At 55.9% G+C, this 111657-nt stretch carries 112 protein-coding genes and 1 other annotated feature (2 of these 113 only partly in view); of the genes, 60 read left to right on the forward strand and 52 right to left on the reverse strand.

Annotated features, from left to right (window positions below; all coding sequences use genetic code 11):
• From gyrB to GYRE_RS04995, 11 genes are all read left to right on the forward strand, one after another.
• Positions 1 to 2018: the 3' portion of a DNA topoisomerase (ATP-hydrolyzing) subunit B gene (gene gyrB, locus GYRE_RS04945; protein WP_006817852.1), read on the forward strand. Its footprint begins 397 nt before the window's first position; 2018 of the gene's 2415 nt are visible here — the last part of the coding sequence; its start codon lies off the left edge, out of view; the stop codon is at positions 2016 to 2018.
• 183 nt (positions 2019 to 2201) lie between these two features.
• Entirely contained in the window at positions 2202 to 3014 is an 813-nt protein-coding gene (gene yidA, locus GYRE_RS04950) for a sugar-phosphatase (RefSeq protein WP_006817851.1), read from the forward strand.
• Between the two features lie 207 nt (positions 3015 to 3221).
• Entirely contained in the window at positions 3222 to 4229 is a 1008-nt protein-coding gene (locus tag GYRE_RS04955) for a hypothetical protein (protein ID WP_038253518.1), read from the forward strand.
• The gene (locus tag GYRE_RS04960) at positions 4229 to 5371 is read left to right on the forward strand and encodes a BamA/TamA family outer membrane protein (protein WP_112471515.1); all 1143 of its coding nucleotides are present in this window, start codon (positions 4229 to 4231) and stop codon (positions 5369 to 5371) included. Before GYRE_RS04955 ends, GYRE_RS04960 begins: the two co-directional genes overlap by 1 nt.
• Positions 5372 to 5400: 29 nt before the next feature.
• On the forward strand, positions 5401 to 6432 hold the full coding sequence (locus tag GYRE_RS04965) for a DUF4056 domain-containing protein (protein WP_072009050.1): 1032 nt from the start codon (positions 5401 to 5403) through the stop codon (positions 6430 to 6432).
• A gap of 223 nt (positions 6433 to 6655) precedes the next feature.
• Entirely contained in the window at positions 6656 to 7345 is a 690-nt protein-coding gene (dgoR, locus tag GYRE_RS04970) for a D-galactonate utilization transcriptional regulator DgoR (protein WP_038253523.1), read from the forward strand.
• Positions 7342 to 8217, forward strand: a complete 876-nt coding sequence (locus GYRE_RS04975; RefSeq protein ID WP_038253525.1) for a 2-dehydro-3-deoxygalactonokinase — start codon at positions 7342 to 7344, stop codon at positions 8215 to 8217. Before dgoR ends, GYRE_RS04975 begins: the two co-directional genes overlap by 4 nt.
• Positions 8201 to 8818, forward strand: a complete 618-nt coding sequence (locus tag GYRE_RS04980; RefSeq protein WP_038253527.1) for a 2-dehydro-3-deoxy-6-phosphogalactonate aldolase — start codon at positions 8201 to 8203, stop codon at positions 8816 to 8818. The genes GYRE_RS04975 and GYRE_RS04980 overlap by 17 nt, the downstream gene beginning before the upstream one ends.
• Positions 8815 to 9963, forward strand: coding sequence for a galactonate dehydratase (gene dgoD, locus GYRE_RS04985; RefSeq protein WP_038253528.1), 1149 nt, complete (start codon positions 8815 to 8817; stop codon positions 9961 to 9963). Before GYRE_RS04980 ends, dgoD begins: the two co-directional genes overlap by 4 nt.
• Before the next feature lie 60 nt (positions 9964 to 10023).
• Entirely contained in the window at positions 10024 to 11361 is a 1338-nt protein-coding gene (locus GYRE_RS04990) for an MFS transporter (protein ID WP_006817842.1), read from the forward strand.
• Between the two features lie 52 nt (positions 11362 to 11413).
• On the forward strand, positions 11414 to 12640 hold the full coding sequence (locus tag GYRE_RS04995) for a YidR family protein (protein WP_038253531.1): 1227 nt from the start codon (positions 11414 to 11416) through the stop codon (positions 12638 to 12640).
• 1 nt (position 12641) lies between these two features.
• On the opposite strand, the gene GYRE_RS05000 is transcribed toward GYRE_RS04995, so the two are convergent.
• Entirely contained in the window at positions 12642 to 12977 is a 336-nt protein-coding gene (locus tag GYRE_RS05000) for a YceK/YidQ family lipoprotein (RefSeq protein WP_006817840.1), read from the reverse strand.
• A gap of 230 nt (positions 12978 to 13207) precedes the next feature.
• Positions 13208 to 13281 (forward strand) — a sequence feature (ROSE (Repression Of Heat Shock gene Expression) occurs in the 5'-region of heat shock genes and acts as an RNA thermometer to modulate expression.).
• Between GYRE_RS05000 and ibpA the strand changes: the two genes are divergently transcribed.
• The 6 genes from ibpA to GYRE_RS05030 all read left to right on the forward strand — a co-directional run bounded on the left by ibpA (position 13275) and on the right by GYRE_RS05030 (position 18004).
• On the forward strand, positions 13275 to 13688 hold the full coding sequence (ibpA, locus tag GYRE_RS05005; RefSeq protein WP_006817839.1) for a small heat shock chaperone IbpA: 414 nt from the start codon (positions 13275 to 13277) through the stop codon (positions 13686 to 13688). It overlaps the preceding feature by 7 nt.
• 110 nt (positions 13689 to 13798) lie before the next feature.
• Positions 13799 to 14227 (forward strand): small heat shock chaperone IbpB, encoded by a 429-nt coding sequence (ibpB, locus tag GYRE_RS05010; protein ID WP_006817838.1) that lies wholly within the window; start codon positions 13799 to 13801, stop codon positions 14225 to 14227.
• 176 nt (positions 14228 to 14403) lie between these two features.
• Positions 14404 to 16065, forward strand: coding sequence for a putative transporter (locus GYRE_RS05015; protein ID WP_038253532.1), 1662 nt, complete (start codon positions 14404 to 14406; stop codon positions 16063 to 16065).
• Between the two features lie 121 nt (positions 16066 to 16186).
• The gene (locus tag GYRE_RS05020) at positions 16187 to 16531 is read left to right on the forward strand and encodes a YidH family protein (RefSeq protein ID WP_006817836.1); all 345 of its coding nucleotides are present in this window, start codon (positions 16187 to 16189) and stop codon (positions 16529 to 16531) included.
• A complete protein-coding gene (locus tag GYRE_RS05025) occupies positions 16524 to 16886 on the forward strand; it encodes a DUF202 domain-containing protein (protein WP_006817835.1) in 363 nt (120 codons plus the stop codon). The genes GYRE_RS05020 and GYRE_RS05025 overlap by 8 nt, the downstream gene beginning before the upstream one ends.
• A gap of 14 nt (positions 16887 to 16900) precedes the next feature.
• A complete protein-coding gene (locus GYRE_RS05030) occupies positions 16901 to 18004 on the forward strand; it encodes an anaerobic sulfatase maturase (RefSeq protein ID WP_038253534.1) in 1104 nt (367 codons plus the stop codon).
• 4 nt (positions 18005 to 18008) lie between these two features.
• Here the strand turns inward: GYRE_RS05030 and emrD are convergent, their stop codons facing one another.
• Both emrD and GYRE_RS05040 read right to left on the reverse strand, forming a co-directional pair.
• Positions 18009 to 19193 carry a multidrug efflux MFS transporter EmrD gene (gene emrD / locus GYRE_RS05035; RefSeq protein ID WP_006817833.1) on the reverse strand — a complete coding sequence of 395 codons (1185 nt, stop codon included), beginning with the start codon at positions 19191 to 19193 and terminating at the stop codon, positions 18009 to 18011.
• Positions 19194 to 19369: 176 nt separating this feature from the next.
• Entirely contained in the window at positions 19370 to 20203 is an 834-nt protein-coding gene (locus GYRE_RS05040) for a DMT family transporter (RefSeq protein ID WP_038253535.1), read from the reverse strand.
• Between the two features lie 187 nt (positions 20204 to 20390).
• Here GYRE_RS05040 and ivbL point away from each other — a divergent pair, with 187 nt between their 5' ends.
• From ivbL to nepI, 9 genes are all read left to right on the forward strand, one after another.
• The gene (gene ivbL / locus GYRE_RS24445; RefSeq protein WP_071777499.1) at positions 20391 to 20489 is read left to right on the forward strand and encodes an ilvB operon leader peptide IvbL; all 99 of its coding nucleotides are present in this window, start codon (positions 20391 to 20393) and stop codon (positions 20487 to 20489) included.
• Positions 20490 to 20593: 104 nt separating this feature from the next.
• Complete coding sequence (gene ilvB, locus GYRE_RS05050; protein WP_038253537.1) at positions 20594 to 22282, forward strand: acetolactate synthase large subunit; 1689 nt, start codon at positions 20594 to 20596, stop codon at positions 22280 to 22282.
• Positions 22283 to 22285: 3 nt separating this feature from the next.
• Complete coding sequence (ilvN, locus tag GYRE_RS05055) at positions 22286 to 22576, forward strand: acetolactate synthase small subunit (RefSeq protein WP_006817830.1); 291 nt, start codon at positions 22286 to 22288, stop codon at positions 22574 to 22576.
• 71 nt (positions 22577 to 22647) lie between these two features.
• Positions 22648 to 23238, forward strand: coding sequence for a response regulator transcription factor UhpA (gene uhpA / locus GYRE_RS05060; RefSeq protein ID WP_006817829.1), 591 nt, complete (start codon positions 22648 to 22650; stop codon positions 23236 to 23238).
• A complete protein-coding gene (gene uhpB / locus GYRE_RS05065) occupies positions 23238 to 24740 on the forward strand; it encodes a signal transduction histidine-protein kinase/phosphatase UhpB (protein ID WP_006817828.1) in 1503 nt (500 codons plus the stop codon). The genes uhpA and uhpB overlap by 1 nt, the downstream gene beginning before the upstream one ends.
• A gap of 9 nt (positions 24741 to 24749) precedes the next feature.
• Positions 24750 to 26075, forward strand: a complete 1326-nt coding sequence (uhpC, locus tag GYRE_RS05070) for an MFS transporter (RefSeq protein ID WP_038253539.1) — start codon at positions 24750 to 24752, stop codon at positions 26073 to 26075.
• A gap of 139 nt (positions 26076 to 26214) precedes the next feature.
• Complete coding sequence (gene uhpT, locus GYRE_RS05075; RefSeq protein ID WP_006817826.1) at positions 26215 to 27606, forward strand: hexose-6-phosphate:phosphate antiporter UhpT; 1392 nt, start codon at positions 26215 to 26217, stop codon at positions 27604 to 27606.
• A gap of 141 nt (positions 27607 to 27747) precedes the next feature.
• Positions 27748 to 28200: a DUF1198 family protein gene (locus GYRE_RS05080; protein WP_038253541.1), complete on the forward strand. Its 453-nt coding sequence runs from the start codon at positions 27748 to 27750 to the stop codon at positions 28198 to 28200.
• Between the two features lie 89 nt (positions 28201 to 28289).
• Entirely contained in the window at positions 28290 to 29492 is a 1203-nt protein-coding gene (nepI, locus tag GYRE_RS05085; protein WP_038253543.1) for a purine ribonucleoside efflux pump NepI, read from the forward strand.
• 18 nt (positions 29493 to 29510) lie between these two features.
• Here the strand turns inward: nepI and phnX are convergent, their stop codons facing one another.
• Together phnX and phnW are read right to left on the reverse strand one after the other, a co-directional pair.
• Positions 29511 to 30320, reverse strand: coding sequence for a phosphonoacetaldehyde hydrolase (gene phnX, locus GYRE_RS05090; RefSeq protein ID WP_038253546.1), 810 nt, complete (start codon positions 30318 to 30320; stop codon positions 29511 to 29513).
• 9 nt (positions 30321 to 30329) lie between these two features.
• Positions 30330 to 31433, reverse strand: a complete 1104-nt coding sequence (gene phnW, locus GYRE_RS05095; protein ID WP_038253818.1) for a 2-aminoethylphosphonate--pyruvate transaminase — start codon at positions 31431 to 31433, stop codon at positions 30330 to 30332.
• 141 nt (positions 31434 to 31574) lie between these two features.
• Here phnW and phnR point away from each other — a divergent pair, with 141 nt between their 5' ends.
• The 5 genes from phnR to phnV all read left to right on the forward strand — a co-directional run bounded on the left by phnR (position 31575) and on the right by phnV (position 36246).
• Entirely contained in the window at positions 31575 to 32294 is a 720-nt protein-coding gene (phnR, locus tag GYRE_RS05100) for a phosphonate utilization transcriptional regulator PhnR (protein WP_038253548.1), read from the forward strand.
• Positions 32295 to 32455: 161 nt separating this feature from the next.
• On the forward strand, positions 32456 to 33469 hold the full coding sequence (gene phnS / locus GYRE_RS05105; protein WP_006817819.1) for a 2-aminoethylphosphonate ABC transporter substrate-binding protein: 1014 nt from the start codon (positions 32456 to 32458) through the stop codon (positions 33467 to 33469).
• A gap of 5 nt (positions 33470 to 33474) precedes the next feature.
• Positions 33475 to 34584 (forward strand): 2-aminoethylphosphonate ABC transport system ATP-binding subunit PhnT, encoded by a 1110-nt coding sequence (gene phnT, locus GYRE_RS05110; RefSeq protein ID WP_006817818.1) that lies wholly within the window; start codon positions 33475 to 33477, stop codon positions 34582 to 34584.
• 1 nt (position 34585) lies between these two features.
• On the forward strand, positions 34586 to 35449 hold the full coding sequence (gene phnU / locus GYRE_RS05115) for a 2-aminoethylphosphonate ABC transporter permease subunit (RefSeq protein WP_006817817.1): 864 nt from the start codon (positions 34586 to 34588) through the stop codon (positions 35447 to 35449).
• Positions 35449 to 36246, forward strand: a complete 798-nt coding sequence (phnV, locus tag GYRE_RS05120; RefSeq protein ID WP_006817816.1) for a 2-aminoethylphosphonate ABC transport system, membrane component PhnV — start codon at positions 35449 to 35451, stop codon at positions 36244 to 36246. Before phnU ends, phnV begins: the two co-directional genes overlap by 1 nt.
• Here the strand turns inward: phnV and GYRE_RS05125 are convergent, their stop codons facing one another.
• From GYRE_RS05125 to GYRE_RS05145, 5 genes are all read right to left on the reverse strand, one after another.
• Positions 36247 to 36537, reverse strand: a complete 291-nt coding sequence (locus GYRE_RS05125) for a YicS family protein (RefSeq protein ID WP_006817815.1) — start codon at positions 36535 to 36537, stop codon at positions 36247 to 36249.
• Between the two features lie 34 nt (positions 36538 to 36571).
• Positions 36572 to 37477 carry a carboxylate/amino acid/amine transporter gene (locus tag GYRE_RS05130; protein WP_038253552.1) on the reverse strand — a complete coding sequence of 302 codons (906 nt, stop codon included), beginning with the start codon at positions 37475 to 37477 and terminating at the stop codon, positions 36572 to 36574.
• Positions 37478 to 37564: 87 nt separating this feature from the next.
• Entirely contained in the window at positions 37565 to 39010 is a 1446-nt protein-coding gene (murP, locus tag GYRE_RS05135; protein WP_038253555.1) for a PTS N-acetylmuramic acid transporter subunit IIBC, read from the reverse strand.
• A gap of 6 nt (positions 39011 to 39016) precedes the next feature.
• Complete coding sequence (murQ, locus tag GYRE_RS05140; protein ID WP_006817812.1) at positions 39017 to 39919, reverse strand: N-acetylmuramic acid 6-phosphate etherase; 903 nt, start codon at positions 39917 to 39919, stop codon at positions 39017 to 39019.
• A 114-nt stretch (positions 39920 to 40033) separates the two neighbouring features.
• Entirely contained in the window at positions 40034 to 40681 is a 648-nt protein-coding gene (locus GYRE_RS05145; protein ID WP_006817811.1) for a TetR/AcrR family transcriptional regulator, read from the reverse strand.
• A 95-nt stretch (positions 40682 to 40776) separates the two neighbouring features.
• Here GYRE_RS05145 and GYRE_RS05150 point away from each other — a divergent pair, with 95 nt between their 5' ends.
• A complete protein-coding gene (locus GYRE_RS05150) occupies positions 40777 to 42276 on the forward strand; it encodes an MDR family MFS transporter (protein WP_038253558.1) in 1500 nt (499 codons plus the stop codon).
• Between the two features lie 51 nt (positions 42277 to 42327).
• Here the strand turns inward: GYRE_RS05150 and GYRE_RS05155 are convergent, their stop codons facing one another.
• Both GYRE_RS05155 and argE read right to left on the reverse strand, forming a co-directional pair.
• The gene (locus GYRE_RS05155; RefSeq protein ID WP_038253561.1) at positions 42328 to 43095 is read right to left on the reverse strand and encodes a GNAT family N-acetyltransferase; all 768 of its coding nucleotides are present in this window, start codon (positions 43093 to 43095) and stop codon (positions 42328 to 42330) included.
• Between the two features lie 53 nt (positions 43096 to 43148).
• Complete coding sequence (argE, locus tag GYRE_RS05160) at positions 43149 to 44300, reverse strand: acetylornithine deacetylase (protein WP_038253565.1); 1152 nt, start codon at positions 44298 to 44300, stop codon at positions 43149 to 43151.
• A gap of 88 nt (positions 44301 to 44388) precedes the next feature.
• On the opposite strand from argE, the gene argC reads away from it, so the two are divergent.
• The 4 genes from argC to oxyR all read left to right on the forward strand — a co-directional run bounded on the left by argC (position 44389) and on the right by oxyR (position 48799).
• Positions 44389 to 45393: an N-acetyl-gamma-glutamyl-phosphate reductase gene (gene argC, locus GYRE_RS05165; protein WP_038253568.1), complete on the forward strand. Its 1005-nt coding sequence runs from the start codon at positions 44389 to 44391 to the stop codon at positions 45391 to 45393.
• Positions 45394 to 45405: 12 nt separating this feature from the next.
• Positions 45406 to 46179, forward strand: coding sequence for an acetylglutamate kinase (gene argB / locus GYRE_RS05170; RefSeq protein ID WP_038253571.1), 774 nt, complete (start codon positions 45406 to 45408; stop codon positions 46177 to 46179).
• A 113-nt stretch (positions 46180 to 46292) separates the two neighbouring features.
• Positions 46293 to 47666 carry an argininosuccinate lyase gene (gene argH / locus GYRE_RS05175; RefSeq protein WP_038253574.1) on the forward strand — a complete coding sequence of 458 codons (1374 nt, stop codon included), beginning with the start codon at positions 46293 to 46295 and terminating at the stop codon, positions 47664 to 47666.
• 215 nt (positions 47667 to 47881) lie between these two features.
• Positions 47882 to 48799 (forward strand): DNA-binding transcriptional regulator OxyR, encoded by a 918-nt coding sequence (gene oxyR / locus GYRE_RS05180; RefSeq protein ID WP_006817804.1) that lies wholly within the window; start codon positions 47882 to 47884, stop codon positions 48797 to 48799.
• Here oxyR and sthA read toward each other — a convergent pair.
• Positions 48782 to 50182 carry a Si-specific NAD(P)(+) transhydrogenase gene (gene sthA, locus GYRE_RS05185; protein ID WP_006817803.1) on the reverse strand — a complete coding sequence of 467 codons (1401 nt, stop codon included), beginning with the start codon at positions 50180 to 50182 and terminating at the stop codon, positions 48782 to 48784. The genes oxyR and sthA overlap by 18 nt on opposite strands.
• A 196-nt stretch (positions 50183 to 50378) precedes the next feature.
• Between sthA and fabR the strand changes: the two genes are divergently transcribed.
• The 6 genes from fabR to GYRE_RS05215 all read left to right on the forward strand — a co-directional run bounded on the left by fabR (position 50379) and on the right by GYRE_RS05215 (position 56338).
• Positions 50379 to 51032 carry an HTH-type transcriptional repressor FabR gene (fabR, locus tag GYRE_RS05190; protein WP_038253577.1) on the forward strand — a complete coding sequence of 218 codons (654 nt, stop codon included), beginning with the start codon at positions 50379 to 50381 and terminating at the stop codon, positions 51030 to 51032.
• Positions 51029 to 51388, forward strand: coding sequence for a YijD family membrane protein (locus GYRE_RS05195; protein ID WP_006817801.1), 360 nt, complete (start codon positions 51029 to 51031; stop codon positions 51386 to 51388). Before fabR ends, GYRE_RS05195 begins: the two co-directional genes overlap by 4 nt.
• A gap of 138 nt (positions 51389 to 51526) precedes the next feature.
• On the forward strand, positions 51527 to 52516 hold the full coding sequence (locus GYRE_RS05200; RefSeq protein WP_038253579.1) for a sulfate ABC transporter substrate-binding protein: 990 nt from the start codon (positions 51527 to 51529) through the stop codon (positions 52514 to 52516).
• Between the two features lie 149 nt (positions 52517 to 52665).
• Positions 52666 to 54138, forward strand: a complete 1473-nt coding sequence (locus GYRE_RS05205) for a DASS family sodium-coupled anion symporter (protein WP_038253582.1) — start codon at positions 52666 to 52668, stop codon at positions 54136 to 54138.
• A 68-nt stretch (positions 54139 to 54206) separates the two neighbouring features.
• A complete protein-coding gene (locus GYRE_RS05210) occupies positions 54207 to 54962 on the forward strand; it encodes a CDP-diacylglycerol diphosphatase (protein ID WP_038253584.1) in 756 nt (251 codons plus the stop codon).
• 74 nt (positions 54963 to 55036) lie between these two features.
• Entirely contained in the window at positions 55037 to 56338 is a 1302-nt protein-coding gene (locus GYRE_RS05215; protein WP_038253587.1) for an SLC13 family permease, read from the forward strand.
• Between the two features lie 87 nt (positions 56339 to 56425).
• Here the strand turns inward: GYRE_RS05215 and tpiA are convergent, their stop codons facing one another.
• Positions 56426 to 57193, reverse strand: a complete 768-nt coding sequence (tpiA, locus tag GYRE_RS05220; protein WP_038253590.1) for a triose-phosphate isomerase — start codon at positions 57191 to 57193, stop codon at positions 56426 to 56428.
• A gap of 108 nt (positions 57194 to 57301) precedes the next feature.
• On the reverse strand, positions 57302 to 57901 hold the full coding sequence (locus GYRE_RS05225; RefSeq protein ID WP_006817794.1) for a DUF1454 family protein: 600 nt from the start codon (positions 57899 to 57901) through the stop codon (positions 57302 to 57304).
• A gap of 114 nt (positions 57902 to 58015) precedes the next feature.
• Between GYRE_RS05225 and GYRE_RS05230 the strand changes: the two genes are divergently transcribed.
• Positions 58016 to 58435, forward strand: a complete 420-nt coding sequence (locus GYRE_RS05230) for a DUF805 domain-containing protein (protein ID WP_006817793.1) — start codon at positions 58016 to 58018, stop codon at positions 58433 to 58435.
• Here GYRE_RS05230 and fpr read toward each other — a convergent pair whose 3' ends face one another.
• The 7 genes from fpr to gmk all read right to left on the reverse strand — a co-directional run bounded on the left by fpr (position 58436) and on the right by gmk (position 66218).
• Positions 58436 to 59182 carry a ferredoxin--NADP(+) reductase gene (gene fpr / locus GYRE_RS05235; RefSeq protein WP_006817792.1) on the reverse strand — a complete coding sequence of 249 codons (747 nt, stop codon included), beginning with the start codon at positions 59180 to 59182 and terminating at the stop codon, positions 58436 to 58438.
• Positions 59183 to 59275: 93 nt separating this feature from the next.
• Positions 59276 to 60286, reverse strand: coding sequence for a class II fructose-bisphosphatase (gene glpX / locus GYRE_RS05240; protein ID WP_038253594.1), 1011 nt, complete (start codon positions 60284 to 60286; stop codon positions 59276 to 59278).
• 65 nt (positions 60287 to 60351) lie between these two features.
• The gene (gene recG / locus GYRE_RS05245; RefSeq protein WP_038253598.1) at positions 60352 to 62433 is read right to left on the reverse strand and encodes an ATP-dependent DNA helicase RecG; all 2082 of its coding nucleotides are present in this window, start codon (positions 62431 to 62433) and stop codon (positions 60352 to 60354) included.
• A 3-nt stretch (positions 62434 to 62436) separates the two neighbouring features.
• Entirely contained in the window at positions 62437 to 63126 is a 690-nt protein-coding gene (gene trmH, locus GYRE_RS05250) for a tRNA (guanosine(18)-2'-O)-methyltransferase TrmH (RefSeq protein ID WP_038253603.1), read from the reverse strand.
• Positions 63127 to 63130: 4 nt separating this feature from the next.
• Entirely contained in the window at positions 63131 to 65245 is a 2115-nt protein-coding gene (gene spoT / locus GYRE_RS05255; RefSeq protein WP_006817788.1) for a bifunctional GTP diphosphokinase/guanosine-3',5'-bis pyrophosphate 3'-pyrophosphohydrolase, read from the reverse strand.
• A gap of 19 nt (positions 65246 to 65264) precedes the next feature.
• The gene (gene rpoZ / locus GYRE_RS05260) at positions 65265 to 65540 is read right to left on the reverse strand and encodes a DNA-directed RNA polymerase subunit omega (RefSeq protein ID WP_006817787.1); all 276 of its coding nucleotides are present in this window, start codon (positions 65538 to 65540) and stop codon (positions 65265 to 65267) included.
• 54 nt (positions 65541 to 65594) lie between these two features.
• A complete protein-coding gene (gene gmk / locus GYRE_RS05265) occupies positions 65595 to 66218 on the reverse strand; it encodes a guanylate kinase (protein ID WP_006817786.1) in 624 nt (207 codons plus the stop codon).
• A 257-nt stretch (positions 66219 to 66475) separates the two neighbouring features.
• On the opposite strand from gmk, the gene ligB reads away from it, so the two are divergent.
• Entirely contained in the window at positions 66476 to 68158 is a 1683-nt protein-coding gene (gene ligB, locus GYRE_RS05270) for an NAD-dependent DNA ligase LigB (protein ID WP_038253819.1), read from the forward strand.
• On the opposite strand, the gene GYRE_RS05275 is transcribed toward ligB, so the two are convergent.
• Positions 68152 to 68769 carry a trimeric intracellular cation channel family protein gene (locus GYRE_RS05275; protein ID WP_038253607.1) on the reverse strand — a complete coding sequence of 206 codons (618 nt, stop codon included), beginning with the start codon at positions 68767 to 68769 and terminating at the stop codon, positions 68152 to 68154. The two genes, ligB and GYRE_RS05275, sit on opposite strands and share 7 nt — an antisense overlap.
• Before the next feature lie 208 nt (positions 68770 to 68977).
• A complete protein-coding gene (locus GYRE_RS05280) occupies positions 68978 to 69841 on the reverse strand; it encodes a YicC/YloC family endoribonuclease (RefSeq protein WP_006817783.1) in 864 nt (287 codons plus the stop codon).
• Between the two features lie 126 nt (positions 69842 to 69967).
• Between GYRE_RS05280 and rph the strand changes: the two genes are divergently transcribed.
• Positions 69968 to 70684 (forward strand): ribonuclease PH, encoded by a 717-nt coding sequence (rph, locus tag GYRE_RS05285; protein WP_006817782.1) that lies wholly within the window; start codon positions 69968 to 69970, stop codon positions 70682 to 70684.
• 59 nt (positions 70685 to 70743) lie between these two features.
• A complete protein-coding gene (gene pyrE, locus GYRE_RS05290; RefSeq protein ID WP_038253609.1) occupies positions 70744 to 71385 on the forward strand; it encodes an orotate phosphoribosyltransferase in 642 nt (213 codons plus the stop codon).
• Positions 71386 to 71424: 39 nt separating this feature from the next.
• On the opposite strand, the gene slmA is transcribed toward pyrE, so the two are convergent.
• The 3 genes from slmA to coaBC all read right to left on the reverse strand — a co-directional run bounded on the left by slmA (position 71425) and on the right by coaBC (position 73787).
• On the reverse strand, positions 71425 to 72021 hold the full coding sequence (gene slmA / locus GYRE_RS05295; RefSeq protein WP_006817780.1) for a nucleoid occlusion factor SlmA: 597 nt from the start codon (positions 72019 to 72021) through the stop codon (positions 71425 to 71427).
• A 118-nt stretch (positions 72022 to 72139) separates the two neighbouring features.
• Positions 72140 to 72598 (reverse strand): dUTP diphosphatase, encoded by a 459-nt coding sequence (gene dut, locus GYRE_RS05300; protein ID WP_006817779.1) that lies wholly within the window; start codon positions 72596 to 72598, stop codon positions 72140 to 72142.
• Entirely contained in the window at positions 72576 to 73787 is a 1212-nt protein-coding gene (gene coaBC, locus GYRE_RS05305) for a bifunctional phosphopantothenoylcysteine decarboxylase/phosphopantothenate--cysteine ligase CoaBC (RefSeq protein WP_112471519.1), read from the reverse strand. Before coaBC ends, dut begins: the two co-directional genes overlap by 23 nt.
• 175 nt (positions 73788 to 73962) lie before the next feature.
• On the opposite strand from coaBC, the gene radC reads away from it, so the two are divergent.
• The 4 genes from radC to mutM all read left to right on the forward strand — a co-directional run bounded on the left by radC (position 73963) and on the right by mutM (position 76181).
• A complete protein-coding gene (gene radC, locus GYRE_RS05310; protein ID WP_038253613.1) occupies positions 73963 to 74634 on the forward strand; it encodes a RadC family protein in 672 nt (223 codons plus the stop codon).
• A gap of 216 nt (positions 74635 to 74850) precedes the next feature.
• Complete coding sequence (rpmB, locus tag GYRE_RS05315; protein WP_000091955.1) at positions 74851 to 75087, forward strand: 50S ribosomal protein L28; 237 nt, start codon at positions 74851 to 74853, stop codon at positions 75085 to 75087.
• Positions 75088 to 75107: 20 nt separating this feature from the next.
• Positions 75108 to 75275: a 50S ribosomal protein L33 gene (gene rpmG / locus GYRE_RS05320; protein ID WP_003024094.1), complete on the forward strand. Its 168-nt coding sequence runs from the start codon at positions 75108 to 75110 to the stop codon at positions 75273 to 75275.
• A gap of 96 nt (positions 75276 to 75371) precedes the next feature.
• On the forward strand, positions 75372 to 76181 hold the full coding sequence (mutM, locus tag GYRE_RS05325; protein WP_038253619.1) for a bifunctional DNA-formamidopyrimidine glycosylase/DNA-(apurinic or apyrimidinic site) lyase: 810 nt from the start codon (positions 75372 to 75374) through the stop codon (positions 76179 to 76181).
• On the opposite strand, the gene coaD is transcribed toward mutM, so the two are convergent.
• From coaD to rfaQ, 8 genes are all read right to left on the reverse strand, one after another.
• Positions 76182 to 76661 (reverse strand): pantetheine-phosphate adenylyltransferase, encoded by a 480-nt coding sequence (coaD, locus tag GYRE_RS05330; RefSeq protein WP_006817774.1) that lies wholly within the window; start codon positions 76659 to 76661, stop codon positions 76182 to 76184.
• 2 nt (positions 76662 to 76663) lie between these two features.
• Positions 76664 to 77434 (reverse strand): glycosyltransferase family 2 protein, encoded by a 771-nt coding sequence (locus tag GYRE_RS05335; RefSeq protein WP_006817773.1) that lies wholly within the window; start codon positions 77432 to 77434, stop codon positions 76664 to 76666.
• The gene (gene waaA / locus GYRE_RS05340) at positions 77434 to 78708 is read right to left on the reverse strand and encodes a lipid IV(A) 3-deoxy-D-manno-octulosonic acid transferase (RefSeq protein WP_038253622.1); all 1275 of its coding nucleotides are present in this window, start codon (positions 78706 to 78708) and stop codon (positions 77434 to 77436) included. The genes GYRE_RS05335 and waaA overlap by 1 nt, the downstream gene beginning before the upstream one ends.
• Positions 78709 to 78784: 76 nt before the next feature.
• Positions 78785 to 79864 carry a glycosyltransferase family 9 protein gene (locus GYRE_RS05345; RefSeq protein ID WP_006817771.1) on the reverse strand — a complete coding sequence of 360 codons (1080 nt, stop codon included), beginning with the start codon at positions 79862 to 79864 and terminating at the stop codon, positions 78785 to 78787.
• Between the two features lie 30 nt (positions 79865 to 79894).
• Positions 79895 to 80881: a glycosyltransferase gene (locus tag GYRE_RS05350; RefSeq protein WP_006817770.1), complete on the reverse strand. Its 987-nt coding sequence runs from the start codon at positions 80879 to 80881 to the stop codon at positions 79895 to 79897.
• Between the two features lie 16 nt (positions 80882 to 80897).
• The gene (locus tag GYRE_RS05355) at positions 80898 to 82010 is read right to left on the reverse strand and encodes a glycosyltransferase (protein WP_038253625.1); all 1113 of its coding nucleotides are present in this window, start codon (positions 82008 to 82010) and stop codon (positions 80898 to 80900) included.
• Positions 82007 to 83140 carry a glycosyltransferase family 4 protein gene (locus GYRE_RS05360; RefSeq protein ID WP_038253627.1) on the reverse strand — a complete coding sequence of 378 codons (1134 nt, stop codon included), beginning with the start codon at positions 83138 to 83140 and terminating at the stop codon, positions 82007 to 82009. Before GYRE_RS05360 ends, GYRE_RS05355 begins: the two co-directional genes overlap by 4 nt.
• Positions 83137 to 84216 (reverse strand): putative lipopolysaccharide heptosyltransferase III, encoded by a 1080-nt coding sequence (gene rfaQ / locus GYRE_RS05365; protein ID WP_038253630.1) that lies wholly within the window; start codon positions 84214 to 84216, stop codon positions 83137 to 83139. The genes GYRE_RS05360 and rfaQ overlap by 4 nt, the downstream gene beginning before the upstream one ends.
• A 110-nt stretch (positions 84217 to 84326) precedes the next feature.
• Between rfaQ and GYRE_RS05370 the strand changes: the two genes are divergently transcribed.
• Positions 84327 to 85289: a polysaccharide deacetylase family protein gene (locus GYRE_RS05370; RefSeq protein WP_006817766.1), complete on the forward strand. Its 963-nt coding sequence runs from the start codon at positions 84327 to 84329 to the stop codon at positions 85287 to 85289.
• Here the strand turns inward: GYRE_RS05370 and GYRE_RS05375 are convergent.
• Genes GYRE_RS05375 through rfaD form a run of 6 tightly spaced genes read right to left on the reverse strand, consistent with a single transcriptional unit; the run spans position 85277 to position 91797 of the window.
• Positions 85277 to 86383 (reverse strand): glycosyltransferase, encoded by a 1107-nt coding sequence (locus GYRE_RS05375; RefSeq protein ID WP_038253633.1) that lies wholly within the window; start codon positions 86381 to 86383, stop codon positions 85277 to 85279. The genes GYRE_RS05370 and GYRE_RS05375 overlap by 13 nt on opposite strands.
• Positions 86384 to 86434: 51 nt before the next feature.
• Positions 86435 to 87688 (reverse strand): O-antigen ligase family protein, encoded by a 1254-nt coding sequence (locus tag GYRE_RS05380; RefSeq protein ID WP_038253636.1) that lies wholly within the window; start codon positions 87686 to 87688, stop codon positions 86435 to 86437.
• Complete coding sequence (locus GYRE_RS05385; RefSeq protein WP_038253638.1) at positions 87669 to 88844, reverse strand: glycosyltransferase; 1176 nt, start codon at positions 88842 to 88844, stop codon at positions 87669 to 87671. The genes GYRE_RS05380 and GYRE_RS05385 overlap by 20 nt, the downstream gene beginning before the upstream one ends.
• Positions 88844 to 89806 carry a lipopolysaccharide heptosyltransferase RfaC gene (gene rfaC / locus GYRE_RS05390; protein WP_038253640.1) on the reverse strand — a complete coding sequence of 321 codons (963 nt, stop codon included), beginning with the start codon at positions 89804 to 89806 and terminating at the stop codon, positions 88844 to 88846. Before rfaC ends, GYRE_RS05385 begins: the two co-directional genes overlap by 1 nt.
• A gap of 3 nt (positions 89807 to 89809) precedes the next feature.
• The gene (gene rfaF / locus GYRE_RS05395) at positions 89810 to 90856 is read right to left on the reverse strand and encodes an ADP-heptose--LPS heptosyltransferase RfaF (protein ID WP_038253643.1); all 1047 of its coding nucleotides are present in this window, start codon (positions 90854 to 90856) and stop codon (positions 89810 to 89812) included.
• 8 nt (positions 90857 to 90864) lie between these two features.
• Positions 90865 to 91797, reverse strand: coding sequence for an ADP-glyceromanno-heptose 6-epimerase (rfaD, locus tag GYRE_RS05400; RefSeq protein WP_006817760.1), 933 nt, complete (start codon positions 91795 to 91797; stop codon positions 90865 to 90867).
• A gap of 216 nt (positions 91798 to 92013) precedes the next feature.
• Here rfaD and kbl point away from each other — a divergent pair, with 216 nt between their 5' ends.
• The 3 genes from kbl to GYRE_RS05415 all read left to right on the forward strand — a co-directional run bounded on the left by kbl (position 92014) and on the right by GYRE_RS05415 (position 95207).
• Positions 92014 to 93207 carry a glycine C-acetyltransferase gene (gene kbl, locus GYRE_RS05405; protein WP_038253647.1) on the forward strand — a complete coding sequence of 398 codons (1194 nt, stop codon included), beginning with the start codon at positions 92014 to 92016 and terminating at the stop codon, positions 93205 to 93207.
• Between the two features lie 9 nt (positions 93208 to 93216).
• Positions 93217 to 94242: an L-threonine 3-dehydrogenase gene (gene tdh / locus GYRE_RS05410; protein ID WP_038253650.1), complete on the forward strand. Its 1026-nt coding sequence runs from the start codon at positions 93217 to 93219 to the stop codon at positions 94240 to 94242.
• A 167-nt stretch (positions 94243 to 94409) separates the two neighbouring features.
• Positions 94410 to 95207, forward strand: a complete 798-nt coding sequence (locus GYRE_RS05415) for a glycosyltransferase family 2 protein (RefSeq protein ID WP_038253821.1) — start codon at positions 94410 to 94412, stop codon at positions 95205 to 95207.
• A gap of 71 nt (positions 95208 to 95278) precedes the next feature.
• Here GYRE_RS05415 and GYRE_RS05420 read toward each other — a convergent pair whose 3' ends face one another.
• Genes GYRE_RS05420 through gpmM form a run of 3 tightly spaced genes read right to left on the reverse strand, consistent with a single transcriptional unit; the run spans position 95279 to position 99049 of the window.
• Positions 95279 to 96220, reverse strand: coding sequence for a divergent polysaccharide deacetylase family protein (locus GYRE_RS05420; RefSeq protein WP_038253653.1), 942 nt, complete (start codon positions 96218 to 96220; stop codon positions 95279 to 95281).
• Between the two features lie 3 nt (positions 96221 to 96223).
• Entirely contained in the window at positions 96224 to 97495 is a 1272-nt protein-coding gene (gene envC / locus GYRE_RS05425; RefSeq protein WP_038253655.1) for a murein hydrolase activator EnvC, read from the reverse strand.
• A gap of 9 nt (positions 97496 to 97504) precedes the next feature.
• Positions 97505 to 99049 (reverse strand): 2,3-bisphosphoglycerate-independent phosphoglycerate mutase, encoded by a 1545-nt coding sequence (gpmM, locus tag GYRE_RS05430; RefSeq protein WP_038253657.1) that lies wholly within the window; start codon positions 99047 to 99049, stop codon positions 97505 to 97507.
• A 246-nt stretch (positions 99050 to 99295) separates the two neighbouring features.
• Between gpmM and GYRE_RS05435 the strand changes: the two genes are divergently transcribed.
• From GYRE_RS05435 to cysE, 5 genes are all read left to right on the forward strand, one after another.
• A complete protein-coding gene (locus GYRE_RS05435) occupies positions 99296 to 99727 on the forward strand; it encodes a rhodanese-like domain-containing protein (RefSeq protein WP_006817752.1) in 432 nt (143 codons plus the stop codon).
• 11 nt (positions 99728 to 99738) lie between these two features.
• On the forward strand, positions 99739 to 99990 hold the full coding sequence (grxC, locus tag GYRE_RS05440) for a glutaredoxin 3 (protein ID WP_006817751.1): 252 nt from the start codon (positions 99739 to 99741) through the stop codon (positions 99988 to 99990).
• 35 nt (positions 99991 to 100025) lie between these two features.
• Positions 100026 to 100493, forward strand: coding sequence for a protein-export chaperone SecB (gene secB / locus GYRE_RS05445; protein WP_006817750.1), 468 nt, complete (start codon positions 100026 to 100028; stop codon positions 100491 to 100493).
• Positions 100493 to 101512, forward strand: a complete 1020-nt coding sequence (gene gpsA, locus GYRE_RS05450; protein WP_006817749.1) for an NAD(P)H-dependent glycerol-3-phosphate dehydrogenase — start codon at positions 100493 to 100495, stop codon at positions 101510 to 101512. The genes secB and gpsA overlap by 1 nt, the downstream gene beginning before the upstream one ends.
• Positions 101513 to 101590: 78 nt before the next feature.
• A complete protein-coding gene (gene cysE / locus GYRE_RS05455; RefSeq protein WP_006817748.1) occupies positions 101591 to 102412 on the forward strand; it encodes a serine O-acetyltransferase in 822 nt (273 codons plus the stop codon).
• Here cysE and trmL read toward each other — a convergent pair.
• The 8 genes from trmL to GYRE_RS05495 all read right to left on the reverse strand — a co-directional run bounded on the left by trmL (position 102409) and on the right by GYRE_RS05495 (position 110953).
• Positions 102409 to 102882 (reverse strand): tRNA (uridine(34)/cytosine(34)/5-carboxymethylaminomethyluridine(34)-2'-O)-methyltransferase TrmL, encoded by a 474-nt coding sequence (trmL, locus tag GYRE_RS05460; protein WP_006817747.1) that lies wholly within the window; start codon positions 102880 to 102882, stop codon positions 102409 to 102411. The two genes, cysE and trmL, sit on opposite strands and share 4 nt — an antisense overlap.
• Before the next feature lie 43 nt (positions 102883 to 102925).
• A complete protein-coding gene (gene lldD, locus GYRE_RS05465) occupies positions 102926 to 104083 on the reverse strand; it encodes an FMN-dependent L-lactate dehydrogenase LldD (RefSeq protein ID WP_038253658.1) in 1158 nt (385 codons plus the stop codon).
• 18 nt (positions 104084 to 104101) lie between these two features.
• The gene (lldR, locus tag GYRE_RS05470) at positions 104102 to 104854 is read right to left on the reverse strand and encodes a transcriptional regulator LldR (RefSeq protein ID WP_006817745.1); all 753 of its coding nucleotides are present in this window, start codon (positions 104852 to 104854) and stop codon (positions 104102 to 104104) included.
• Positions 104851 to 106506 (reverse strand): L-lactate permease, encoded by a 1656-nt coding sequence (gene lldP / locus GYRE_RS05475; RefSeq protein WP_006817744.1) that lies wholly within the window; start codon positions 106504 to 106506, stop codon positions 104851 to 104853. Before lldP ends, lldR begins: the two co-directional genes overlap by 4 nt.
• 264 nt (positions 106507 to 106770) lie before the next feature.
• On the reverse strand, positions 106771 to 107133 hold the full coding sequence (locus GYRE_RS05480; RefSeq protein ID WP_006817743.1) for a YibL family ribosome-associated protein: 363 nt from the start codon (positions 107131 to 107133) through the stop codon (positions 106771 to 106773).
• Between the two features lie 58 nt (positions 107134 to 107191).
• Complete coding sequence (gene mtlR, locus GYRE_RS05485) at positions 107192 to 107779, reverse strand: mannitol operon repressor MtlR (RefSeq protein ID WP_087943241.1); 588 nt, start codon at positions 107777 to 107779, stop codon at positions 107192 to 107194.
• Positions 107779 to 108927, reverse strand: coding sequence for a mannitol-1-phosphate 5-dehydrogenase (gene mtlD, locus GYRE_RS05490; RefSeq protein ID WP_006817741.1), 1149 nt, complete (start codon positions 108925 to 108927; stop codon positions 107779 to 107781). Before mtlD ends, mtlR begins: the two co-directional genes overlap by 1 nt.
• A gap of 109 nt (positions 108928 to 109036) precedes the next feature.
• On the reverse strand, positions 109037 to 110953 hold the full coding sequence (locus tag GYRE_RS05495) for a PTS mannitol transporter subunit IICBA (protein ID WP_038253662.1): 1917 nt from the start codon (positions 110951 to 110953) through the stop codon (positions 109037 to 109039).
• A 534-nt stretch (positions 110954 to 111487) separates the two neighbouring features.
• Here GYRE_RS05495 and GYRE_RS05500 point away from each other — a divergent pair.
• On the forward strand, positions 111488 to 111657 hold the 5' end (the start) of the coding sequence (locus GYRE_RS05500; protein ID WP_006817738.1) for a DUF3302 domain-containing protein. The gene runs 193 nt beyond the window's last position; 170 of the gene's 363 nt are visible here — the first part of the coding sequence; its start codon is at positions 111488 to 111490; its stop codon lies beyond the right edge, outside the window.

Raw genomic sequence — 111657 nt, forward strand, 5'->3', positions numbered from 1 at the left:
TCATCCAGCGCGAAGGTAAAATCCATCGCCAGATTTATACCCACGGCGTGCCGCAGGCACCGCTGGCCGTAACGGGCGATACCGAAAAGACCGGTACCATGGTGCGTTTCTGGCCGAGTCTCGAAACCTTCACCAACGTCACTGAGTTTGAATACGAAATTCTGGCTAAGCGCCTGCGTGAGCTGTCGTTCCTGAACTCCGGCGTCTCTATTCGCCTGCGCGACAAGCGTGACAACAAAGAAGACCACTTCCACTACGAAGGCGGCATTAAGGCGTTTGTTGAGTATCTCAACAAAAACAAGACGCCGATCCATCCGAATATCTTCTACTTCTCCACCGAAAAAGACGGTATTGGCGTAGAAGTGGCGCTGCAGTGGAACGACGGTTTCCAGGAAAACATCTACTGCTTCACCAACAACATTCCGCAGCGCGATGGCGGTACTCACCTTGCAGGCTTCCGTGCGGCGATGACCCGTACCCTGAATGCCTACATGGATAAAGAAGGCTACAGCAAAAAAGCGAAAGTCAGCGCCACCGGTGACGATGCCCGTGAAGGCCTGATTGCCGTCGTTTCCGTGAAGGTGCCGGATCCGAAGTTCTCTTCCCAGACCAAAGACAAACTGGTTTCATCGGAAGTGAAATCGGCGGTAGAGCAGCAGATGAACGAACTGCTGAGCGAGTACCTGCTGGAAAATCCGTCTGACGCGAAAATCGTCGTTGGCAAAATTATCGATGCGGCGCGTGCCCGTGAAGCGGCGCGTAAAGCCCGTGAAATGACCCGTCGTAAAGGCGCACTGGATCTCGCTGGTCTGCCGGGCAAACTGGCAGATTGCCAGGAGCGCGACCCGGCGCTGTCCGAACTGTACCTGGTGGAAGGGGACTCCGCGGGCGGTTCTGCGAAGCAGGGCCGTAACCGTAAGAACCAGGCTATCCTGCCGCTGAAGGGTAAAATCCTCAACGTTGAGAAGGCGCGCTTCGACAAGATGCTCTCTTCTCAGGAAGTGGCAACCCTGATCACTGCGCTCGGCTGTGGCATTGGTCGCGACGAGTACAACCCGGACAAACTGCGCTATCACAGCATCATCATCATGACCGATGCGGACGTCGACGGCTCGCACATCCGTACGCTGCTGTTGACCTTCTTCTACCGTCAGATGCCGGAAATCGTTGAGCGTGGTCATGTCTACATTGCTCAGCCGCCGCTGTATAAAGTGAAAAAAGGTAAGCAGGAGCAGTACATCAAGGACGACGAGGCGATGGATCAGTACCTCATCTCTATCGCGCTTGATGGTGCCACCCTGCACACCAACGCCAGCGCCCCGGCGCTGTCTGGCGAAGCGCTGGAGAAACTGGTATCCGAGTTCAACGCGACGCAGAAAATGATTGGCCGCATGGAGCGTCGCTATCCGAAAACGCTGCTGAAAGAGCTGGTGTATCAACCAACGCTTACTGAAGCTGACCTCGGTAATGAAGCGACGGTTACCGGCTGGGTGACTCAGCTGACCACGGTGCTTAACGAAAACGAAGCGCACGGCAGCCTGTGGAACTTCACCGTTCGTGAAAACGCTGAACTGCAGCTGTTCGAGCCGGTTATCCGCGTGCGTACCCACGGTGTGGATACCGACTACCCGCTGGATCACGAATTCGTGACCGGTGCGGAATATCGTCGTATCTGTACGCTCGGTGAAAAACTGCGCGGGCTTATCGAAGATGACGCGTTCATCGAACGTGGCGAGCGTCGTCAGCCGGTTACCAGCTTCGAGTCTGCTCTCGACTGGCTGGTGAAAGAGTCCCGTCGTGGTCTCGGTGTCCAGCGTTACAAAGGTCTGGGCGAGATGAACCCGGAGCAGCTGTGGGAAACCACGATGGATCCGGAAAGCCGCCGCATGCTGCGTGTGACCGTGAAGGATGCGATTGCTGCCGACCAGCTGTTCACCACGCTGATGGGCGATGCGGTTGAGCCGCGTCGTGCCTTCATCGAAGAGAACGCCCTGAAAGCGGCGAATATCGATATCTAAGCCGTTTTTCCCCTCACCCTAACCTTCTCCCCATACGGGAGAGGGCCGGGGTGAGGGGAATAGCTTCACACAAAAGAGGAATCCCTCTTCACCATTCCGGCCCCTTTTTCCCCGCTTTCCGTTGCTGTTTTTTGAGCTAAATCGCGTTAGCATGAGCAAAGACTCATTTAAATCGGGGATCTCATGGCTATCAAACTCATTGCAATCGATATGGACGGTACTTTATTGCTTCCGGACCATACCATCTCTCCTGCGGTAAAAAACGCTATTGCCGCCGCGCGCATGCGTGGAGTCAACGTAGTGCTGACTACGGGTCGCCCTTACGCTGGCGTGCACAGCTACCTGAAAGAGCTGCACATGGAGCAGCCGGGAGACTATTGCATTACCTATAACGGTGCCCTGGTACAGAAAGCCAGCGACGGCAGCACCGTCGCCCAGACGGCCCTCAGCTATGACGATTATCTCTATCTGGAAAAACTGTCCCGCGAAGTGGGCTCTCACTTCCACGCGCTGGACCGTAACACGCTCTACACCGCCAACCGTGACATCAGCTACTACACCGTTCATGAGTCCTACGTTGCGACCATTCCGCTGGTGTTCTGCGAAGCTGAGAAAATGGATCCGCAGACCCAGTTCCTCAAAGTGATGATGATTGATGAGCCAGCCATCCTGGATAAAGCCATTGCGCGCATCCCGGCGGAAGTGAAAGAAAAATACACCGTGCTGAAAAGTGCGCCGTATTTCCTCGAGATCCTCGACAAACGCGTCAATAAAGGTACCGGCGTGAAATCGCTGGCGGATGCGCTGGGGATCAAACCGGAAGAGGTTATGGCGATTGGCGATCAGGAAAACGATATCGCGATGATTGAGTACGCCGGAGTGGGCGTAGCGATGGATAACGCGATTTCATCGGTGAAAGAGGTGGCTAATTTTGTCACCAAATCAAACCACGAAGATGGCGTAGCCTACGCCATTGAGAAGTTTGTGCTGGCCTGACAGAGCGCGGCACTCCGTCCGGCAGGTTTTTGCTTGCCGGACCACCATTCATAATTCATGTGAATGATCACGCCCACAATATCCACAATTTTTTTGTTATTTTATGTGAATTCGCACTGAATTCATAAATGAAAACAACGATTTCCTGTATCCTTCCCCCTCCCTTTTCATCGGCGTTTATCGCCACACAAGACCACTTCATCAGATATGAATAACTATATCCGTACGGTACTGGTGAGCTTACCCTGTATGGCTTTTCAGTCCTGGGCTGCAATGGCCCCAGCGACACCTCCTGCCTCTCTTTATAATTATCAGGACGATAACCCAACAGCGGTAACCACTCCCTCTGAGGAAACCAAACAGCCGCAATCTTCTTCGATACTGCCGTTCTACGGCGACGAAGCGCGAGCGCGGGGCTACGATTTGCCCGAACCATTCGGCGTAAACATCAACTACATGAATATGCGGCAGAACATTTCTGTCGACAGTATTGCCTTTAGCGGCCTGGCGTTGGGGTCCATACCTCTGGATAACCTCTTTAAAATCAACGTCGGCGATACCCGTGAAAGCAGTAAAACGGAAACCGTCAGGCTCGATGCCTGGGTATTACCGTTTATGAACGTGTATGGCCTGGTCGGTCACACCGAAGGGCATTCGGTCTCTGACATCGGCGTTGGGATCAAAATGGGCAAGAATGAAATCAGGCCCGACAATCTGCAAAACCTGAAATTCCAGCTCGATTTTAAAGGCACCACCTACGGCGCCGGGACTACGTTTGTGGGCGGGATCGGTAACTGGTTTGCCCTGCTTGATGCCAACTATACTCAGACACGTTTTGATATTCTTGACGGCAGTATCGATGCCTTTACGCTCACGCCGCGCGTTGGCTACCGATTTACTACGCCAGGTGTGGATGCATTGCATTTGCCGGCCGGGAAGCTGAACGTCTGGGTCGGGAGCATGTACCAGGACGTGCAGCAGGAATTTAAGGGCAGCCTTAACGATCTGACCATGCCGTCAGAGGAACTGCAGAAGATGGTGGACATGGCGAACCGCAGCGGCAATGGCCGTTTCGACGTCAAACAGCATCTGAAATCCCCATGGAACGTACTGGTGGGGGCGCAGTATGAAATCACCCGTAACTTCAACGTGACAACGGAGTTTGGCTTTGCAGAACGTAATAGCTTCTTCGTTGCGGGCGAGTACCGCTTCTGATGCGTAACATGACTCCCGCACTCCTGGTTTTCGCAGGATTGCTGGCGTTGCCCTGCGGCGCGCAGTCACTTCTGCCAAGCCGGGAGCAAATCGACGGCTGGCTGGCACCTTTGGGTGCCAGCAACCAGTTTGATGCCAGCAAAGGGATCGACTGGGGCGTGATGCCCGGACCTTTTTACACGCCGGAACTGGGGATTGGGCTCGGCACCGCCATCGTGGGTATGTATCGTCCGGATCCAGACGATACCGTGAGCCAGAACTCAACGCTGTCGCTCAGTGGTTACGCCAGTGCTACCGGTGCCTTCGGGCTTAATATTAATAATTACGCCTTTTTCGCCGACGATCGCTGGCGTTTCTTTGTTGATGGCTCCCTGAATAACACGCCGACATATTACTGGGGGCAGGGGTTTGCCGCCGGCGATAACGACAATCAAAAGCAGAAGTACACCTCGCAGGGATTTACCCTGCGCCCGATGGTCTATCGACAACTGGTTGATCATGCCTATCTGGGGGTGGGATGGTCTGTGGCGATGGAGCATGCCGCTGACATTGATGCTGACGATCCGCGACGCATAGAAAGCACGCCGCAGGGAACGTCGGTGTTTAGCTCCGGCGCAAGCGTTGCGCTCACCTGGGATGACCGCGATTTTGTGCCGAACCCGCGTAGCGGGCAGGCCGCGGATATTCGCTATACCCGCTATACCCCCGGCACAGGAAGCGACACCCAGTTTGATGAGTACGCGCTACACTACAGCCGCTACCATCCGATCACCGAAAATGGCGTGCTGGCCTGGGAGGTGAACGGTGATTTCACCCAGGGCGATGTGCCGTGGAATATGCTGCCACTGCTTGGTAGCAATGAGCGGATGCGCGGTTACTATGAAGGCCGCTATCGCGACAAAAATGTGATCAGTGGCCAGCTGGAATATCGTCAGAAACTGAGCTGGCGACACGGTATTGTCGGCTGGGTCGGTGCGGGCACGATGGCGCCTTCGTTTCACGAGCTCGATAACGGACGCTGGTTACCTTCGGCGGGCGTGGGGTATCGTTTTGAATTCAAACCGCGCATGAACGTGCGTCTCGACTATGGTATCGGTAAAGGTAGCAGCGGGTTTTACTTTCAGGTTGGAGAGGCATTTTGAATGTAGTGAAAGGCCTGCTGGCAGGCTTAATGCTCTTTGCCGCGTCTGCACAAAGCGCGCCGCTCGCGCCGTTGTCCCCGCCCCAGGGGCTGCGGCCATGCTGCGCCTTTGGGTACAATCTGCAGGCGGAAGTGCTGAACATCCCGATACCGTTATATGAATTAGATAACGTCGTGACCGCCGATGACCTCGGAAAGCATCTTTATAATGACAGCCTGTTGGCGGGGATCGCAAACCTGGCGGGGATGGGCCGGGAGCGCAACGGAATTATGTACACGTCGCGTGGCGGATTTATCGACACCGCACATATCCGTGATACCGCCGACATGACGGTATACCTTTTCAGCCAGCTATTGCCGAAGCTGGGCCAGTCTTTCGTCCTCAGGCTTGACGATGAGCTAACTGAACGCCGCGTGGTGTTCAACGGTTTTACGCCACCGGTGGATGAAGATGAACGCATTGCCCTGGCGGCGTGGCTTTCTGCCCACCTGGCGTTTCAGCTGGCGGCATGGCATGAAATTGCGCAGTGGTACGGTTTTGCTTCTATTCCCGGGTTTTCTGAAGAAGTTTCCGCCTTTTCGCCGGAAGATCTCTACTCGAATTTACTTGGTGCACGTATTGCTGTTTCGCTTATCCGTCATGGAGATACGACAACCGAAGCGGCATACAACCGGGCGATGGACGGTGCACTGCCCAAGGCGTTGAGGGAGCTTGGCGCGCAGCCGGCCAACATCACCCGCTTCCACTTCGATATGCTGGATGGCCGCTGGTGGGACAGTAAAAAACGAGTGCCCGAAAAATATCTGGTGCTGCTGCGTAATTATGATGTCTCTGACGATCGTCTGCCTACCGCGGTACCCGGCGAGCAGGCTAAGCCGTGGCGGCAGAGCTTACCCCATAGCTTGCTGACGTATGACCTGGACTCGCTGGCGGAATTACAGTTCTGGCCCGGCAGCAGCATGGAGCGTCTGCCCGCCCCCAAAACCTACTACACCGTCGCCGATTTCCCACGTCTGTCGGCCTTCGCCCGCGACAGTGACAAGGCCGAAGCAGCGAAATAAGTCCCCTTTCTCGATCCTAAGCGCAGCGCTCACCGCAGACTGCGCTTTTTTTTGATCTTCGATTGTTCTTTTTGTGATCTAAATTGTAGTACAACATGATTGTGTTGTACTACATTAAGCACCAGAGAAGATTAGAACACCTCACATTTGTACTGCAAAAATGAGGTGAATTTCGCCGGTCACGGTAAAGTAGTTATGGGCACTCTGAGCACAAGGACTCTCCATGACTCTCAATAAAACCGACCGCATCGTGATAACGCTGGGCCGCCAGATTGTTGGCGGAAAGTATGTACCCGGCTCGGCGTTACCCGCAGAAGCCGATCTCTGCGAAGAGTTTGAAACCTCACGCAATATCATCCGTGAGGTTTTTCGCTCCCTGATGGCGAAAAGGCTCATCGAAATGAAGCGCTATCGCGGTGCATTTGTCGCCCCGCGTAACCAGTGGAACTACCTCGATACCGAGGTACTGCAGTGGGTGCTGGAGAACGACTACGACCCGCGGCTGATTAGCGCAATGAGCGAAGTACGTAACCTGGTGGAACCGGCAATCGCCCGTTGGGCCGCAGAGCGCGCGAACTCCGGCGATCTGGCTCTGATTGAATCAGCGCTCAACGACATGATTGCCAATAACCAAAATCGTGATGCCTTTAACGAAGCGGATATCCGCTATCACGAGGCGGTGCTGGGTTCAGTGCATAACCCGGTCTTGCAGCAGTTAAGCGTGGCTATCAGCTCGCTGCAACGAGCGGTATTTGAACGGACCTGGATGGGCGACGAGGCCAACATGCCAAAAACGCTCCAGGAACATAAGGCGCTGTTCGATGCTATCCGGCATCAGGACGGCGACGCGGCAGAGCAGGCAGCACTTACCATGATTGCCAGCTCCACACGAAGGTTAAAGGAAATTACATGACGTCTCGCTACATCGCTGTTGACTGGGGATCAACCAACCTTCGTGCCTGGCTTTATCAGGGTGAAGCATGTCTGGAAAGCCGACAATCAGAGGCAGGGGTGACCCGCCTGAGCGGCAGAACCCCGCAGGCGGTGTTAGCAGAAGTCACCGAGGGATGGCGCAACGGCAGCACGCCGGTGGTAATGGCGGGAATGGTGGGTAGCAACGTGGGCTGGAAAATTGCCCCATATTTGCCTGTTCCCGTGCATTTTTCTGCCATTGGCGAACAGTTAACGACCGTTGGCGACAATATCTGGATAGTTCCCGGCCTCAGCGTGCAGCGGGACGATAACTACAACGTCATGCGCGGTGAAGAAACACAGCTTCTCGGCGCACGCACGCTGGCCGCCTCCTCCTTATACGTCATGCCCGGCACCCACAGTAAATGGGTGCAGGCGGACAGCCAGCAAGTCCATGATTTTCATACCGTGATGACCGGTGAGCTGCACCATCTGCTGCTCACGTATTCCCTGGTGGGTGCCGGTTTACCTCCGCAGCAAACTTCTCCGGGCGCCTTTGCCGCCGGGCTTGAGCGCGGTCTTGCCTCTCCCGCAATTCTGCCACAGCTGTTTGAAGTTCGGGCTCGTCACGTGCTGGGAGCCCTGCCGCGTGAGCAAGTGAGCGAATTTCTTTCCGGTCTGCTGATCGGTGCCGAAGTGGCAAGCCAGAGCACAAAATTTGCCGGTCAGTCGGTAACGCTCGTTGCCGGAAGCACGCTCACGGCGCGCTATCTGCAGGCATTCAAAGCCTGTGGGACCCAGGTGGTGGCAGTGGACGGCGATAACGCATTTCAGGCAGGTATAAGGAGCATTACCCATGCAGTGGCACACTAAACTCCCGCTCATCGCGATTATGCGCGGTATCACCCCGGATGAAGCCCTTGCCCACGTGGCTGCGGTGATCGACGCCGGATTTGATGCGGTGGAAATTCCGCTTAACTCACCGCAGTGGCAGAAAAGCATTCCAGCCATTGTGGATGCCTTTGGCGATAAGGCGTTGATTGGCGCCGGAACGGTTCTGCGTCCTGAACAGGTCGACGAGCTTGCCCGCATGGGGTGCCAGCTTATCGTGACCCCTAATATTCAGCCGGAAGTGATCCGCCGTGCGGTGGGCTACGGTATGACCGTCTGTCCGGGGTGTGCCACCGCGACCGAAGCCTTCGATGCGCTGGATGCGGGCGCACAGGCGCTGAAGATTTTCCCGTCGTCGGCCTTCGGCCCGGAATATATCAAAGCGCTGAAAGCGGTATTACCGCCTGAGGTACCGGTGTTTGCCGTTGGCGGCGTGACGCCAGAAAACCTTGAGCAATGGATTCAGGCAGGCTGCGTGGGCGCCGGGCTGGGTAGCGATCTCTATCGCGCCGGGCAGTCCGTTGAGCGCACCGCGCAGCAGGCAGCGGCATTTGTTAATGCGTATCGAGAGGCAGTGCAATGAAAATTACCAAACTCACCACCTACCGGCTCCCCCCACGCTGGATGTTCCTGAAAATCGAAACCGACGAAGGGGTGGTTGGCTGGGGCGAACCGGTTATTGAAGGGCGCGCGCGTACCGTTGAAGCGGCGGTGCATGAGCTTAGCGACTATCTGATTGGTCAGGATCCGGCGCGTATCAACGACCTCTGGCAGGTGATGTACCGCGCGGGATTCTACCGCGGCGGCCCCGTGCTGATGAGCGCCATTGCCGGTATCGACCAGGCGCTGTGGGATATCAAAGGCAAAGTGCTGAATGCGCCGGTGTGGCAGTTAATGGGCGGGCTGGTACGCGACAAAATCAAAGCCTACAGCTGGGTGGGTGGCGATCGCCCGGCAGAGGTTATCGACGGGATTAAGACTCTGCGTGGAATTGGTTTTGATACCTTCAAACTCAACGGTTGTGAAGAGATGGGCGTTATCGATAGCTCGAAAGCGGTGGATACCGCCGTCAGTACGGTGGCACAAATTCGTGAAGCTTTTGGCAACGAGATCGAGTTTGGTCTCGACTTCCACGGTCGCGTCAGCGCACCGATGGCGAAAGTGCTGATTAAAGAGCTGGAGCCGTATCGTCCGCTGTTTATTGAAGAGCCGGTGCTGGCGGAGCAGGCGGAGTACTACCCGAAACTCGCTGCCCAGACGCACATTCCGATTGCTGCCGGTGAGCGTATGTTCTCGCGCTTTGAATTTAAACGCGTGCTGGAGGCGGGTGGGATAGCCATTCTGCAGCCGGACCTCTCTCACGCTGGTGGTATCACCGAATGCTACAAAATTGCTGGCATGGCGGAAGCCTATGACGTGGCGCTGGCACCGCACTGCCCGCTGGGTCCGATCGCGCTGGCGGCCTGTCTGCATATCGATTTTGTTTCGCGCAACGCCGTGCTGCAGGAACAAAGCATGGGTATTCATTACAACAAAGGCGCCGAGCTGCTCGACTTTGTGAATAACAAAGAGGATTTCAGTATGGAAGGCGGTTTCTTTAAACCGTTAATGAAACCGGGTCTTGGCGTGGACATCAACGAAGAGAAGGTCATTGCGATGAGCCAACACGCGCCAGACTGGCGTAACCCGCTGTGGCGTCACGAAGACGGCTCCGTCGCCGAGTGGTAATCGTCACAACATCATAATTTAAAAAATAGATTTTCCTACACCCTCTGTAAATTACAGGGCATGGTGAGCGGCTTCGCTATGCCCAAAATCTGGAGACAGATTGCGATGGATATTCCAGTTACTGCTGCAAAAACAGGGCGTCGCCGTTACCTGACGCTGGTTATGATCTTTATTACCGTAGTTATCTGTTATGTCGACCGCGCAAACCTGGCGGTGGCGTCGGCGCATATTCAGGAGGAGTTCGGGATCAGCAAAGCGGAAATGGGTTATGTATTTTCCGCCTTTGCCTGGCTGTATACGCTGTGCCAGATCCCGGGCGGCTGGTTCCTTGACCGGGTTGGCTCCCGTCTCACCTATTTTATTGCCATTTTCGGCTGGTCTGTCGCGACTCTGTTTCAGGGCTTCGCCACCGGGCTGATGTCGCTGATTGGCCTGCGGGCTATCACCGGTATTTTTGAGGCCCCGGCGTTCCCAACCAATAACCGCATGGTCACCAGCTGGTTCCCGGAGCACGAGCGCGCCTCTGCCGTTGGGTTTTATACCTCCGGGCAGTTTGTTGGCCTTGCGTTTCTTACCCCGCTGCTTATCTGGATCCAGGAGCTGTTGAGCTGGCACTGGGTGTTTATCGTGACCGGCGGGATTGGCATTATCTGGTCGCTCATCTGGTTTAAGGTTTATCAGCCACCGCGCCTGACAAAAAGCATCACAACGGCGGAGCTTGAGTATATTCGTGAAGGGGGCGGGCTGGTTGATGGCGATGCGCCAGTGAAAAAAGAGGCGCGCCAGCCGCTGACCAAAGCCGACTGGAAGCTGGTGTTCCATCGTAAGCTGGTCGGCGTTTATCTGGGGCAGTTTGCGGTCACCTCTACGCTGTGGTTTTTCCTTACCTGGTTCCCGAACTACCTGACTCAGGAGAAAGGCATCACTGCGCTGAAGGCCGGATTTATGACCACGGTGCCGTTCCTGGCAGCTTTCTTCGGCGTGCTGCTTTCGGGCTGGCTGGCGGACAGGCTGGTGCGAAAAGGCTATTCGCTGGGTGTCGCGCGCAAAACGCCCATCATCTGCGGACTGCTGATTTCCACCTGCATCATGGCGGCAAACTACACCAACGACCCGATGTGGATTATGACGTTGATGGCGATCGCCTTCTTTGGTAACGGGTTTGCCTCTATCACCTGGTCACTGGTTTCTTCGCTGGCGCCGATGCGTCTGATTGGTCTCACCGGTGGAGTGTTCAACTTCGTCGGCGGGCTGGGCGGGATCACGGTGCCGCTGGTGATTGGCTACCTGGCGCAGGACTACGGCTTTGCGCCAGCGCTCACCTACATCGCGGTAGTGGCGCTGGCCGGAGCGCTCTCCTACATCCTGCTGGTGGGCGAGGTGAAACGAGTAGGCTAAACCCCCTCCCTTGCGATACCCTGATGGCAGATTCGTGCATCAGGGTATCCACATGAAACAAGTCACTTTCGCTTCCCGTCACCATCAGCTCACCAACACCCGAACCTGGACCCCGGACAGCCGCTGGCTGGTGTTCGACGTGCGCCCTTCTGGTGCCTCGTTTACCGGAGAAACCATCGAGCGCGTCAACGTCGACAGCGGTGAAACTGAGGTCATTTACCGCGCCACCGACGGAGCATACGTCGGTGTGGTCACGGTGCATCCGCAGGAAGAAAAGTACGTGTTTATCCATGGCCCCGAGCACCCGGATGCCCACTGGCAGTACGATTTTCATCATCGCCGTGGCGTGGTAGCTCATGCCGGAGTAACGACTAATCTGGATGCCATGGATATCACCCCGCCTTTCACACCGGGCGCGCTGCGCGGCGGTAGCCACGTTCATGTTTACAGCCCGAACGGCGAGTACGTTAGCTTCACCTATAACGACCACGTGATGCACGAGCGTGATACGGCGCTCGATCTGCGTAACGTTGGCGTAGCAACGCCCTTCGGCCCGGTCATCCCGGCAGGTGGACACCCACGGGAATACGCGGGCAGCCACTGGTGCGTACTGGTGAGCCAGACGACGCCAGCGCCTGTGGCGGGAAGTGATGACATTAACCGCGCCTATGAAGAGGGCTGGGTGGGCAACCACGCACTGGCGTTTATTGGCGATACGCTCTCCACGCAGGGCGAGAAAGTGCCTGAGCTTTTCATCGTTCATCTGCCGCAGGATGAAAAGGGCTGGAAGCTGGCGGGCAGCACGCCGTTGCAGGGCACGAGTGAAACGCTGCCAGCGCCGCCGTCAGGAGTAGTGCAAACCCGGCTGACCTTTACCCATCAGCGCGTATTCCCGGGGCTGGTAAACGTGCCGCGCCACTGGGTGCGGGCGAGTCCGCAGGCCAGTGAAATAGCCTTTTTGATGCGTGATGATGCCGGTATCGTCCAGCTGTGGCTGATTTCTCCGCAGGGCGGCGAGCCGCGTCAATTGACGCGCGTTGCGGGCGGCATCCAGTCGGCGTTTAACTGGCATCCGTCAGGAAGGGCGCTGGGCTTTGTGCTGAATAACCGGATTGCCTGCTGCGATGCGCAGACGGGAGAAGTGAGTTTTTTGACGGAAAAACATGGCAATCCGCCTTCAGCTGACGCGATCGTCTTTTCGCCTGACGGCCGACAGATCGCCTGGATGGAGGAGGTCAGCGGTTTTCGTCAGCTTTGGGTGACGGAAACCGGCCTGTAATTCAGGGAGATGGCATCTCCGCTGGAGGGATCACCGCATTGGTGGCAAGCGTCTTCTGCTCACTCTTTTCCACGCGTGACCGCACGGAGTTGTCCGTGCGGAACATATCCCACGGTAACAACAGCGTATCCATCACTGCGGTAAATGGCATATCAAGCACCACCAGCGATTTGGTTCCCCAGTTGGTGTCATCATCGCCGAGCATGCCTGCGCTTGCTCGCGTACCGGGATAGGTACCTTCTTTCCCGCCGGTATGCGACATCACGCTTGAACAGCCACCCAGTGCCATCATTCCACTGAACAGGGTCAGCTTAATCAATAGAGTTGTTTTCATCATCTCAGTATCGTTGTGATGTCTTTAATGGGTTATATCGACCCATAACCTAAATAGATAGTTCCGTTGCGTCGCTCTGTGGCGGTTGTCGCAATTTGACCTTTAGTGCTGTCTTCCAGTCTAAACACTCTATCCGAAAGTGCAAAAAAACTCAGACAACCGCTCTTGAAATATCACTCGGGCTACCCAATTTTAAGAATAAGTCCCGATGAGGAGTACGCCTGCGGGGTACTCCGGGTGCTAACGACCTGTCCATGATGGAAGGTCAGTAAATTCTCGCTGATTCCAGGAGCTATTTTTATGCGTAACTTTGATCTTTCTCCACTGTATCGTTCTGCTATTGGTTTTGACCGTCTGTTCAACCACTTAGAAAACAGCCAGAGCCAGAGTAACGGCGGCTACCCTCCGTACAACGTCGAGCTTGTCGACGAAGACCACTATCGCATTGCCATCGCCGTGGCCGGTTTCGCTGAAAGCGAACTGGAGATCACCGCGCAGGATAACTTACTGATTGTAAAAGGCTCACATACGGGCGAACAACAAGAACGTACTTACCTGTATCAGGGCATTGCGGAACGCAACTTCGAGCGTAAATTCCAGTTAGCCGAAAATATCCACATCCGTGGCGCTAACCTGGTGAATGGTCTGCTGTATATCGACCTTGAACGTGTGATCCCGGAAGCGAAAAAACCGCGCCGTATCGAAATTAACTAATTCCGTTGGGCCGCTACGCGGCCCGACATTCCACCGGCTCGCCGTCAGGGAGCCTATGCGGATCTGCGGATCCGCAGGTAAACACTCGCTTCTCAGAAGGAGATTTTATTATGCGTAACTACGATTTATCCCCACTGCTGCGTCAATGGATCGGTTTTGACAAACTGGCTAACGCCTTACAAACCGCCGGTGAAAGCCAGAGCTTCCCGCCTTATAACATCGAAAAAAGCGACGATAACCACTATCGCATTACCCTCGCGTTAGCCGGTTTCCGTCAGGAAGATCTGGATATCCAGCTGGAAGGCACGCGTCTGACCATTAAAGGCCAGCCGCAGCAGGCGGAAAAAGAGACCAAATGGCTGCATCAGGGTCTGGTGACCCAGGCGTTCAGCCTGAGCTTTACCCTGGCCGATAATATGGAAGTCAGCGGCGCGACCTTCACCAACGGTCTGCTGCATATCGACCTGACCCGTAACGTGCCGGAAGCGCTTGCTCCGCAGCGTATCGCCATCAGCGACCGCCCGGCACTGAACAGCTAAAGACAGTCTTGCCGAATCCCTTTCCCTTCGGGATAAGGTAAATACCTTAAAAACGGTAACCTTCGGGTTACCGTTTTGCGTTTGATCGGGGCTTTTTGTGCGCCACGATCCATACATCCCGCCGTGGTTCTGCCAGAATCCCTGATATACCTAATGTTATTCACAGGGAAACGACGATGAGTGATATAGCATTGACCGTGAGCGTGCTGGCTCTGGTGGCAGTGGTCGGGTTATGGATTGGCAATGTGAAGATCCGTGGCGTTGGCTTTGGCATTGGCGGAGTGCTGTTTGGCGGGATCATCGTCGGACATTTTGTCGATCAGGCAGGGATCACGCTGAGTGGCCCGATGCTGCACTTCGTTCAGGAGTTTGGCCTGATCCTCTTCGTGTATACCATCGGTATTCAGGTAGGGCCTGGGTTCTTCGCCTCCCTGCGGGTCTCCGGGTTGCGCCTTAATCTTTTCGCTATCCTGATAGTGGTTCTCGGCGGGCTGGTCACCGCACTGCTGCATAAACTCTTCAATATCCCTCTACCGGTCGTGCTCGGGATTTTCTCCGGAGCGGTAACCAACACGCCAGCGCTCGGTGCCGGGCAGCAGATCCTGCGCGACCTCGGCGTGCCTTTCGACGTGGTTGACCAGATGGGGATGAGCTATGCGATGGCGTATCCGTTCGGCATCTGCGGCATTCTGCTTTCCATGTGGCTGGTGCGCCTGTTCTTTCGTATCAACGTTGAAAAAGAAGCCCAGCAGTTTGATGCCAGCGTCGGCAACGGTAATGTACTGCTGCAGACCATCAATATTCGGGTAGAAAACCCGAACCTCAACAACCTGACTATTCAGGACGTTCCGATCCTGAACAGTGATAAAATTATCTGCTCGCGGCTTAAGCGCGGCGATATGCTGATGGTACCGTCGCCCACCACGCTTATTCAGACCGGCGACCTTCTGCACCTGGTTGGCCAGGTGGCCGATTTACACAGCGCGCAGCTGGTGATCGGCAAAGAGGTCGAGACGTCGCTTTCCACCCGAGGAACTGACCTGCGCGTCGAGCGTGTGGTGGTGACCAACGAGAAGGTATTAGGGAAGAAAATCCGCGATCTGCACTTCAAACAGCGTTATGACGTCGTTATCTCCCGACTTAATCGCGCCGGGGTAGAGCTGGTAGCGAGCAGCAATGCCAGCCTGCAGTTCGGCGATATCCTCAACCTGGTAGGACGTCCTGCGGCCATCGATGCGGTAGCCGCAGAGCTGGGTAACGCGCAGCAGAAACTGCAGCAGGTGCAGATGCTGCCGGTGTTTATCGGCATCGGGCTTGGGGTGTTATTGGGATCTATTCCGCTGTTTATTCCTGGTTTCCCGGTGGCGTTGAAGCTTGGTCTGGCGGGCGGGCCGCTGATTATGGCACTGATCCTCGGGCGTATTGGCAGCATCGGTAAGCTGTACTGGTTTATGCCACCGAGTGCGAACCTGGCGCTGCGCGAACTGGGGATTGTTCTGTTTCTCGCGGTCGTAGGCCTTAAATCGGGCGGTGATTTTGTTGATACGCTGCTCCACGGCGAAGGGGTAAGCTGGATAGGCTACGGTATTTTCATTACCGCTATTCCGCTGCTTCTGGCCGGTATCCTGGCGCGAATTGTCGTGAAAATGAACTATCTCACCATCTGTGGAATGCTTGCTGGCTCCATGACTGACCCACCGGCGCTGGCGTTTGCGAATAACCTGCATGCGACCAGCGGGGCGGCGGCGCTCTCCTACGCTACCGTCTATCCGGTGGTGATGTTCCTGCGCATTATCACACCGCAGCTTTTGGCCGTACTGTTCTGGGGTATCGGCTAGCGCGTCTTACGCGCCTTCAGCACCTGTGAAGGCGCTCTCCTTCCGCATCTCTCCACTTCCGGCTTACCAATGCAGGGTGTTAAGGTGAACGAGAAAAAGCAGCAGTTCTGAAGGAGAGTGAATGAAAATTTCCCGCCTGGGCGTTGCCCCGGACTATCGCTTCTCGTTGGCGAACGAGCGGACGTTTCTCGCCTGGATCCGTACGGCGCTTGGGTTTCTGGCAGCAGGCGTTGGGCTTGACCAGCTGGCCCCTGATTTTGCGACACCGCTTATCCGCGAAGTGCTGGCTCTGCTGCTGTGCCTGTTTGCGGGCGGGCTGGCGGTTTACGGCTACCTGCGCTGGCTCAGTAATGAAAAGGCGATGCGGTTAAAAGAAGATTTACCCTATACCCACAGCCTGTTGATTATCAGCGTTATTTTGATGATCGTCGCCGTGGTAGTGATGGGGCTGGTGCTGTATGCCTGATAGCCGCAAAGCGCGGCGCAACAGCGACCCGGGTCTGCAGCCAGAGCGCACCTCCCTTGCCTGGTTTCGTACACTTTTAGGCTACGGGGCGTTGATGGCGCTGGCGATAAAACACAACTGGCACCGTTCCGGCAGTCCTTTCTGGATATCGATAATCATCCTGGCGCTGGTGGCTATCATCCTCTGGCGCTATACCCGTCAGCGCAATCTGATGGACGTTAGCCGTAGCGATTTTTCACAACCGCGCGCAGTGCGTGACAAATTTTTGATCTCCCTCGCTGTCCTTTCCCTCGCATTATTGTTTGCTGTAACACACTTACGTCAGGTGGTTTTATTCATTAAGGATTATGTATGACAGGATGTCAGGTGATGGCCAAGCCGGCCAGCTCTCGCTGTAATCTACGTTGTCGATACTGCTATTATCTTGATAAACCTAAGTATGCTCAAATGGATGAGGCTACCCTCGACGCCTTCATTCGTCAGCACATTGCCGCGCAGCCGGGAAAAGACGTGCAGTTCTCCTGGCAGGGCGGAGAACCCACGCTCTGCGGTATCGCTTTTTTTGAACGCGTCATCGAGTTGCAGAAGCAGCATGCGGGTGACAAACGCATTCACAACGCCTTTCAGACCAACGGGGTCGCGCTGAACGACGCCTGGTGCCGATTCTTTGGTGAAAATCACTGGCTGGTGGGCATTTCGCTCGATGGCCCGGCGGAGCTGCATGATGTTTTCCGGCGCAGCCGCAACGGTAAACCCACTCAGCAGCGGGTGATGAGTGCGATTGAAAAACTGGTGGCTCATCGGGTTGAGTTCAATCTGCTGACGGTGGTGAACCGCCACAACAGCCAGGAAGCGGAGCGTGTTTACCGCTACCTCAGACGCCAGGGAACGCCGTTTATCCAGTTTATACCGCTGCTTGAGCTGGACGAACACGGCGTGCCGAGCGAAGACTCCGTATCATCACGCGCCTGGGGAGAGTTTCTGACGAAGGTGTTTGATATCTGGGTGCGTGAGGATATTGGCCGTACGTTTGTGCAGCTTTTTGATTCGACGCTGGGCGTGTGGAGCGGTTTTCGCTCAACTCAGTGCGCGTTGAGCGAAACCTGCGGACACGCGTTTGCACTGGAAGCCAACGGCGATGTGTTTCAGTGCGATCACTACGTTTACCCCGAGCACCGGCTGGGTAATCTGCATCAGACCACGCTTGCCGAACTGAACGCCAGCGCCCGGGCGGTAGCCTTTGGCAAGCATAAACGAGACACGCTGTCGCGCGCCTGCCACGATTGTCAGGCGCGGCGTTTTTGCTACGGCGACTGCCCGAAACATCGTACTGCCGATGGCAAAAGTGCGCTGTGCGCGGGCTATCATCGCTTTTTTACCTACACCGCCCCGTACATGAGGGTGATGCGGGATCTCATCCGCCAGCAACGTTCACCGGCGGAATTGATGACAATGCTGCAAAAACAGAGCTGAGGGATCAGATAGTTTGCTGATGGCGGCTAAAGCGTGATGCCAGCGGCAGCCAGCACAGCAGAATAAGCAGCCCCATCAGGGTCATCAGCAGGCCAAGGCTGCCTTGTCCGGTCTGCGGCAGCATCGCCGAAAACCAGGCCAGCACGCCGGAGCCAATATTCTGCAACCCACCGACCAGCGCGCCTGCGGTACCGGCGAGGAACGGGAATGGCTCCATCGCACCGCTGGTGGCAAGCGGAAACAGCATCCCCGCACCAAAGAAGAACAGCGCGGCAGGGATAAGCAGCGTCCAGACGTTCATTATCCCGAAGATGCCAGGGATCCACATCATCAGCCCACCCGCGAGGCAGCAAATAACCGACTGCCACATCAGTGTCGGGAAGCGTTTATTCGGGCGACCGGCGAACCAGGAGCCGAAAAACGCCGCCGGGATAGGCAGAATAAACAGGATGCTGACTGCCATACTGCTGAGACCGAGCACCGCGCCCAGCAGCACACCGGAGCAGGCTTCAAATACCGCAACGCCCGCCAGACCACCAATCAGCATCAGCAGATAGCAGTTGAATGAACCATTACCTAACAGCGTTTTGTAGCTGGTGATAAGCCGGGTCCGCGGAGCCTCTTTCGGACGCGTCTCCGGCATCCAGCGCGCCATGCTGAAGGTAACCACCGCGCACAGCACCAGCAGGAAGGCGTAGCACACCCGCCAGCCCCAAAGGGTATCCAGCATCCCGCCAATCAGCGGTGCCAGCAGGGGGCTGACCAGAATACTCATATTTAATAAGCTGTTGGCATGACGTAATTGCGTACCTTCATACAGATCCCGCGGCAGCGTTCTCGCCATCACACCGCCAACGCCGGTGCCCATACCCTGCAGGGCGCTGGCAATAATTAGCAGCGTCAGGCTGGATGTGGTCATTGCGATGGTGGTCGCAACCAAAAAAATCGACATCCCGGCCAGGATCACCGGACGGCGTCCAATACGGTCCGACAGCGGGCCGTAAAACAGCTGTGACACACCGTAGGTCAGCAGATAGGTCGCCATGACGCTCTGAACCGCGCCTTCACGAACCTGTAATTCACGCGCCATATCGGCAATAGCGGGGATATAAATGGTTTGAGCCATCTGCCCAACAGCGACGAGCAGAACCAGCATCAACAATAAATTGAAGTTTCCGTGCCTTTTCATGTCGAAGATTACGTCTTAAAAATTGGGTAACAAAGGAGATATTGCTATGGATAGCGCCAAAATCGAGAGGAATCTACCACAGACAGATGACAACTTAACCATTATTTGTGCCAATGGTTAAGGGTGAAGAGGCAGGATTTATAAACGATTATTGGCAACAAATGTTGCCGCTTTGCTCAGGCGAGGCGCAAAAGGATTGCCCCGGCGGCAATTCCACAGGCGGCAACGGCGCGAATGCCGGAAACGCGTTCTTTTAAAAGGATAAAAGCGATCAGCGCGCCGAACAAAATTGAGGTTTCGCGCAGTGCTGCGACCACGGCCAGCGGCGCCTGGGTCATTGCCCACAGCGCCAGGCCATAGGCGCCCATCGTGGCAATACCGCCGAAGATCCCCTTGCGCCAGTGCTGTGAAAGATAGCTGATGGCAGGCTTACGACGAGCAAGCAACGCCCAGCATAGCAGGCAGAAACCGTTCATGAAGAAGGTCCACAGCGTATAGCCGATGGCCGTGCCGGACACCCGCACGCCGGTGCCGTCGACCAGGGTATAGGCGGCAATGAAGCAGGCGTTAAGCAGTGCCAGATAGATGCCTTTTCGCGAGCTGGAGCGACCGTTCAGCGCCATGCCCAGAATCGCGAGGCAAATGACGCAGATCCCAAGCCATGCCATCTCTGAGAGCGTCTCACCCATAAACGCTACGCTAATCACGGCGACCAGCAACGGCGCAGTGCCGCGCATCAGGGGATAGGTCTGGCTCATGTCAGACACTTGATAGGTTTTGGCGACCAGCACGGTGTAAATCACCTGCAGGATGCAGGAGGCTATCAGGAACGGAATACTTTCCACGCTCGGCTGTGGCGAGAAAGGGAGCGCCAGCAGCGCCATTACTGCCGCCGATCCGCTGACGCTGACTGCGGCGTAGAGCTTATCGTTGCCCGCTTTCACAATGGCATTCCAGCTGGCATGCAGCAGGGCGGCGAAAAGCAAAATAGCGAACAGCGTTAGCGTCATAGCGTCAGTGGCGGCAGGAATTGTCATGCAACCGTAACATAACGTGGGCGGGATGTTTGTTTTTATTCTCTCCTGGTTGAATTGTGATCTCTGACGCATTTTTGCGCAGATGAAAATAATTCCATTGTCTGCGCCGTAAAGCTGTGTTTGTATAAATTCCACTGATGATTTCAACAACAGGTCCCTAATGAACACTTCCATGCCGATGTCGACCCTACTAAAAACCGCGCGCAACGCCGCGGTGGTCGTCGTGCGTGTGGTGGTGGTCGTCGGCAACGCGCCGTAGGGTCCGGAAAACACACGATTCCAAACCCCGCCGGCGCAAACCGGGCGGGGTTTTTTGTATCAGAACCCGCCCGGCAGGTCGGCCCAGAAGAAAAGGACTGGAGCATGGCAAGTTCGGGCACAACATCTCAAAGCACGCGTTTTACGGGTGCGCAGTTAATTGTTCACTTACTGGAACGACAGGGCATTACGACCGTCACCGGCATTCCCGGCGGTACGGTGCTGCCGTTGTACGACGCCTTAAGCCAAAGCAAACAGATCCGCCACGTGCTGGCGCGTCATGAGCAGGGTGCAGGCTTCATTGCGCAGGGCATGGCTCGCACCCAGGGAAAACCGGCGGTGTGTATGGCCTGTAGCGGCCCGGGTGCCACAAACCTGGTCACCGCGATTGCCGATGCGCGGCTGGATTCCATCCCGCTGGTGTGCATTACTGGCCAGGTACCGGCATCGCTCATCGGCACCGATGCGTTTCAGGAAGTCGATACCTACGGTATCTCTATCCCCATCACCAAACACAACTATTTAGTCCGTGATATCAGTGAACTACCGCAGGTGGTTAGCGATGCGTTTCGCATCGCGCAGTCCGGCCGTCCCGGCCCGGTGTGGATAGACATACCTAAGGATGTGCAGACGGCGACGATTGATATCGATGACCTGCCGGTCCCTGGCGGCCGCGCTCCGGCACCGATTTTTAACCTGCAGGATGTGCGCGAAGCGGCGGCGATGATTAACGCCGCGCAGCGTCCGGTGCTGTATCTCGGCGGCGGGGTCGTTGCTTCACCGGAACAGGTACGCAAACTGGCGGAAAAAACCAATCTGCCGACTACCATGACCCTGATGGCCTTAGGCATGCTGCCAAAAGCGCATCCGCTGTCGCTTGGTATGCTGGGGATGCACGGCGCGCGCAGCACCAACTTTATTCTGCAGGAGTCTGATTTACTGGTCGTTTTAGGTGCACGTTTTGATGACCGGGCGATTGGTAAAACGGAACAGTTCTGTCCGAACGCTAAAATCATTCATGTGGATATCGACCGCGCCGAGCTCGGAAAAATCAAGCAGGCGCACGTGGCGATTCAGGGCGACGTGGGCGAAGTGCTGGAGCAGTTAATCCCGCTGGTTGACGCGAAGCCGCGCGACGCATGGCATCAACTGGTTGGCGAGCTGCAACAAGAGTTCCCGTCGGCTATTCCGCAGGCGGGCGATCCGCTGACCCATTACGGCCTGATCAACGCCGTAGCGGCCTGCGTTGACGATGACGCTATCGTGACCACCGACGTTGGCCAGCACCAGATGTGGACGGCACAGGCATATCCATTAAACCGCCCTCGCCAGTGGCTGACCTCCGGTGGGCTGGGTACCATGGGATTTGGTCTGCCTGCGGCAATTGGCGCAGCGCTTGCGAATCCGCATCGTAAAGTGCTCTGTTTTTCCGGTGACGGCAGCCTGATGATGAACATTCAGGAGATGGCCACCGCCGTAGAAAACCAGCTGGATGTGAAAATCATCCTGATGAATAACGAAGCGCTGGGTCTGGTTCACCAGCAGCAGAGCCTGTTCTATCCGCAGGGGGTATTTGCCGCGACGTATCCTGGCATGATTAACTTCGTGCAGATTGCCGCTGGTTTTGGCATGCAAACCTGCGACCTGAACGCAGAAGCAGATCCGCAAGCGGCGCTGCAGGCCATTATCGCCCGCCCTGGTCCGGCGCTGATCCATGTGCGGATCGATGCCGAACAGAAAGTGTATCCAATGGTTCCGCCGGGAGCGGCAAATACAGAAATGGTGGGGGAATAAGCCATGCATCAGCCAACACATGACAACGTGATTCTGGAACTAACCGTGCGTAACCATCCGGGAGTCATGACCCACGTCTGCGGTCTGTTCGCCCGCCGTGCCTTCAACGTGGAAGGGATCCTCTGTCTGCCTATCCAGAACAGCGACAAGAGCCGGATCTGGCTTCTGGTCAACAACGATCAGCGTCTGGAGCAGATGATTAGCCAGATTGATAAACTTGAGGACGTGGTACACGTAGTGCGTCACCAGAGCGATCCTGGCGTGTTCAACAAGCTAGGTCTCTTCTTCGAGTAATCGTTCAAGGCTTGAACAGCGGCGCGCTTATCGCTAAGGTAAGCGCGTTTTTACACCCGCCAGGATTTACCATGACCACCATCGCCCTTATTGACGATCATCTGATCGTACGCTCCGGTTTTGCTCAACTGCTGGGGCTGGAGCCTGATTTTCAGGTTGTTGCCGAGTTCGGCTCCGGGCGGGAAGCGCTGGCCGGTCTTCCGGGGCGTGGTGTTCAGGTGTGCATCTGCGATATTTCAATGCCGGACATCTCCGGGCTTGAGTTGTTAAGTGAACTGCCAAAAGGGATGGCGACCATCATGCTGTCGGTACACGACAGCCCGGCGCTGGTTGAGCAGGCGCTGAACACCGGGGCCCGCGGGTTTCTTTCCAAACGTTGCAGTCCGGATGAACTGATTTCCGCCGTGCGCACCGTCGCCACCGGCGGCTGTTATCTGACCCCGGATATCGCTATCAAGCTGGCGGCCGGACGCCAGGATCCGCTGACCCGCCGCGAGCGGCAGGTAGCGGAAAAGCTGACCCAGGGAATGGCGGTTAAAGAGATTGCCGTTGAACTGGGGCTATCGCCGAAGACGGTGCATGTGCATCGCGCGAACCTGATGGAAAAGCTCGGCGTCAGCAACGACGTTGAGCTGGCCCGGCGAATGTTCGACGGCTGGTAATGCGTACCTTTCTTTCACAGCTGATTGCCGTTGTTGCCAGCGTTTCGATATTTTCTGCCGCCTGGTTTTGTCTGTGGAGCATCAGCCTGCATCTTGTTGAGCGACCTGATCTGGCGGTGCTGCTGTTCCCGTTTGGGCTGCGCGTTGGCTTGATGCTGCAATGCCCGCGTGGCTACTGGCCGGTATTGCTGGGGGCGGAATGGCTGCTGCTCGGTTGGCTGGCGCAGGAAGTCGCGCTCGACCATCTTCCATTATTGATGACCGGAAGCCTGCTGTCGCTGCTGCCGGTGGTGCTGATTTCCCGCTATCGCCAGCAGCGCGACTGGCGCACGCTGCTTTTACAGGGGGCAGCCCTGATTGCGGCGGCGCTACTGCAAACGCTGCCGTGGATCGGTGACGGCAAAGAAGTGCTCAATGCGCTGCTGCTCACTCTTACCGGCGGCCTGACGCTTGCGCCAACTTGCCTGGTTATCTGGCACTATCTCACCAGCAACACCTGGCTACCGTTAGGTCCTTCGCTGGTGTCGCAGCCGGTGAACTGGCGAGGGCGGCACCTGGTGGGCTACCTGCTGCTGTTTACCGTCAGCCTGTGGCTCCAGTTGGGTCTACCGGCTGAACTCTCGCGCTTCACCCCGTTTTGTCTGGCGCTGCCGATTATCGCTCTGGCATGGCACTACGGCTGGCAGGGGGCGCTTATCGCCACCCTGATGAACGCTATTGCGCTGATTGCCAGCCAGACCTGGCACGATCACCCGGTGGATTTGCTGCTGTCGCTGCTGGCGCAGAGCCTGACCGGGCTGCTGCTCGGTGCGGGTATCCAGCGTCTGCGCGAGCTGAACCAGTCACTCCAGACCGAGCTTGCACGTAACCGCCGCCTCACCGAGCGGCTGCTGGAGACCGAAGAGAGCGTCCGCCGCGACGTTGCCCGCGAACTACATGATGATATCGGCCAGACCATCACCGCCATTCGCACTCAGGCTGGAATTTTGCAGCGCCTGGCACCGGACAACGGCGGTGTAAAGCAAAGCAGTGTGCTGATAGAGCACCTCTCTCTTGGGGTTTACGACGCGGTGCGGCGCCTGCTCGGACGGCTGCGACCGCGGCAGCTTGATGACCTGACTCTAGGCCAGGCCGTTCGCTCCATGATGCGTGAAATGGAGCTTGAAGGGAGGGGGATCATCAGCCATCTCGACTGGCGCATAGATGAAACCGGGCTCAGTGAGAACCAGCGGGTGACGCTGTTCCGCGTTTGCCAGGAGGGGCTTAACAACATCGTTAAGCACGCCAGCGCCAGCGCGGTGACCCTGCAGGGCTGGCAGCAGAATGAACGCCTGATGCTGGTGATTGAAGACGACGGCTGCGGGCTGCCGCCGGGTTCCGGTCAGCAGGGCTTTGGCCTGACCGGCATGCGCGAGCGGGTAACGGCACTTGGCGGTACCCTGACAATTTCCTGCACTCACGGCACCCGCGTCAGCGTGAGTTTGCCGCAGCGCTATGCCTGAGGAGCGACAATGTTTAATTTCATGAAAGCGCCGCCAGCGGCACAACCGATAAGCGAACGCAGCGAAATTGACGCCCACTATCGCTACTGGCGACGGCATATCCTGCTGACCATCTGGCTCGGCTACGCCCTGTTCTACTTTACCCGCAAAAGTTTCAATGCCGCGGTACCGGACATTCTCGGCAACGGTGTCCTGACCCGTACCGATATCGGCCTGCTGGCTACGCTTTTTTATATCACCTACGGGCTGTCGAAGTTTTTCTCCGGCATCGTCAGCGATCGCTCCAACGCGCGCTACTTTATGGGCCTGGGGCTGATTGCCACCGGCGTGGTGAATATCCTCTTCGGCTTTTCAACCTCGCTGTGGGCATTTGCCCTGCTGTGGGCGCTGAACGCATTTTTCCAGGGCTGGGGCGCGCCGGTATGCGCCCGTTTACTCACCGCCTGGTACTCGCGAAACGAGCGCGGCGGCTGGTGGGCTATCTGGAATACCGCGCATAACGTCGGCGGGGCGTTGATCCCGATGGTGGTAGGTGCCGCGGCGCTGCACTACGGCTGGCGTGTGGGAATGATGATTGCGGGGGGACTGGCGATCTTCGCCGGGCTTTTTCTCTGCTGGCGACTGCGTGACCGTCCGCAAACCGTGGGCTTACCGGCGGTGGGCGACTGGCGGCATGATGAGCTGGAGATCGCCCAGCAGCAGGAAGGCGCGGGGCTTACCCGCAAGCAGATCCTCTACAAATACGTGCTGACGAATCCGTACATCTGGCTGCTTTCGCTCTGCTATGTGCTGGTGTACGTGGTGCGGGCGGCTATCAACGACTGGGGCAATCTGTATATGTCCGAGACGCTGGGCGTTGACCTGGTGACGGCAAACTCGGCGGTGACCATGTTCGAGCTCGGCGGGTTTATCGGCGCGCTGGTGGCGGGCTGGGGATCGGATAAGTTGTTTAACGGTAATCGTGGCCCGATGAACCTGATTTTTGCCGCCGGGATCCTGCTTTCTGTCGGTTCGCTGTGGCTGATGCCGTTTGCCAGCTACGTGATGCAGGCGGCGTGTTTCTTTACCGTCGGCTTTTTCGTTTTTGGTCCGCAGATGCTTATCGGCATGGCGGCGGCGGAGTGCTCACACAAAGAGGCGGCGGGTGCAGCGACGGGGTTTGTTGGCCTGTTCGCCTACCTTGGCGCATCGCTTTCCGGCTGGCCGCTGGCGCGGGTGATGGACGTCTGGCACTGGAGTGGGTTCTTCGCGGTCATCGCCATTGCCGCCGGGATCTCGGCGCTGTTGCTGCTGCCATTTCTCAACGCCCAGGCTCCTCGTTCACGCGAAGCGTGACCTGACTCACTGTTTTCGCTCGAAAGCGGTAAAACTAAGAAATTTTCCCGGTTCCGCCTGGACACTGTCTCAGGCCATGCCTGCTGCGGGTTTTTACAATGCCCGCCATACACGGGCATAGAAATAACGGGAGCAACCCATGCTGGGCTTCTTAAACCAGGTGCGTAAACCAACCCTGGACCTGCCGCTGGAAGTGCGGCGCAAAATGTGGTTCAAACCCTTCATGCAGTCTTATCTGGTGGTCTTCATCGGCTACCTGACGATGTATCTGATTCGTAAGAACTTTAACATTGCGCAGAACGATATGATCTCCACCTACGGCCTGAGCATGACTCAGCTGGGGATGATTGGTCTTGGTTTCTCGATAACCTACGGTGTCGGCAAAACGCTGGTTTCCTACTATGCGGACGGCAAAAACACCAAGCAGTTCCTGCCGTTTATGCTGATCCTGTCGGCGATTTGTATGCTCGGCTTCAGCGCCAGCATGGGTTCTGGCTCTGTTAGCCTGTTCCTGATGATTGCCTTCTATGCGCTGAGCGGCTTTTTCCAGAGTACCGGTGGCTCCTGTAGCTACTCGACGATCACCAAGTGGACGCCGCGTCGCAAGCGCGGAACGTACCTTGGCATGTGGAACATCTCCCATAACCTTGGTGGCGCGGGTGCTGCAGGGGTAGCGCTGATTGGTGCGAACTATCTGTTCGACGGCCACGTTATCGGCATGTTTATCTTCCCGTCGATTATCGCGCTGATTGTCGGTTTCATCGGCCTGCGCTACGGCAGCGATTCCCCGGAATCCTACGGCCTCGGTAAAGCGGAAGAGCTGTTCGGCGAGGAGCTGAGCGACGAGGATAAAGAGACCGAAGAAAACGAGATGACCAAGTGGCAGATCTTCGTTGAGTACGTGCTGAAAAACAAAGTTATCTGGCTGCTGTGCTTCTCTAACATCTTCCTGTACGTGGTGCGCATCGGTATTGATCAGTGGTCCACCGTGTATGCCTTCCAGGAGCTGAAGCTCTCTAAAGAAGTGGCGATTCAGGGTTTTACCCTGTTTGAAGTCGGCGCGCTGGTGGGGACACTGCTGTGGGGCTGGCTGTCCGATCTGGCAAACGGTCGTCGTGCGCTGGTAGCCTGCATTGCTCTGGCGCTTATTATCGCCACGCTGGGTGTTTACCAGCACGCCAGCAACCAGTACGTGTACCTGGCATCGCTCTTCGCGCTCGGTTTCCTGGTGTTTGGCCCGCAGCTGTTGATTGGTGTCGCTGCCGTTGGCTTCGTGCCGAAAAAAGCGATCGGCGCAGCCGATGGTATCAAAGGCACCTTCGCTTACCTGATTGGTGACAGCTTCGCCAAACTCGGCCTCGGTATGATTGCCGATGGCACCCCCGTATTCGGCCTGACCGGTTGGGCAGGGACCTTCGCCGCGCTGGATGCCGCCGCCATTGGCTGTATCGTGCTGATGGCTATCGTCGCGGTCCTGGAAGAACGTAAAATTCGCCGTGAAAAGCGGGTGCAACAATTAAGAACAGCCTGAGTTCTCAGGTAGCTGTTTGCCCGGGTGATGCCGGGCTTTTTTTTGTCCGCGATAAACCCCCTTCGCTTTATACACACCCCTCTGTCGACTTCCCCCGTTTTCTCATTATGATGTTGAAGCGCAAGTGAGCTGAGAGGAAGCATGATCTGGATGGCATTGGCCACGTTGGTGGTCGTATTTGTGGTTGGATTTCGGGTGCTTACCTCCGATTCCCGGCGGGCAATCCGTCGGTTGAGCGAGCGGCTGGCGATAACGCCTGTACCGATAGAATCGATGATCGATCAGATGGGGAAAACGGCGGGTAACGAGTTTCTTCGCTATCTGGAACGTCCCAACGAAGCGCATCTGCAAAATGCGGCGCAGGTGCTGGTTATCTGGCAGGTGTTTATCGTTGACGGCAGTGAGCAGAATTTGCACTACTGGTACCGGCAGATGCAGAAAGCGCGTCTGGCAGCACCTATCAGCGACGCGCAGACGCGCCTGGCGCTCGGGTTCCTGCGTGAGCTGGAGCCAGATGCCTGGGAGCTGAACAGATTCCAGGAACGTTACAACGCGCTGTTTATGCCGGAAGAAGGCGTCCACTGGCTGCACTGACGGGGATAACGTTGTGTCTAAATGTTAACCCCATCACACTATAATGGTACACTGCGCTCCCGCCACCACCGTCAGGATGCCAGAACCCCATGAGTGCACCACATGCCGAACACCGAAACCACGCCGACATTACGTCTCACCCCAACTGGTCGGCGGTTTTCGCAGTCGCATTCTGCGTAGCGTGTCTGATTACCGTAGAATTTCTACCGGTGAGCCTGCTAACGCCAATGGCGGAAGAGCTGGGAATCACCGAAGGGGTAGCCGGGCAGTCGGTGACCACCACCGCGTTTGTGGCGATGTTCTCCAGCCTGTTCATTACCCACATCATCGGTAAAACGGACCGCCGTCTGGTGGTTGTTCTGTTTTCAATCCTGCTGACGCTGTCCTGCCTGCTGGTCTCGTTTTCCAACAGTTTTGCCTTGCTGCTGCTTGGCCGCGCATGTCTCGGGCTGGCGCTGGGCGGATTCTGGGCGATGTCGGCATCGTTGACGATGCGGCTGGTGCCCCCTCGGTCGGTTCCGAAAGCGCTGTCGGTGATTTTCGGCGCGGTGTCGATAGCGCTGGTGATCGCGGCTCCGCTCGGCAGCTTTTTAGGCGGCATCATCGGCTGGCGGCACGTATTTAACGGCGCGGCACTGATGGGCCTTATCTGCATTGTCTGGCTGGTGAAGGTGCTGCCGTCGCTGCCGGGTGAAACGGCGCAGCAGCAGAATATGTTCGGCCTGCTAAAACGCCCGGGCGTGGCGGCCGGGATGCTGGCGATTTTCATGTCTTTCGCCGGTCAGTTCGCCTTCTTTACCTACATCCGCCCGGTGTTTATGACCCTTGCCGGGTTTGATGTTGATGGCCTGACGCTGGTGCTGCTGAGCTTTGGTATTGCGAGCTTTGTCGGAACCTCGGTGTCGTCGATAGTGCTGAAGCGTTCGGTAAAAATGGCGGTCGCCGGATCACCGCTGGTGCTGGCGCTAAGCGCGCTGGTGCTTATCCTGTGGGGCAGCGATAAAGCCGTGGCGGCGACGGTGGCGGTTATCTGGGGCTTTGCCTTTGCACTGGTGCCGGTAGGCTGGTCAACGTGGATCACCCGCTCGCTTGCCGATCAGGCGGAAAAAGCCGGCTCCATTCAGGTTGCCGTTATTCAGCTCGCCAATACCTGTGGCGCGGCGGTCGGTGGGATTGCGCTGGATCGGTATGGTCTGCTGTCACCGCTGGCGCTGTCGGGAATTCTGATGCTGATGACGGCGCTGCTGGTCACCACAACGGTGAAGTTTGCCAAAGCAGGCCCGACAGCCTGACGCTGCCGGGCGTGTAGATTACGGTCTTTCGCCCTGCGCCAGCCGGGCGTTGATCTGCGCAATCACCGCTGGCAGTTCTGCCAGCGTGTCGATGACGTAATGCGCGCCTGCGGCGTAGAGCTTACCGGCGGCGTGCTCGCGGCGGGTGGCAATCTCTTCAGCCGACATAGTCTGGTACTCCTCCCACGTGGCACCGAATTCGTTGCCGGACAACGCCAGTCCAATGCTCCACATCCCGGCGTTAATTCCTTCTTCAATTCCCGGAATGGCATCGTCTACCTTCACGCACTGTGACACGGCGCCAATACCCAAAGTGATGACGTTTTGCAGCGCCATCCACGGGCCAGGACGCCCGCCGACGCTGAGATCGTCCGTTGCCACCCAGCAGTCTGGCGCATAGCCCTGCGCGGCGGCGGCAGGGACCAGTTTTTCCATCACCGCTCGCGGGTAACCGGAGCAGGAACCAATCTTCAGCCCGTCGGCGCGAAGTGCTGCAATCGTGTCGACAACACCTGCAATAGGTGCTGCAAAATCGACGACTTTAGCAATCTGCAGCGGCATGAAGGTGGCGTAAATCTTATTGATATCGGCAGCGGTCATCGGCTGGCCAAATTTCGCCTGCCAGCGGGCGCTTACCGAAGGGAGTTTCCCTAACGCTTCAATGTGTTGCCACTTCCCCAGCCCCATAGGGACGCGGGCTTCGGCAAGGGTTATTTCCACATCAAATGCCTGACGGAAGGCTTCGACGAAAATCTGCGTTGGCGCGAAGGAGCCAAAATCGACGGTGGTACCGGCCCAGTCGAGGATCACGGCGGAAATACGGTTCATGGTGGCTCCTTAGCGTTTCCAGTACATAGCGTGTTGAATGGCGTTCAGCAGCGCGGCGATATCCGACGCATACACTTCACCAATATTTCCGATGCGGAAACAGTCGCTCTGCGACACTTTGCCCGGATAAATAACAAATCCCTGATTTTTCAGGTGCTGGTAAAAATCTTTGAAGCGGTACTGCGGGTCCGCCGGCGAGTAGAAGGCGGTGATCACCGGAGAATGCAGCGCGTCTGCCAGCAGCGGTTCAAAGCCCAGCTTGCGCATTCCGGCTACCAGGCTGCGCTGGTTTTGCTGGTAACGTTGATGGCGAGCGCTGATGCCGCCCTCTTCAGCCAGCTCCTTCAGCGCCTGAGCGAAGGCCAGTACGGTGTGTGTCGGTGAGGTGAAACGCCACTTGCCGTGATTATCTTCCATGCAGCGCCATTGGGCGTACAAATCCAGCGACAGGGAGCGTGAGCGACCCTGGCACTTCTCCAGCTCGCGCTGGCGGGCAATCACAAAGCCGAAGCCCGGTACACCCTGAATGCATTTGTTGGCGGAGCTGATGAGGAAATCGATGTTCAGTGCCGCCATGTCGAGCGGGATCCCACCAAAGCTGCTCATGGCATCCACGATGTAGCGTTTGTCATAGCGCGTTGCGAGTGTTGCCACTTCGGCAATTGGGTTAAGCATCCCGGTGGTGGTTTCGCAGTGCACCATCGCAATATGGGTGATCGCCGGGTCGTTTCTGAGGATTTCGTCGAGTGCCTGCACGTCCGGGCGGGAGATTTCCCCGCAGTCGTAGTGGTGGTGCGCAATGCCCATCAGGGTGGCCATTTCCGCCATACGGGCGCCGTAAGCGCCGTTGTTGACGATAAGCACTTTACCCTGCTGGCCAACCACTGAACCGAGCACCGCTTCAACCGCGTAGCTGCCGCTGCCCTGCAGCAGTACGGAGGTGTAACCCTCCGCTGTGGTGGCCAGCGCAACCAGCTGTTGGCGAATGGTCTGGACCACGCCCAGATTATAGTCATCGTCCCAGGTACAGCTGTCGAACAGCATCGCCTCTTTCACCGTACGAGAGGTCGTCAGTGGTCCGGGGGTCAGCAGCAGGTAATTACGAGATGTCATGAGTTTCACCATTTGGTCTATACCAGATTTGCATTTATGATGGTGATAAAGTCAGCTGCAGGTCAAAGGGAAATTGCCGTTGCAACAAAAAATTCATCTGGCTCTGTATAATAGCCGCATCAAATTTCACAGTGAGCGAACATGAAATCACCCGCGGGCGAGACCCCACAGTACCTGCTTATCAAGGCGCAGCTGCAGGGGCGCATTCAGAATGGGGCGCTGAAAAGCGGTGATAAACTGCCTTCCGAGCGCGAGCTGTGTGCCATCTTCAATACCACGCGCATCACCATCCGCGAGAGCCTGACGCAGCTGGAAGCCAGTGGGCTTATCTGGCGTGCCGACCGTCGCGGCTGGTTTGTCACTCCGGAACGGTTGTGGCTGGATCCGACCCAGAATACTAATTTCCACAAGCTGTGCATTGAGCAGGGCCGTGAGCCGAAAACCGTGCTGCTGGAGGGCCGCGTTACGCCGGTGCCGGTCGACGTCATGACGCCACTGGCGTTGCAGCCGTTTGATCAAATTTACCTGCTCACCCGACTACGTTTAGCCGACGGGCGGGCCATCTGCTATAGCGAGAACCACTGCCTGCCCGCACGGGTACCGGATCTGCTGAGCCACGATCTCAACGGTAGCCTGACCGAGATCTATCAGGCGAACTATGACCTGATCTACACAAGCATGCATTTGTCGTTCTATCCGACGGCGATGCCGCCGCAGGCCGCTGAAGCGCTGGGAGTGATGGAAGGTCGTCCGGCGCTGCTGTTGCGCCGCCTCAACTACGATCAGCACGGCCGCATTCTTGATTACGACATCGAGTACTGGCGGCACGACAGCCTGCGGATTGAAGTCGATACGCATTAAGTTGCGCCTGCCTTTTTGCCCGGTGCGGCTGCGCCTTACCGGGCAGCCCCCTCGTTAATCCCACCGACGCATTTCTTTCATCTTTCTGTCATAAACAACGGTTAGCGTGATGGCAAATCTGGTGTAGACCAGAATGCAAATCAACCCAAGAGGCTAATCCGATGAAACTCTCCCGACTTGCTCTGTTATCCGCGCTCGCCCTTGCCAGCAGCCCCGTCTGGGCCGACGGCGTGGTCACGGTCTATTCTGCTGATGGTCTGCATGACGGCGACAACAGCTGGTATCAGAGCCAGTTTGATGCCTTCACCAAAGCTACCGGCATTAAGGTGCAGTACGTCGAGGGTGGCTCTGGCGCCATCGTTGAGCGTCTGGCAAAAGAGCGCAGCAACCCGCAGGCAGACGTACTGGTGACGGTACCGCCGTTTATCCAGCGTGCCGCCGGGGAAAAACTGCTGGCAGATTTCACCCCGGAAGGTGCTGCTTCTGTCCCAGGCGCAACCCATCAGTACGCCCCGCTGGTCAATAACTACCTGAGCTTCATCTACAACGGCAGCCTGCTGAAAACGGCCCCAAACAGCTGGCAGGATTTGCTCGATAGCCGTTTCAAAAACAAACTTCAGTACTCCACGCCGGGCCAGGCGGGCGACGGCACGGCGGTTATGCTGCAGGCGTTCCACAGCTTTGGTGGTAAAGATGCGGGATTTGATTACCTTGGCAAACTGCAGGCTAACAACGTGGGGCCTTCCGCTTCTACCGGCAAACTCACCGCGCTGGTCAACAAAGGCGAGCTGTACGTTGCCAACGGCGACCTGCAGATGAACCTGTCGCAGATGGCGCGCAATCCGAACGTGAAGATCTTCTGGCCTGCCGATGCCAAAGGCGAACGCAGCGCGCTGGCGCTGCCGTATGTGGTTGGTCTGGTCCAGAATGGCCCGCAGAGTGAAAACGGCAAGAAACTGATTAACTTCCTGCTGGCGAAAGAAGCCCAGCAGAGCGTCAGCGCATTGTCGTGGGGCCTGCCTGTACGCAATGACGTTAACCCGACGGACAGCAACTACAAGGCCGCGAAAGCCGCGATGGCTGGCGTTACGCCATGGCAGCCAAACTGGGATGAAGTGGCGACCTCCCTGCAGGCCGATATTGCCCGCTGGCACAAAGTGACCGACAGCGAGTAACGGATATGCTGATGAAAAATACGACCTGGCGCGCCGAGGCGGCAGCCGACACTTCGGGGATCACCCTGGATTCATTGCGCGTTTCTTACCACGGCAACGTGGTACTGAAGCCGCTGTCTTTGACCATTGAACCTGGTGAAGTGCTGGCGTTGATTGGCCCCTCTGGCTCCGGGAAAACCACGGTGCTGCGGGCGATTGCAGGCTTTGTTCAGCCGGCGGGCGGGCGTATTTTGATCGGCGACACGGATGTCACCCACCTGCCGCCTTACCAGCGTGGGCTGGGAATGGTGGTACAGAACTACGCGCTGTTCCCGCACATGAAGGTGGAAGACAACGTCGCCTTTGGCCTGCGGGCGCAGAAACAGCCGAAAGCGCTGATTGCCGATCGGGTAAAAGAGGCGCTAAAAACCGTGGGGATGGCCGATTACGCCAGCCGCTACCCACATCAACTTTCCGGCGGTCAGCAGCAGCGCGTGGCGATTGCCCGCGCTATTGCCGTGCGTCCGCGCGTGCTGCTGCTTGATGAACCGCTGTCGGCGCTGGATGCACAAATCCGCCACAGCATGGTGGAAGAGATTGCCCGTCTGCACCGGGAACTGCCGGAGTTGACCATCCTCTACGTCACCCACGATCAGACCGAAGCCCTGACCCTCGCCGACAAAATCGGCATCATGAAGGACGGGGAGATGATTGCCCATGGGGAAACCCATCAGCTCTATCACCAGCCGCCAAACCGTTTTGCGGCAGAATTCCTTGGCCGCGCCAATATTCTCTCCGCTACTGCACTCAACGTGACCGCCGCACCCGGGCGCGTCGCCGTCAGTTGCGGCGGCGGCATCGTCTCTGCCTGGAGCCAGGGTATTCACCATGGTCATAACAAGCTGCTGTGTATTCGCCCCCAGCACCTGAGCCTTGCGCCGCGCTCGGCGCAGAGCAACCGACTGAACGGTACGCTCACGTCGGTGCACTGGCAGGGCGACCTGACCCATTTGCTGTGCGATGTCGCCGGAGAGGCGGTGCGCATTGTCCTCACCCATATCGACAGGTTGCCGACTCCCGGTGAGACGCTGTCGTTGTGGTTCGAAGCCGACGACGCCGTACTGATTGAGGTGTGAGATGTCGATGACCCTGACGTTACCCCGCACCCGAAGGCCTTCGCGCCCGTGGCTGTGGATCCTGCTGCCGTTGCTGATACTGGCAATGCTCTTTTTCTACCCGCTGGTGCTGATTGCCAGTGAAGCGCTGCGCGACAGCAGCGGACACTGGAGCCTGGACACTTTCTGGCAGGTAGTGGAGTCCCGTCGCTTCAGCGGTGCGTTGCTTAATACCCTGCAGATTGCCGTTTTTGCCACACTGGGTTGCCTGCTGCTTGGCAGCGTACTGGCGCTTATCCTGGTGTTTATCCCGTTCCCCGGCAGCGCGCTGATGGGCCGGATTATCGACACCGTCATCGCGCTGCCGACCTTTCTGATTACCCTCGCGTTTACCTTTATCTACGGCTCGGCGGGGTTGCTCAACGGCGCGCTGATGTCGCTTTACGACTTTGCGTTACCGCCGGTGGATTTCCTCTATTCAATGCAGGGGGTGATTCTGGCGGAGATCACCGTCTTCACCCCGCTGGTGATGCGCCCTCTGGTCGCGGCGCTAAGACAAATAGATAAAAGCCAGCTGGAAGCGGCAAGCATTCTCGGTGCGCGCCCATGGCGGGTTATTGCTCAGGTGATTTTCCCGGCAGCGCTGCCGGCGCTGATGGCGGGGGGCAGCCTGTGTCTGCTGCTGACCACCAACGAGTTCGGCATCGTGCTGTTTATCGGTGCGAAAGGGGTAAATACCCTGCCGATGATGGTCTACAGCAAGGCGATCCTTGAATCGGATTACAGCGTGGCCTGCATGATTGCGCTGATCAATATCGCGCTGTCGCTGGCGTTGTTTGCCGTCTACCGCCTCGCCGCCGCCCGCAGCGGCGTAAGGAGTTCCTGATGTTAATCTGGTCACGTAAAGGACGTATTGCTGCCGGTGCGCTGGCAACCGCGCTGTTCAGCGTTTTCTTCCTGCTGCCGCTGGTAGTTATCCTGCTCTCCAGTCTGACAAAACAGTGGAACAGCGTACTGCCAACCGGCTTTACGCTGGTGCATTTTGTGAATGCGTTTCGCGGTGCGGCGTGGGATGCGCTGTTCGCAAGCCTGGTAGTAGGATTCTGCGCCAGCCTGTTTGCACTGCTGTGCGGCGTGTGGGCGGCGCTGGCGCTGCGGCAGTACAGCGCGAAGGTGCAAAAATATCTCGGGATGGTGTTCTGGATGCCGAGCGCGATCCCATCGGTATCGGTGGGGCTTGGCATTCTGGTGGCCTTCAGCCAGGGGCCGATGCAGATGAACGGTACTTTGTGGATTGTCCTGGTCGCGCACTTCGTGCTGATCTCGGCGTTCACCTTCAGCAACATTTCTACCGGCCTGACGCGCATTTCGGCGGATATTGAGAACGTAGCCTCAAGCCTCGGCGCGTCGCCGCGCTACCGGCTGCTCAATATCACCTTACCGCTGCTGATGCCGTGGATGATCTCTGCGCTGGCCCTCAGCCTGTCATTATCGATGGGTGAGCTTGGGGCCACGATGATGATCTACCCGCCGGGCTGGACAACCTTGCCGGTGGCGATTTTCAGCCTCACCGATCGCGGCAATATTGCCGACGGCGCCGCGCTCACCATCGTGCTGGTAGGGATTACGCTGTTGCTGATGATGAAGCTTGAACGCATTGCCCGGCGCTTAGCTGAGCGCTAATTACATGTCCGGACACTGTACCCGAGCCAGCGCATCCTGATAGTTCTTCGGATTGTTTCTCTCAAGCGCCAGCGTGGCATCGCGCACGTGGCGCTTGTTCTCTTCAGAAGAGAGAATTTTGTTGGCGAAGTCGGTATCGCTCATGCTGGCTTTGGGGGTGCAGACTTTGCGGATATCCTTCATTACCTGTTGCTTATTCTGTTCAAACTGCAGGCCTTTCAGCGGCGAATCGGCGTGGGCCACCGGGACTGCCAGGCAGGCGGCAAGGTAACACAACGGCATTAGCTTCATGATGGTTCCTCTCGTCTCGTTTCTGTTCTATCAACTATACCCTTGCTTTGACTCTTCTGCGCGAATCCAGCGAAATCAAAATCACCGAGGACACGATAAGCAGCGTGCCGAGCCAGTCCGGCAGGGTGAAGCTCACACCCAGAAGCAGCAGCGACAAAAACGCGCTGCTGAGCGGTTCAGCGCAGCTCAGAATGCTGGCCTTTGGCCCACCAATCATCTGTGCACCTTTCAGATACAGGCTGAAGGTGAGCGAAGTGCCAATCACCACCAGATAGAAGAACGCCAGCAGCAGGTTGCCGGTAAAGGAGAAACTTGAGCCCTGCCCGGCGTAAAACGGCAGCAGCACCAGGCCGCCAATCAGCATACTCCAGCCGACGATTGGCAATGTTCCGTAGCGGGCAATCAGCGTTGACGGGTAAGTGGTGTAAAACGCAGCGGCAAACGCCGAGGCAATTCCCCAGAACAGTGCGGCGGGAGAGATGGAGAGCGAGGTTGGGTTGCCGTGGGTCACCAGTAAAAACGTACCGACCAGCGAGGTGAAAATGGCCGTGAGCACCAGGTTCCCCGGACGCGCGCGGCGGACGATAGCAAACCAGGCCACGATAATTGTCGGTGAGAGGAACTGTAGCACCGTGGCGGTGGCGGCGTTGGATTTTTCAATCGTCAGCAGGAAAGTAAGCTGTACCGTGAGTGCGCCAACCAGGGAGAAGAACAGCAGGCTCAGGGCGTCCTGGCGATTGCGCAGGATAGAGAAAATTTTATCGCCGTGAACAAAAGAGAGCATCAGCAGGATAAGCCCGGCGAACAACAGGCGAATCATGGTCAGAAAGCCGGACGACATCTGACTTTGTTCCATGATGTACTGCGCGCAAACCCCTGAACTACCCCATAACACAGCGGCGGTCAGGACGTTCATCATCCCTCTTTTTGTGGAGCCCATGTTGCCCTCTTAGCGGTTTTCTCTCTTTTTTTGTGATAGAGGGCATCATAGCAGGAACCTGTCTGCGGGAGACAGGTTCCTGAGACGTTAACTTAAATCAACGTTTTTGCTGCCAAAAAGCCAGGTCAGCACAAAGCCGCAGAGATAGGCTACAACCAGCCCGGCGGCGTACACCGCCATCCCGGCGTAAATGCCATGGCCGGAGGTCATCAGCGGCAATGCGACCAGACCGGAGGGACCGAATACGGTGTTAAGGCCAACCGGCAGCCCCATCCACGCGACAAGACCAATGAAGAAACCGCCGCAGGCACCGCCGAGACAGGCGGTGATAAACGGCTTCATGCGCGGCAGAGTCACGCCGTAAATCAGCGGTTCACCAATGCCGAGGAATCCCGGAATGATGGCCCCTTTGATCTGCGTGCGCAGCAGCGCATCTTTTTTCGCCCGATAGTAGAGCGCCAGCGCGGCGCCTACCTGGCCTGCACCGGCCATCGCCAGAATGGTGAACAACGAGTTAAAACCCTGGGCATCCATCAGCGCGAAGTACACCGGCACAAAGCCCTGATGTACGCCAAACATCACCGCCAGAAGGAACAACCCTGCCAGCACCGCTGAGCCAAACGGGTTACCGTTCAGGTGCAGGAACAGCCATGACATACCGGTAAACAGGTAACCGCCAAGCGGCATGATGACGATAAAGGTCACTGCGCCCATGATAAGCAGCGTCACCGCCGAGGTCAGGATCATGTCGAGGTTGGCTGGCATCACGCTGCGCACCCGTTTCTCAACCCACGCGCCGATGATTGAGGCAATCAGCACGCCAATGATATTACCGCGAGGGTCAATGCCATGGCCGAAGAAGCTGGAGATCCCCGAGTAGAAACCGGTGGTGGCTTCCGGGTTGTAGCCCAGCACAAACAACGAGGCGATGATCGCCCCGTTCACCCCGGAGCCGCCAAACGCCTTCTGCGCGTTATAGCCAATCAGGATGCTCAGGAAGGCAAACATCCCTTTGCTGAACACCTTCATATAACCAATGAGTTCAACCAGCACCGCGTTGGGATGGGCGTTCTCCAGAACGAAGATTTGCTCCATCAGGGTGGCGAAGCCGAGCAGCAGACCCACGGCGATAAAGCCGGGGATAAGCGGGGTGAAGATGGTGGCGAATTTCGCAAGGAACTTCTGGATACTGCTGGTTTGCTTGCCCTTCATCTCCTGCTTTTTCGCCGCCGCAACGTCGGCAAGCGACGCGCTGGTGGAAACGTCACCCTGGGGTGCTTCTTCCAGTAGTTGGTTCATCAGTTCGGCGGCGGTTTGTGCTTTGCCGGGGCCAAGCACCACCTGGAACTGTTCATCACTGACGATAACCCCCATCACGCCGTCAATCTGGCGGATGGCGGCGACGTCGGCCTGGGTATCGTAACGCAGGGTCAGGCGCAGACGGGTCATGCAGTGACCGGCCTGCACCACGTTTTCGGCTCCGCCCGCATGGGTCAGGATCCGCGCTATCATCTCTTTATTTATTTTTGCCATTGCCCGTTACCTGTTGGTTAACGCCTGACGAATATACCCATTGTTGGCGGAAAGCAGCGTTTTTGCCTCATCGGCGCTAAGCCCGGTCAGCACCATGACAATCGCGGTTTTACAGTGACGCTGGCTGGCATCGAGCGCCTGCTGTGCGGTTTCCCGGCTGCATTCAGTCGCTTCCATCACGATGGAGACCTGGCGCTCGATAAGTTTGGCGTTGGTCGCTTCGACATCCACCATCAGGTTGCTGTAGACCTTGCCGATGCGGATCATCGCGCCGGTGGAGATCATATTCAGCACCAGCTTCTGCGCGGTGCCGGCTTTCAGACGCGTGGAGCCTGTGACCACTTCCGGGCCGACCTCTGGGGTAATTGCCGCATCGGCCAGCTGTGCCATTTCACCGTGCGGGTTGCAACTGATGATAGCGACGAAGGCGTTCTGGCTTTTGGCGTATTCCATGCCACCGATGACGTAAGGCGTGCGGCCGCTGGCCGCGAGGCCGACCAGCACGTCACGCTCGCAGAAGTTAATCGCCTGCAGATCGGCAGCGCCCTGAGTCTTGTTGTCTTCCACATTTTCAACGGCGCGCAGAATGGCGGTATGGCCGCCAGCGATCAGGCCAACTACCTGTTCATGGCGGGTGCCGAAGGTCGGCGGGCATTCGCTGGCATCAAGAATACCGAGGCGGCCAGACGTCCCCGCCCCCATGTAAATCAGACGTCCACCGGCCTGCAGTGCGGCGGCGGCTTTATCGACCACCTGCGCAATTTGCGGCAGGTAAGGGGTGATGGCGTGCGGCACCTGCTGGTCTTCGCGATTCATCACCGCCAGCATCTCTTCGGTGGAGAGGGTGTCAATGTGGGTGCTGTTGGCGTTGCGGCGCTCGGTCAGCAGTTTGCTCAGATCGATATTCATAATGACCTCATGTTCATTCAATGAGCTCAGTATAATGAATATTTTATTACAATGCAGGTGCATGAATGGAATTTTTTATTACAACTGTGACGGCGCTGACATCAGCTGCGCAAATCAGGCGTTGAGGCCGCTGCTCATCATCGCCAGCGCATGGCGCACGATATCGTCATGGGTAAGGTTCGCCAGCCGCGGGTCATTGCGCATTCGGGAAAACGGCACCAGCACCAGGCTCAGCAGGGTAGTGAATAGTAGCTCCGGGGCAAGCGTTGGGTTAATTTTCCCTTCCCGCTGCCAGTGGCGCACGGTCTCCAGCGTCTGCTGATAGCGGTCATCGCCAAAACGGGCATGCATGTGCTGGCGTAGCACCGGCATCTCGCCGATGGCTTCCTGCATCCACAGCGGCGCAAACCAGGTGTGCTGCGCGGCCTGCTCTGCCAGCGCTTTCACCATCATGGTGAGCGCGGTGACCGGGGAGTCCGTATGTGCGGCAAACTCGGCGCTGATAGCGCTTCGCAGTGGTAAAAAACGCTCTTCAATCACCGCGTCCAGCAGTTGTTCCCGGGAGTTAAAGTAGTAGTGCAGCATCGCCGGAGTCACTCCCGCTTCGCGGGCAATGGCGTTGAGCGAGGTGCGGGCGATCCCCATCTGAGAAAACAGGTGCAGGGCGATATCCATCAGCTGTTCGCGGCTGGCGGTTTTCTTTTTACCGCGTGGCCGACCGGGCTTACGTGGTGCGTCAGAATTGTCTTTTAATGCTGTCATCGCCTGGCGATCCCTTGACCTGAGTCCTGAATGAGATAAATATTAATTATATAGTTAATTAATTTCAAGTGAGCGTATTTATGGCGTCAGATCCGATGACACCAGCCTCTTCGACCTCGCCGCCGCTGGTGTCTTCCGTGCGGCTGCTGTTCAGCGCCCTGATGCTGGTCATGCTGCTGTCGGCGCTCGATCAGACCATCGTCTCTACCGCGTTGCCGACCATTGTAGGCGAGCTGGGCGGTCTGGAGAAACTTTCATGGGTGGTGACGGCCTACATTCTCACTTCCACCATCGCGGTGCCGCTGTACGGTAAATTCGGCGATCTGTTTGGCCGCAAGGCGGTGCTGCAAACGGCTATCGTGCTGTTTTTACTCGGCTCTGCCCTGTGCGGGATGGCGCAGAACATGACGCAGCTGGTGTTAATGCGCGCGTTGCAGGGGCTGGGTGGCGGTGGGCTGATGGTGGTCAGCATGGCGGCGGTAGCGGATGTTATTCCGCCTGCGGAGCGGGGGCGCTATCAGGGGCTGTTTGGCGGCGTCTTTGGTCTGGCGACGGTTATCGGCCCGCTGATCGGTGGTTTCATCGTGCAGCATACTTCCTGGCGCTGGATCTTCTATATCAACCTGCCGCTTGGGCTGTTTGCCCTGCTGGTTATTGGCGCGGTGTTCCGCTCCGGCGGTAAGCGCAGCTACCACCAGATTGACTGGTTGGGCGCGATTTATCTCAGCATGGCGCTGCTGTGTATCACGCTGTTTACCACCGAGGGTGGTACGGTGCGCGCGTGGAGCGACCCGCAGCTGTGGTGCATTCTGGCCTTCGGGCTGGTGGGGATTGCCGGGTTCATTTATGAAGAGCGGCTGGCCTGGGAGCCGATTATTCCGCTGTCGCTGTTTCGTAACCGCAGCTTTCTGCTGTGCAGCCTGATGAGCCTGATTATTGGGATGTCGCTTTTCGGTTCGGTTACCTTCCTGCCGCTGTATCTGCAGGTGGTGAAGGAGGCCACGCCGACCGAGGCCGGGATGCAGCTGCTGCCGTTGATGGGCGGGCTGTTAATCACCTCAATTATCAGCGGACGCATTATCAGTCATACCGGGAAATACCGCCTGTTCCCCATCGCCGGTACGTTGGTGGCGCTGGCGGGCATGGTGCTGTTGACCCGCATTACCACTACCTCGCCGACCTGGCAGCTGTACCTGTTTACCAGCGTGCTGGGAATGGGGCTTGGGATGGTGATGCAGGTTCTGGTGCTGGCAGTGCAAAACAGCGTGGGCAAACATCAGTACGGCGTTGCAACCTCCGGCGTGACGCTGTTTCGCTCGATTGGGGGTTCTGTCGGCGTGGCGCTGTTTGGCGCCGTGTTTACCCACGTTCTGCAGTCGAACCTGAGCCGCCTGCTGCCGCCCGACGCCGAGTTGCCTGCGCAGATGAATCCGGTGGCGGTACAGCATTTACCGGATGCGCTGCGGCTGGACTATCTCGACGCCTTCGGAGCCGCCATCCACGCCGCATTCCTGATGGCCGCCGGTATCATGGTTATCGCGTTTCTGCTCTCCTGGTTCCTGCGCGAGACGCCGCTTAAGAGCACTCACCATTAAGCGGGGGTCGACGTTCTCCGGGAAATTAAGCCCTCGTCGAAGGCGAGGGTGTCAGAGGTGTTTGCTCATAATCACCAGATTATGAGGCACGGTTTGCCCATTTTTATCGGTACGGTGGCGTAAGGCCGTCACAATGTGGTGAATCGATTTGAACCCCAGTTGAGCATAGAAGGCTTCGGCCGTCTGAGTTCCTAGATTGACCTCATAAACGTGCTGTTCCCGCAGATAATCGAGCACGCTATTGGCCAGCATCATCCCTGTTCCGGCGCGTAGTTGGGGTTGCACAACTACCGTACCGATGTAGGCGTAACGCGTTTTACCCTGTTCCCATATTGAACCTGACATCCCCCCCAGTATTTCCCCATGTTCGTTGCGGAGTACCAGCACAAACGTCGGGCGAATTTTCGGGTCCTGTTCGTCTACGGCTTCGATATATAATGTTTTTCCTTCAGGAACATTGTTCAATTGTTGTCTGAAAATTGCCGTATTGTCGGGGCCTGCGGGCATATGTATCGCTTCACGCTCATAGCCTGCCTGTAATAACGGGGTTTCCAATATGTCCCAGGTTGTGAGAATTACCACCTGGTTAATGACTTCGTCTTGCTGAGCAAGATCGGTCAAAAAATGGTGCAGGTAGTCTACAGGCGAAGTCAGGAACTGCGCCTGTGGATAGTGGACGATGGTCTGGGGGTTAAAACCAAACTCTTGTTCACGCTGCTGGAGCAATGTGAAGAGAGTAAATTGATGCTGAGCAAGCTCAGCCATGGTGCTGTTCTCAACATGATAAAAAGTCAGTGCGTTTGACGACGGTTCTAACATTCAGATTCCTGATAAATAAAAGAATATAGTCCTCTCGCTGGAGAGGACGTTGATTAATGCCAACAGAAGTGATGCACCACCTGGGTAATCAGCTCGCGGGTCGGTTTGATGAAGCGAGTTTCAAGGTATTCATCCGGCTGGTGCGCCTGGTTTATCGACCCTGGACCGAGCACCAGGGTTGGGCAGCGGGTCTGGATAAACGGCGCTTCGGTGCAGTAGTTCACCACTTCGGTTTTGGTTCCAAGCAGTTTTTCCACCACTTCAACCAGCTGGTGATCCGGCGGGCATTCGTAACCCGGGATCGGCGGATGCAGCTCCGATATCGTCAGGCGACCCGGCCAGCGCTCGCTCACCGGTGCCAGCGCGTCTTCCAGTAACTCATTGAGAGAGCTAAGGGTCATGCCCGGCAATGGGCGAATATCCATGTGCAGCTCACAGCAGGCGCAGATGCGGTTAGAGGCATCGCCGCCGTGCAGGCTACCGAGGTTCAGCGTTGGGTACGGCACGGTGAAAGCCTCGTAGTGATAGCGGGTTTTCAGGTCGTCACGCAGATGCATGATGCGACCAATGGCGTCGTGCATCACCTCAATGGCGTTAACCCCGCGCGCCGGATCGCTGGAGTGCCCGGACTGGCCGAGCACTCGAATGGCGCTGGAGATGTGTCCTTTGTGCGCACGTACCGGCTGTAAAGAGGTCGGTTCACCGATGATGGCGCAGTCCGGCCGCAGCGAGGTGGTTTCCGCGAAGTAGCGCGCCCCGGCCATGCTGGTCTCTTCATCGGCGGTCGCCAGAATGTAGAGCGGCTTTTTCAACTGCGTCACGTCAACGTCACGCAGCGCATCCAGAATAAAGGCAAAGAAGCCTTTCATATCCGCCGTACCCAGCCCGTAGAGTTTGTTGTCGTGCTCGGTCAGGGTGAACGGGTCGCGGGTCCAGCGGCCGTCATCAAAAGGAACGGTATCGGTATGGCCTGCGAGCAGCAGCCCGCCTGCACCCTCGCCAACGCTTGCCAGCATGTTGAATTTGTTGCGCGTATCCGGAACAGGTTGCACCTCAACATGGAACCCCAGTGTTTCAAACCAGCCCGCCAGTAAATTGATTAAAGCTGCATTACTCTGATCGAGTGCTTCTTCGGTGGCGCTGATGGACGGTGTAGCTATCAATGCGCGATAAATCTCGATAAATGGCGGTAAATTGTTTTTCATTGTTGACACACCTCAGGTCATGATAGTATCAATATTCATGCAATATAAGTGAATAAAAATACATTATCGTTGAGCATAAAGGAACCCGATGTTGAATACGCTGATTGTAGGCGCCAGCGGTTATGCCGGCGCGGAGCTGGTGAGCTACGTAAATCGTCATCCGCATATGAACATAACCGCTTTGACGGTCTCAGCGCAAAGCAATGATGCAGGAAAGTTAATCTCCGAAGTGCATCCAGAGCTGAAGGGCGTGGTCGATTTACCGCTGCAGCCGATGTCTGATATCAGCGCGTTTACCACCGGGGTGGATGTGGTGTTTCTCGCCACCGCCCATGAGGTGAGCCACGACCTGGCGCCGCAGTTCCTGGCGGCGGGCTGCGTGGTGTTCGATCTCTCCGGTGCGTTCCGCGTCAACGATGCGGCGTTCTATGAAAAATTCTATGGCTTCACTCATCAACATCCGCAATGGCTGGAGGCTGCCGTATACGGTCTGGCCGAGTGGAACCACGACAAACTGCGTGAGGCGCAGCTGATTGCGGTGCCTGGCTGCTATCCGACGGCGGCGCAGCTGGCGCTGAAACCGCTGATCGATGCGGGCGTACTCAACCTGAACCAGTGGCCGGTGATTAACGCGATAAGCGGCGTCAGCGGTGCCGGGCGCAAAGCGGCGATCTCCAACAGCTTCTGCGAGGTCAGCCTGCAGCCGTATGGCATTTTCAATCACCGTCATCATCCTGAAATCACAAGCCATTTAGGTGCTGAGGTGATTTTTACCCCGCATCTGGGCAACTTTAAACGTGGCATTCTTGAAACCATCACCTGCCGTCTGAACCCGGGCGTTACGCAGGCGCAGATTGCGGCGCTTTATCAGCAGGCCTACGCCGACAAACCGCTGGTTCGCCTGTACGACAAAGGGGTTCCGGCACTGAAGAACGTAGAAAGGCTGCCGTTCTGCGATATCGGTTTTGTCGTCGATGGTGAACATCTGATTGTGGTAGCAGCAGAGGATAATCTGCTGAAGGGTGCGGCGGCACAGGCCGTACAGTGCGCTAATATTCGTTTTGGCTTCGCCGAAACGCAGTCTCTTATTTAAGGTGTGATGACGATGAATCCATTAATTATCAAACTGGGCGGCGTTTTACTGGATAGCGAAGAGGCGCTGGAGCGTCTGTTTACCGCCCTGGTGAATTACCGCGAATCGCACCAGCGCCCGCTGGTCATCGTTCACGGCGGTGGCTGCGTGGTGGATGAACTGATGAAGCAGCTTCATCTGCCGGTGCAAAAGAAAAACGGCCTGCGCGTGACGCCTGCCGACCAGATTGACATCATCACCGGAGCGCTGGCGGGCACCGCCAACAAAACCCTGCTGGCATGGGCGAAGAAGCACCATCTTAGCTCGGTAGGTCTCTACCTTGGCGACGGTGACAGCGTGAAGGTGACGCAGCTTGATGAAGCGCTCGGCCACGTTGGCAAAGCGCAGCCGGGCTCTCCGGTACTGATTAACACCCTGCTGGCGGGTGGTTTCCTGCCGGTAGTGAGCTCTATCGGGGTGACCGACGATGGGCAGTTGATGAACGTCAACGCAGACCAGGCGGCTACCGCGCTGGCGGCGACCCTTGGTGCAGACCTGATTCTGTTATCCGACGTCAGCGGTATCCTCGATGGTAAAGGGCAGCGTATTGCCGAAATGACGGCGGCTAAAGCAGAACAGCTTATCGATCAGGGTATTATCACCGACGGTATGATTGTGAAAGTGAACGCTGCGCTGGACGCTGCGCGGGCGCTGGGTCGTCCGGTGGATATCGCCTCCTGGCGTCACGCCGAGCAGCTACCGGCATTGTTTAACGGTACGCCGATCGGTACACGTATTCTGGCGTAAACTTTTTGATGCCCGATGCGGCTACGCCTTATCGGGCCTGCATACACGAAATGGTAGGCCGGATAAGCGAAGCGCATCCGGCAATGACATTCAAGAAATGAAGGAAGCATGTTATGGCACTTTGGGGCGGGCGTTTTACTCAGGCAGCGGATCAACGGTTCAAACAGTTCAACGACTCTTTGCGCTTTGACTATCGCCTGGCGGAGCAGGATATCGTTGGCTCTGTGGCCTGGTCTAAGGCGCTGGTCACCGTTGGGGTGTTAAGCGCAGAAGAGCAGTCTCAGCTGGAAGCGGCGCTTAATACGCTGCTGGAAGAGGTTCGCGCCAATCCACAGCAAATCCTCGAAAGTGACGCCGAAGATATTCATAGCTGGGTGGAAGGTAAGCTCATCGATAAAGTGGGTCAGCTCGGTAAAAAATTACACACCGGGCGTAGCCGTAACGACCAGGTCGCCACAGATCTGAAGCTGTGGTGCAAAGAAACCATTGCTGAACTGCTGCATGCCAGCCGTCAGCTGCAAAGTGCGCTGGTCGCCACGGCGCAGGACAACCAGGACGCGGTGATGCCAGGATATACCCACCTGCAGCGCGCGCAGCCGGTGACTTTTGCCCACTGGTGCCTGGCGTATGTCGAAATGCTGGCGCGAGATGAAAGCCGCCTGCAGGATGCGCTGAAGCGCCTCGACGTTAGCCCGCTGGGCAGCGGCGCGCTGGCTGGCACCGCTTACGAAATTGACCGTGAGCAGCTCGCCGGATGGCTGGGCTTCGCCTCGGCGACCCGCAACAGCCTCGACAGCGTTTCCGACCGCGACCACGTTCTTGAACTGCTGTCTGATGCCTCTATCGGTATGGTGCACCTGTCGCGCTTTGCCGAGGACCTGATTTTCTTTAACTCTGGTGAAGCCGGTTTTGTCGAGCTCTCCGATCGCGTGACCTCTGGCTCCTCTCTGATGCCGCAAAAGAAAAACCCGGATGCGCTCGAGCTCATTCGTGGCAAGTGCGGGCGGGTGCAGGGCGCGCTGACCGGCATGATGATGACCCTCAAAGGGCTGCCGCTTGCCTATAACAAAGACATGCAGGAAGACAAAGAGGGGCTGTTCGACGCGCTCGATACCTGGCTTGACTGCCTGCATATGGCGGCGCTGGTGCTGGACGGTATTCAGGTGAAACGTCCGCGCTGCCAGGAAGCGGCGCAGCAGGGCTACGCGAATGCCACTGAGCTTGCGGATTATCTGGTTGCGAAAGGGGTGCCGTTCCGCGAGGCGCATCATATCGTTGGCGAAGCGGTCGTTGAGGCGATTCGTCAGGGTAAACCGCTGGAAGCGCTGGCGCTTAGCTCTCTGCAAAAATTCAGTAGCGTGATTGGCGATGACGTATACCCGATTCTGTCGCTGCAGTCGTGCCTGGACAAACGTGCAGCCAAAGGCGGGGTATCACCACAGCAGGTGGCGAAGGCCATTGCCGAAGCGAAAGGGCGGCTGGCGTAGGCAAAAAAAAAGCGGACCACGGGGTCCGCAAATGTTCACGTTGGCTTTAGTTATTTTGAGAGAAACTCTCGTGACGTGGGCGGTGGTCTTCAAGGGTTAAAGGAGGTACCGCCCCGTTGGTGAGATGTATTATTGAACAGAATGCTTGATAGGGATAATCGTTCGTTGCTATGCTACCTATCGCCATGAACTATCATGGCGATGGAGGATGAATAATGAATATTCGTGATCTTGAATACCTGGTAGCGTTAGCCGAACACCGTCATTTTCGCCGCGCGGCAGATTCCTGCCACGTGAGTCAGCCCACCCTGAGCGGGCAGATTCGCAAGCTGGAAGATGAACTCGGCGTGATGCTGCTGGAGCGTACCAGTCGTAAAGTGCTGTTCACCCAGGCCGGGTTGTTGCTGGTGGATCAGGCGCGTACGGTGCTGCGTGAGGTCAAAGTGCTCAAGGAAATGGCGAGCCAGCAGGGAGAAACCATGTCCGGGCCGCTGCACATTGGACTGATACCTACCGTCGGCCCTTATCTGTTGCCGCAGATCATTCCGATGCTGCACCAGACGTTTCCGAAGCTTGAAATGTACCTCCACGAAGCGCAAACCCACCAACTGCTGGCGCAGCTCGACAGCGGTAAGCTTGATTGCGCTATCCTGGCACTGGTGAAGGAAAGCGAGGCGTTCATTGAGGTGCCGCTGTTTGATGAGCCGATGATGCTGGCCATCTATGAAGATCACCCGTGGGCGAACCGCGATCGCGTACCGATGTCCGATCTGGCGGGAGAAAAACTGCTGATGCTGGAAGACGGTCACTGCCTGCGCGATCAGGCGATGGGATTCTGCTTTGAAGCCGGTGCTGATGAAGACACCCACTTCCGGGCAACCAGCCTCGAAACGCTGCGTAACATGGTGGCGGCCGGGAGCGGGATCACCCTGCTGCCTGCGCTGGCGGTACCACCGGAGCGCAAACGTGATGGGGTGGTGTATCTGCCGTGCATCAAGCCGGAACCAAAACGTACGGTCGGGCTGGTATATCGTCCAGGGTCACCGCTGCGCAGCCGCTATGAGCAGCTGGCAGAGGCCATCCGTGGGTCGATGGATGGCCATTTCGACAAGCCGTTAAAACAGGCGGTTTAAGCCGTTCAGTGCCGCAACCCGATAGGCTTCCGCCATGGTCGGGTAGTTAAAGGTGGTGTTAACGAAGTACTCAATGGTGTTACCACCACCTTTCTGTTCCATTATCGCCTGGCCGATGTGAATGATTTCAGCCGCGCGCTCCCCAAAGCAGTGAATGCCGAGGATCTCTTTCGTTTCACGGTGGAAGAGAATTTTCAGGGTTCCGACGCTCATCCCGACAATCTGCGCCCGCGCCAGGTGCTTAAACTGCGCCCGACCCACTTCGTATGGCACTTTCATTGCCGTCAGCTGCTGCTCGGTTTTCCCCACAGAACTGATTTCCGGAATGGTATAGATACCGGTTGGAATGTCTTCCACCAGGTGTGCGTTGGCTTCGCCTTTGACTAACGCCTGGGCGGCAATGCGGCCCTGGTCGTAGGCGGCGGACGCGAGGCTCGGATAACCAATGACGTCACCCACCGCGTAAACGTGCGGCAGGGCGGTCTGGTACATGCTGTTGACCTTGAGCTGGCCACGGCTGTCGGCTTCGAGGCCGATGTTCTCCAGCGCCAGGGAGTCGGTATTCCCGGTACGGCCGTTGGCGTACAGCAGGCAGTCGGCTTTCAGCTTTTTGCCGGATTTCAGATGCATGATCACACCATCGTCCAGCGCCTCAATGCGTTCGTACTCTTCGTTATGGCGGATAACTACGCCGCTGTTCCAGAAGTGATACGACAGGGAATCTGACATCTCCTGATCGAGGAATGCCAGCAGGCGGTCACGAGTGTTGATAAGGTCAACTTTGACGTCCATTCCACGGAAGATAGACGCATATTCGCAGCCGATAACCCCGGCACCGTAGATGATGACGTGGCGTGGTTCATGCTGCATGCTGAGAATAGAGTCGCTGTCGTAAACGCGCGGATGGGAGAAATCAACATCCCCCGGATGGTACGGGCGTGAGCCGCAGGCGATAACGAATTTTTCCGCGGTCAGCGTTTCGACCGAGCCGTCGTGGCACTCCAGCGCCAGCGTATGCTCATCAATAAAGTGCGCATTACCCTGCAGGATCTCGCAGTGATTGCGCTCATAGAACCCCTGACGCATCCGCGTTTGCTGGTTGATAACGCTGTCGGCGTGATTGAGGATGTCGGCAAACGATGAACGGAGAAGGCGGGAATGGTCGCTGTAGAGCGGGTTCTGATTGAATTCGATGATACGGCTGACGGCATGGCGGAGCGCTTTTGACGGGATGGTGCCCCAGTGAGTACACCCGCCGCCAACATTATGATAACGCTCGATAACGGCAACCCGCGCGCCCTGCTTCACCAGGCCCATCGCGGCACCTTCGCCGCCGGGTCCGGACCCTATCACAATCGCATCATAATCCCAGGAATGTGGCATGGTATTACTCACCTGTTTTTATACACAAAATAAACAGGATGATAACATTCGGCGGACTTTAACCCAATAATCGTTGTGCTTTTTTGCGAACGGAGAGCACAAACGGCTTGTAAACTCTCTTTCACAAAGGCTGGCAAAAAGATTAGTTTAATCTCTGGTATAGTGCCTGCAGGGCCTTTGGAAGGATTCAGACATCGTGATGGGCGTAAGAGCACAACAAAAAGAAAAAACCCGACGGTCGCTGGTAGAAGCGGCCTTCAGTCAGTTGAGTGCAGAGCGCAGCTTTGCGAGTCTCAGCCTGCGCGAAGTTGCGCGCGAGGCGGGGATTGCGCCTACCTCCTTCTACCGGCACTTCCGCGACGTGGATGAGCTGGGTCTCACCATGGTCGATGAAAGCGGGCTGATGCTGCGCCAGCTGATGCGTCAGGCGCGGCAGCGTATCGCCAAGGGCGGTAGCGTGATCCGTACCTCAGTCTCCACATTTATGGAATTCATCAGTAACAACCCTAACGCCTTTCGCTTATTGTTGCGTGAACGCTCCGGAACGTCCCCGGCGTTTCGTGCCGCCGTTGCGCGAGAAATTCAGCACTTTATTGCGGAACTTGCTGACTATCTGGAAATCGAAAACCATATGCCGCGTGCGTTTACTGAAGCACAGGCCGAAGCGATGGTCACTATTGTGTTCAGCGCGGGTGCAGAGGCATTGGATATCGGCCCTGAACAGCGCCGACAATTAGAAGAGCGACTGGTTTTACAGCTGCGGATGATCTCCAAAGGCGCGTATTACTGGTATCGCCGGGAACAGGAAAAGAGTACTCATCATCCCGACCAGGTGAAGGAAAAACAATGAAACAGTCAGTACAGGATAAAGGCACGCTATTGCTGGCGCTGGTTGCCGGTTTATCGATAAACGGTACCGTGGCGGCAATCTTTAGCTCAGTGATGCCTTTTTCCGTCTTCCCAATCATTGCGCTGGTGCTGGCGGTTTACTGCCTGCACCAACGTTATCAGAATCGCACCATGCCGGTGGGGTTACCGGGCCTGGCGGCCGCCTTCTTTATTTTAGGCGTGCTGCTCTACAGCACCGTTGTGCGTGCCGAATACCCAGATATCGGCTCTAACTTCCTTCCAGCGGTACTGTCGGTCGCCATGGTGTTCTGGATTGGCTACCGTTTACGCCGCCAGAAACACGATCTGCCGCAGTAATTATGATCCCCTCTCTGAGGGGATTTCTTTGCCTGTATATATATCACCAGGTTATAGCCAATCTTTTTTTATTCTTTAATCATTGGATGGCTTTCTGGCAGGCTGGTCTCATCACAACACTGCATATGAGAACGGTCGATGAAAAAATGGCATCTGGGGTTAACGCTTTTGCTGGCCTCCACCAGCGTACTGGCTAAGGATATCCAGCTTCTGAACGTCTCTTACGACCCGACGCGCGAGCTGTACGAACAGTACAACAAAGCCTTCAGCGCGCACTGGAAGCAAGAGACCGGAGATAACGTGGTGATCCGCCAGTCACACGGCGGTTCTGGCAAGCAGGCAACGTCGGTTATCAACGGCATCGACGCCGATGTGGTGACCCTGGCGCTGGCCTACGATGTTGATGCCATTGCCGAGCGTGGACGTATCGATAAAAACTGGATCAAGCGTCTGCCGGATAACTCCGCTCCGTACACATCGACCATCGTATTCCTGGTGCGCAAAGGCAATCCGAAACAGATTAAAGACTGGAACGACCTGATTAAGCCGGGCGTTTCGGTGATTACTCCGAACCCGAAAAGCTCCGGCGGTGCCCGCTGGAACTACCTGGCGGCATGGGGTTACGCCCTCCATCACAACAACGGCGACCAGGCGAAGGCTCAGGATTTCGTCAAATCGCTGTATAAAAACGTCGAAGTGCTGGATTCCGGTGCCCGTGGCTCGACCAACACCTTTGTTGAGCGTGGTATCGGCGATGTACTGATTGCCTGGGAAAACGAAGCGCTGCTGGCGACCAAAGAGCTGGGCAAAGACAAGTTTGAGATTGTGACGCCGAGTGAGTCTATTCTCGCAGAGCCGACGGTATCGGTGGTGGATAAAGTGGCCGACAAGAAAGGCACGCAGGCGGTAGCTGAAGCCTATCTCAAGTACCTCTACTCGCCGGAAGGACAGACGATTGCCGCGAAGAACTACTATCGTCCACGCGATCCGCAGGTCGCGAAACAGTATAAAAACGAATTCCCGAAACTGAAGCTGTTTACCATTGATGAAGAGTTCGGTGGGTGGGCGAAGGCACAGAAAGAGCACTTCGCTAACGGTGGTACCTTCGACCAGATAAGCAAACGATAACCGCGCTTCAGAAAACCCGGCTAAACGCCGGGTTTTTTTATGTCTTTGTCATTCCTCGATTTTGTGACTATCCTGACTGTTTTGCAGGCAGAAATGCCGGTTAATGGATGTATGGCGCGATTGCGCTCAGGACACTCAAGGAATGATGCATGGACAGATTAACTCCGGTTCGCCCGTGGCCTGCGCTACTGGCAACGGTTATCACCCTTCTCATCTGGTTCGCCGTTCCCACCCCCGAAGGTGTTACCCCTGAAGCCTGGCATCTGCTGGCGCTATTTATCGGTACGATAGCCGCCATTATCGGCAAGGCTATGCCGATTGGCGCTATTGCTATTGTTGCCATCATGCTGGTCGCCATGACCGGCGTCACCAACCCGGGTAAGCCCGCAGCTGCGCTAAACGATGCCCTGAGCGGGTTTTCAAACGCGCTCATCTGGCTTATCGGCTTATCCATTATGCTGTCGCAGAGCCTGTTAAAAACCGGGCTTGGCGCGCGCATTGGCTACGGGTTTATCGCGCTGTTTGGTAAGAGAACGCTCGGGATTGCCTGGGCGCTGACTCTTGCTGAAACGCTGATTGCGCCGGTTACCCCCAGCAACACCGCACGCGGTGGTGGGATCATTCACCCGGTTATGCGTGCGATTGCTGATAGCCTGGGCTCTGAGCCCGGCAACAGCGAAAACGGCTCGACGGGACGCTATCTGGCGCTGGTGAACTACAACATCAACCCGATCAGCTCGGCGATGTTTATCACCGCCACCGCACCTAACCCGCTGATTGTGAGCTTTTTACTGAAAGGCACCGACGGGGTGCTGGCGATGACGTGGGGAATGTGGGCCATCGCCGCGCTGCTGCCTGCGGTGGTGTCGCTTATCGTCATGCCGATCGTTATCTGGTGGTTGTATCCGCCGGCCATCACCAAAACGCCGAACGCGCCGCAGTTCGCCAGAAGCAAACTGGAGGAGCTTGGCCCGCTGTCGCTCGCGGAAAAAATTACCCTCGGGGTGTTTGCCCTGCTGCTCTGCCTGTGGGCGGGCGTTCCGGCGTTCATTATGGGCAGCGGCTGGGAGGTAAACCCGACCAGCGCCGCGCTGATTGGCCTGTCGATTTTGCTCCTGACAGGGGTGCTGCACTGGGACGACATTCTGAAATGCCGCGGCGCGTGGGATACCATCGTCTGGTTCGCGGCGCTGGTCATGATGGCAGAGTTTCTTAGCAAGCTCGGCCTGGTAAGCTGGCTTGCGACGAGTGTAGGCAGCAGTATCGATCACCTGGGGCTGCACTGGAGCGTGGCGACGCTGCTGCTGGTGCTGCTCTATGTCTATTCGCACTATTTCTTTGCCAGCACCACGGCGCACATTACGGCGATGTTCGCTGCCTTTTTCGCGGCAGGGCTGGCGCTGGGTGCACCACCTGCGCTGCTTGGGTTGATGCTCGCTTTCTCCTCTTCGCTGATGATGTCGTTAACCCACTATGGCACCGGAACCGCGCCGATTATCTTCGGCTCCGGCTACGTCACCCTCGGCGAATGGTGGAAAACCGGGCTGGTGATGAGCGTGGTGAACCTGCTTATCTGGAGCGTGATCGGTGCCGTATGGTGGCGCTGGCTGGGTTATTGGTAGACCGATAACGAGGAAGATTCATAAAGTTACGGTATGCTTGCGGTTTACGTATTCAATGAGGGTAGGGTATGAAAACGGCAAGCCGCATGATTCTGGGGCTGGTAGTCGTACTGCTGCTGGTCGCTGCGGGCGTATGGCACTTCTTTTTTTCCGCTAATGCCAACGCGCTGCGGGAAATCGTGTTGCAGAAGTGCGTGGTGAACCAACAGCAGCACCAGTCGCCCGCTCCTTGTGAAGAAGTGAACGTCAAAGGCGGCTATGTGCTGTTTAAAGACAGAAATGGGCCGCTGCAGTACCTCCTGATGCCCACCTACCGGATTAACGGAACCGAAAGCCCGCTGCTGCTGGTGCCGCAGACGCCCAACTTTTTCTGGCAGGCGTGGCAGGGGCGCGATGTGATGAGCATGCGTCAGGGCAGTGAAGTACCTGATGGTGCCGTGTCGTTAACCATCAACTCGCGCAGCGGACGTACGCAAAACCACTTCCACATCCATATTTCCTGCCTGCGTAAAGATGTACGTCAGCAGTTAGACGCTGCAATGTCCTCTATCAGTAGCCGTTGGCTGCCGCTGCCGGGAGGCCTGCGTGGACACGAGTACCTTGCCCGGCGGGTGACCGAAGCCGAACTTGCACAGCGCAGCCCGTTTATCATGCTGGCGGAGGAGGTACCAGAGGCGCGCGACCACATGGGGCGCTTCGCGCTGGCGATGGCGCAGCAGAGTGACGGTACCTTTGTGCTGCTGGCGACAGAGCGTAATCTGCTCGCCCTGAACCGCGCCTCGGCGGAAGAAATTCAGGATCATCAGTGTGATATTCTGAAGTAGCCCCACCAACTCTGGCGTTTACCTGTTCTGCCTGTCGTCGTATTCTTGCTGAAAAAAAACGACAGGAGACAGGTATGTCCTGGCTTGCGCACCCGCTGTTTGTTCCCTCTCTGGTTGTTGACATCACTATCCTGCTGTGGGCGACCTCGCTGTTGCCGGAGTTCATCACCGCCCTGCTGTTTTTTACCGTCGCCATGGCCGCCAAAATCGCTCCGGCGGAGGTTATTTTTGGCGGCTTCGCCTCCTCGGCGTTCTGGCTGGTATTCAGCGGCTTTGTGCTGGGCATTGCCATTCGTAAGACCGGGCTTGCGGATCGCGCCGCTCGCGCGCTGTCGGCACGACTCACTGATTCCTGGCTACAGATGGTGGCGAGCGTCGTCCTGCTGAGCTATGCCCTGGCCTTCGTGATGCCCTCTAACATGGGGCGCATTGCGCTGCTGATGCCGATTGTGGCGGCGATGGCGTCGCGCGCAGGTATTCAGGAGGGGACGCGCGGCTGGTATGGTCTGGCGCTGGCCGTCGGTTTTGGCACTTTCCAGCTTTCGGCAACCATTCTTCCCGCCAACGTACCAAATCTGGTGATGAGCGGCGCGGCGGAAGGGTCATACGGCATCCACCTCAACTATTTGCCCTACTTGTGGCTGCATACGCCGGTGCTCGGCTTTCTGAAGGGCGCCATTCTGATAGCGCTTATCTGCTGGCTGTTTCCCGGCAAACCGCATCCGCCACGCGATATTACCCCGCCTGCGCCGATGAGCGCGGACGAAAAGCGGCTGGCGTGGCTGCTGGCAGTGGTGCTGACCCTGTGGGTGACCGAGAGCTGGCACGGAATTGGCCCGGCGTGGACCGGGCTTGCTGCAGCCTGCGTGACTCTGCTTCCCCGGGTTGGGTTTATCTCCGGCGAAGAGTTTTCTACCGGTGTCAACCTGCGTACCTGTATCTATGTGGCGGGCATTCTGGGGCTGGCAATAACCGTTACCCAGACCGGGATTGGCGATGCCGTGGGGCAGGCGCTGTTGCAGATCATGCCGCTGGATCCTGAGCATCCGTTTACCAGCTTTCTGGCGCTGACCGGGATCACTACTGCGCTCAATTTCATTATGACCGCCAACGGCGTTCCGGCGCTGTATACCACCTTTGCACAGAGTTTTGCCGATGCGACCGGATTCCCGCTGTTAAGCGTGATTATGATTCAGGTGCTGGGATATTCAACGCCGCTGCTGCCGTATCAGGCATCACCGATTGTTGTCGCGATGGGGCTTGGAAAGGTGCCAGCGAAGGCGGGCATGCTGCTGTGCCTGGCGTTGGCGCTGGTGAGCTATCTGGTGCTGTTGCCGCTGGATTATCTGTGGTTTAGTGTGCTAGGAAAGTTATAAAACACCCGGTGGCGGCTCGCGCTTACCGGGTCTTTTTTGTAGGCCGGATAAGACGCGTCAGCGTCGCATCCGGCACCACAACGCTGATTAAGCCTGTTTAGCGGCTTCAGCAGCTTTAACGATCACCGCGAAAGCGTCAGCTTTCAGGGATGCACCGCCAACCAGCGCGCCGTCGATGTCCGGCTGGGTGAACAGCTCAGCAGCGTTTGCTGCGTTTACGGAACCGCCGTACTGAATGATAACCTGCTCAGCCACTTTCGCGTCTGCTTTAGCGATGTGGTCACGGATGAATTTGTGAACCGCCTGAGCCTGCGCCGGGGTCGCAGATTTGCCAGTACCGATTGCCCATACTGGTTCGTAAGCGATAACGACACCTTCGAATGCGCTTGCGCCCTGAGTTTTCAGCACGGCGTCAATCTGGCGTGCACAAACTTCTTCAGTTTTGCCTGCTTCGTTTTCTGCTTCGGTTTCACCGATGCACAGTACCGGGGTCAGACCCTGCTCTTTCAGGACGGCGAATTTCTTAGCGATCAGCTCATCAGACTCTTTGTGGTAAGTACGACGCTCTGAGTGACCGATGATGATGTACTGCGCGCCGATGTCTTTCAGCATTTCCGCGGAGGTTTCGCCAGTGAATGCGCCGGACAGGTTCAGGTCAACGTTCTGCGCGCCCAGATTGATATGGCTGCCTGCTGCCGCATGTTTTGCCAGGTCGATGTACATTTCTGGCGGAGCGATAGCCACTGCACAGCCGGTTACGCCAGCCAGTTCAGTACGCAGGTTTGCAACCAGCTCGTTTACCATGTGGCGGCTGCCGTTCAGTTTCCAGTTACCCATCACTAAAGGATGTCGCATTTTAATTCTCCACGCTTTGTTAGCGAATTAAGGAATATAGCCGCCCGGTGGGCAGCATGGTCTGTGGAACAGTATAGAGATCGAAAGCCCCGATGGCTTTGCTTTTTGTCATTTATTGTTGCTCTCGAGGGTTTCAGATAACGCCAGCTTAATCGGTTCAACAGCGAAGGTCAGCCCTTTTTCGCCGTTATCTGCCACCACATAGCGAATCGCTCCTTCGGTGATGGCGTAATAGTGTTTGCCTTTGCCGGAGGTGAGCAGTTTCTGTAGCTTTTGAGTGCTCTGGGGTTTGGATAGTCCGGGGGTAAACAGGCGAAGCACCGCCCCCATATACTCCTGGGCTTTCGCCTTTGCGGCTTTTTGCTCCGGTCCCTGAATCGGTAGCCAGGTTATCTGCATCGATTTAATTTTCAGGGTACCGCGCTCGAGCGCCGTTGAGGCGTACAGGTTTTCGTTGATCTTGGTGGCGGCGCGGGTCAGGTTGGCTTGATCCTGACTCCCCCCGATAGAGCGGAACTCGTTGAGCGCAAGCGTCGGGTTATCGGTATTAAATTTTTCCCGGAACTGGCTGATAGAGAGATCGAAGGTTGGCGCTCCGGGTAACAGATAGGGTGCTGTTGCGCTGGGTGAGGCTTCGGCAGATAGCGCGCCGGAGCTTACCGCAAGCGCAGCCAGCCCGAACAAAACACTCGTTATCCATTTTTTCATCTTACCGTCCTCATCATCTGCTGCTGTCGATTAAAACGGGAACCGTCGTTCTTGTCAAAAAGAGACCACGTTCTGAGGTAAACTACGCGCCATGATGACATTCAGGAATGGGACATGACCCTACAGCAGTGGCTTTTTTCGATTAAAGGGCGCATCGGGCGCCGTGATTTCTGGATCTGGATGGTGCTCTGGGTAGTGGCAATGACGCTGCTTTTCACTTTCGCGGGTATGGGCTGGCTTAACATGCAAACGGCAGCGTTCGCGCTGGTCTGCCTGCTGTGGCCCACGGCGGCGGTGATGGTGAAACGCCTGCACGACAGAGGGCGCTCCGGAATCTGGGCGCTGCTGATGGTGCTTGCCTGGATGTTGCTGGCCGGGAACTGGGCAGTGCTGCCGGGGGTCTGGCAGTGGGTCGTCGGGCGGTTAATTCCGACGGTTATCATCGTGATGATGGTGATTGACCTGGGTGCGTTCGTCGGCACCCAGGGCGAAAACAAGTACGGGAAAGAAACCCAGGACGTTAAATACCGCTGATCACCAGTAGTGTTCGGCGGTCATGTGGCCCGGTCGACGGCGCAGGTGTTTGGTCATCTGCCGGGTATCTTTCAGCAACTGCTGGGTATCTCGCACCATCTGCGGGTTGCCGCACAGCATCACGTGGCTGGTGTCAGTGGTCATCGGCAGGCCAACCGCAGCCTCCAGCTCACCGCTTTCAATAAGCGCCGGAACGCGCCCGGTCAGTGAGCCCTCGACGGTTTCCCGGCTGACAACGGTCTGTATTTTCAGTTTGCCCTGGTAGCGTGCTTCAAGCTCTCGCATCAGCGGTAAATAGCTGAGATCTGCGGCGTAGCGTGCGGCATGAACCAGCACCAGATTTTTGAAGCGGTCGAGATCTTTACCTTCCTGCAGAATCGACAGATACGGGCCCAGCGCGGTACCGGTTGCCAGCATCCATAGCGTCTCGCAGTCGGGCACTTCATCCAGCACAAAGAATCCGGCAGCCTCGCTGACTACCTGCACTTCATCACCCGGCTTCAGGGCTGCCAGGCGTGGGCTCAGTTTGCCCTCCGGGACGGTCACCAGATAAAACTCAAGGTCAGGGTTTCCCGGCGCGTTGACGTAGGAATACGCACGCTGGACGCGTTCGCCATCGATTTCCATTCCGAGTTTAGTGAACTGACCCGCAGTGAAAGGGTGTACAGGGGCATGGACGGTCAAGCTAAACAGCGCGTTGGTCCAGTACTCCACCTTTGTCACTTTTCCGGTAACCCACTCCGCCATGGTTCTCTCCAGTGTTGTTGCGATGTCTTATCTTGCCATTCAGAGAGAAGATTTCCAGCCCCGTTGGGCTGGAAAGCTCTTCCCGACAAACGATTACAGAATGTGGCGCTGCACCTCTGGGTCTTTGCGATCGAGATAGTGAATCGACTGAATACGACGAATAGTGCGGGATTTACCACGGATCAGCAGCGTTTCCGTGGTGGCCATATTGCCCTTACGGGTGATGCCGTCCAGCAGATCGCCTTTGGTAATACCGGTGGCGGAAAAAATCACGTTGTCGTTGAGCGCCATATCGTCAAGGCGTAGCACCTGGCCGGCGACGATGCCCATCGCTTTGCAGCGTTCCAGCTCCGTTTCACCAATACGGCGGTTCTCCTCGCTGTCGCCTTTCACTTCGTGACGTGCCAGCAGACGACCCTGCATGTCACCGTCAAGCGCACGAATAACCGCGGCAGAGACCACACCCTCCGGCGCGCCGCCGATGCCGTATAACACGTCCACTTCGCTGTCCGGCATACAGGTGAGGATTGAGGCCGCGACGTCGCCGTCAGGGATCGCGAAGACGCGCACGCCCAGGGTCTGCATTTCCGCAATGACCACATCGTGGCGCGGTTTTGCCAGAATGGTTACCGTGAGCTCGCTTAAGGGCTTATTCAGGGCTTTGGCGACATTACGCAGATTCGTTTCCAGCGGCAGATTGAGATCGATAGCGCCTTTCGCTCCCGGGCCAACGATGAGCTTTTCCATGTACATATCCGGCGCGTTGAGGAAGGTGCCTTTATCGCCCACCGCCAGCACCGCCAGCGCGTTGGCCTGGCCCATGGCGGTCATGCGGGTACCTTCGATCGGGTCGACGGCAATATCCACGGCATCGCCGTTGCCGGTACCGACTTTTTCACCGATGTAGAGCATCGGTGCCTCATCGATTTCACCCTCGCCAATTACGATAGTCCCGTCAATGTTGACCTGGTTTAGCATAATGCGCATAGCGTGTACGGCAGCACCGTCGGCGGTGTTTTTATCACCACGGCCCAGCCACTTATAACCCGCGAGCGCAGCGGCTTCGGTAACGCGTGAAAATTCGATGGCAAGCTCTCGTTTCATAGCAAACTCGTTGTGAAAGTAAAAATGGCACGCAGCGCCGTCCCGCCTGAAGAGGAGGTGCGGCGCTAGGCGTTGGAATAGCGTTCGGTTTCCGGCATCCAGCGTTCAATAAGTGCATTGGCCTGCTCGGGGTAACGTTGATGGATATGGCGGGCAATGCGCTGAACGTCGGGGATCATTGCCTGATCGCGCAGTAAATCGGCGACCTTAAACTCCGCGTTACCGGTTTGTCGGGTACCCAGCAGTTCCCCGGGCCCACGAATTTCTAAATCTTTTTGCGCAATCACAAAGCCGTCGTTGCTGTCACGCAGCACCTGCAGGCGTAGCTGGGCGGTTTTTGACAGCGGTGACTTATACAACAGCACGCAGTGTGAGGCTACCGCACCACGGCCTACGCGGCCTCTGAGCTGGTGCAGCTGCGCCAGCCCCAGACGCTCCGGGTTTTCTATAATCATCAGGCTGGCGTTAGGCACATCCACCCCGACCTCAATAACCGTGGTGGCGATAAGTAAATGCAGCTCACCGGATTTGAAGGCCTGCATCACCGCCTGCTTCTCGGCAGGCTTCATTCTCCCGTGAACCAGGCCAACGTTCAGTTCTGGAAGCGCCAGTTTAAGCTCTTCCCATGTTGCTTCTGCGGCCTGCGCCTCGAGTAACTCAGACTCTTCAATCAGCGTACAGACCCAGTAAGCCTGACGGCCTTCGGTGGTACAGGCGTTGCGCACGCGATCGATAATGTCGTGCCGGCGGGTGTCCGGAATGGCAACGGTGGTGACCGGCGTGCGGCCCGGGGGCAGCTCATCAATCACGGAAGTATCGAGATCGGCGTAGGCGGTCATCGCAAGCGTTCGAGGGATGGGCGTTGCCGTCATGATCAACTGATGCGGGTGGAAACCCTGCTGCTGGCCCTTTTCCCACAGCGCCAGTCGTTGATGGACGCCAAAGCGGTGCTGTTCGTCGATAATCACCAGCGCCATGCCGTTGAACTGCACCTGCTCCTGGAAGATAGCGTGGGTACCGACGACCATCTGCACCTGACCGCTGGCGATGGCTTCCTGCTGTGCCAGGCGCGCTTTGCCTTTCTGCTTGCCCGCGAGCCAGCCCACTTCAATCCCGAGCGGTGCAAACCAGTTGCGGAAGTTGTTGGCGTGCTGTTCGGCAAGCAGCTCGGTTGGGGCCATAAGCGCCACCTGCTGACCGTTAGCAATCGCCCGCAGCGCGGCAAGGGCAGCAACCAGCGTTTTACCGGAGCCAACGTCGCCCTGCACCAGGCGCATCATCGGAATATCCAGCGCCATATCGTGTTCGATTTCTGCCACCACCCGGTTCTGTGCCCCGGTAGGTGTAAACGGCAGCGATGCCAGCAGCCCGTTTTTCAACTCGTCTTTCGCGGCCAGCGCGCGCGCGTGATAGCGCTGGGCCCCGGCACGCAGCGCCAGCATGCTGAGATTATGCGCCAGCAGTTCTTCCAGAATCAGCCGCTGCTGGGCCGGGTGCTTTCCGGTTTCGAGGTCACTGAGCTGCAGCGAGGGTGGTGGGCGATGTAGCGTGCGCAGCGCTTCTGGCAGGCTCATCATTCCCTGCGACAGTTCCGGTGGCAACAGCTCGCTGATGGCGCAGGTATCCAGCAGATCCAGCGCCTGATCGGTCAAATTACGCAGCGTTGCCTGCCTGATGCCTTCGGTGGTCGGGTAGACCGGGGTCAGGGTTTCTTGTAATTCGGGAGTGCTGAGATCGCCCTGAATGCGGTATTCCGGATGGATCATCTCCGGGCCGTACTTCCCGCGCTTCGCTTCGCCGTAGGCCAGCACGCGACGGCCGGTTGCCAGGCTGTTTTTCATCGCCGCGTTGAAGTTAAAGAAGCGCATGGTCAGGATGCCGGTGCCATCGCTAATCTGGCAGGTCATCATCCGGCGACCGCCGAAGGTGATGGAGCTATTCAGAACTTCGCCTTCCACCGTGGCATAAATACCGGGCAGCAGATCGTTAATGGGGTAGAGATGGGTACGGTCTTCGTAACGCAGCGGCAGGTGCAGCAGCAAATCCTGCACGGTGTGCAGGCCGATTTTAGCAAGCTTGCTGGTCTGCGCCGCGCCAACGCCGGTGAGGGAGCTCAGCGGTACGGCATCCAGCAGACGGCCAGCCATAGCTTATTTCGCCGCCTGCATGATGGCCCACCACTCGTCATCGGCTTCGATTTCACCCTGGTCGTTGACCAGTGGATAAGGCAGGCCTTTGCGCTTTGCGACGTTTGCCAGAACCGGGTAGCCACCTTCAAACAGCAGGCGCTGCTGCTCGGCTTCCGGCAACATGCTGTTCTCGCGCTTATACATTCCGGCGTTCTGTCGCTGGCGTTGGGCTTCATACAGAATCAGCGCCGAGGCGACGGAGACGTTCAGCGACTGCACCATGCCGATCATCGGAATGATGATGTCCTGATCCGCCAGGTCCAGCGCTTCCTGGGTGATCCCGGTTTTTTCCTGACCCATCAGGATGCAGGTTGGACGGGTATAGTCTATTTCGCGGAAATCGACGGCGGTATCAGAAAGGTGGGTTGCCAGCACCTGCATGCCACACCCTTTCAGGTGCGTGACGGCATCGCCGATGTTGCGGTGCGTTTTCACGCTGACCCAACTGTTGCTGCCGGCGGCGGAGGAGGCCATGGTGCGCATACGGTTACCCGGCCAGATGGCGTGCACTTCATGAACGCCAACGGCATCGGCGGTACGGATAATCGCCGAAACATTATGGGGCTTATGGACCTGCTCCATGCAGACCGTCAGATCAGGCTGACGCCTGGCGAGCATTTCACAAATACGCGCATAGCGCTGTAAATTCATAAAACTAGTTTCGGTTACGGGTGACTTTAATCACATCCGGCATCACGCGGATTTTGCGCATGATGTTCGCCAGATGAACACGATCGCGCGCGGTCAGACGGATAAAGGCGCTGTATACGCGTCCGTCTTTCTCTTCAGTATTCAGGCTCTGAATATTTGAAGTGGTCGTGTTGATGGCAGCCGTCAGGTTTGCCAGTGCACCCTGATGATTGAACATGTCGACTTTGATTTCAGTGATGAATTCCTGCGCCGTCTCTTTGTCCCATTCAACCGCCATGAATTTCTCGGGCTCTTTCTGATAGCCGCGAATGTTGCGACAGGACTCATGGTGAATGACCAGACCTTTGCCTGGGCTGACGTGCGCGATAATTGGATCACCGGGAATAGGGCGACAGCATTTCGCAAAAGTGATGAGCACGCCGTCCGCGCCTTTAATCGGCAGATGGCCGTGGCTGGAGTTGCTGGACGGTACTGGGCTACCTTCACCCTGCTGCAGATTTTTGGCAACCACCACGCTCATGGCGTTACCGAGGCCAATTTCAGCCAGCAGATCGTCGAGGGAGGCGAGCTTCATGCGGTCGAGCTCGCGCTGGATGTTTTCTGCCGGGATCTCGAGCAGCTTACGGCTGCCGCCAAGCGCGTGATTCAGCAGACGACGGCCGAGGCTGACGGAGTCGTCACGCTTGAGGTTTTTCAGCAACTGGCGAATTTTGGCGCGAGCTTTTGAACTCACAACAAAATTGAGCCACGCTGCGTTCGGGCGCGCGCCCGGAGCGGTGATAATTTCTACCGTCTGGCCGCTGGAGAGCGACTGCGATAGCGGATACGGCTGTCTGTCGACGCGGGCACCCACACAGGCATGGCCGATATCGGTATGCACCGCATAGGCAAAATCGACAGGCGTGGCGCCGGCCGGAAGCTCGACGATGCGGCCTTCCGGGGTGAAAACATAAATCTCATCCGGGAAGAGATCAGATTTTACGCTCTCGATAAATTCAAACGAACTACCCGCACTCTGCTGTAGCTCAAGCAGGCTTTGCATCCAGCGCTGGGCGCGGATCTGTGCTGTTGTGCTGCTTTCGCCACCGCGCTCTTTATAAGCCCAGTGCGCCGCAACCCCCATCTCTGCCATCTGATCCATGTCTTCGGTTCGGATTTGTACCTCAACCGGCACGCCGTGCGGGCCAATCATCGAGGTGTGCAAAGACTGATAGCCGTTCGCCTTCGGAATGGCGATGTAGTCTTTCATCCGCCCAGGACGAGGTTTGTACAGGCTGTGCATCTGCCCGAGCACGCGGTAGCAGGTGTCAGAATCATGAACGATAACGCGAAACGCGTAGATATCCATGATGGAGTGGAAGCGCTGCTCTTTCAGCACCATCTTGCAGTAGATGGAGTAAAGGTGTTTCTCACGACCGCTAACCCGGCATGGGATCCCTGCTTCCTGCAAACGCCCTTCAATTTCAGAGAGGATTTTCTGAATCATCTCTTTACGGTTGCCGCGGGCGGCTTTCACCACCTCTTTAATGACGCGATAGCGGTTTGGGTACAGCGCTTCAAAACCCAGCTCTTCAAGCTCGGTTTTAATGTGATGAATACCTAAACGGTGCGCCAGCGGGCTGTAAATTTCGAGGGTTTCGCGGGCAATGCGGCGACGTTTGTCCGGGCGAAGTGAGCCCAGCGTGCGCATGTTATGGGTGCGGTCTGCGAGTTTGATGAGAATGACGCGGATATCCTGCACCATCGCCATAATCATCTTGCGAAAGTTTTCGGCTTGCGCCTCTTTCTTATCGCGGAACTTGAGCTTATCAAGCTTTGACACCCCTTCCACCAGTTCGGCAACGCTTTTGCCAAACAGCTGTTCCATGTCCTGGTAGGTGGCTGGGGTATCTTCAATCACGTCATGCAGCAGGGCAGCCATTAGCGTTTCGTAGTCGAGTTTCATCTCGGCCAGAATACAGGCTACCGCCACCGGGTGCGTGATGTAGGGTTCACCGCTTGAACGTGTCTGGCCCTCGTGAGCGTCACGTGCAACGAGATATGCCTGCTGAAGACGCTTGATTTGCTCTTCTGGCAGGTAAGTTTGAATCAGCTGATTCAGGCTTTCAAACAGATACAAGGGCGACCCGCAGGTTTAATTAACGACGACCTTCAGCAATGGCGGTAACAGCCTGCAGTTCTGCGGCTTCCTGCTCTTGCTGCTCCTGGCGATCACGAACGTCAAGGATCTGGTTGTTGATGAGACCCTCTTCGATTTCGCGCAGCGCGATAACGGTGGTTTTGTCGTTTTCTTCCGCAACCAGCGGATCTTTACCGCCTACCTGCATCTGACGAGCGCGACGCGCGGCGACCAGTACCAGGTCAAAACGGTTACCAATTTTCTCTACAGCGTCCTGAACAGTTACGCGTGCCATACTTAAAATGCTCCACAGGTGAAGAAATGACTGGGCATGATACTGAAAGTGCGTTCAGTCTGCCAATAGTTTGCTGATTAAAGCGTCATGTCGCTGCTTTTGACGGCTCATGCGCAGACGTTCGGCGCGAATGATGGTTTTCAGATCGCCAAGGGCGGTATCAAAATCATCATTCACAATAAGGTAATCATATTCCGCGTAATGGCTCATTTCTGCAACTGCCAGCGCCATACGTTTTGCGATTACCTCTTCGCTGTCCTGGCCGCGACCGCGCAGGCGGCGGTCCAGCTCGTCTTTCGACGGCGGCAGGATAAAGATGCTGCGCGCATGCGGCATCTTGTGACGAATCTGCTGTGCGCCCTGCCAGTCGATATCGAGGAACACATCAACCCCAGAGGCCAGTACCTGCTCAATGGTTTCACGAGAGGTGCCGTAATAGTTGCCAAACACTTCCGCATGCTCAAGAAACGCGTCCCGGCCAATCATATGACGGAACTCATCATGATTAACAAAGAAATAGTGTTCACCATGGACTTCACCCGGACGCGGCGAACGCGTGGTATGCGAAACAGAAACCTGGGTGTCGTACAACGGTTGGGTCTTTAACAGTGCCTGAATCAGGCTGGATTTACCCGCGCCACTGGGGGCAGAAACAATATAAAGCGTGCCTTGAGCCATGAGTGTCTTTTGTATGTGGTTAGCAAAGAATGTCTACATACGAGCCTATTATACACGCCGCGGCCCGCTGACGTAGTTTTTGTCACATTATTTGCATCTGGTGATTGCATTTTGCGAGCGCTTTTCCTGATTTCTTTGCGGGTTAGTGCAAAAAAGGAGAAACCCTGGAAGCCGCTACGCAATGCTTTATTTGTCTTATCGCACTTGTTCCCCGTTCCGCATTTAATCCCGTTTATTGCGAGAAAGGGGGCGGGATGATGAAAACATGGCGTTGGGGGTTAAGTTTACTGTTATGCGGCTCAGTGCAGGCGGTGTGCCCGGCGTGGTCGCCTGCCCGTGCCGGGCATGAGATGACAGCGTTAAACGCGCAAATGAAGCAATGGAGTGAAGCCTACTGGCTGCAAGGGAAAAGCGAAATTAACGACAGCGTGTACGATCAGCTCGCGGCCCGACTGGCGCAGTGGCAACGTTGTTTTGGTGGTGAGACGCAAACGCAGGCTCCGTTAGCTACAGCGACGGCGACCATCGTTCATCCGGTAGCACACACTGGGGTAAAGAAGCTGGCTGACCGTGCGGCGGTAGCAAACTGGCTTAAAGATAAACCCGAGGTCTGGATCCAGCCGAAAGTGGACGGTGTGGCCATGACCCTGGTGTATCGCAACGGAAGACTCATGCAGGCAATTAGCCGCGGCGATGGACTTAAAGGAGAAGACTGGACGGCTCGTACCCGGCAGATTACCGCTATTCCGCAGACTCTGACCGGCGTGCTTGCAAACAGTGTGCTACAGGGGGAGCTTTTTTTACGTCGTGAGGCACATAGACAACAGCAGATGGGGGGCATGAACGCGCGGGCAAAAGTCGCTGGGGCGATGATGCGGCGGGAGACCACAGCCCCAATTCCCGAGATGTCGTTTTTTGTCTGGGCATGGCCCGACGGCCCGCAGACGATGGCTGAACGGACGGCACTGTTGTCGAAGGCTGGGTTTGCATGGGTAGATGAATACACGCTGCCAGTGCAAACGCTCGCGCAGGCAGAAGCCCAGCGTGAGCGCTGGTTTCGCTCGCCGCTGCCCTTTGTCACGGACGGCGTGGTGCTGAGAACGACAAAAGAACCTGCGGGCCAGCTCTGGCTGCCCGGACAAGGGACCTGGCTTGCCGCGTGGAAATACCCGCCGGTGGCGCAGGTGGCGGAAGTGAAGCAGGTGAGTTTCAACGTCGGGCGCAGCGGTAAAATTGCGGTGGTGGCTGAACTGGAGCCGCTTCAACTGGATGATAAACAGGTTAAGCGGGTCAATATCGGCTCAGTTAATCGCTGGCAGACGTTGGATTTAGCCCCCGGCGATCAGGTGCTGATAAGCCTTGCGGGCCAGGGGATTCCACGCCTTGATAGTGTGGTGTGGCGTAGCGTCGTTCGCCAAAAACCGCAGCCACCGCAGGCATGGTTCTCTCCCATGACCTGCTACTTTGCTTCGCCGCAGTGTAGTGGGCAGTTTTTGTCGCGTCTTAGCTGGCTCGGAACACCGCAGGCGCTAAATATGACCGGCGTTGGTACCGCGACCTGGCGTGCGTTGCACAGCGCACATCGTTTCAAACATCTTTTTTCATGGCTGACGCTGACCCGGGAACAACTACAAAACACGCCTGGCGTTTCTGCCGCCAGAGGGCTGCAGCTCTGGCACCAGTTTAATCTGGTTCGTGAGCTGCCTTTGAAACGATGGCTGGTGGCGTTGGGAATGCCGCTAAGTCAAGAAACGCTGAAAAACCTTGCTGAGGAAAAATGGCTGTCGGTGACGCTCAAACGAGAAGCCGAGTGGCTGGCACAGCCCGGCACGGGGGCCGGGCGGGTTGGTCAAATTATGGCGTGGTTGGGTAGCCCGGAGGTTCTGCGTATTGCAGCATGGCTGCAGGAGCAGAAGATCGCCGGCTTTTTGCCTCAGTGAACGTTGTGCTTGTAGTCAAATACCGGCAGGCCAAGCTTCAGGCGCAGCGCCAGCAAACGGGCGGTAAAGCCAAACAGCAGCGTTGAAATAACCACGACGTCGTGACTGTTCACGTAATGCTGTAGCGCGATGTACAGCACGGCGGAGGCAAATGAGACGCCTGCATACAGTTCTTTCTGGAATACCAGCGGAATGCGTTTGCAGAACATATCGCGAAGCACACCACCAAATACGCCAGTGATAACCGCGGCAATGATGGCAATAACAGGGCCATGACCCATATCCAGGGCGATTTGCGCCCCGATAATAGAGAACACCACCAGTCCCAGCGCATCGAGCACGAGAAACAGCTTACGCAGATGTGGCATTACCGGGGCGAAGATAGTGGTTAACACTGCGGCGGTTGCGACAATCACGACATACTCAGGGTTTTTCACCCAACCCAGCGGGTAGTGGCCCAGCAGGATGTCGCGTACAGAACCGCCGCCCAGTGCGGTGGCGGTAGCAATGATGATCACGCCGAAGGTATCCATACGGCGGCGGCCTGCCGCCAGTGCGCCGGTCATTGCTTCAGCGGTGATACCAATTAAGTAGAGAATGTGTAACAGCATAGTCGCCCCCATAATTCATGGCGGCAGATTAGCTTTTTGTGCGCATGATCACGATTGAGATTTTCTCACGTGAAGTGAAGTTGATTAGTTTTATTTATGTCTTTGGTGGCGTTGCGGCGCTGGTTGTGGGGAGCTTGTCATAAATGATGAAAATAATGACTGAGAAAAAGTAATGCGGGGCTGACGATATTCAGACCCCGCGCAGACATTACTCGATGTTCTGGATCTGCTCGCGCATCTGCTCAATCAGCACTTTCAGCTCGATGGCAGAGGTGGTGACGTCGGCGTTAATGGATTTTGACGCCAGGGTGTTCGACTCGCGGTTGAACTCCTGCATCATGAAGTCGAGACGGCGACCCACGGCCTCTTTCTTCTTCAGAATGTTATAGGTTTCTTTCACGTGCGCTTCGAGACGGTCCAGCTCTTCAGCCACATCGATACGCTGCGCCATCAGCACCAGCTCCTGCTCGAGGCGGTTGTTTTCCAACTGGACTTCGGCGTCTTCAAGCTTCGCCACCAGGCGCTCGCGCTGCCATTGAAGAATTTCCGGCATGTGGGCACGTACTTTACCCACTTCAGTGCTGACACCTTCGAGACGCTGCTCGATAAGTGCTTTCAGTGCCTGGCCTTCGGTTTCACGAGCAACAATGAAATCATCCAGTGCACCGTCAAGCGCCGAGAGAATTTCGGTGGCAATCGCGTCAAGATCCTGTTCCTGAGCCGCCATGACGCCCGGCCAGCGCAGAATATCAACCGGGTTGATTTCACCCTCGTCGCTCTGCATTTTGACCCAGTTAGCGGCGGTCACCAGCTGCTTAGCCAGTTTTTCATTCAGAATCAGTTCGCCCTGAGCGCTGGCATCAGGCTCAAAGCGCAGGTTGCATTCGATCTTTCCACGCGTCAGACGGCTACGAATACGTTCGCGAACGACAGGCTCAAGACTGCGGAATTGCTCCGGCAGACGGAAATAAGTTTCCAGATAACGTTGGTTTACCGAGCGCAGTTCCCACGCGGCAGTGCCCCATTCGCCCTTGATTTCACGCCGGGCATAGGCGGTCATACTGCGGATCATAGACGTTCCTGTTTTTTAACGAAGAGATGGGGGGATTATAGCTTTCCGGGGCTTCACGGGATAGGAATAAGAGCGTTTAATCCGTATAATGCGCAGCCACATTCGTTTCAAGCCGGAGAAATCATTATGCGTCCAGCAGGCCGTAGCGCTAATCAGGTGCGCCCCGTAACCCTGACCCGTAACTACACTAAACACGCTGAAGGCTCCGTGCTGGTCGAATTTGGTGATACCAAAGTTCTGTGTACCGCCTCTATTGAAGAGGGTGTACCACGCTTCCTGAAAGGCCAGGGGCAGGGCTGGATCACCGCAGAATACGGCATGCTGCCGCGTGCAACCCACACCCGTAACGCGCGTGAAGCTGCGAAAGGGAAGCAGGGCGGTCGTACCATGGAAATTCAGCGTCTTATCGCTCGCGCGCTGCGTGCCGCAGTTGATCTGAAAACCCTCGGCGAGTTCACTATCACCCTCGACTGCGACGTCATTCAGGCTGATGGTGGTACCCGTACCGCTTCTATTTCCGGTGCCTGTGTGGCACTGGCTGACGCGCTGAACAAGCTGGTGGCGGCAGGTAAACTGAAAACTAACCCAATGAAAGGGATGGTGGCGGCCGTTTCCGTAGGTATTGTTAACGGCGAAGCGCTGTGCGACCTGGAATACGTTGAAGATTCAGCAGCCGAGACGGACATGAACGTGGTGATGACCGAAGACGGGCGCATCATCGAAGTTCAGGGTACCGCCGAAGGCGAACCGTTCAGCCACGAAGAACTTCTCACCTTGCTGGCGTTGGCCCGAGGGGGAATTGAATCCATTATCACGACGCAGAAAGCGGCGTTAGAAAATTAGTTTTAAAGGCGACTGAGAAGTCGCCTTTTTTTTGTCTGTAGAAAATGAGGAGCGAATCCATGAAACCGTATCAGCGCCAGTTTATTGAATTTGCGCTTAGCAAGCAGGTACTCAAGTTTGGCGAATTTACGCTGAAATCCGGGCGCAAGAGCCCCTATTTCTTTAACGCCGGCCTGTTTAATACCGGGCGTGATCTGGCACTGTTGGGCCGCTTCTACGCAGAAGCGCTGGTGGATTCAGGCATTGAGTTCGACCTGCTGTTTGGCCCGGCTTACAAAGGGATCCCTATCGCGACCACGACTGCCGTGGCGTTAGCTGAGCATCATGACCGCGATTATCCGTACTGCTTTAACCGTAAAGAAGCCAAAGACCACGGTGAGGGCGGTACTCTGGTGGGCAGCGCCCTACAGGGCCGCGTAATGCTGGTGGACGACGTCATCACCGCAGGCACCGCTATTCGTGAATCGATGGAAATTATTCAGGCGCAGGGCGCAACGCTTGCAGGCGTGCTTATCTCTCTTGATCGCCAGGAGCGTGGCCGTGCCGATATTTCAGCGATTCAGGAAGTTGAGCGTGATTATGGCTGCAAAGTGATTTCCATCGTCACCCTGAAAGACCTGATTGCGTATCTGGAAGAGAAGCCTGAAATGGCGGAACATCTGGCGGCGGTACGTGCATACCGGGAAGCTTACGGGGTGTAAAATCATTGCCCGGCGGCATGATGTCGCCGGGCAACCAGGTTACTGTAGCTGTGCTGCCACTAACGGCCAGCGGGCATCAAAGTCATCGGTCGGACGATACTTGAATTCGCTACGGACAAAACGCGACAGCATCCCTTCACAAAACGCCAGCAGCTGGCTTGCCAGCAGCGTTTCATCGGTCTGGTAGCCTTCACCCTCACGCATCTTCTTCTCTCGCAGTACCTGGCGCAGCTGCGCTTCAATACGTTCGAAAAGCTGGTTGATTCTGCCCTGCAGACGGTCCTGCTCGAACATCAGCGCATGTCCGGTGAGGATTCGGGTCAGGCCCGGATTCAGCTCGCCGAAACCGAGAATCAGTTGCACGATGAGGCGCAGGCGCGCAGAGGTATCTTTCTCATCTTTAAGAATCAGATTGATGCGGGTTATCAGGCTGTCTTCGATAAACTCGATCAGGCTATCGAACATGCGGGTTTTGCTGGGGAAATGGCGATACAGCGCCGCTTCGGAAACGCCGACAGAAGCGGCCAGCTTAGCCGTAGTAATGCGTTGACTGCCATCGCTGGATTCCAGCATCAGCGCCAGAGACTGAAGTATTTCCTCGCGACGATTCCTTTTCGCAGTTTGTTTTTCTGCCATGTTCTAAAATACCCCTGAAAAATAAACAAATGCCGGGCAGCCATCATCGCCGCGGCCGCAAACTGGTGTTTGCGGCTTGTGTTTGCATTATTACGCAGCGGAATGCTTAATCGGCTGTTTACTGGCGTCCTGAGTGGCCAAAACCGCCTTCGCCGCGGTCGGTAGCGTCAAAGTCGGTGACCAGATTGAATTCAGCCTGAACAACAGGAACAAAGACCATCTGGGCGATGCGTTCACCAGGTTCGATGGTGAAGCTGTCCTGACCACGGTTCCAGACGGAAACCATCAACTGACCCTGGTAGTCGGAATCGATAAGACCAACCAGGTTGCCGAGCACGATACCGTGCTTATGGCCAAGACCAGAGCGCGGTAAAATGACCGCCGCCAGTGACGAGTCGGCGATATGAATAGCCAGGCCGGTCGGCAGCAGAGTTGTTGCTCCCGGTGCCAGTTCTACGGCGTCATCAAGACAGGCACGCAGGTCAAGTCCGGCAGAACCGGAGGTGGCATAGGTTGGCAGCGGGAATTCGTTGCCAACACGCGGGTCCATAATCTTAACGTCGATTTTTTTCATCATAACGGGTAACGATCTCGTCCAGTAATAGTTGGCCCAGAAGCGCTTTGCGCTCAAGCGGCAAGACTTTATCTCCATCCTGCCAGAAAAGGTGCAGCGCGTTATTGTCGCTATTAAACCCTTGATTTGACTGAGATACGTCATTGGCGCAAATCAAATCCAGGTTCTTGCGGGTACGTTTTTGCCGGGCGTATTCTTCCACATTATTTGTTTCGGCGGCAAATCCTACCACATATGGCCGCTGTGATTTTAACGCGGCAACCCCTGCAACAATGTCGGGGTTTTTTACCATTTTTAGCGTTAATTCATCGCCTTGCTTTTTAATTTTCTCATCGGCAACGATGGCAGCACGGTAGTCAGCGACCGCCGCACAACCGATAAAAATGTGCTGCTTTTGTGCACCAGACCGCACCGCCGCTTCCATTTCCAGTGCGGTGGAGACGTCGATACGTTTAACTCGTGGCGGAGTGGGCAGCGTTACCGGCCCGCTCACCAGCGTAACGTGGGCACCACGTTTTGCTGCCGCTGCCGCAATGGCATAACCCATCTTCCCGGAGCTGTGGTTGGTGATGTAACGCACCGGATCCAGCGGCTCACGTGTCGGGCCCGCGGTAATCATGATGTTGAGATGTTGCAGATCGTTGACAGGCGCGAAGTGCTCAGCGGCCAGATCAACAATGGCCAACGGATCGAGCATGCGACCAGGACCGACGTCGCCACAGGCCTGGCTACCGCTGTCCGGGCCCCAGATTAGCAGCCCGCGGGATTCCAGACGCGCTATGTTTTCCTGGGTTGCCGCGGCGCGATACATCTGCTGGTTCATCGCCGGGACCACGGCGACGGGTGAAGGTGTCGCGAGGCAGATGGTGGAGACCAGATCGTTTGCCATACCGGCAGCAACGCGAGCTATTAAGTCGGCCGTGGCTGGGGCAAGAATCACCAGATCTGCCCACTTGCCGAGCTCGATGTGGCCCATAGCGGCTTCTGCGGCAGGGTCCAGAAGGCTGTCGGATACCGGATATCCCGATACCGCCTGCAGGCTTAGCGGGGTGATAAAGGCTTTCGCCGCGTCGGTCATTGCCACGCGAACGTCTGCGCCGCGCTCACGCAGGCGACGGACCAGCTCCGGGGTTTTATAAGCGGCGATACCACCGCTGACGCCGAGAACGATTTTTTTACCAGCCAGGCTCATCATGATTCTTTCCTGTGGGGATACCTCAGATGCGCGCATTTTATCACAATCCTTTCGCACTCGTGCGCTTGTGGCAGATTCACTTTGCGAGGGGCTACGCAAGAGTGAAAAAAGGCCATCGTCGGGCGAAAAACCCTGTGCCACCATGATGCAGCTTGAAAACAAGGAGGGTACGATGGAAGTGAGTGAAGGGATGTTGCCCAGAGAAAAACTGCTGCGAAACGGCGTTGAGACGCTCTCTGATGCCGAGCTGCTGGCGCTGTTCTTACGCACCGGGACCCGGCAGCAGGACGTGATGAGCTGGTCGAGGTCATTACTGAGCCATTTTGGTTCACTGTATGGGCTACTGGCAGCAGAGCAGCGAGATATCACCCAGGCCTACGGGATGGGCGTTGCCACCTTTACTCAGCTGAAAGGGATTGCCGAGCTGGCCCGTCGTTACTTCAGCTTCAGCCTGCATGAAAACGTGATGGACCCGATCAGCAGCTCGCAAAAGACCCGGGAGTTTTTGCAAAGCCAGCTGGCGGATGAAAAACGCGAGATCTTTATGGTGATTTTTCTTGATAACCAGCACCGGTTAATCAAGCACAGCCGGCTTTTTTCTGGAACGGTCAGCCATGTGGAAGTGCATCCGCGCGAAATTGTACGAGAAGCCATCAAAATAAACGCTGCGGCGCTGATCCTCGCCCATAATCATCCGTCGGGCTATACAGAGCCCAGTAAAGCTGACAAAATTATTACCGACAGGATTGTTAAATGCTGTAATTTAATGGATATTCGCGTGCTCGATCACCTGGTTATTGGACGTGGAAAGACGGTTTCCTTCGCGGAACGCGGCTGGATTTAAGCCTGTTCGCGCGATCCATCGGGATCTTTGTCTGTTCGGGACTTGAGCACATCGCCGAGTCAGCGTATACTACGCCACCTTTGAGAATCTCGGGTTTGGCATTTGGGCCTGGCAGTCGAGAGTTCACTTAGAACTGCGATAACCAGGCTGAGAAGCCTGACGAGGCGCCAATACCCCATACGAAGCTCGAGCTAATTTGATTTTTGGAGAATAGACATGTCCCGAGTCTGCCAAGTTACTGGCAAGCGTCCGGTGACCGGTAACAACCGTTCCCACGCACTGAACGCGACTAAACGCCGTTTCCTGCCGAACCTGCACTCTCACCGTTTCTGGGTTGAGAGCGAGAAGCGTTTTGTCACCCTGCGCGTATCTGCTAAAGGTATGCGTGTTATTGATAAGAAAGGCATTGATACAGTTCTCGCTGAACTGCGTGCCCGTGGCGAAAAGTACTAAGTACTAAGAGGAAATAAATCATGGCTAAAGGTATTCGTGAGAAAATCAAGCTGGTTTCTTCTGCTGGTACTGGTCACTTCTATACCACCACGAAGAACAAACGTACTAAGCCGGAAAAACTGGAACTGAAAAAGTTCGATCCAGTTGTCCGTCAGCACGTTCTGTACAAAGAAGCTAAAATCAAATAATTTTAGTTTTCTTAGCGAAAAACCCCGCCCCGGCGGGGTTTTTTGTTTTCTGGGCGTCCCCATATTAGAGACATCAGAAAAACCATCGGAGTTGCTATGCCTGAGTTACCCGAGGTTGAGACCAGCCGCCGTGGTATTGAACCCCATCTGGTTGGCGCAACCATTTTGCACGCTATTGTCCGTAACGGACGGCTTCGCTGGCCCGTTTCCGACGAAATCCATCGCCTGAGTGATAAACCGGTACTGAGCGTGCAGCGCCGCGCGAAATACCTGCTGCTCGAACTGCCGGACGGCTGGATAATCATTCATCTTGGAATGTCCGGGAGCCTGCGCATTCTGACCGCTGAACTCCCCGCCGAGAAGCATGACCATGTTGACCTGGTGCTCAGCAACGGCAAAGTGCTGCGCTACACCGATCCCCGCCGCTTTGGCGCCTGGCTGTGGACGCCAACGCTTGAGGGGCATGCTGTGCTCGCCCATCTCGGTCCTGAGCCGTTAAGCGAGGCGTTTAACACACAGTATCTGCAACAGAAATGCGCGAAGAAGAAGACGGCAATAAAGCCCTGGTTGATGGATAACAAGCTGGTGGTAGGGGTGGGTAATATCTACGCCAGTGAATCCCTGTTTGCCGCCGGGATCCACCCCGATCGACTGGCCTCGTCGTTGTCGCATGATGAGTGTGAGCTGCTGGTGCGGGTGATTAAGGCGGTGCTACTGCGTTCTATTGAGCAGGGGGGCACTACCCTCAAGGATTTCCTGCAAAGCGATGGGAAGCCGGGCTATTTTGCTCAGGAGCTACAGGTCTATGGACGCAAAGGGGAGCCGTGCCGGGTGTGCGGGGAACCGATTGTGGCTACGAAGCATGCGCAGCGGGCGACGTTTTACTGCCGCCGCTGTCAGAAGTGATTACTTGATTTTAGCCAGCAGCGCCTGATGCACTTTCGGTGGCAGGAAATGGGTGACGTCACCGTGGTGGCGCGCCACTTCTTTTACCAGCGAAGAGGAGATAAACGACCACTCTTTCGAAGGCATCAGGAACACGCTTTCAAGCTCCGGCATCAGGTGGCGGTTCATGTGCGCCAGCTGCATTTCATACTCAAAGTCGGCGACCGCGCGTAAACCACGGATCAGGATATTCGCCTGCTGGGTGCGGGCGAAGTTCGCCATCAGGTCGCTGAAACCCATCACCACTACGTTATCCAGATGCGAAACGGCATCTTCAGCAAGCGCAACTCGCTCGTTGAGAGTGAACATCGGTTTTTTACTCGGGCTCGCGGCAATCGCCAGTATCACCGTGTCGAACATGCTGGCGGCGCGGGTGATGATATCGAGATGACCGTTGGTAATCGGATCGAAAGTCCCCGGATAAATCGCTTTTGTACTCATGCTTACGCTTTCTCTGAGTAGCCGCGGTTCAGGGCCCACAGCTCGGTGTATTTGTTGAAAGTATACTGGGCATTCACGACGGCGAGTAGCCAGCCCTGTGCGCCATCCAGAATACCACCACGAATCAGCAACGTTTTCACGAAGGCGCCGAGCGTATGGCCGAAGATACCGGCGAGAGAGGTTTTTTTACCCTTCTGGTGGCGTTCCTGAGCCCAGGCGGTGGCATACGCCAGCTGTTTTTGCTGGAACGCACCGAAATCACGGCAGGTTAGGTGACGCAGGTCACCCTGAAGCGGGATCACCTGGGCTTTGCCGCACTCAAGAGACTCATGCACCAGCTTGTCGTTGTACTGCCAGCGTTCGCGTTCGTAGAGGCGCAGTACGCGATCAGGATACCAGCCGCTGTGGCGCATAAAGCGGCCAAGGAAGTAGTTTCGGCGGGCAATGCTGTAAACCGCACCTGGCTGCGGAGCGGTGAGCGTTTGCTGTAGTGAAGTTTTAAGCTCAGGGGTGACGCGCTCGTCGGTATCGATCATCAGCACGTAGTCACCCGTGGCGTACGCCTGTGCGCGCTGGCGCTGAATGCCGTAGCCCTGCCAGTCGCGATCTTCGAACACTTTCACTCCCCGACTCTGCGCCAGCGCGACGGTATCGTCGTTGCTGCCGGAGTCAAGGAGGATGATTTCGTCGGCCCATTGAACGGAGTCCAGACACTCCGGCAGCAGATCTGCCGAATTTTTGGCGATCATCACCACGGAGAGGCGTCTGGACATTAGTGGCTCCGCTGGGGCAAATAGGGTTGCAGAAGCTGAAGCAGACGGGTCAGTGCGCCCTGGTTCTGATGCAGCACTTCCACCGCATGGCGCCCATACCACAGGCGATAGTCTTCATCGGTGAGCAGATTAGAAATCTCTTTCACCAGCGAATTGGCATCGGTTACGGTGATAAGCCCGTCCGCCTGCTGCAGGCGCGCGCAGATATCTTTAAAGTTAAAGGTGTGCGGGCCCATGAGGACCGGAATGGCATGAGCTGCAGGCTCCAGAGGGTTATGCCCACCGCGCTCGACCAGGCTGCCGCCCACAAAAGCGAGATCGGCAATGCCGTACAGCAGCATCAGTTCGCCCATGGTATCGCCAATCACCACCTGAGTGCTGCCTGACGGGATTTCGCCGGTGCTGCGCAGGGTAAAGCTCAGGCCTGCTTTTTGCACCATCTGGCGGGCATCAGGGAAGCGTTCAGGGTGACGGGGTACCAGAATTAGCAGCAGATCCGGGAAGGTCTTCAGCAGCGTTTTATGCGCTTCGAGGATTATCTGCTCTTCGCCATCGTGGGTACTGGTCGCAATCCATACCTGACGGCGCGCGGCCCACTGACGGCGCAGAGTGACGGCGCGAGCCGCCAGCTCAGGCGTCACGGAAATATCAAACTTCAGGCTGCCGGTGATAGCCAACTGGTTACGCTTCAGTCCGAGGGCGAGGAAGCGGTTGCCGTCCTCTTCATTCTGCGCGGCAATCAGGGTTATTTTTGCCAGCAGGCGACGCATAAAGCCGCCCAACTTGCCGTAACCCTTCGCTGAACGCTCTGAAAGACGCGCGTTGGCGATAACCAGGGGAATTTTGCGCGCATGTAACGCGGAAACCATGTTCGGCCACAGTTCGGTTTCCATCACGATGACCAGCTTAGGACGCACGGTATCAAGGAAACGATTCATGGCGCAGGGCAGATCGTAAGGCAGATAGACGTGGTGAACATCTTTGCCGAACGCGGACATGGCGCGCTCGGAGCCGGTCGGTGTCATGGTGGTGACGGTAATCGGCAACGTCGGATAGCGGTGGCGCAGTGCGCGAACCAGCGGGATAGCCGCCAGTGTTTCACCCACCGACACGGAATGCAGGAGTATACCCTCCGGGGCTACCTTGTTTTTGCAAAAGCCGTAGCGTTCTGCCCAGCGTTTTCTGTAAGCGGGGGCCTTGCGGCTGCGAAGCAGCAGGCGAAGCCAGACCAGCGGCTGAATCAGGTAGAGTAAGGCGGTATAAAGCAATTCCAAGTGTGTTATCCGTTTTTTAGTTTCGGCGGGCAAATTCTAAGCATTTAGCGTGGTTAAAGCTATCCCTTAAGGCGCTTTAACCCAGAGTACGCTCAATCGCGGCATAAACATCATCGACCTCTATGCCACGGAGCCCCTGTTTTTCATCTGCCGGAAGGACCAGATGGTGAATGTCGTGGTCCTGAAGCGGTGCCGCACCATCGACCGCGCTTTGACCACTGTACAAGCCAACCGTCGGCGTTTTTACTGCGATAGCGACGTGCAACGGACCAGTATCGCCGACCACCAGAGCCTTGAAACCCGCAATTTTTCCTGCCAGCTGCAGCAGGTTCGTCTCACCCGCGACGTTTTTTACTCTGTCGCTGATGTCAGGCAGGCTATCAATAATGCGCTGGTTTAGTGCCTTCTCACCCGGTGCGCCAATTAACTCAATGTTGAGTGATTCATGGTGGCTGAGGAGTTTTTGAATCAGCTGAGCGAATTTTTCTGCCGGCCAGCAGCGATCGGGGGTCGAAGCCCCGGCGTGGATGCCGATGGTTGGTGTGCTGAAAACGTCTGGAGTGAATGGCACAGGGATCACCATAGCCATTGAAGGAACGGCAATGCCGACCGACTCCAGCAGCTCGGTTTTCTGATGAATATGATGAATATTGCCATTCTGCCGGTTGTCATAAAAGGCTGACAGGTAGCGGGCAAGCGCAAAATCCTGACGACCCTGATAGTCGCTGTAATACACGTCTTTGAAGATATAGCGCGAGCGGGCGAGGGACGCCACAACGATGTCGTACGGCGCGCGCGAATGGAGAATAAAGGTGGCTTCAACACGACGCTCACGCAGCGTTTTTGCCAGCGGCAGAACATCGTTAGCCTTGCCGTTCCAGTAGATTATCTCGTCAAAAAGCGGGCTACCTTCAGCCAGCAGCTTATTGCGCTTATTCATCACCAGCAGCAGCTTTGCTTCGGGCCAGCGTGCCTTGATGGCCATAATAGCAGGCGTATTGATGAGGAAGTCACCTAACGCGGTGGTAGAGAAGATAGCGATAGTGTGCAGTTTTTCCTGCTCGGGAAAGCGGCTGATCTTTTTTACGCTATAGCCGGTCACTTTCAGGAGCGACAGGAAAAGCCCTGCTCCTAGCTGTTTCGCAATTTTGCTCATATATCTCCGGAACACGTCCAGTATCAGGGGTCAGTTATTCAGCATTTTTTTCAGACGGAAGTACCGGCGTCCCAGTCTCCAGCGTAAACGCAGGTCGTGGGCATTCTTCCAGATAAGCTGCCAGATGCCGCGCTCGAAAAACTCGCGAATCAGACCCTGCTGTTTTGTGCGATCTTTCATCTCATCAATGGTATGAATAATTCCTAACCCTTCTTTGGCAATTTGCCAATGGCAGGCTTTGATATTACGAGTTTTGTCGGCGTAACGCTGGTTAATTGCTTCCAGCATTTCAAGGATTTTCATGTAGTGATGCGCAGAGCGGATAAGCGTATCGTCGGTATCGGGCTTATGTGATACCGATTCAGAATGAATATAGTAATCGTAAAACTGTTTGTCGGTATATTGCACCCGTTCAGCGGCAAGCAATACTTCAGTTGTCCACGGAATGTCCTGATGACGCAGTCCAGGTTCAAAACTAAAACCATGTTCGGCGATGAATGCACTGCGATAGATATTAAGCCAGGTAACGTGAAGAAACTTGCGGGAATCCAGCGCTTTCTTTAACCACAGATGACCCGGCATCACCTCAGTCGATGACAGTCGGTCAAGCGGGAAAATAGGCTGGGCCGGACGGTTGTCTTCATAGACATAGCGCCCGTTGCAGGTCGCGACATCAAGGTTTCCTTTTTCCGCCATTTCCAGCAGCGTTTGATACATTCCTGGGTAGAGTTTGTCATCAATGTCCGGGAAAGTGAGGTATTTACCGGTTGCCAGAACCAGGCCAGAATTTCGGGCGGCAGAAACACCCTGATTGCTCTGATTAACGACTTTAAGACCGCTGAAGGTGGCTTTCCATTTTTCAAGAATGGCGGCGGTAGAATCCGTTGAACCATCATTCACCATGATGATTTCTACGTTGTCTAACTGCTGCTCCTCAATGTTGACGAAAAAGCTGTCGAGGAATTTCTCGCCGTTATAGACCGCGGCAACGATGCTGAGTAATGGAGTATTGTTCATGGACAACCTGTCAGTCTCACCGCTCAGCGCTAGTTTTAGCGACAAGCAGCCGGTATTGCTGGCAAATAGCCTTAACATCAAATTGTACTAAGGCCGCTGGATTAATCGTGGGTGGATTATGATAAATGCTTTGCATGGTCTGAGCCAGCGCATCGCTGTTGAGTTCACAGAGGCCGCGGGCGAGTGGCCCGGTGAGTATCTCCGCCGGGCCACCGGGGCAGCGTGTGCTGACCGCTGATGTGCCCAGTATCAGGGCTTCGACCAAAACATTTCCGAACCCTTCGCTATCTGAGCTAACAATCAGCATACGGGCGTTTTTAATCCACGGTAGTGGGTTGACCTGGAAGCCTTTAAACAGCACCCGGTCGCTGACGCCCAGTGAGGCCGAAAGCGATCGCAGTTTCTCTTCCTGCTCGGGTTTACCCTGGCCAACCAGCACCAGTGGGGCGGTGATTCCGCTTTTGGCGTAGGCCTCTATCAGCCGGTCATGACGCTTAGCCGGATGAAAACGACCCACATGGATCAAATAGTCCTCACCGGCCATTTCGCATGGCGTCTCGGCCTTCTGCTTAATGTCGTTGATATCAAATGGGTTGTAGATGGTTTCCAGCCGTGCTGGGGTGATACCAAAGGCATCGAGCAAGTCCTTTCCAACCGCGTTTGAAACGCTGACAATATTGCGCCTGTCATACACCCGCTTAATTTTTTGTTTCTTGAGCCAGCGATCGAAACCGCTACGCTTGCCGAGATAGGAGGCGGAGAAGACGCCGTGCAGGCAGAACCACAAATTATGCTGCCGAAGCTGCTGGCTGCGGGCGACGATACGGTCTGTCTTATGCAAATTGGAGAGTACGAGATCGAATTTTCCCGCCTTTGCCTCTGCATCGTTAATGGCGGTATCGAGTTGGGCAGCGCGACGCGACAGCTCCGTCAGCTTTCGCCATGGGGAGCGGCAGCGATCGGCGATAACCTGATAATCGAGGCCTTCCGGCAGCGGATAGTCGCAGACATTGCGTAGTGAAAACAGAGAGACGTCTTCTCCTTCCTGCAAAAACTGCTGCGCCAGGGTCAGAACGACTTTCTCGGCGCCACCGCCGGGTAGCCCATCAATGATGAATAATATCCTCATGCATCCCCCAGCAGTGTCTGGTAGAAATCGATGAGCTCCGCCGACAGGCGTCCGGCGTTGCACTCAAGAACGCGCTCCCGGGCCAGCACCCCTGCATTTGAGCCCAGCGCACGAGCGGGCAGCGCATTGACCGCATTTTGCAGCGCAGAGATATCAAGCGCGTCGCACACGTAGCCATTAACCCCTTCGCGGATAAACTCCGAACCACCGCAATGGGTAGAGGTAATGACCGGTAATCCGCAGGCCATGGCTTCCAGAATCACGTTAGGGAAGGGATCGTACATTGTGGGCAACAGCAGCCCGTCAGCCATCTGATAGAACGGCAGGGTATTCTGTTGTACGCCAACGAAGCGGACGCGATCTTCACAATGCAGCGTGCGCGCCAGTGACTGATAGCGCTTCTCGTCCTTATCTTTACCGACAACCAGCAGATACTGGTTACCCGGCGCAATGGCCTGAATGGCGGCGCTCAGACCTTTTCTCTCAAAGCCCGAGCCAACAAACACCAGGCAGGTGGCGTTTGCGGGAATATTCCATTGCTGACGCAGTGCCTGCAGTTGTGCTTCTTCAGGCGGAAGAAAACGTTGGCTATCAATGGCGTTATAAATCACCCTGATTTTCTCATCCGGAATGCCAAAATCTTCCATGATTTCTTGTTTTATCATGGCGGCGTTACAGATAACGCCACGCAGTTCCGCCGAGGCGTACATTTCTGCTTCAGCGTTCATGACATAGCGATGATAGCGGTCGTTGAGCAGGCGCTTTTGCTGCCAGCCGGGTAGGATCCGGCATCGCTGTTCAAGCCAGCGGCGGTGAACCCCGTCCCCTGCGCGGTAGAGATCGCACCCGGCGATCCGCTCATGGCTTTGTACCAGGTCGAACTGCTCGTTTTGCCAGAGCGTTCTTGCGGCATCGGCGAACCCGCGCTCGCGGCTGATGCGCCCCCATTTGAACGGGTTGCAGATGTGAATATGCCACTCCGGTTTGACCGGACCCTGCCATTCGCGAGTGATGACGTTCAGTTCCAGATTGTGGGCATCCAGAGCTTCGAGCGCCCGGGAGACAAAGCGTTCTGCACCACCATCCGGGCGATATTTTTGCCTGACGATGGCTAAACGATATTTTTTCATGCCAGTAGCCTTTTTGCCGCGTCAATGACCACCTGAGAGGGGATCAGATCCAGGTAGCGTTCCTGCGTGCGGGTATCAATTTCATCGGGATCGGGCAACGGGCCGAAGTCTCCCGCCCAAATAACTTCCCCTTTGGCCTGCCAGGGGCGCCAGAAAGTGAGCTTAGAGGGGCCAAAAAGAGCAATCAGCGGGGTTTGCAGCGCGGCGGCCATGTGCATTGGCACTGAGTCGACGCCGATAAACAGCGTGGCATGATCGATAAGCGCCGCCAGCTGACGCAGCGTAAGCTGGCCCGCGAGTGATATGACTTTTTCCGCATCGCAGCCGTTCAGGATAGTCGAGACCATTTCTTTCTCTTTGGCATCGGGTCCTGAGGTTAAAATGACGTAATGGCCGGCAGCGGTCAGCGCGTTGATGACTTCACTCATCCGCCCTTCGCGCCAGCACTTAAAGAACCAACGCGATGTTGGCTGAACCACCACGTAGCGCGCCGCCACCTGCTCAGGTAATTTCGCAGCACACTGCTGCCAGTCATCGTCACTGTATGCCATCGTGGCGTGAGCCGCGGTAGCCGGAAGGGTAAACAGCGGAGCCAGAATCGACAGGTTCTGCCGAACGGTGTGCATGTTGCTGTGGCCTTCGGTAGAAACCAGCTCACTGTGACAATAGCGCCAGAAGGGATGATCTCTTTTCGGGAATGCAAACCCCAGCCGTACCGGCGCGCCGGTTATACGCGTGATGATGGCGCTACGCCACTGGTCAGCAAGGTTTAATACGATGTCATAACGCTGGCTACGGAGCTGGCGTAGTAGCTGCCACTCTTGTCCTAGCTGGTAGCGTACCCCTGCTTTTTTCCATTTACGATCGATGGCAAAGATACGATGAATACTGGCATTGGCGGCGAGCATGTCCCGGGTTTCTTCGTAGAGAAGAACATCAATGTCGGCATTCGGGTATTGCTGTTTTAGCTCGTTGATGACGGGAGTAACCAGCAGCATATCACCATGATGGCGCAGCTTAATTATCAGAATGCGGTGAGGTGTTGATAGTGTGCGGGACGATGTGGTTACGGTCATGCTCTACTCTTCGCCTGAGGCCCAATCCCTGATTTTAGGTGATTAGATGGATTGAGAGAAGCGTTGTGTTGCTCTAACATGGCTTCGATTAAGCCTTGAAGGATGTTCTGATGACTAAACCGGCATTTTTGATAACGATCGATACCGAGGGTGATAATCTGTGGCAAAAACACAGCAGCATCACCACTGAGAATGCGCGTTATCTCCCGCGATTTCAGGCGTTATGTGAGAAATATGGTTTTAAACCTGTTTATCTCACCAACTATGAAATGGCGATTGACCCTGCCTACGTTGAATTCGCGAAGGATGTCATTGCGCGAGGCACCGGGGAAGTCGGTATGCATCTGCATGCCTGGAACAGCCCGCCGGAAATTCCGCTAACGGATGACGACTGGCGTTTCAAGCCCTATCTGATTGAATATTCTGATGCGGTCATGAAAGACAAAGTCGTCTATATGACACGTCTGCTTGAAGAGACTTTCCAGACTAAAATGCGCAGCCATCGCGCCGGACGCTGGGCGTTTGATGAGCGCTATGCCCAGATGCTGATTGAGCTGGGTTATGAAGTCGACTGCTCGGTTACCCCGAAAGTGAACTGGCAGACGGCGAAAGGAGCACCGCAGGGGTCTGGAGGAACCGATTATCGACGCTTCCCTTCCCAGGCTTACTTCATCGACGAGAATGATATCAGCCGCGCAGGGGATTCATCGTTGCTTGAGGTGCCGATGAGCATTCAGTTCAAGCATGGTGCACTGCTTAACGCGGTGAAGCAGGCTTATGACAAGCTGCGAGGTAAAGTGCGCAGTCCTTCTGTGCACTGGCTGCGTCCTTCAGGGGGCAACGTGGCTACGATGCAAGACGTGGTGACCCGGACATTAGCGGACGGTAGTGATTACGTTGAGTATATGCTCCATTCTTCAGAGTATATGCCCGGCGGCAGTCCGACCTTTAAAACGCCGGACGATATAGAGCGTCTTTATGACTCTCTTGAGCACTTCTTTGCCTGGCTGCAGCCTCAGGTCCAGGGAATGACGCTGGCCGAGTACTACCAGCTCAAGCATCAACCCGCCTGACGGACGGGCAGGTGTAGCCCTGCCTGCTCAAAGGCCTGAACGACGTGCTGGATATAGTTATCCTCATAGAAACCTTCAATGGCGTGCTGGATGGTGCTGTTCGCGGGCAGCGATTTACCATCCACCACCTGCTGCAATAGCGTAACCAGTTCACCGGGCTTTTCCAGCGGATAAATATTGCCGTTAACGTTTTCTCTGATGATATCCCGAGGGCCAGTTCTACAATCTGAGCTTATTGCATATACGCCGTAGGAGCTGGCTTCGGCTATTGACATGCCAAACCCTTCATAATTGGATGTGCTCAGTAGACAGGTCACCCCGGAGAGGGTTGTTGAAATGTATTCCCACGGCCTGGTCTGCCATCCGTGCCAGCCGATGCGCGCGCTGATACCCAGGGATTCTGCCAGGGTTTGCAGTAACGATTTATCCTGGCCATCGCCAACGATATCCAACTGCCATTCCCCTTGCACCTGTGAAAGGGCTTCAAACAACCCGCGCATGTTTTTTTGCCCGTCGGCAATGACCCGGCCCACATAAATGAAGCGGGGAACGCCATTCGGGCGCGCAATGCAGAACGGGTGACGGGGCAGCGGATTATAAATGGTGGTGATCCGTCGACCCTCAATTCCCATCGCGATGAGCTGTTCTTTGATTTCTGTACTGATTGCCAGATGGTAGTCAGCACGCTGGACATATTCGGCTTTGTAAAGGTTATGTGTCGAAAAGTGCAGCCAGGAAAACGTCACCGGCTTATGGCGCGTGTAGCGACGTGCAATGTTGCTGATGAAGCAGGAGAGCGTGTCCAGTGCAATAATCAGCTCTGGTTTTTCCTGAGATATGATTTTTCGTAGCTTGTGGGCAAACGACAGGCGTCTGATCTTGGTGTGTTTAATCCCGGAGGTAATGCGGACATGACGATTGCCGCCCAGCCAGTCATCACTGACGTGACTACGCCCTTCCTTAAAGAAGACGAATGAAATATCGATACCGGGGTGCTGGCGACGTAGCAGACTGACCAGTGTGCTACAGACCGTTTCCATTCCGCCGAGGCCGCTGAGTTCATAACCCGCAATAATTATTTTGTTCAGATGCATGTTCGAAAGTTAGGGCCCCACCTGCGTCTGACCGCGATGGGGCATGTGAGCTTATGTGATCCCTGATGCCACGGGGGCTTCATCTTCGCGTTTGAACAGGATGATAGCACTTAGGATACCGATGGCATACGCAATGGATGCTTCGCGGCTAAAGAATATCACATCGCTCATCCCATAGGTCATTAAACTCAGCGTAATGACCATCAGTACCGGATTGCGCTGCTTCCAGGCGCACCAGAGTAACGAGGCGTGCATGAACAGCAGTGCGAGTACACCGAAGATTCCGCGTAGGGAGAAGTTTTCAATAATCTCGTTATGCAAATGTACATCTATAAAGGTAAGGGCCCCTTGTAGAGCTGGATCGTGTTGTACGGCAGCTTCGATCTCACGACTCCGGCTTTCTACGGACTCTCCCCAGGGAGCTGTCATCCCTGTATCCAACCCCACCTGAAACATCACGATACGAGAGCCGACAGATGTTAAATTATTATTATTGACCTGGATGGCATAAAGGTCATGGGTCAGAGAGCTGATCCGCTGTTCTATAGGCTTTTTGAGCAAATAACCTGCAATTATCAATAGACCCGCCAGGCACAACAGCATCTTAAGTAAGTGCTGCTTATTGACCTTAGGGTGAGTAAATGCAAGCAACAAACAGAGAATGGGATAGCTAAGGAGGGCTGAACGTGTCCCTGTGAATATCAGTACACTGTAGGTCAGGGCAATAGTTGCGGCAAAGAGAATATACCTGACCCAACCGTGCCGGTTGAGCACGGCATAGACCATAAAAATATCTATGACAGTGATGATGTAAGCAGCAATGGTGGCGCGATCGAAGCCCAGGTCTACCCTTTCGGTTGCGCTGACATGATATTGCCATGCAGCATACAGATTGACCAGCAGACCGCCTGCTATGAAGATGCCGTCAAGCAGCAGAGGATAACGCGGTAATTTAATGTTTGAAAAGATAAAGACCAGCAGGGCTAGTAGCAGCAGAATCCGACCAGAGGTGTCGTAGGCATTGTAGACGTCGTCAAAGGAACCCTTCTGCTTAAATACCGACAGCCAAATGAGAAATGTGAGCGCCAGAATAAGGATACCTAGTGTCGGGATGCCATTTTGCCGAGAAGCGATAATTTTGCGAGCCGAAAACAGTGCCAGCACAATAGCGATGTAACCAGCGGTATAGAAAAATTTCCGCGAGTGGACGGCATCGTAAAACATGAAGTATTGGCTAGCCAACATGGTGATAAAAGTCAGAAAGAACAACAAACCGCTGGAATAGCTATTTTTTAACGTTTGCATCAACAATATCCGAAATCCTGGCGTTGAACTCACAGATGAAGTTCTTGTAATCAAAGTGCTCTTCTACATATTTAAATGCGTTGTCGCGATAGTCTGCATAGGCAGAGCCTGCTATCTGCTGCACAGCGTTAGCAATAGCCTCCGGAGACATAAGCAAAGGTTCTACCAGAGTGTCACTGTACGGCGAGTAAACCTGATGCGGAAAATCAACGCTGATGCCGGTCTGTTCCTGATGCGCCGCGGGCGTTATCGTTGGCGTGATCCCGATACCGCAGACGCCGTCTTTCACTACCTCCGGTTGCCCGTCTATATTCGGGAAGATAACCGGAACACCGTAAAACAGCGCCTCCATGCAGGACAAACCGAACGGCTCGGTGACCGGCGTGCTGAGATAAATGTGAATATGGTTGAAGAACTGGCTCAAATCATCCTGGAAGCCTAAAAAATTCACGCAGTCGGTAATGTTAAGCTTTTCTGCTAACGCCCGGAAAGCTGCTTCATCCGGACCTTTACCCGCAATATCCAGCGTGACGTCGACGCCGCGATCGCGAAGGGCTTTGACCGCCAGAAGAGCAACGCTTATTCCCTTAAGGCCGACCAGGCGTGCAGCAATACCCAGCTTCAGCGGAGAGGTCAATGGCTTTGGACCACGCTCAATATTGGGAGGTGGCAAAATGCGGTTGATAACGGTTTGTACCGGACAGGTGAGATTGAAGCGTAGCTCCATGACGCGTTTCGAGGCCTTCGCGGCGGAAATACAGCCGTCCAGCATGGCAAAAAAACCAAGAGTTTTTGCGTTGTGCGCATATCGCCATGAGCAACCGTGGTCGTAATAAATGACCTTGCCCCGTGCAGGCTTGCCAGCAAAGCCGGGGATAAGATCCCAGACAATCACGGCTTCTGGATCCGCCAGCCACAGTTTTGTCTGCAGGGCGTATTTACGGGCAAACACCGGATATTTTAGTGTGAAAGCATTCAGCATCCGGTTTACAAAAACCACGTTCCTGTTCGCCAGATGCTGAGCGATTTCCGGACCAATTTTGTTGCTGATGCAGAATATAACGTCATTTTTTGCTGTATTATCATGAATGTACTGTAAAAAGAGTCGCTCAACGCCACCCATTTTTTCAAGATTAATGATATGTGCTTTACGCATTAAATTTCCCCGGATACGGAGCTAAATATCTGTTCGGCAGAGATATCCTGCATGGCTCCGGTAGTAGAGCGCACAACGTATTGGTTCTGCCCGTATCCACCAATAAGTCCAGGGTCCGTTGGACCATACAGAGTGTAATTTGGACGATTCAGTGCGGCAGTCAGATGGCTCAATCCGGTATCGACAGAGACCACGCATCGTGCCCCCGCCAGAACACGCGCCACTTGTTCGAGCGTCATGCGCGGTAATACCTCGGCCTCATCAATGCCTGCAGCCAGGCGTTTTGCTCGCGCCTCTTCATGCGGGGCTCCCCAGGGAAGCTTGATGTGCACACCGTTCCCGGCAAGGCGCTCCACGAGCTGTCGCCAGTGCGTTTCCGGCCAGTGTTTATCATCGCGGGTTGTGGCATGCAGAAATACCACATAGGGTGCGGTTTCAGAGGCCGTATTCTGTAAGAAATGCTGGGCGATAGCATAGTCGCCCTGGGTTTGCGGTTTTTCGTAGCCCAGGCTTTTAGCGAACAGCTCACGTGTTCTCTCGACGGCGTGCTGCGCTTTGGCAATATGGTGACGCTGGTTGTAGAACAGGCTCGCCAGCGGTTCGCGGGCGGTTTTCCAGTCCATGCCGTGCTTAATGCCGTGCGCCAGTCGGGTGACCAGCGCCGCACTTTTGACGAGGCCCTGAGCATCAATGATCGCATCATATTCCACCTCCTGGATTTTAGTCCGAAAGGCAAGACGCTCGGCTTTGATGGGGGCAGAAAACCATGCTTTACGCCAACGGCGTATAGCTACCGGTATGACGCGTTCAACGGCGGCATGCCAGCCAGGAATTTGTGCAAACCCCTCCTCCACAACCCAGTCAAAGCGGATCCCGGGGATGGCGTTCGCGGCATCGGTCAGGGCGGGCAGGGTGTGTAGGACATCCCCCATTGAAGAGGTTTTTACTATCAGAACCCGCATCCGTCAGGCTTCCTCACTCAACAGCAACTGGTTTAGTTCTTCCAGTACGCGCTCGGGGGTAATATCAATCAGGCTTTGGTGATAGCCTTCTGCAGCATCACCTTTACGCACCTTATGGTAGCCGCTGATCAGGCGAATAACGCGCGCCTTATGCGACAGTGGCGGCGTAAAATCCGGGCTGCTGGGGCCATACAGTGCGACCAGCGGGCGATCGAGCGCCGCTGCTACATGCATCAGACCAGAGTCATTGCTGACCACTGCCTGGCAGGCAGCAATGAGAATCACTGCCTGTTCCAGCTGGGTCTCGCCCGCCAGATTGCGGCACCAGGCCTGTTGTTCCATGCTGAGCGCGGCCAGGATGTCGTTACCCGCATCGTGATCCTTTGCCGAACCGAACAGCACAATCTGGAACCCTTCATCAATCAGCTGCTTCGCCAGCTCAGCATAGTGATAATGTGGCCAGCGTTTGGCCGGGCCAAATTCTGCTCCTGGGCAGAAACCTATCATCGGGCGCTCTGCTGAGAGCTTGAAAGTGCTGCAGGTCAGTGATTTCTCACCGTCGTTGACCTGAAGATGCGGCCACAGCAGCGGCTGAGGCAGATCTTTTGCGGAGTGCATCGCGCCTTTGTCGTAGGCTAAGGCAACGTAGCGCTCGACCATCAGCGGCCAGGCGTCTTTATCCAGCACCCGCGCGTCGTTAAGCAGGCCATAGCGCATTTCGCCACGCCAGCCGGTACGCAGAGGAATACCTGCGAAGAAAGGGACTAAGGCCGATTTGAAGGAGTTAGGCAGCACGTAAGCGCGATCGTAGCGACGTTCGCGCAGACTATGGCCAAGCCTACGCCGCTCACCTAATTCCAGCGCACCGTGGCCAAGCGGCATGGGAATGGCTTCATTAACTTCTGGCATACGCGATAAAAGCGGACGGCACCACGCGGGTGCCATCACGTCAATTATCGCCTGGGGATAGCGCGCCTTGAGCGTGCGATAGAGGCTTTGCGACATCATCATGTCGCCTACCCATGACGGGCCAATCACCAGTATTTTCATTGTATATCTTACGCGTCCTGGTTCAGCCAGGTCATGTATTCCGTCACACCTTCGGCGACGGTTTTAAACGGCTTATCGTAGCCCGCGGCACGCAGGTTGGTCAGATCGGCCTGAGTGAATGCCTGATAGCGGCCTTTCAGTTTATCCGGGAACGGAATGTATTCGATGCTGCCTTTCTGATGGTAAGCCAGCGTCGCATCCGCTACCGCCTGGAAGGATTCCGCGCGGCCGGTACCGAGGTTGAAGATGCCGGAAACGCCGTTTTCGAGGAACCACAGATTGACCGCGGCCACGTCGCCGACGTAAACGAAATCACGTTTGAAACTGTCGCTGCCTGTAAACAGTTTTGGACTTTCGCCGTTGTTCAACTGGGTATTCAGATGGAAAGCGACGCTTGCCATGCTGCCCTTGTGGCCTTCACGCGGACCGTACACGTTGAAATAACGGAAACCGACAATCTGTGAGTTCGCTTCCGGCAGGATCTGGCGGACATATTCATCAAACAGCAGCTTGGAGTAGCCATAGACGTTCAGCGGCTTCTCATATTCGCGAGACTCGATGAAGTCTGAAGTGCGACCGCCGTAGGTAGCAGCAGAAGAAGCGTACAGGAACGGGATTTCACGCTCCAGGCAGTAGTGCAGCACTTCTTTAGAGTACTGATAGTTGTTATCCATCATGTACTTGCCGTCCCACTCAGTGGTGGAGGAGCAGGCGCCTTCGTGGAAAATGGCTTCGATTTCACCAAACTCTTCACCGGCCATAATCTGGATTAAGAAGTCTTCTTTATCCATGTAATCGGCGATGCTCAGATCAACCAGATTGACGAATTTGGTGCCGTCTTTGAGGTTGTCGACCACCAGAATGTCAGTGATACCTTTATCATTCAGAGCTTTAACAATGTTGCTACCGATAAAGCCTGCGCCGCCAGTAACGATGATCATAACTGTAACCTTCGAATTGTGGAGTCCTGAGACAATCTCAGACGCTAATGTTTTCTATCATATCATCACATTGGTCCACTTTCAGCCATTCACCGACAACCTGTAGGGGGACGCGTGATTTATGCTACAAAAAATACACTTAGTACTGCGTCATCTCGTATAGATGTATAGGTTTGGGTAATATGTTCTAAATTTTGCCATATCTGGAGAGTTGCAATGCGTGGGGATTTTTACAAACAGTTAACGAATGACCTCGACACTGCACGTGCTGAAGGGTTGTTTAAAGAAGAGCGTATCATCACGTCTGCACAGCAGGCGGATATCACCGTGGGTCAGAGCCACGTTATTAACTTCTGCGCCAACAACTACCTTGGCCTGGCGAATCACCCGGCGCTAATCAGCGCCGCTAAAGCCGGGATGGACAGCCACGGCTTCGGTATGGCTTCCGTACGCTTCATCTGCGGAACCCAGGACACCCACAAAGTCCTCGAGAAGAAACTGGCTGATTTCCTGGGCATGGAAGACGCAATTCTGTACTCCTCCTGTTTCGATGCCAACGGCGGCCTGTTTGAAACGCTGCTGGGTGCCGAAGATGCCATCATCTCTGATGCACTGAACCACGCCTCCATTATTGATGGCGTGCGTCTGTGTAAAGCGAAGCGCTTCCGCTATGCCAATAACGATATGCAGGAGCTGGAAGCACGGCTGAAAGAAGCGCGTGAAGCGGGTGCCCGCCATGTGCTTATTGCTACAGACGGCGTGTTCTCCATGGATGGTGTCATCGCCAACCTGAAAGGGGTTTGCGATTTGGCAGACATTTACGATGCGCTGGTGATGGTTGATGACTCCCATGCGGTCGGATTCGTCGGTGCCAACGGCCGCGGCTCTCACGAATACTGCGAAGTGATGGGGCGTGTCGACATCATTACCGGTACGCTCGGCAAAGCGCTTGGCGGCGCTTCTGGTGGCTACACCGCGGCGCGTAAAGAAGTGGTTGAGTGGCTGCGTCAGCGCTCCCGTCCGTACCTGTTCTCCAACTCACTGGCTCCTGCCATCGTGGCGGCGTCAATCAAGGTGCTGGAGATGGTGGAGTCGGGTGCTGAACTTCGTGACCGTCTGTGGGCTAACGCGCGCCTGTTCCGTGAAAAAATGACCGCAGCGGGCTTTACCCTGGCCGGTGCCGATCACGCCATCATCCCGGTCATGCTGGGTGACGCGACCGTCGCTCAGGAGTTCGCGCGTGAACTGCAGAAAGAAGGTATTTATGTCACCGGGTTCTTCTATCCGGTAGTACCAAAAGGCCAGGCGCGTATTCGCACCCAGATGTCGGCTGCGCATACCCCTGAACAAATTGAACGGGCGGTGGAAGCCTTTACCCGCATCGGAAAACAACTGGGCGTCATTGCCTGAGGATGTGAGATGAAAGCGTTATCCAAACTGAAAGCGGAAGAAGGGATCTGGATGACCGACGTACCGGAACCGGAAGTCGGACATAACGATCTGTTAATTAAAATCCGTAAAACAGCCATCTGCGGCACTGACGTACACATCTATAACTGGGATGAATGGTCGCAAAAAACCATCCCGGTCCCTATGGTCGTTGGCCACGAATATGTTGGTGAAGTGGTTGGTATCGGTCAGGAAGTGAAGGGCTTTAAAATCGGCGATCGCGTCTCCGGTGAAGGCCACATTACCTGCGGACATTGCCGCAACTGCCGCGGTGGCCGCACTCATCTGTGCCGCAACACCACCGGCGTGGGCGTGAACCGCCCGGGCTGCTTCGCGGAATATCTGGTGATCCCGGCGTTCAACGCCTTTAAAATCCCGGACAATATCTCTGACGACCTGGCCTCCATCTTTGACCCGTTCGGCAACGCCGTACACACCGCGCTCTCCTTCGATCTGGTTGGCGAGGATGTGCTGGTGTCCGGTGCCGGCCCTATTGGCATCATGGCTGCTGCTGTGGCGAAACACGTGGGCGCACGTAATGTCGTGATCACCGACGTGAATGAGTATCGTCTTGAACTGGCTCGTAAAATGGGGATCACCCGTGCGGTCAACGTTTCCAAAGAAAACCTGACTGACGTCATGCACGAACTCGGTATGACAGAAGGGTTCGACGTCGGTCTGGAAATGTCCGGTGCGCCGCCGGCATTCCGCGCGATGCTCGATACCATGAACCACGGTGGCCGTATCGCGATGCTGGGTATTCCGCCGTCAGACATGTCCATCGACTGGACCAAAGTTATCTTTAAGGGATTGTTCATCAAGGGTATTTATGGCCGCGAGATGTTCGAAACCTGGTACAAGATGGCAGCGCTGATCCAGTCTGGCCTCGACCTGACCCCAATCATCACTCACCGCTTCGGTATTGATGATTTCCAGCAAGGTTTTGATGCCATGCGTTCAGGACAGTCAGGAAAAGTGATCCTGAGCTGGAATTAAATCTCGATCGCAATAGAACACCATTGCCAGCATATATTTTGCTGGCAATTTTTTAATTCCGTCACACTTTCCATACTCTTTTCCCGCATCCCATTTTTTGTACCCTGCAGATGGACATATTCTTTTTATAATAAGGATATCTGGCGGATAAATCATTGATGGGTGTTATGTTTAAACTTTCCGTATGCTTATTAACGTATAATTCTGAACGCTTATTACGCGAAGTCATTCCGCCGTTATTAATGGTTGCGGATGATATTGTCATTGTTGATTCCGGAAGTCATGATGACACACTGCGAATTTGCGCTTCCTTTGGGATCAAAGCGCATCATCACCCTTATGCAATGCACGGTGCGCAGATGAACCATGCCATTGCCCAGGCACAAAATAACTGGGTGCTCTGCATGGACAGTGACGAAATTCTGGATCAAAGCACCGTTGATGCCATTCTGGCGTTAAAAGCCGGTGAGACGCCCCCGCCGGAGAATGCCTGGCGACTACCGCGCTACTGGTATGTGCTGGGGCAGGAGGTCAGGACACTTTACCCGGTTTCATCACCTGATTTTCCAGTGCGACTCTTTAATCGCCGTTCTGCCTCTTTTAATAACCGCCCGGTGGACGATCAGGTGGAAGGAGATATTCATACGGAAATATTACCAGGTCATGTCCGCCACGACACCTTTTATTCACTCCATGAAGTTTTTAATAAATTAAATACCTACACGACAAGGCTTGTAAAATATAACAAGATCCGCCCGTCGATTGGCCGGGGTGTGATCAGTGCGATTGGGGCATTTTTTAAATGGTACCTGTTCAGCGGCGCATGGCGACGCGGGAAGGTGGGGGCGGTCACCGGTATTTACGCCACTTTTTATAGTTTTTTAAAATATTTTAAAGCCTGGTATCAGCATCAGGAGCAAAAAAAATCCGTGGCAGAAACGCGCACGGATTCTCATCTTACCTGATATACCCAAAATAATTTGAGTTGCAGGAAAGCCAACACACCTGCAACTTGAAGTATGACGGGTATAGCCGCTCAGGCCTTTTTATTCCAGCCCTGCCACTGCTGCTGGTAATACTGGAGCAGCGTACTCTGGCTGATACTTTCACTCAGCACCGTGAAGAAGTGCGTTGCGTATACCGGCTGTAGTTTCTGCTTCGGCTTGCACAGGCTCACGCCGCGGAACGGATTGCGCGGTGGCGTCGGCGGTACGGCTTTCGGCGGTGCGGTGTTTGGCGTAGAAGTATCAATCTGTGGTTCATTCAGCAGGCTGCTCGGACGCACGAGCGTGATATCCGGCGGCAGGTTATAAAGCATCTGCTGCAGTACCCGCACGGTAGAAGGATGCGGATGACCAATCGCGATGGCCGAGCCGTTGCGTCGCGCCAGCTGGATAGCCCGATTGAACTGTACGCGAATATCCGCTTCGTTCTGCGTATCATCGAGGAAGACTTTACGCTTAATCACCTTCACACCGGTGCCGCTGGCGGCACGCATGGCCTGGCTGTTGCCGATGGTCATGCTGTCGAGGAAGTAAAGGTTATAGCGGCTCAGTGCCTGCATCACTTTTTCCATACCCGGCAGGCTGGAGGTCATGGCGCTGCCCATATGGTTGTTGAGTCCCACGGCGAACGGTACCTTCGCGACGGCATCCTGGATAATGCGTGCCACCTCTTCCTGGCTCATTTCCGGGCGCAGGGTGTCTTTCTCCAGAGGCTGTTTGCTCAGCGGGGCCATCGGCAGGTGGATCAGGACTTCATGCCCGGCGTTATGCGCTTTGGTTGCCATTTCACGAGCGTGAGGGGCATTGGGCAGAACGGCGACGGAGATCGTGGCGGGCATTGCCAGCACCTGATTTTCCGTCTGCGGGCGATAACCGAAGTCATCAATAACAATGGCAAGCTTTCCGGCAAACGCCGGGGAGGCCAGCGCCAGCGAACCGGCGATGGAGAGTGCTATTCGACGAAATTGAAGCAAAACTTATCTTCCCAACCACGGCTGTGGATTGACCGCCTGACCCTGGCGACGAATTTCGAAATAGAGTGACGGGCGGCCCTGACCGCCACTGCTGCCCACGAGGGCAATCGGCTGACCAGCACGAACCTGAGTGCCGACGCTGACCAGCGCGCTCTGGTTGTAGCCATACAGGCTCATGTCGCCTTTACCGTGCTCGACCACCACCACAAGGCCATAGCCCTGCAGCCAGTCGGCGAGGATCACGCGACCATCGGCGATAGCTTTGACCTCGGTGCCTTCTGAAGCACCGATAACCATCCCCTTCCAACGTAGCTCACCTTGCAGCTGTTCGCCAAATCGATGCAGCGTAGGGCCGCGAACCGGCCAGAAAGCCTGACCGCGTGGTGCGCCGAGACCGCCGGTGCGCGACATCAGCGAACGTTCGCTTTCGGTCGGTTTGTACGTGGTGCCTTTACGCGAAGCATCCTGCTGGCGATCGCGTACCGCCTGCGCTTCACGGGCTTCCCGCTCCGCCCGCGCTTTGGCGGCGGCTTCGGCCTGGGCGATGCGGTTACGCATGCGGGATTCGTTGGCGCGCATTTCGCTCAGCTGCTGCTGACCCTCCTGAATGGAGGACTCCAGCCCGGCAAGCGTCTTTTTACGCTCGTTACGCGCCTGCTCAAGCTTCGCCTGCTGCGCCTGCTGATCGTAGAGCAGCGTTTGCTGCTGGCTTTGTTTCTCTTCAAGCTCGGCTTTTTGCGAAGCGACCTCTTCGCGGGTTTGCTTCAACTGACCAATCGTTTCCTGACGAGCCTGGTTGAGGTAACCGAAGTAGGCCTGCAGGCGCTGCCCGCGCTGGCTCTCTTCACCGCTCAGGATAAGCTGAAGGCCGGTATGTTCGCCCTGGCGAAACGCGGCATCCAGCTGAGCGGCAAGGTTGCGTTCCTGTTGCGCTTTTTGACGCTCCAGTTTGGCGATAGAGGCATTCATCTCATCAATTTGTTTGTTGAGCTGGGCGAGGGTGTTCTGCGTTTCGCGCAGTTTGCGGGCGGCAGCGGAAATGGCTTCTTCCTGCGCCTTCAACTGGGCGAGCAGGGAAGCACGTTGCTGCTGTTGTTGGCGTACCGCGCGCTCTTTAGTCGCGATATCGGCCTGAATAGATTGCAACTGCGCGCGGTCATCCGCGTGGGCGGAAGCGGCGCACAGCAATACGCCAGCGCTGAGCGCGCTGGCGTAAAGGACTGACCTGACTGACGTCGCGGTCAATGTTAATGAATAGATCGCCTTTCCCCTCATGGGGAGGGATTATTCCACGATGAACAGCGGCTTACCAGTCATCTCTTGCGGGATTTCCATTCCCATCAGCGTCAGCATAGTCGGCGCGATGTCGGAAAGTTTACCGCCGTCAATAGCCTTAACGGTTTTGGCGCCAACGTAAATCAGCGGAACCGGCAGGTTGGTGTGCGCAGTGTGCGCCTGACCGGTGGACGGGTCACGCATCTGCTCAGCGTTGCCGTGATCGGCGGTGATCAGCAGCTGACCATCAACGGATTCAACGGCTTTCGCCACTTCACCGATACAGTGGTCGAGCGCTTCAACCGCCTTCACTGCCGCATCGAAGACGCCGGTATGACCGACCATGTCACCGTTCGGGTAGTTACAGATGATGGTGTCGTACTTACCGCTCTTGATAGCCGCGACCAGTTTTTCCGTCAGCTCGGCGGAGCTCATTTCCGGCTGCAGATCGTAAGTCGCAACTTTCGGGGAATTGACAAGAATGCGGTCTTCACCCGCGAACGGCTCTTCAACGCCGCCGTTAAAGAAAAAGGTGACGTGGGCATATTTCTCGGTTTCGGAAATACGCAGCTGGGTTTTGTCGTTTTTCGCCATCCACTCGCCGAGGGTATTTGCCAGTGAAGTTGGCGGATAGGCGCAGGCGGTTTTGATGTCGGCCGCATATTCAGTCAGCATCACGAAGTCCAGATTCACGACTTTCTTACGCACGAAACCGTCGAAATCGGCATTCACGAACGCACGGGTGATTTCACGCGCGCGGTCAGCACGGAAGTTCATGAAAATCAGCGCGTCGCCGTCTTCCATGGCAGCATCTTCCTGCCCTTCAGTACGGATCACACTGGCTTTAACGAATTCGTCGTTTTCATTACGCGCGTAAGCGGCTTCAAGGGCTTCTACCGCCGTCGGGAACTGGAATTCGCCTTTCGCCAGCGTCATCAGGTCGTACGCCTGTTCAACGCGGTCCCAGCGGTTGTCACGATCCATGGCGTAGTAACGGCCAATGATGGAAGCAACGCGGCCTTTACCCAGCGCGGCGAATTTATCTTCAAACGCCTGCAGAGAGGATTTCGCGCTACGCGGCGGCGTGTCACGACCGTCAAGGAAAGCGTGCAGATAGATTTTTTCTGCTCCACGTTCGGCGGCCAGTTCAACCATCGCCATGATGTGCTCTTCGTGGCTGTGAACGCCACCGGCAGACAGCAGGCCCATGATGTGCACGGCTTTTCCTGCGCTCACGGCTTTGTCTACTGCACCACCCAGAACCGGGTTGGCGAAGAAGGTGCGGTTTTTGATTTCAACATCAAGGCGGGTCAGGTCCTGATACACGATGCGGCCCGCGCCAAGGTTGACGTGACCCACTTCGGAGTTACCCATCTGGCGGTCCGGCAGACCCACTTCCAGCCCGGAGGCGTCAATCAGGGTATGCGGACGTTTGGCCCACAGGCCATCAATAACCGGGGTTTTAGCGGAGAAAATGGCGTTATCCTGCTGGTCTTCACGGTAGCCGTAGCCATCCATAATCACCAGAACCATAGGTTTTTTTGAAACCGACATTGCGACAACCTCATGCTCAAAGACAAAATAATTGCGTAATTTTACTACAGCTGAATCGATCAAACAGCCTCAGAAGATCAAAAAAGCGGTAGAGTCAGGCAAAGCGCATGCGTGTTTTCTGTGATTTTTCTCGGTCGAGGCCGCAGAAAAATGATTAGCTGATACTGGCTGGCTGTATTTGCACCGGAGCGCAGGTATACTCATGCCCTGGTTTTTTAATCACTACGTCGGGAGTTGTTACCCCCCATGCAAGAAATTATGCAATTTGTTAGCCGCCATCCGGTTCTGAGCATTGCCTGGATTGGTTTACTGGCAGCTGTACTGTTCACCACCTTCAAAGGGCTGACTTCGAAAGTTAAAGTTATCACCCGTGGCGAAGCGACCCGTCTTATCAATAAAGAAGAAGCCGTCGTGGTGGATTTACGCCAGCGTGATGATTTCCGTAAAGGCCACATCGCTGGTTCTGTGAACCTGCTGCCAACCGAAATCAAAGCAAATAACCTGGGCGAACTGGAAAAACACAAATCTAAACCCATTATAGTGGTTGATGGTTCAGGTGTTCAGGCTCAGGAGCCAGCAACTGCGCTCATCAAAGCCGGTTTTGAGAACGTTTGTGTCCTGAAAGACGGTATCTCAGGCTGGAGCGGGGAAAACCTGCCTTTAGTTCGCGGAAAATAAGGAACGAAGTGATGGCCAATATCGAGATCTACACCAAAGCAACCTGCCCGTTTTGCCACCGCGCGAAAGCGCTGTTGAACAGCAAAGGCGTGACTTTCCACGAGCTGCCGATAGACGGCGACGCGCAGAAACGCGAAGAGATGATTCAACGTAGTGGCCGCACGACGGTTCCGCAGATTTTTATTGATGCACAGCACATTGGCGGCTGTGATGACTTGTATGCGCTGGACGCGCGTGGTGGACTTGATCCCCTGCTCAGCTAATGCGTTTTTAAGGACATAACACTAAGGGTTTTTACATGTCAGAACAAAATACCGGAGAAATGACTTTCCAGATCCAGCGTATCTATACGAAGGATGTTTCCTACGAAGCGCCGAATGCGCCGCACGTTTTCCAGAAAGACTGGCAGCCAGAGGTTAAACTTGATCTTGATACGGCTTCCACCCAACTGGCGGATGGCGTATACGAAGTGGTTCTGCGTGTGACCGTTACTGCTTCTCTGGGTGAAGATACGGCATTCCTGTGTGAAGTTCAGCAGGGCGGCATCTTCTCCATTGAAGGGATTGATGGTAACCAGCTGGCGCATTGCCTGGGTGCATACTGCCCGAACATCCTGTTCCCGTATGCACGCGAGTGCGTAACCAGCCTGGTTTCTCGCGGTACTTTCCCGCAACTGAACCTTGCGCCGGTGAACTTTGATGCGCTGTTCATGAACTATCTGCAGCAGCAAGCTGGCGAAGGCGCTGAACAACATCAGGATGCCTGATGAACGCATTTAATGCTTCAATGACAGTGATCGGTGCCGGTTCTTACGGCACCGCCCTTGCCATAACGCTTGCAAGAAATGGCCACCACGTTGTGCTGTGGGGCCATGACCCAAAACACATCGCGAAACTGCAGCAAGACCGCTGTAACGTCGCCTTCCTCCCTGATGTTCCCTTCCCGGACACGCTCCACCTTGAAAGCTCGCTCTCAACCGCGCTTGCGGCTAGTCGCGATATTCTGGTGGTGGTGCCAAGCCATGTGTTTGGCGACGTGCTGCAGCAGATAAAACCGCTGATGCGCCCTGATGCGCGTCTGGTATGGGCAACCAAAGGGCTGGAAGCCGAAACCGGCCGCCTGTTGCAGGACGTGGCGAGAGAAGTGCTGGGCGATGATATTCCGCTGGCGGCGATTTCTGGCCCGACCTTCGCCAAAGAGCTGGCCGCCGGAATGCCGACGGCGATTTCACTCGCCTCGACCTCGGCGGAATTTGCCGACGATCTTCAGCAGTTGCTGCACTGCGGCAAAAGCTTCCGCGTTTATATCAACCCGGATTTCATCGGCGTACAGCTCGGTGGTGCGGTGAAAAACGTGATTGCGATTGGCGCCGGGATGTCCGACGGCATTGGCTTTGGCGCTAACGCGCGTACGGCGCTTATCACCCGTGGTCTGGCAGAGATGTCCCGACTCGGCGCGGCGCTTGGCGCAGACCCAGCCACCTTTATGGGAATGGCGGGGCTCGGCGATTTAGTGCTGACCTGTACCGACAACCAGTCGCGTAACCGCCGCTTTGGCATGATGCTCGGTCAGGGCATGGATGTGCAGGGCGCGCAGGACAAGATTGGTCAGGTGGTTGAAGGCTACCGCAACACCAAAGAAGTGAGGGCGCTTGCCCATCGTTTTGGGGTGGAAATGCCAATAACTGAGGAAATTTATCAGGTATTGTATTGCGGAAAAAACGCGCGCGAGGCAGCATTGACCTTATTAGGTCGTGCACGCAAGGACGAGCGTAGCAACCACTAAAGCGCAGGGACCTTTGTCACTCAACGACCCGGCCAGCGAAGAGCTGGCCGGTCGTATCGATATCCTCTGGAGTAAGCAATGCCGTGTGAAGAACTGGAAATTGTCTGGAACAATATTAAAGCCGAAGCCCGGGCGCTGGCCGACTGTGAACCGATGCTCGCCAGTTTCTATCACGCCACGCTACTCAAGCACGAAAATCTGGGCAGCGCGCTGAGCTATATGCTCGCGAACAAGCTTGCGTCGCCTATCATGCCCGCTATCGCCATTCGTGAAGTGGTGGAAGAAGCCTATGCGGCCGACCCGGAGATGATCGCCTCTGCGGCCTGCGACATCCAGGCTGTGCGCACCCGTGACCCGGCGGTAGATAAATACTCCACGCCGCTGCTCTATTTAAAAGGTTTCCACGCGCTGCAGGCCTATCGTATCGGTCACTGGTTGTGGAATCAGGGGCGCCGTGCGCTGGCGATTTTCCTGCAAAATCAGGTATCCGTGTCCTTCCAGGTGGATATCCACCCGGCGGCGAAAATTGGCCGCGGCATCATGCTCGACCACGCGACGGGAATTGTGGTGGGTGAGACCGCCGTTATCGAAAACGACGTCTCGATCCTGCAGTCTGTCACTCTCGGCGGGACGGGTAAAACCAGCGGCGACCGCCACCCGAAAATCCGTGAAGGGGTGATGATTGGCGCGGGCGCGAAGATCCTCGGCAACATTGAAGTGGGGCGCGGCGCGAAGATTGGCGCCGGTTCGGTGGTACTGCAACCCGTGCCACCACACACCACTGCCGCTGGCGTACCGGCGCGCATCGTCGGTAAGCCTGACAGCGATAAGCCAGCCATGGATATGGATCAGCACTTCAACGGCATTCACCATACCTTTGAGTATGGCGACGGTATTTAGCTTCTGAGGACGGCGCCAGGATAACCCAGCTGGCGCCAGGCTTCATACACCACCACCGACACCGCGTTCGACAGGTTCATACTGCGGCTGTCCGGCATCATTGGAATGCGAATTTTTTGCTCCTGCGGCAGCGCGTCGAGAATTGAGGCGGGCAGTCCACGCGTTTCCGGGCCAAACATCAGAAAATCACCGTCCTGATAGCTCACCGCGCTGTGGGCAGGTGTGCCTTTGGTGGTCAGGGCAAACAAGCGCTGCGGATTTTCAGCGGCAAAAAACGCCTCATAATTCGCGTGGCGAGTGACGGCGGTAAATTCGTGATAGTCCAGCCCTGCGCGACGCAGGCGTTTGTCATCCCAGGCAAAGCCCATCGGCTCAATGATATGCAAACGAAAGCCGGTGTTGGCACACAAGCGGATGATATTGCCGGTATTGGGTGGGATTTCTGGTTCGAATAAAACGATATTTAACATGCTGCCCCCTTAATTGCGGGGGCAGAATAGCAGAATTTGCCGATTACCGCGCTGCGAGTTGGTTTAGCTCCTGCACCAGCGAATCACGGCTGATGTCGGCTATCGACTTCGCGCCGGTCAGGGTCATCGCCACCTTCATCTCTTTCTCAATCAGATTGAGTAAATTTGCCACACCTTCACGGCCATGCGTGGCGAGGGCGTAAAGGTATGCACGGCCAAGCAGCACGCTGTCGGCCCCGAGCGCAATCATCCGTACGACGTCCAGGCCGTTGCGGATCCCGCTGTCGGCAAGGATAGTAATATCGCCTTTTACCGCGTCGGCAATAGCCGGAAGGGCGCGAGCGGAGGAGAGTACGCCATCGAGCTGACGTCCGCCGTGGTTTGACACCACAATACCATCGGCGCCGAAACGCACGGCATCCCGTGCATCTTCCGGGTCGAGGATCCCTTTGATCACCATCGGCCCGTCCCAGAATTCGCGGATCCATTCGAGGTCTTTCCACGAAATGGACGGATCAAAGTTGTTCGCCAGCCAGCCGATGTAGTCCTCAAGCCCCGTCGGTTTACCGAGGTAGGTGGAGATGTTGCCGAGGTCATGCGGGCGGCCGTTGAGGCCAACGTCCCAGGCCCACTGGGGATGGGTCATCGCCTGCCAGTAGCGGCGCATGGCAGCGTTCGGGCCGCTCATCCCGGAGTGGGCATCGCGGTAGCGCGCGCCCGGCGTTGGCATATCTACGGTGAACACCAGCGTAGAACATCCCGCCGCTTTAGCACGCTCCAGGGCGTTGCGCATAAAACCGCGATCGCGCAGCACATACAGCTGGAACCACATCGGGCGCTTGATGGTTGGGGTAACCTCTTCAATCGGACACACCGACACGGTGGAAAGCGTAAACGGGATCCCTTTGTCGTCGGCAGCCCCTGCAGCCTGCACTTCACCCCGACGGGCGTACATGCCGCATAAACCAACCGGTCCCAACGCTACCGGCATCGACAGCTTCTCGTTGAACAGCGTCGTTTCAAGGCTCAGGTCGGACATATTCTTAAGCACTCGCTGGCGAAGCGCTACCTGCGACAGGTCTTCGACGTTACGGCGCAGCGTGTGTTCGGCGTAGGCGCCGCCGTCGATGTAATGGAACAGGAATGGCGGCAGGATACGTTGTGCCGCTGCCCGGTAGTCGCTTGCTGCTGAGATAATCATCGTATTTCTCCCTGTTAATCAGACCGTATCGCCGGGCAGACGGGTGATACGCGCCTGACGGGCCTGGTCTTCATCAAAACGTTTAATGGTGGTGTGGACAAACCCCAGATGGGCCATCATCGCCTGGCGCGCCGCTTCCGCATCTCCGGCAAGAATAGCGTCCAGCACCGCCTGATGCTGCTCGGTTAATTTGGCAAAGACCGGTGGCACAAGGTACATCCGCTGACGGCTTTGCTTCACTGAAGACTGTAGAACATCGAAGAAGCCACGCATGGTTTGCAGCAGCACCACGTTGTGCGAAGCCTCGGCAATGGCGAGGTGAAAACGCACATCGGCCTGAGAGGCGATATCCGGATCTTCACTTTGGGTGGCTTCAAAACAGAGGCGGATTTTTTCTTTATCGGCGTCGCTGGCGCGCATCGCCGCGTGCCATGCCGTGCTGGCCTCGATGGCATGGCGCGCTTCGAGGATATCGAAGCTGTAATCCGGGTCATCGGCCATCAAGGTTTTCAGCGGCTGAACGATGTTTTGTTCAGACCAGGTTTCGTGCTGCCAGCGTACAAAGGTGCCACCGCCGCGACGGCTCAGGAGCAGCCCCTCATTCACCAGCTGCGCCAGCGCTTCGCGCAGTGAGTTGCGCGAAACGCCAAGCTGAACGGCCAGCTGGCGCTCGGCGGGCAAGCGCATGCCCGCCTCCAGCTGTTGTGCTTTAATCAGCGCCCGTATACGGTCTGCGACATCATCTGCCAGGCGTTTGGGCATCACTATCATGGGATCATCCAGGTTAATACATAAGCCTGAAGCGTGGTGATAACGCCCACCATGCAGGTGAAAATCAGGCTGTGTTTGACGGTAAAGCGGAACAGATCGGACTCTTTCCCGACCAGACCAACCGCTGCGCAGGCAATGGCGATGGACTGCGGAGAGATCATCTTGCCGGTTACGCCCCCGGTGGTGTTAGCAGCCACCATCAGCACGTCGGAAACGCCGATCTGCTGCGCCGCGGTGGCCTGCAGCGCGGCGAACAGCGCATTCGACGAGGTATCGGAGCCGGTCAGGAAGACGCCAAGCCAGCCCAGGAACGGCGAGAAGAACGGGAACGCGCTGCCGGTATGCGCCAGTGCCAGCGCCAGCGTCGAAGAGAGTCCGGAGTAGTTCGAGATAAAGGCGAAGGCCAGCACCATGCCGATGGAGTAGATCGGCAGCGCCAGGTCTTTCAGCGTGTGGCCGAACGTCATCACCGCGTCTTTAGGCTTCATACGCAGCCAGATAACCGAAAGGATAGCGGCAAACAGAATGGCCGTACCGGTGGCGGAGAACCAGTCGAATTTATATACCGCGGCGTACGGTGTGGCGGCGTGCACCACCGGCGGCATGCGCGCAACCAGCTTGTCGAGATACGGCACGGAGATGTTAATGACCATGTCATACAGCGCGCCACCTGGTGCAAATAGCGCTTTAAAAGGCGGAATGCTCCAGAGCGTAACGGTGGCGGTCAGGAACAGGAACGGCGACCATGCGCGGATAACCTGGCCTGCGGTGTAGCGCGTACGGGCCAGAGTCAGGTCAACCTGTGAAGCGCCCATATCGGCAAAGCGGAAGATGCGCACCGGCTGCCAGCGTTTGAGGAACAGAGTCAGACACACCAGCGAAACCAGCGACGAGATAATGTCCGGCAGCTCCGGGCCAAGGAAGTTTGAACTGAGGTACTGGGCGATAGCAAACGAGCCACCGGCAACCATCACCGCGGGCCAGGTCTCTTTCACTCCGCGCCAGCCGTCCATAATCGCCATGATCCAGAACAGGACGATAATCGTCAGGAACGGCAGCTGGCGGCCCACCATCTGGCCGATTTCAAAGCTGTCGAGCCCGGTGACCTGGCCTGCAACCAGAATTGGGATCCCCATGGCGCCAAAAGCGACCGGGGCGGTGTTAACAATCAGGCACAGGCCAGCGGCGTACAGCGGATTAAACCCCAGGCCGACCAGCAGGGCGGCGGTGATCGCGACCGGCGCGCCAAACCCGGCAGCCCCTTCGAGGAATGCGCCAAAGGAGAAGCCGACGATCAGCATCTGCAGGCGCTGGTCCGGGGTGATGGAAAGTATTGATGATCGGATGATGTCGAACTGCCCGGTTTTGACCGAGATTTTATAGACAAAGACCGCGGCGATAATTATCCACGCGATTGGCCACAGGCCGTAAAAGAAGCCGTAGACAACGGAGGCCAGCGCATGATCTACCGGCATTTTGTAGAACAACAGGGCGACCAGCAGCGCGATGCCAACCGTCCAGCTGGCAGCCACGTAGCCTTTCAGCTTGAGCTTAATCAGCGCGAAGAAGAAAAAGATTATCGGTAATGCCGCAATCAGGCTCGACAGCCAGATGTTCCCGGCCGGGTCATAGTTTTGTTGCCAGAGGTTCATGCAGGTCTCCAGTGGGCCATAACAAATCCGCCGGGAGTCTTTGCTCTTTATGTCGGCGTGCGATGTTTGTAAAAGTGGCCCTGCCAATGGTCTATTGTAGGGGTAATGCCAATGGATGGTTAATCAAATGTTGCTCATCGGCAACGAGTTTGTGATGTGATTTGCTGGAATTGTGAACGGCTGGACGGATTGTTCAGGGATTGGTTGGGCCAATTGGCGGGGGAGGCGGTGAGACCGGGCAGCGCAGCGCCACCCGGTGCAGAGTCAGAACTCCGTCTTCGAAAAACCGGTCATCTCTTGCAGGCCCATTTCGCGGCCCAGCGCGGTCATCGGGTGGACAATCACCAGACCGCGAACGGTTTTCTTCAGTTTACCCATATCGGCCTGCTCTTTTTTGGTAATGGCACGGCGGAACGGCAACTTCTGTAATTTTTGCGCTTCTTTGCTCAGCTTCTGGCTATGAACGTCACGCAGGCGAGCGATCTCAGCTTCGATAGTCGCTTTTTCTTTTTCCAGTTCGGCATACTTTTCAGCGCCTTCAACCAGAGACATATCGGCCTGCTGGTGGCGAATGGCATCAAGGCGATCGCTCAGACGCTTGATTTCGTTCTTTTCGATTTCTTTCATGACAATTAACTCTAAAAACGCGGGAGATAACGGCAAGGATACACGATTGTGGGCGGGCTTACTTCTGAAACGCTTTTTTTAAGCTGATTCGGGAAATCAGCTCAGTCAGGGAAAGAACCATGGTGGAACGAACGACCTGCTGGTAGCGCTGTTTTTGCATCGCCAGTAGCTCGGGGTCGCTATTGTCCAGAAGCGGCGTTGGGGGCAGTGCGGTAACGCAGTGCAGTTCGCCGAAGGGGCCGAGGATTTCGTCATCGGTAAACGCGTAGTCACTGCCGTCGTGATTCAGCTCTTCACGCAGCGCCATCAGCAGCTCAGCGTCTTCATACTCGGCGCGGCTAATCATTCCCAGGCCGTAGATGAGCTTCAGACGCACGGAAAGCTCGCCCAGCGGCCCGTCGCCGTCAAGCAACGGTTCCACAGCATATTTCACCGCATAATCGTCTTTGCGAAACACCTGAAGCACCAGAATATTCACGGCCTCGGTCAGCAGCTCCACGGCGGCTATCAGGAAACCGCGTACGGTTTTGCCAGCATTCAGACGTTCAAGCACACGGTTTTCAAAGGCCTGCGTTTCTTCCATTATTGCCTGCATATCTGACAACTTTATCAATGGGCGCGGATAGCTCCGCGCCAGTTCTGCCATCATTTGGTTGCGTTGTATGCGTTAACCGCCTCCGCCACCACGTCGCTATTTGCCTCAAGCCCGGATACCTGCGCGAGTGCCGCCTGTGGGCCTTTCTCGGTGATGAGTTGTGCCAGCTCCTGTGCCTGCGGATCCTCTTTGCTGCGGTAATGCATCGCAGCGGCAATGCCTTTCACCAGGTTCACGTGTGGCAGACCATATTCCAGCGTGCCCAAAAGCGGTTTGATAAGACGGTCGCCTGCGCTCAGTTTACGCAGCGGCTGACGGCCTACACGCTCAACGTCATCTTTCAGATACGGGTTTTCAAAGCGACCGAGGATTTTCTGGATATAGGCGGCGTGTTTTGCCGGATCAAAACCATAACGCTTGATAAGTACCGCACCGCTTTCTTCCATCGCTCCTTTTACCACTGCCCGAATTTTTTCATCGAGAATGGCGTCACGGATTGTCTGATGCCCGGTCTGCTGTCCGAGGTACGCGGTTATAGCATGGCCGGTGTTCAGCGTGAAGAGCTTACGTTCGACAAATGCCATCAGGTTATCAGTTAATTCCATTCCCGGAATTTCCGGAAGAGTGCCTTTAAACTGAGTTTTGTCGACAATCCACTCGCTGAAGGTTTCCACGGTAACTTCCAGCGGATCGTGAGTGGCAGAAGCCGATGGCGGAACAATGCGGTCAACGGCGGAATCAACGAAGCCAACGTGCGCTTCTACCCAGGCTTTATCTTCATCAGCCAGGGCGTTCATCACGTGGCCTTTAAGCTGGGTCGTACCGCGCACCATGTTTTCGCAGGCGATGATGTTCAGCGGGGTATTCACACCCTGCGCTTTACGTTTAGCGAGGCCTTTGGCAATAGCGGGGGCGATGCGCTCCAGCACAACCGGACCGACGGCGGTGGTGACCAGATCGACTTCGGCAATCAGCTCGACCACTTCATCACCGATACTGCTGACGGCGTTGACGCCAGAGACGGTATCGACCTGCTCGTTTTCACCGACCACATGAACCTGATAGCTATGACGGGCATTCAGGGCGTCGAGCACCACCTGGTTTACATCGGCGAACGTCAGCGTTACGCCAGCATCTGCCAGCAGTTTGCCGATGAAGCCACGTCCGATATTACCTGCGCCAAAATGTAATGCTTTCATAGTATTAACCTTCAATCATGTTTTTTACCCGAGAGGGCTGGGGTGAGGGACCGCGTGATTTCCCCTCACCCTAGCCCTCTCCCCGCGAGGGGAGAGGGAACTAAGGGACTTATTTCTTACCGGACAGCAGTGCCAGGACTTCATCGACGCTGGTGGTGCTGGCCAGGCGCTCAATCACCGATTCATCATCCAGCGCATTGGTCAGACTGGTAATGACCTGGATGTGTTCGTTATTGCGTGCGGCAATACCAATCACCAGGCGGGCGATGTCGTCAGGCTCTTCACCGAAGTGCACACCCTGCGGATACTGGCAGAAGACCACACCGGTTTTCAGCACACGGTCTTTAGCTTCAACCGTGCCGTGCGGTACCGCGATGGACTCGCCCAGGTAGGTCGGGGTCAGTTTTTCACGGTCCAGCATCGCTTCGACATATTCCGGCTCAACGTAGCCGCCTTTCACTAACTGCTCACCGGCAAAGCGGATGGCTTCTTCTTTGGTCGCCGCATGACGGCCGAGGAAGATGTTTTCTGCACCCAGTTTGAACAGGTGGCTGTTGTCCGCATCGAAGCTGTCTTTCAGGCTATCGCGAACCTTTTCTTCGTTGTCGGTATGGCGCTGTGCTGCTACCAGACGCTCGGTCAGATTGGTGTAAAGACCGCTGTCGAGGAAGTTGGTCAGCGAAATGTGCTGTGCCTGCGGAACCTGGCGCATAGCGCGCTCGGTCAGATCACGGTGGGTGATGACCAGGTCAACATCCGGCGGCAGGCTGTTAATGGCGCTATTGGTGACGGAGATGTTGGTAAGACCCGCATCCTGCACTTTCTTACGCAGCACACCGGCACCCATGGCGCTTGAACCCATACCGGCGTCACAGGCCACAATAATTTTGCGCACGTGGCTCAGATCGTTGGTGACGTCGCCTGCGGTCAGCGGAGATGCTGCACCTTTGGATTCCGCTTTCATGTCGTGCATACGGCGAGTCGCGGCTTCGATATCGTCGTCTTCTTTAACCTTGCTTGTTTTCAGCAGGATAGCGGAAACCACGAAGGAAACGGCCATCGCAGCAACAATCGCAGTGATGTTCGCGAAGTAGGCACCTTTCGGCGTCATCGCCAGAACGGCAAGGATAGAACCCGGAGAAGCCGGAGAAACCAGACCACCGTTCAGGATAGTCAGGGTGAACACGCCGGTCATACCGCCGAGGATAACGGCGAGGATCAGACGCGGGTTCATCAGCACGTACGGGAAGTAGATTTCGTGGATACCGCCCAGGAAGTGGATGATTGCTGCACCGCCTGCAGACTGCTTAGCACTACCGCGACCGAAGAACATGTACGCCAGCAGAACGCCCATCCCCGGACCCGGGTTGGCTTCAATCAGGAAGAAGATAGATTTGCCAAGTTCATGCGACTGCTGGATACCCAGCGGCGAGAAGATGCCGTGGTTGATGGCGTTGTTGAGGAACAGGATTTTTGCCGGTTCAACAAAGATGGACGCCAGCGGCAGCATGTCGTGTGCCACCATGAAGTTAACGCCCGCAGCCAGCGCCTTGGACAGCACCTCTACGGTTGGGCCGATGCCTTTGAACGCCAGCATAGCGAGGATCATACCGATGATGCCGGCGGAGAAGTTATTCACCAGCATTTCGAAACCGGATTTGATCTTACCGTCAACTGCCGCATCGAATTTCTTAATGCAGTAGCCGCCCAGCGGACCGGCGATCATCGCACCGAGGAACATCGGCATATCTGCACCGACGATAACACCCATTGTGGTGATAGCACCGACCACGCCACCGCGATCGCCACCCACCAGACGACCACCGGTGAAACCGATCAGCAGCGGCAGGAGGTAGGTGATCATCGGGCCGACCAGCTTCGCCAGCGTTTCGTTCGGCAACCACCCTGTTGGAATGAATAATGCGGTGATAATACCCCACGCGATAAACGCGCCGATATTTGGCATCACCATGTTGCTGAGGAATCGACCAAAGCTTTGCACTTTGATCTTGATATCGGATGACATAAAAAACACCCCTTCTTATGTTTGCTGACGCGCAGGCCGGAAGCCCGAGGTTTTTTTGTTAATGTGGCGGCAGAGGTAGCCGGACCCTGTTGATATGGCGAAATCTGGCACTGAATCGTTCAACTGTCCAGCTAGCGCCAATTAGTGTGATTTACATCACGTTAATATAGGGTGGTAAGGATAAGTTTGCGTGATCAGCATCACAAAAGTGTTGTATGAAAAGCCATCGCCAGTACAGATTTAGCGCAAATTGGCAATTTAATGTGATTGGTATCACGTTGTTGGTGTGTGTGTTTGTTATGAATGCGTGATGAATATCACAAAATATTTTCATCTGAATTTGAGCAGATGTGATCTGCGCCAGATTCTGGCACTGACATTTTACTTGCCAAAAAAAGCAACTTAAGACCAAAAAAAATATTTTTTTTGTGGTATGGCAAAAAACCTTAACAACAGTTATGTTCAAAACATCAGCCAGGGTGCATACGGCTGCCAGCATAAAAAAACTCTAAATAGCGTGAATACGAGGCAGGTATGTTTCTAAATTATTTCGCGTTGGGCGTGCTGATCTTCGTATTTTTGGTTCTGTTTTATGGGATCATCGCCATCCACGATATTCCCTACAACATGGCTAAGAAGCGCAACCATCCCCATGCCGATGCCATCCATACGGCGGGCTGGATTAGCCTGTTTACACTCCATGC

It is taken from the genome of Yokenella regensburgei ATCC 49455 (assembly GCF_000735455.1).
GTDB classification, from domain to species: Bacteria; Pseudomonadota; Gammaproteobacteria; order Enterobacterales; family Enterobacteriaceae; genus Yokenella; species Yokenella regensburgei.

What these genes read in the sequence shown, in the direction of transcription:
- yidA (WP_006817851.1), top strand. Translation starts at nt 2,202, where the DNA reads ATGGCTATCAAACTCATTGCAATCGATATGGACGGTACTTTATTGCTT.
- GYRE_RS04955 (WP_038253518.1), top strand. Translation starts at nt 3,222, where the DNA reads ATGAATAACTATATCCGTACGGTACTGGTGAGCTTACCCTGTATGGCT.
- GYRE_RS04960 (WP_112471515.1), top strand. Translation starts at nt 4,229, where the DNA reads ATGCGTAACATGACTCCCGCACTCCTGGTTTTCGCAGGATTGCTGGCG.
- GYRE_RS04965 (WP_072009050.1), top strand. Translation starts at nt 5,401, where the DNA reads ATGCTCTTTGCCGCGTCTGCACAAAGCGCGCCGCTCGCGCCGTTGTCC.
- dgoR (WP_038253523.1), top strand. Translation starts at nt 6,656, where the DNA reads ATGACTCTCAATAAAACCGACCGCATCGTGATAACGCTGGGCCGCCAG.
- GYRE_RS04975 (WP_038253525.1), top strand. Translation starts at nt 7,342, where the DNA reads ATGACGTCTCGCTACATCGCTGTTGACTGGGGATCAACCAACCTTCGT.
- GYRE_RS04980 (WP_038253527.1), top strand. Translation starts at nt 8,201, where the DNA reads ATGCAGTGGCACACTAAACTCCCGCTCATCGCGATTATGCGCGGTATC.
- dgoD (WP_038253528.1), top strand. Translation starts at nt 8,815, where the DNA reads ATGAAAATTACCAAACTCACCACCTACCGGCTCCCCCCACGCTGGATG.
- GYRE_RS04990 (WP_006817842.1), top strand. Translation starts at nt 10,024, where the DNA reads ATGGTGAGCGGCTTCGCTATGCCCAAAATCTGGAGACAGATTGCGATG.
- GYRE_RS04995 (WP_038253531.1), top strand. Translation starts at nt 11,414, where the DNA reads ATGAAACAAGTCACTTTCGCTTCCCGTCACCATCAGCTCACCAACACC.
- GYRE_RS05000 (WP_006817840.1), bottom strand. Translation starts at nt 12,977, where the DNA reads ATGATGAAAACAACTCTATTGATTAAGCTGACCCTGTTCAGTGGAATG.
- ibpA (WP_006817839.1), top strand. Translation starts at nt 13,275, where the DNA reads ATGCGTAACTTTGATCTTTCTCCACTGTATCGTTCTGCTATTGGTTTT.
- ibpB (WP_006817838.1), top strand. Translation starts at nt 13,799, where the DNA reads ATGCGTAACTACGATTTATCCCCACTGCTGCGTCAATGGATCGGTTTT.
- GYRE_RS05015 (WP_038253532.1), top strand. Translation starts at nt 14,404, where the DNA reads ATGAGTGATATAGCATTGACCGTGAGCGTGCTGGCTCTGGTGGCAGTG.
- GYRE_RS05020 (WP_006817836.1), top strand. Translation starts at nt 16,187, where the DNA reads ATGAAAATTTCCCGCCTGGGCGTTGCCCCGGACTATCGCTTCTCGTTG.
- GYRE_RS05025 (WP_006817835.1), top strand. Translation starts at nt 16,524, where the DNA reads ATGCCTGATAGCCGCAAAGCGCGGCGCAACAGCGACCCGGGTCTGCAG.
- GYRE_RS05030 (WP_038253534.1), top strand. Translation starts at nt 16,901, where the DNA reads ATGGCCAAGCCGGCCAGCTCTCGCTGTAATCTACGTTGTCGATACTGC.
- emrD (WP_006817833.1), bottom strand. Translation starts at nt 19,193, where the DNA reads ATGAAAAGGCACGGAAACTTCAATTTATTGTTGATGCTGGTTCTGCTC.
- GYRE_RS05040 (WP_038253535.1), bottom strand. Translation starts at nt 20,203, where the DNA reads ATGACGCTAACGCTGTTCGCTATTTTGCTTTTCGCCGCCCTGCTGCAT.
- ivbL (WP_071777499.1), top strand. Translation starts at nt 20,391, where the DNA reads ATGAACACTTCCATGCCGATGTCGACCCTACTAAAAACCGCGCGCAAC.
- ilvB (WP_038253537.1), top strand. Translation starts at nt 20,594, where the DNA reads ATGGCAAGTTCGGGCACAACATCTCAAAGCACGCGTTTTACGGGTGCG.
- ilvN (WP_006817830.1), top strand. Translation starts at nt 22,286, where the DNA reads ATGCATCAGCCAACACATGACAACGTGATTCTGGAACTAACCGTGCGT.
- uhpA (WP_006817829.1), top strand. Translation starts at nt 22,648, where the DNA reads ATGACCACCATCGCCCTTATTGACGATCATCTGATCGTACGCTCCGGT.
- uhpB (WP_006817828.1), top strand. Translation starts at nt 23,238, where the DNA reads ATGCGTACCTTTCTTTCACAGCTGATTGCCGTTGTTGCCAGCGTTTCG.
- uhpC (WP_038253539.1), top strand. Translation starts at nt 24,750, where the DNA reads ATGTTTAATTTCATGAAAGCGCCGCCAGCGGCACAACCGATAAGCGAA.
- uhpT (WP_006817826.1), top strand. Translation starts at nt 26,215, where the DNA reads ATGCTGGGCTTCTTAAACCAGGTGCGTAAACCAACCCTGGACCTGCCG.
- GYRE_RS05080 (WP_038253541.1), top strand. Translation starts at nt 27,748, where the DNA reads ATGATCTGGATGGCATTGGCCACGTTGGTGGTCGTATTTGTGGTTGGA.
- nepI (WP_038253543.1), top strand. Translation starts at nt 28,290, where the DNA reads ATGAGTGCACCACATGCCGAACACCGAAACCACGCCGACATTACGTCT.
- phnX (WP_038253546.1), bottom strand. Translation starts at nt 30,320, where the DNA reads ATGAACCGTATTTCCGCCGTGATCCTCGACTGGGCCGGTACCACCGTC.
- phnW (WP_038253818.1), bottom strand. Translation starts at nt 31,433, where the DNA reads ATGACATCTCGTAATTACCTGCTGCTGACCCCCGGACCACTGACGACC.
- phnR (WP_038253548.1), top strand. Translation starts at nt 31,575, where the DNA reads ATGAAATCACCCGCGGGCGAGACCCCACAGTACCTGCTTATCAAGGCG.
- phnS (WP_006817819.1), top strand. Translation starts at nt 32,456, where the DNA reads ATGAAACTCTCCCGACTTGCTCTGTTATCCGCGCTCGCCCTTGCCAGC.
- phnT (WP_006817818.1), top strand. Translation starts at nt 33,475, where the DNA reads ATGCTGATGAAAAATACGACCTGGCGCGCCGAGGCGGCAGCCGACACT.
- phnU (WP_006817817.1), top strand. Translation starts at nt 34,586, where the DNA reads ATGTCGATGACCCTGACGTTACCCCGCACCCGAAGGCCTTCGCGCCCG.
- phnV (WP_006817816.1), top strand. Translation starts at nt 35,449, where the DNA reads ATGTTAATCTGGTCACGTAAAGGACGTATTGCTGCCGGTGCGCTGGCA.
- GYRE_RS05125 (WP_006817815.1), bottom strand. Translation starts at nt 36,537, where the DNA reads ATGAAGCTAATGCCGTTGTGTTACCTTGCCGCCTGCCTGGCAGTCCCG.
- GYRE_RS05130 (WP_038253552.1), bottom strand. Translation starts at nt 37,477, where the DNA reads ATGGGCTCCACAAAAAGAGGGATGATGAACGTCCTGACCGCCGCTGTG.
- murP (WP_038253555.1), bottom strand. Translation starts at nt 39,010, where the DNA reads ATGGCAAAAATAAATAAAGAGATGATAGCGCGGATCCTGACCCATGCG.
- murQ (WP_006817812.1), bottom strand. Translation starts at nt 39,919, where the DNA reads ATGAATATCGATCTGAGCAAACTGCTGACCGAGCGCCGCAACGCCAAC.
- GYRE_RS05145 (WP_006817811.1), bottom strand. Translation starts at nt 40,681, where the DNA reads ATGACAGCATTAAAAGACAATTCTGACGCACCACGTAAGCCCGGTCGG.
- GYRE_RS05150 (WP_038253558.1), top strand. Translation starts at nt 40,777, where the DNA reads ATGACACCAGCCTCTTCGACCTCGCCGCCGCTGGTGTCTTCCGTGCGG.
- GYRE_RS05155 (WP_038253561.1), bottom strand. Translation starts at nt 43,095, where the DNA reads ATGTTAGAACCGTCGTCAAACGCACTGACTTTTTATCATGTTGAGAAC.
- argE (WP_038253565.1), bottom strand. Translation starts at nt 44,300, where the DNA reads ATGAAAAACAATTTACCGCCATTTATCGAGATTTATCGCGCATTGATA.
- argC (WP_038253568.1), top strand. Translation starts at nt 44,389, where the DNA reads ATGTTGAATACGCTGATTGTAGGCGCCAGCGGTTATGCCGGCGCGGAG.
- argB (WP_038253571.1), top strand. Translation starts at nt 45,406, where the DNA reads ATGAATCCATTAATTATCAAACTGGGCGGCGTTTTACTGGATAGCGAA.
- argH (WP_038253574.1), top strand. Translation starts at nt 46,293, where the DNA reads ATGGCACTTTGGGGCGGGCGTTTTACTCAGGCAGCGGATCAACGGTTC.
- oxyR (WP_006817804.1), top strand. Translation starts at nt 47,882, where the DNA reads ATGAATATTCGTGATCTTGAATACCTGGTAGCGTTAGCCGAACACCGT.
- sthA (WP_006817803.1), bottom strand. Translation starts at nt 50,182, where the DNA reads ATGCCACATTCCTGGGATTATGATGCGATTGTGATAGGGTCCGGACCC.
- GYRE_RS05195 (WP_006817801.1), top strand. Translation starts at nt 51,029, where the DNA reads ATGAAACAGTCAGTACAGGATAAAGGCACGCTATTGCTGGCGCTGGTT.
- GYRE_RS05200 (WP_038253579.1), top strand. Translation starts at nt 51,527, where the DNA reads ATGAAAAAATGGCATCTGGGGTTAACGCTTTTGCTGGCCTCCACCAGC.
- GYRE_RS05205 (WP_038253582.1), top strand. Translation starts at nt 52,666, where the DNA reads ATGGACAGATTAACTCCGGTTCGCCCGTGGCCTGCGCTACTGGCAACG.
- GYRE_RS05210 (WP_038253584.1), top strand. Translation starts at nt 54,207, where the DNA reads ATGAAAACGGCAAGCCGCATGATTCTGGGGCTGGTAGTCGTACTGCTG.
- GYRE_RS05215 (WP_038253587.1), top strand. Translation starts at nt 55,037, where the DNA reads ATGTCCTGGCTTGCGCACCCGCTGTTTGTTCCCTCTCTGGTTGTTGAC.
- tpiA (WP_038253590.1), bottom strand. Translation starts at nt 57,193, where the DNA reads ATGCGACATCCTTTAGTGATGGGTAACTGGAAACTGAACGGCAGCCGC.
- GYRE_RS05225 (WP_006817794.1), bottom strand. Translation starts at nt 57,901, where the DNA reads ATGAAAAAATGGATAACGAGTGTTTTGTTCGGGCTGGCTGCGCTTGCG.
- GYRE_RS05230 (WP_006817793.1), top strand. Translation starts at nt 58,016, where the DNA reads ATGACCCTACAGCAGTGGCTTTTTTCGATTAAAGGGCGCATCGGGCGC.
- fpr (WP_006817792.1), bottom strand. Translation starts at nt 59,182, where the DNA reads ATGGCGGAGTGGGTTACCGGAAAAGTGACAAAGGTGGAGTACTGGACC.
- glpX (WP_038253594.1), bottom strand. Translation starts at nt 60,286, where the DNA reads ATGAAACGAGAGCTTGCCATCGAATTTTCACGCGTTACCGAAGCCGCT.
- recG (WP_038253598.1), bottom strand. Translation starts at nt 62,433, where the DNA reads ATGGCTGGCCGTCTGCTGGATGCCGTACCGCTGAGCTCCCTCACCGGC.
- trmH (WP_038253603.1), bottom strand. Translation starts at nt 63,126, where the DNA reads ATGAATTTACAGCGCTATGCGCGTATTTGTGAAATGCTCGCCAGGCGT.
- rpoZ (WP_006817787.1), bottom strand. Translation starts at nt 65,540, where the DNA reads ATGGCACGCGTAACTGTTCAGGACGCTGTAGAGAAAATTGGTAACCGT.
- gmk (WP_006817786.1), bottom strand. Translation starts at nt 66,218, where the DNA reads ATGGCTCAAGGCACGCTTTATATTGTTTCTGCCCCCAGTGGCGCGGGT.
- ligB (WP_038253819.1), top strand. Translation starts at nt 66,476, where the DNA reads ATGAAAACATGGCGTTGGGGGTTAAGTTTACTGTTATGCGGCTCAGTG.
- GYRE_RS05275 (WP_038253607.1), bottom strand. Translation starts at nt 68,769, where the DNA reads ATGCTGTTACACATTCTCTACTTAATTGGTATCACCGCTGAAGCAATG.
- GYRE_RS05280 (WP_006817783.1), bottom strand. Translation starts at nt 69,841, where the DNA reads ATGATCCGCAGTATGACCGCCTATGCCCGGCGTGAAATCAAGGGCGAA.
- rph (WP_006817782.1), top strand. Translation starts at nt 69,968, where the DNA reads ATGCGTCCAGCAGGCCGTAGCGCTAATCAGGTGCGCCCCGTAACCCTG.
- pyrE (WP_038253609.1), top strand. Translation starts at nt 70,744, where the DNA reads ATGAAACCGTATCAGCGCCAGTTTATTGAATTTGCGCTTAGCAAGCAG.
- slmA (WP_006817780.1), bottom strand. Translation starts at nt 72,021, where the DNA reads ATGGCAGAAAAACAAACTGCGAAAAGGAATCGTCGCGAGGAAATACTT.
- dut (WP_006817779.1), bottom strand. Translation starts at nt 72,598, where the DNA reads ATGATGAAAAAAATCGACGTTAAGATTATGGACCCGCGTGTTGGCAAC.
- coaBC (WP_112471519.1), bottom strand. Translation starts at nt 73,787, where the DNA reads ATGAGCCTGGCTGGTAAAAAAATCGTTCTCGGCGTCAGCGGTGGTATC.
- radC (WP_038253613.1), top strand. Translation starts at nt 73,963, where the DNA reads ATGGAAGTGAGTGAAGGGATGTTGCCCAGAGAAAAACTGCTGCGAAAC.
- rpmB (WP_000091955.1), top strand. Translation starts at nt 74,851, where the DNA reads ATGTCCCGAGTCTGCCAAGTTACTGGCAAGCGTCCGGTGACCGGTAAC.
- rpmG (WP_003024094.1), top strand. Translation starts at nt 75,108, where the DNA reads ATGGCTAAAGGTATTCGTGAGAAAATCAAGCTGGTTTCTTCTGCTGGT.
- mutM (WP_038253619.1), top strand. Translation starts at nt 75,372, where the DNA reads ATGCCTGAGTTACCCGAGGTTGAGACCAGCCGCCGTGGTATTGAACCC.
- coaD (WP_006817774.1), bottom strand. Translation starts at nt 76,661, where the DNA reads ATGAGTACAAAAGCGATTTATCCGGGGACTTTCGATCCGATTACCAAC.
- GYRE_RS05335 (WP_006817773.1), bottom strand. Translation starts at nt 77,434, where the DNA reads ATGTCCAGACGCCTCTCCGTGGTGATGATCGCCAAAAATTCGGCAGAT.
- GYRE_RS05345 (WP_006817771.1), bottom strand. Translation starts at nt 79,864, where the DNA reads ATGAGCAAAATTGCGAAACAGCTAGGAGCAGGGCTTTTCCTGTCGCTC.
- GYRE_RS05350 (WP_006817770.1), bottom strand. Translation starts at nt 80,881, where the DNA reads ATGAACAATACTCCATTACTCAGCATCGTTGCCGCGGTCTATAACGGC.
- GYRE_RS05355 (WP_038253625.1), bottom strand. Translation starts at nt 82,010, where the DNA reads ATGAGGATATTATTCATCATTGATGGGCTACCCGGCGGTGGCGCCGAG.
- GYRE_RS05360 (WP_038253627.1), bottom strand. Translation starts at nt 83,140, where the DNA reads ATGAAAAAATATCGTTTAGCCATCGTCAGGCAAAAATATCGCCCGGAT.
- rfaQ (WP_038253630.1), bottom strand. Translation starts at nt 84,216, where the DNA reads ATGACCGTAACCACATCGTCCCGCACACTATCAACACCTCACCGCATT.
- GYRE_RS05370 (WP_006817766.1), top strand. Translation starts at nt 84,327, where the DNA reads ATGACTAAACCGGCATTTTTGATAACGATCGATACCGAGGGTGATAAT.
- GYRE_RS05375 (WP_038253633.1), bottom strand. Translation starts at nt 86,383, where the DNA reads ATGCATCTGAACAAAATAATTATTGCGGGTTATGAACTCAGCGGCCTC.
- GYRE_RS05380 (WP_038253636.1), bottom strand. Translation starts at nt 87,688, where the DNA reads ATGCAAACGTTAAAAAATAGCTATTCCAGCGGTTTGTTGTTCTTTCTG.
- GYRE_RS05385 (WP_038253638.1), bottom strand. Translation starts at nt 88,844, where the DNA reads ATGCGTAAAGCACATATCATTAATCTTGAAAAAATGGGTGGCGTTGAG.
- rfaC (WP_038253640.1), bottom strand. Translation starts at nt 89,806, where the DNA reads ATGCGGGTTCTGATAGTAAAAACCTCTTCAATGGGGGATGTCCTACAC.
- rfaF (WP_038253643.1), bottom strand. Translation starts at nt 90,856, where the DNA reads ATGAAAATACTGGTGATTGGCCCGTCATGGGTAGGCGACATGATGATG.
- rfaD (WP_006817760.1), bottom strand. Translation starts at nt 91,797, where the DNA reads ATGATCATCGTTACTGGCGGCGCAGGCTTTATCGGTAGCAACATTGTT.
- kbl (WP_038253647.1), top strand. Translation starts at nt 92,014, where the DNA reads ATGCGTGGGGATTTTTACAAACAGTTAACGAATGACCTCGACACTGCA.
- tdh (WP_038253650.1), top strand. Translation starts at nt 93,217, where the DNA reads ATGAAAGCGTTATCCAAACTGAAAGCGGAAGAAGGGATCTGGATGACC.
- GYRE_RS05415 (WP_038253821.1), top strand. Translation starts at nt 94,410, where the DNA reads ATGTTTAAACTTTCCGTATGCTTATTAACGTATAATTCTGAACGCTTA.
- envC (WP_038253655.1), bottom strand. Translation starts at nt 97,495, where the DNA reads ATGAGGGGAAAGGCGATCTATTCATTAACATTGACCGCGACGTCAGTC.
- gpmM (WP_038253657.1), bottom strand. Translation starts at nt 99,049, where the DNA reads ATGTCGGTTTCAAAAAAACCTATGGTTCTGGTGATTATGGATGGCTAC.
- GYRE_RS05435 (WP_006817752.1), top strand. Translation starts at nt 99,296, where the DNA reads ATGCAAGAAATTATGCAATTTGTTAGCCGCCATCCGGTTCTGAGCATT.
- grxC (WP_006817751.1), top strand. Translation starts at nt 99,739, where the DNA reads ATGGCCAATATCGAGATCTACACCAAAGCAACCTGCCCGTTTTGCCAC.
- secB (WP_006817750.1), top strand. Translation starts at nt 100,026, where the DNA reads ATGTCAGAACAAAATACCGGAGAAATGACTTTCCAGATCCAGCGTATC.
- gpsA (WP_006817749.1), top strand. Translation starts at nt 100,493, where the DNA reads ATGAACGCATTTAATGCTTCAATGACAGTGATCGGTGCCGGTTCTTAC.
- cysE (WP_006817748.1), top strand. Translation starts at nt 101,591, where the DNA reads ATGCCGTGTGAAGAACTGGAAATTGTCTGGAACAATATTAAAGCCGAA.
- trmL (WP_006817747.1), bottom strand. Translation starts at nt 102,882, where the DNA reads ATGTTAAATATCGTTTTATTCGAACCAGAAATCCCACCCAATACCGGC.
- lldD (WP_038253658.1), bottom strand. Translation starts at nt 104,083, where the DNA reads ATGATTATCTCAGCAGCAAGCGACTACCGGGCAGCGGCACAACGTATC.
- lldR (WP_006817745.1), bottom strand. Translation starts at nt 104,854, where the DNA reads ATGATAGTGATGCCCAAACGCCTGGCAGATGATGTCGCAGACCGTATA.
- lldP (WP_006817744.1), bottom strand. Translation starts at nt 106,506, where the DNA reads ATGAACCTCTGGCAACAAAACTATGACCCGGCCGGGAACATCTGGCTG.
- GYRE_RS05480 (WP_006817743.1), bottom strand. Translation starts at nt 107,133, where the DNA reads ATGAAAGAAATCGAAAAGAACGAAATCAAGCGTCTGAGCGATCGCCTT.
- mtlR (WP_087943241.1), bottom strand. Translation starts at nt 107,779, where the DNA reads ATGGCAGAACTGGCGCGGAGCTATCCGCGCCCATTGATAAAGTTGTCA.
- mtlD (WP_006817741.1), bottom strand. Translation starts at nt 108,927, where the DNA reads ATGAAAGCATTACATTTTGGCGCAGGTAATATCGGACGTGGCTTCATC.
- GYRE_RS05495 (WP_038253662.1), bottom strand. Translation starts at nt 110,953, where the DNA reads ATGTCATCCGATATCAAGATCAAAGTGCAAAGCTTTGGTCGATTCCTC.